The organism is Halomonas saccharevitans (assembly GCF_032333995.1).
Taxonomy (GTDB): Bacteria; Pseudomonadota; Gammaproteobacteria; order Pseudomonadales; family Halomonadaceae; genus Halomonas; species Halomonas saccharevitans.
In genome coordinates this window covers 1-112,104 of record NZ_JAVXUR010000005.1, presented here as the reverse complement: position 1 = coordinate 112,104, position 112,104 = coordinate 1, and the positions used below count along the sequence as shown (strand labels likewise).

General features: G+C 68.3%; 104 protein-coding genes, 3 tRNA genes and 1 other RNA gene (1 of these 108 only partly in view). 38 read left to right on the top strand and 70 right to left on the bottom strand.

The window, feature by feature from the left end; translation table 11 throughout:
• From ftsA to rsmI, 15 genes are all read right to left on the bottom strand, one after another.
• Positions 1–1,009, bottom strand: the 5' portion of a protein-coding gene (gene ftsA / locus RSO68_RS13115; protein WP_089846129.1) for a cell division protein FtsA. 281 nt of this gene lie to the left of the window's left edge; 1,009 of the gene's 1,290 nt are visible here — the first part of the coding sequence; its start codon is at positions 1,007–1,009; the stop codon falls past the left edge of the window.
• A gap of 194 nt (positions 1,010–1,203) precedes the next feature.
• Positions 1,204–1,929 carry a cell division protein FtsQ/DivIB gene (locus tag RSO68_RS13110; protein WP_315586891.1) on the bottom strand — a complete coding sequence of 242 codons (726 nt, stop codon included), beginning with the start codon at positions 1,927–1,929 and terminating at the stop codon, positions 1,204–1,206.
• Positions 1,930–1,932: 3 nt separating this feature from the next.
• Positions 1,933–2,850, bottom strand: a complete 918-nt coding sequence (locus RSO68_RS13105) for a D-alanine--D-alanine ligase (RefSeq protein WP_089846125.1) — start codon at positions 2,848–2,850, stop codon at positions 1,933–1,935.
• Positions 2,847–4,259, bottom strand: coding sequence for a UDP-N-acetylmuramate--L-alanine ligase (murC, locus tag RSO68_RS13100; RefSeq protein WP_315587010.1), 1,413 nt, complete (start codon positions 4,257–4,259; stop codon positions 2,847–2,849). The genes RSO68_RS13105 and murC overlap by 4 nt, the downstream gene beginning before the upstream one ends.
• 61 nt (positions 4,260–4,320) lie before the next feature.
• Positions 4,321–5,406 carry an undecaprenyldiphospho-muramoylpentapeptide beta-N-acetylglucosaminyltransferase gene (gene murG / locus RSO68_RS13095; protein ID WP_315586890.1) on the bottom strand — a complete coding sequence of 362 codons (1,086 nt, stop codon included), beginning with the start codon at positions 5,404–5,406 and terminating at the stop codon, positions 4,321–4,323.
• Positions 5,403–6,626, bottom strand: a complete 1,224-nt coding sequence (gene ftsW, locus RSO68_RS13090) for a putative lipid II flippase FtsW (RefSeq protein WP_315586889.1) — start codon at positions 6,624–6,626, stop codon at positions 5,403–5,405. The genes murG and ftsW overlap by 4 nt, the downstream gene beginning before the upstream one ends.
• Complete coding sequence (murD, locus tag RSO68_RS13085; protein WP_315586888.1) at positions 6,623–7,999, bottom strand: UDP-N-acetylmuramoyl-L-alanine--D-glutamate ligase; 1,377 nt, start codon at positions 7,997–7,999, stop codon at positions 6,623–6,625. Before murD ends, ftsW begins: the two co-directional genes overlap by 4 nt.
• A 41-nt stretch (positions 8,000–8,040) precedes the next feature.
• The gene (mraY, locus tag RSO68_RS13080; protein ID WP_089846115.1) at positions 8,041–9,123 is read right to left on the bottom strand and encodes a phospho-N-acetylmuramoyl-pentapeptide-transferase; all 1,083 of its coding nucleotides are present in this window, start codon (positions 9,121–9,123) and stop codon (positions 8,041–8,043) included.
• Between the two features lie 9 nt (positions 9,124–9,132).
• Positions 9,133–10,500 (bottom strand): UDP-N-acetylmuramoyl-tripeptide--D-alanyl-D-alanine ligase, encoded by a 1,368-nt coding sequence (locus RSO68_RS13075; RefSeq protein WP_315586887.1) that lies wholly within the window; start codon positions 10,498–10,500, stop codon positions 9,133–9,135.
• Positions 10,497–12,005, bottom strand: coding sequence for a UDP-N-acetylmuramoyl-L-alanyl-D-glutamate--2,6-diaminopimelate ligase (locus RSO68_RS13070; RefSeq protein ID WP_315586886.1), 1,509 nt, complete (start codon positions 12,003–12,005; stop codon positions 10,497–10,499). Before RSO68_RS13070 ends, RSO68_RS13075 begins: the two co-directional genes overlap by 4 nt.
• A 22-nt stretch (positions 12,006–12,027) precedes the next feature.
• On the bottom strand, positions 12,028–13,743 hold the full coding sequence (locus tag RSO68_RS13065) for a peptidoglycan D,D-transpeptidase FtsI family protein (protein ID WP_089846108.1): 1,716 nt from the start codon (positions 13,741–13,743) through the stop codon (positions 12,028–12,030).
• On the bottom strand, positions 13,740–14,066 hold the full coding sequence (gene ftsL, locus RSO68_RS13060) for a cell division protein FtsL (RefSeq protein ID WP_315586885.1): 327 nt from the start codon (positions 14,064–14,066) through the stop codon (positions 13,740–13,742). Before ftsL ends, RSO68_RS13065 begins: the two co-directional genes overlap by 4 nt.
• A gap of 8 nt (positions 14,067–14,074) precedes the next feature.
• Entirely contained in the window at positions 14,075–15,031 is a 957-nt protein-coding gene (gene rsmH, locus RSO68_RS13055; protein ID WP_315586884.1) for a 16S rRNA (cytosine(1402)-N(4))-methyltransferase RsmH, read from the bottom strand.
• Positions 15,032–15,084: 53 nt separating this feature from the next.
• An RNA gene (gene rnpB / locus RSO68_RS13050) (RNase P RNA component class A) lies at positions 15,085–15,451 on the bottom strand.
• Between the two features lie 32 nt (positions 15,452–15,483).
• Positions 15,484–16,341, bottom strand: a complete 858-nt coding sequence (gene rsmI / locus RSO68_RS13045) for a 16S rRNA (cytidine(1402)-2'-O)-methyltransferase (RefSeq protein WP_315586883.1) — start codon at positions 16,339–16,341, stop codon at positions 15,484–15,486.
• A gap of 58 nt (positions 16,342–16,399) precedes the next feature.
• Here rsmI and RSO68_RS13040 point away from each other — a divergent pair, with 58 nt between their 5' ends.
• From RSO68_RS13040 to RSO68_RS13025, 4 genes are read left to right on the top strand one after another with little or no spacing between them, the layout of a single operon-like run.
• Positions 16,400–18,151: a penicillin-binding protein activator gene (locus RSO68_RS13040; protein ID WP_315586882.1), complete on the top strand. Its 1,752-nt coding sequence runs from the start codon at positions 16,400–16,402 to the stop codon at positions 18,149–18,151.
• A complete protein-coding gene (locus RSO68_RS13035; RefSeq protein ID WP_315586881.1) occupies positions 18,135–18,503 on the top strand; it encodes a YraN family protein in 369 nt (122 codons plus the stop codon). The genes RSO68_RS13040 and RSO68_RS13035 overlap by 17 nt, the downstream gene beginning before the upstream one ends.
• 37 nt (positions 18,504–18,540) lie before the next feature.
• Complete coding sequence (locus RSO68_RS13030) at positions 18,541–19,134, top strand: phosphoheptose isomerase (RefSeq protein WP_315586880.1); 594 nt, start codon at positions 18,541–18,543, stop codon at positions 19,132–19,134.
• Positions 19,135–19,138: 4 nt separating this feature from the next.
• Entirely contained in the window at positions 19,139–19,717 is a 579-nt protein-coding gene (locus tag RSO68_RS13025) for a BON domain-containing protein (RefSeq protein WP_315586879.1), read from the top strand.
• A gap of 135 nt (positions 19,718–19,852) precedes the next feature.
• Here RSO68_RS13025 and RSO68_RS13020 read toward each other — a convergent pair whose 3' ends face one another.
• From RSO68_RS13020 to zapE, 8 genes are all read right to left on the bottom strand, one after another.
• On the bottom strand, positions 19,853–20,317 hold the full coding sequence (locus RSO68_RS13020) for a ClpXP protease specificity-enhancing factor (RefSeq protein WP_089846094.1): 465 nt from the start codon (positions 20,315–20,317) through the stop codon (positions 19,853–19,855).
• Between the two features lie 52 nt (positions 20,318–20,369).
• A complete protein-coding gene (gene sspA, locus RSO68_RS13015; RefSeq protein WP_089846092.1) occupies positions 20,370–20,996 on the bottom strand; it encodes a stringent starvation protein SspA in 627 nt (208 codons plus the stop codon).
• Between the two features lie 145 nt (positions 20,997–21,141).
• Positions 21,142–21,912, bottom strand: coding sequence for a cytochrome c1 (locus tag RSO68_RS13010; protein WP_315586878.1), 771 nt, complete (start codon positions 21,910–21,912; stop codon positions 21,142–21,144).
• Complete coding sequence (locus RSO68_RS13005) at positions 21,912–23,171, bottom strand: cytochrome b (RefSeq protein ID WP_315586877.1); 1,260 nt, start codon at positions 23,169–23,171, stop codon at positions 21,912–21,914. The genes RSO68_RS13010 and RSO68_RS13005 overlap by 1 nt, the downstream gene beginning before the upstream one ends.
• Entirely contained in the window at positions 23,171–23,764 is a 594-nt protein-coding gene (gene petA / locus RSO68_RS13000) for a ubiquinol-cytochrome c reductase iron-sulfur subunit (protein WP_089846087.1), read from the bottom strand. The genes RSO68_RS13005 and petA overlap by 1 nt, the downstream gene beginning before the upstream one ends.
• A 218-nt stretch (positions 23,765–23,982) precedes the next feature.
• Positions 23,983–24,372, bottom strand: a complete 390-nt coding sequence (gene rpsI / locus RSO68_RS12995; RefSeq protein WP_089846085.1) for a 30S ribosomal protein S9 — start codon at positions 24,370–24,372, stop codon at positions 23,983–23,985.
• Between the two features lie 13 nt (positions 24,373–24,385).
• Positions 24,386–24,814 (bottom strand): 50S ribosomal protein L13, encoded by a 429-nt coding sequence (rplM, locus tag RSO68_RS12990; RefSeq protein ID WP_071941796.1) that lies wholly within the window; start codon positions 24,812–24,814, stop codon positions 24,386–24,388.
• A gap of 166 nt (positions 24,815–24,980) precedes the next feature.
• A complete protein-coding gene (zapE, locus tag RSO68_RS12985) occupies positions 24,981–26,156 on the bottom strand; it encodes a cell division protein ZapE (protein WP_315586876.1) in 1,176 nt (391 codons plus the stop codon).
• 195 nt (positions 26,157–26,351) lie between these two features.
• On the opposite strand from zapE, the gene RSO68_RS12980 reads away from it, so the two are divergent.
• Positions 26,352–26,798 (top strand): YhcB family protein, encoded by a 447-nt coding sequence (locus tag RSO68_RS12980; protein ID WP_315586875.1) that lies wholly within the window; start codon positions 26,352–26,354, stop codon positions 26,796–26,798.
• Positions 26,799–26,878: 80 nt separating this feature from the next.
• Here the strand turns inward: RSO68_RS12980 and RSO68_RS12975 are convergent, their stop codons facing one another.
• Positions 26,879–27,640 (bottom strand): Nif3-like dinuclear metal center hexameric protein, encoded by a 762-nt coding sequence (locus RSO68_RS12975; RefSeq protein WP_315586874.1) that lies wholly within the window; start codon positions 27,638–27,640, stop codon positions 26,879–26,881.
• A gap of 103 nt (positions 27,641–27,743) precedes the next feature.
• Between RSO68_RS12975 and RSO68_RS12970 the strand changes: the two genes are divergently transcribed.
• Positions 27,744–28,967, top strand: a complete 1,224-nt coding sequence (locus RSO68_RS12970; RefSeq protein ID WP_315586873.1) for a S1C family serine protease — start codon at positions 27,744–27,746, stop codon at positions 28,965–28,967.
• A 115-nt stretch (positions 28,968–29,082) separates the two neighbouring features.
• Here the strand turns inward: RSO68_RS12970 and hisD are convergent, their stop codons facing one another.
• From hisD to RSO68_RS12925, 9 genes are all read right to left on the bottom strand, one after another.
• Positions 29,083–30,405 carry a histidinol dehydrogenase gene (hisD, locus tag RSO68_RS12965; RefSeq protein ID WP_315586872.1) on the bottom strand — a complete coding sequence of 441 codons (1,323 nt, stop codon included), beginning with the start codon at positions 30,403–30,405 and terminating at the stop codon, positions 29,083–29,085.
• A 94-nt stretch (positions 30,406–30,499) separates the two neighbouring features.
• Entirely contained in the window at positions 30,500–31,162 is a 663-nt protein-coding gene (gene hisG, locus RSO68_RS12960) for an ATP phosphoribosyltransferase (protein WP_315586871.1), read from the bottom strand.
• 20 nt (positions 31,163–31,182) lie between these two features.
• Positions 31,183–32,445, bottom strand: a complete 1,263-nt coding sequence (gene murA, locus RSO68_RS12955) for a UDP-N-acetylglucosamine 1-carboxyvinyltransferase (protein ID WP_089846069.1) — start codon at positions 32,443–32,445, stop codon at positions 31,183–31,185.
• 12 nt (positions 32,446–32,457) lie between these two features.
• On the bottom strand, positions 32,458–32,712 hold the full coding sequence (locus tag RSO68_RS12950) for a BolA family protein (RefSeq protein WP_390882407.1): 255 nt from the start codon (positions 32,710–32,712) through the stop codon (positions 32,458–32,460).
• A gap of 150 nt (positions 32,713–32,862) precedes the next feature.
• Positions 32,863–33,201, bottom strand: a complete 339-nt coding sequence (locus tag RSO68_RS12945; protein WP_315586869.1) for an STAS domain-containing protein — start codon at positions 33,199–33,201, stop codon at positions 32,863–32,865.
• Positions 33,198–33,839 (bottom strand): MlaC/ttg2D family ABC transporter substrate-binding protein, encoded by a 642-nt coding sequence (locus RSO68_RS12940; protein ID WP_390882406.1) that lies wholly within the window; start codon positions 33,837–33,839, stop codon positions 33,198–33,200. The genes RSO68_RS12945 and RSO68_RS12940 overlap by 4 nt, the downstream gene beginning before the upstream one ends.
• Before the next feature lie 4 nt (positions 33,840–33,843).
• A complete protein-coding gene (gene mlaD, locus RSO68_RS12935) occupies positions 33,844–34,308 on the bottom strand; it encodes an outer membrane lipid asymmetry maintenance protein MlaD (RefSeq protein ID WP_315586868.1) in 465 nt (154 codons plus the stop codon).
• 16 nt (positions 34,309–34,324) lie between these two features.
• The gene (mlaE, locus tag RSO68_RS12930) at positions 34,325–35,107 is read right to left on the bottom strand and encodes a lipid asymmetry maintenance ABC transporter permease subunit MlaE (protein WP_315586867.1); all 783 of its coding nucleotides are present in this window, start codon (positions 35,105–35,107) and stop codon (positions 34,325–34,327) included.
• Positions 35,104–35,916 carry an ABC transporter ATP-binding protein gene (locus tag RSO68_RS12925; protein ID WP_315586866.1) on the bottom strand — a complete coding sequence of 271 codons (813 nt, stop codon included), beginning with the start codon at positions 35,914–35,916 and terminating at the stop codon, positions 35,104–35,106. Before RSO68_RS12925 ends, mlaE begins: the two co-directional genes overlap by 4 nt.
• Before the next feature lie 157 nt (positions 35,917–36,073).
• On the opposite strand from RSO68_RS12925, the gene RSO68_RS12920 reads away from it, so the two are divergent.
• From RSO68_RS12920 to RSO68_RS12870, 11 genes are all read left to right on the top strand, one after another.
• Positions 36,074–37,024, top strand: coding sequence for a calcium/sodium antiporter (locus RSO68_RS12920; RefSeq protein WP_315586865.1), 951 nt, complete (start codon positions 36,074–36,076; stop codon positions 37,022–37,024).
• Positions 37,025–37,064: 40 nt separating this feature from the next.
• Entirely contained in the window at positions 37,065–38,060 is a 996-nt protein-coding gene (locus RSO68_RS12915; protein WP_089846053.1) for a KpsF/GutQ family sugar-phosphate isomerase, read from the top strand.
• 45 nt (positions 38,061–38,105) lie between these two features.
• Positions 38,106–38,678 (top strand): KdsC family phosphatase, encoded by a 573-nt coding sequence (locus RSO68_RS12910; protein WP_315586864.1) that lies wholly within the window; start codon positions 38,106–38,108, stop codon positions 38,676–38,678.
• A 3-nt stretch (positions 38,679–38,681) separates the two neighbouring features.
• Positions 38,682–39,266 (top strand): LPS export ABC transporter periplasmic protein LptC, encoded by a 585-nt coding sequence (lptC, locus tag RSO68_RS12905; protein WP_315586863.1) that lies wholly within the window; start codon positions 38,682–38,684, stop codon positions 39,264–39,266.
• A complete protein-coding gene (lptA, locus tag RSO68_RS12900; protein ID WP_390882411.1) occupies positions 39,266–39,793 on the top strand; it encodes a lipopolysaccharide transport periplasmic protein LptA in 528 nt (175 codons plus the stop codon). Before lptC ends, lptA begins: the two co-directional genes overlap by 1 nt.
• A complete protein-coding gene (gene lptB / locus RSO68_RS12895; RefSeq protein WP_315586861.1) occupies positions 39,793–40,518 on the top strand; it encodes an LPS export ABC transporter ATP-binding protein in 726 nt (241 codons plus the stop codon). The genes lptA and lptB overlap by 1 nt, the downstream gene beginning before the upstream one ends.
• A 140-nt stretch (positions 40,519–40,658) precedes the next feature.
• Positions 40,659–42,077 (top strand): RNA polymerase factor sigma-54, encoded by a 1,419-nt coding sequence (locus tag RSO68_RS12890; RefSeq protein ID WP_315586860.1) that lies wholly within the window; start codon positions 40,659–40,661, stop codon positions 42,075–42,077.
• Between the two features lie 169 nt (positions 42,078–42,246).
• On the top strand, positions 42,247–42,555 hold the full coding sequence (gene hpf / locus RSO68_RS12885; protein WP_089846043.1) for a ribosome hibernation-promoting factor, HPF/YfiA family: 309 nt from the start codon (positions 42,247–42,249) through the stop codon (positions 42,553–42,555).
• Between the two features lie 7 nt (positions 42,556–42,562).
• A complete protein-coding gene (gene ptsN / locus RSO68_RS12880; protein ID WP_089846042.1) occupies positions 42,563–43,048 on the top strand; it encodes a PTS IIA-like nitrogen regulatory protein PtsN in 486 nt (161 codons plus the stop codon).
• Positions 43,049–43,094: 46 nt separating this feature from the next.
• Positions 43,095–44,015: an RNase adapter RapZ gene (gene rapZ / locus RSO68_RS12875; RefSeq protein WP_315586858.1), complete on the top strand. Its 921-nt coding sequence runs from the start codon at positions 43,095–43,097 to the stop codon at positions 44,013–44,015.
• A 3-nt stretch (positions 44,016–44,018) separates the two neighbouring features.
• Complete coding sequence (locus tag RSO68_RS12870; RefSeq protein WP_089846038.1) at positions 44,019–44,288, top strand: HPr family phosphocarrier protein; 270 nt, start codon at positions 44,019–44,021, stop codon at positions 44,286–44,288.
• A 130-nt stretch (positions 44,289–44,418) separates the two neighbouring features.
• Here RSO68_RS12870 and pmbA read toward each other — a convergent pair whose 3' ends face one another.
• Positions 44,419–45,759: a metalloprotease PmbA gene (pmbA, locus tag RSO68_RS12865; protein ID WP_315586856.1), complete on the bottom strand. Its 1,341-nt coding sequence runs from the start codon at positions 45,757–45,759 to the stop codon at positions 44,419–44,421.
• Positions 45,760–45,875: 116 nt separating this feature from the next.
• Between pmbA and yjgA the strand changes: the two genes are divergently transcribed.
• Positions 45,876–46,382 (top strand): ribosome biogenesis factor YjgA, encoded by a 507-nt coding sequence (gene yjgA / locus RSO68_RS12860; RefSeq protein ID WP_089846034.1) that lies wholly within the window; start codon positions 45,876–45,878, stop codon positions 46,380–46,382.
• A 150-nt stretch (positions 46,383–46,532) separates the two neighbouring features.
• Here yjgA and tldD read toward each other — a convergent pair whose 3' ends face one another.
• From tldD to RSO68_RS12825, 7 genes are all read right to left on the bottom strand, one after another.
• The gene (gene tldD, locus RSO68_RS12855; protein WP_315586855.1) at positions 46,533–47,987 is read right to left on the bottom strand and encodes a metalloprotease TldD; all 1,455 of its coding nucleotides are present in this window, start codon (positions 47,985–47,987) and stop codon (positions 46,533–46,535) included.
• On the bottom strand, positions 47,984–51,829 hold the full coding sequence (locus RSO68_RS12850) for a YhdP family phospholipid transporter (protein ID WP_315586854.1): 3,846 nt from the start codon (positions 51,827–51,829) through the stop codon (positions 47,984–47,986). The genes tldD and RSO68_RS12850 overlap by 4 nt, the downstream gene beginning before the upstream one ends.
• 4 nt (positions 51,830–51,833) lie before the next feature.
• Positions 51,834–53,297 carry a ribonuclease G gene (gene rng, locus RSO68_RS12845; RefSeq protein WP_315586853.1) on the bottom strand — a complete coding sequence of 488 codons (1,464 nt, stop codon included), beginning with the start codon at positions 53,295–53,297 and terminating at the stop codon, positions 51,834–51,836.
• Between the two features lie 94 nt (positions 53,298–53,391).
• Positions 53,392–53,976, bottom strand: a complete 585-nt coding sequence (locus RSO68_RS12840) for a Maf family protein (RefSeq protein WP_315586852.1) — start codon at positions 53,974–53,976, stop codon at positions 53,392–53,394.
• 28 nt (positions 53,977–54,004) lie between these two features.
• Complete coding sequence (gene mreD, locus RSO68_RS12835) at positions 54,005–54,493, bottom strand: rod shape-determining protein MreD (protein WP_315586851.1); 489 nt, start codon at positions 54,491–54,493, stop codon at positions 54,005–54,007.
• Positions 54,493–55,365, bottom strand: coding sequence for a rod shape-determining protein MreC (mreC, locus tag RSO68_RS12830; RefSeq protein WP_089846025.1), 873 nt, complete (start codon positions 55,363–55,365; stop codon positions 54,493–54,495). Before mreC ends, mreD begins: the two co-directional genes overlap by 1 nt.
• 74 nt (positions 55,366–55,439) lie before the next feature.
• Positions 55,440–56,477: a rod shape-determining protein gene (locus tag RSO68_RS12825; protein ID WP_089846023.1), complete on the bottom strand. Its 1,038-nt coding sequence runs from the start codon at positions 56,475–56,477 to the stop codon at positions 55,440–55,442.
• A gap of 181 nt (positions 56,478–56,658) precedes the next feature.
• On the opposite strand from RSO68_RS12825, the gene gatC reads away from it, so the two are divergent.
• The 4 genes from gatC to RSO68_RS12805 are packed head-to-tail and all read left to right on the top strand — an operon-like array spanning position 56,659 to position 60,535.
• Positions 56,659–56,946: an Asp-tRNA(Asn)/Glu-tRNA(Gln) amidotransferase subunit GatC gene (gene gatC, locus RSO68_RS12820; RefSeq protein WP_315586850.1), complete on the top strand. Its 288-nt coding sequence runs from the start codon at positions 56,659–56,661 to the stop codon at positions 56,944–56,946.
• Between the two features lie 51 nt (positions 56,947–56,997).
• A complete protein-coding gene (gene gatA, locus RSO68_RS12815) occupies positions 56,998–58,458 on the top strand; it encodes an Asp-tRNA(Asn)/Glu-tRNA(Gln) amidotransferase subunit GatA (RefSeq protein WP_089846019.1) in 1,461 nt (486 codons plus the stop codon).
• Positions 58,458–59,927, top strand: a complete 1,470-nt coding sequence (gene gatB / locus RSO68_RS12810) for an Asp-tRNA(Asn)/Glu-tRNA(Gln) amidotransferase subunit GatB (RefSeq protein WP_089846017.1) — start codon at positions 58,458–58,460, stop codon at positions 59,925–59,927. The genes gatA and gatB overlap by 1 nt, the downstream gene beginning before the upstream one ends.
• A gap of 56 nt (positions 59,928–59,983) precedes the next feature.
• On the top strand, positions 59,984–60,535 hold the full coding sequence (locus tag RSO68_RS12805; protein ID WP_315586849.1) for a cupin domain-containing protein: 552 nt from the start codon (positions 59,984–59,986) through the stop codon (positions 60,533–60,535).
• Between the two features lie 9 nt (positions 60,536–60,544).
• Here RSO68_RS12805 and RSO68_RS12800 read toward each other — a convergent pair whose 3' ends face one another.
• Positions 60,545–60,715, bottom strand: coding sequence for a DUF6435 family protein (locus RSO68_RS12800; RefSeq protein WP_139233880.1), 171 nt, complete (start codon positions 60,713–60,715; stop codon positions 60,545–60,547).
• A gap of 153 nt (positions 60,716–60,868) precedes the next feature.
• On the opposite strand from RSO68_RS12800, the gene RSO68_RS12795 reads away from it, so the two are divergent.
• Together RSO68_RS12795 and RSO68_RS12790 are read left to right on the top strand one after the other, a co-directional pair.
• Positions 60,869–61,069 (top strand): tautomerase family protein, encoded by a 201-nt coding sequence (locus tag RSO68_RS12795; protein ID WP_089846013.1) that lies wholly within the window; start codon positions 60,869–60,871, stop codon positions 61,067–61,069.
• 352 nt (positions 61,070–61,421) lie between these two features.
• Positions 61,422–63,122, top strand: a complete 1,701-nt coding sequence (locus tag RSO68_RS12790; protein ID WP_315586848.1) for a methyl-accepting chemotaxis protein — start codon at positions 61,422–61,424, stop codon at positions 63,120–63,122.
• A 148-nt stretch (positions 63,123–63,270) separates the two neighbouring features.
• On the opposite strand, the gene RSO68_RS12785 is transcribed toward RSO68_RS12790, so the two are convergent.
• Genes RSO68_RS12785 through RSO68_RS12775 form a run of 3 tightly spaced genes read right to left on the bottom strand, consistent with a single transcriptional unit; the run spans position 63,271 to position 66,984 of the window.
• The gene (locus RSO68_RS12785; RefSeq protein ID WP_315586847.1) at positions 63,271–64,791 is read right to left on the bottom strand and encodes an aldehyde dehydrogenase; all 1,521 of its coding nucleotides are present in this window, start codon (positions 64,789–64,791) and stop codon (positions 63,271–63,273) included.
• On the bottom strand, positions 64,788–66,191 hold the full coding sequence (locus RSO68_RS12780) for an aspartate aminotransferase family protein (protein WP_315586846.1): 1,404 nt from the start codon (positions 66,189–66,191) through the stop codon (positions 64,788–64,790). The genes RSO68_RS12785 and RSO68_RS12780 overlap by 4 nt, the downstream gene beginning before the upstream one ends.
• 25 nt (positions 66,192–66,216) lie before the next feature.
• Positions 66,217–66,984, bottom strand: a complete 768-nt coding sequence (locus tag RSO68_RS12775; RefSeq protein WP_315586845.1) for a gamma-glutamyl-gamma-aminobutyrate hydrolase family protein — start codon at positions 66,982–66,984, stop codon at positions 66,217–66,219.
• Positions 66,985–67,237: 253 nt separating this feature from the next.
• Between RSO68_RS12775 and RSO68_RS12770 the strand changes: the two genes are divergently transcribed.
• The gene (locus RSO68_RS12770) at positions 67,238–68,614 is read left to right on the top strand and encodes a glutamine synthetase family protein (RefSeq protein WP_315586844.1); all 1,377 of its coding nucleotides are present in this window, start codon (positions 67,238–67,240) and stop codon (positions 68,612–68,614) included.
• 262 nt (positions 68,615–68,876) lie between these two features.
• Here RSO68_RS12770 and RSO68_RS12765 read toward each other — a convergent pair whose 3' ends face one another.
• Positions 68,877–69,494 carry a glycine zipper 2TM domain-containing protein gene (locus RSO68_RS12765; protein WP_089846001.1) on the bottom strand — a complete coding sequence of 206 codons (618 nt, stop codon included), beginning with the start codon at positions 69,492–69,494 and terminating at the stop codon, positions 68,877–68,879.
• A 319-nt stretch (positions 69,495–69,813) separates the two neighbouring features.
• Entirely contained in the window at positions 69,814–71,010 is a 1,197-nt protein-coding gene (locus RSO68_RS12760) for a glycine cleavage T C-terminal barrel domain-containing protein (protein WP_089845999.1), read from the bottom strand.
• Positions 71,011–71,301: 291 nt separating this feature from the next.
• Here RSO68_RS12760 and RSO68_RS12755 point away from each other — a divergent pair, with 291 nt between their 5' ends.
• Positions 71,302–73,869 (top strand): GcvT family protein, encoded by a 2,568-nt coding sequence (locus RSO68_RS12755; RefSeq protein WP_315586843.1) that lies wholly within the window; start codon positions 71,302–71,304, stop codon positions 73,867–73,869.
• A gap of 54 nt (positions 73,870–73,923) precedes the next feature.
• Here RSO68_RS12755 and RSO68_RS12750 read toward each other — a convergent pair whose 3' ends face one another.
• A complete protein-coding gene (locus tag RSO68_RS12750; RefSeq protein WP_315586842.1) occupies positions 73,924–74,985 on the bottom strand; it encodes a GlxA family transcriptional regulator in 1,062 nt (353 codons plus the stop codon).
• Between the two features lie 281 nt (positions 74,986–75,266).
• Between RSO68_RS12750 and RSO68_RS12745 the strand changes: the two genes are divergently transcribed.
• Entirely contained in the window at positions 75,267–77,000 is a 1,734-nt protein-coding gene (locus RSO68_RS12745; RefSeq protein WP_315586841.1) for a formate--tetrahydrofolate ligase, read from the top strand.
• Between the two features lie 46 nt (positions 77,001–77,046).
• Here RSO68_RS12745 and RSO68_RS12740 read toward each other — a convergent pair whose 3' ends face one another.
• From RSO68_RS12740 to RSO68_RS12710, 7 genes are all read right to left on the bottom strand, one after another.
• Complete coding sequence (locus RSO68_RS12740) at positions 77,047–78,192, bottom strand: iron-containing alcohol dehydrogenase (RefSeq protein WP_315586840.1); 1,146 nt, start codon at positions 78,190–78,192, stop codon at positions 77,047–77,049.
• Positions 78,193–78,225: 33 nt separating this feature from the next.
• The gene (locus RSO68_RS12735; RefSeq protein WP_315586839.1) at positions 78,226–79,608 is read right to left on the bottom strand and encodes an aldehyde dehydrogenase family protein; all 1,383 of its coding nucleotides are present in this window, start codon (positions 79,606–79,608) and stop codon (positions 78,226–78,228) included.
• 35 nt (positions 79,609–79,643) lie between these two features.
• Positions 79,644–81,014, bottom strand: a complete 1,371-nt coding sequence (locus RSO68_RS12730; RefSeq protein WP_315586838.1) for a glutamine synthetase family protein — start codon at positions 81,012–81,014, stop codon at positions 79,644–79,646.
• Between the two features lie 99 nt (positions 81,015–81,113).
• Positions 81,114–82,166 (bottom strand): TRAP transporter substrate-binding protein, encoded by a 1,053-nt coding sequence (locus RSO68_RS12725; RefSeq protein ID WP_089845985.1) that lies wholly within the window; start codon positions 82,164–82,166, stop codon positions 81,114–81,116.
• 150 nt (positions 82,167–82,316) lie between these two features.
• Entirely contained in the window at positions 82,317–83,639 is a 1,323-nt protein-coding gene (locus RSO68_RS12720; RefSeq protein ID WP_315586837.1) for a TRAP transporter large permease, read from the bottom strand.
• The gene (locus tag RSO68_RS12715; protein ID WP_089845981.1) at positions 83,639–84,235 is read right to left on the bottom strand and encodes a TRAP transporter small permease subunit; all 597 of its coding nucleotides are present in this window, start codon (positions 84,233–84,235) and stop codon (positions 83,639–83,641) included. Before RSO68_RS12715 ends, RSO68_RS12720 begins: the two co-directional genes overlap by 1 nt.
• Positions 84,228–85,025, bottom strand: a complete 798-nt coding sequence (locus RSO68_RS12710) for an N-formylglutamate amidohydrolase (protein ID WP_315586836.1) — start codon at positions 85,023–85,025, stop codon at positions 84,228–84,230. The genes RSO68_RS12715 and RSO68_RS12710 overlap by 8 nt, the downstream gene beginning before the upstream one ends.
• A gap of 148 nt (positions 85,026–85,173) precedes the next feature.
• Here RSO68_RS12710 and RSO68_RS12705 point away from each other — a divergent pair, with 148 nt between their 5' ends.
• The gene (locus RSO68_RS12705; RefSeq protein WP_315586835.1) at positions 85,174–86,052 is read left to right on the top strand and encodes a MurR/RpiR family transcriptional regulator; all 879 of its coding nucleotides are present in this window, start codon (positions 85,174–85,176) and stop codon (positions 86,050–86,052) included.
• A 68-nt stretch (positions 86,053–86,120) separates the two neighbouring features.
• On the opposite strand, the gene RSO68_RS12700 is transcribed toward RSO68_RS12705, so the two are convergent.
• The 13 genes from RSO68_RS12700 to hemA form a co-directional block, all read right to left on the bottom strand.
• Positions 86,121–87,413: an NAD(P)/FAD-dependent oxidoreductase gene (locus RSO68_RS12700; protein WP_315586834.1), complete on the bottom strand. Its 1,293-nt coding sequence runs from the start codon at positions 87,411–87,413 to the stop codon at positions 86,121–86,123.
• A gap of 147 nt (positions 87,414–87,560) precedes the next feature.
• Entirely contained in the window at positions 87,561–88,637 is a 1,077-nt protein-coding gene (locus RSO68_RS12695; protein ID WP_315586833.1) for a polyamine ABC transporter substrate-binding protein, read from the bottom strand.
• Positions 88,638–88,743: 106 nt separating this feature from the next.
• A complete protein-coding gene (locus RSO68_RS12690) occupies positions 88,744–90,111 on the bottom strand; it encodes a glutamine synthetase family protein (protein ID WP_089845972.1) in 1,368 nt (455 codons plus the stop codon).
• Positions 90,112–90,167: 56 nt separating this feature from the next.
• The gene (locus RSO68_RS12685; RefSeq protein ID WP_315586832.1) at positions 90,168–91,232 is read right to left on the bottom strand and encodes an ABC transporter substrate-binding protein; all 1,065 of its coding nucleotides are present in this window, start codon (positions 91,230–91,232) and stop codon (positions 90,168–90,170) included.
• A 38-nt stretch (positions 91,233–91,270) separates the two neighbouring features.
• Positions 91,271–92,068 (bottom strand): ABC transporter permease, encoded by a 798-nt coding sequence (locus tag RSO68_RS12680; RefSeq protein WP_315586831.1) that lies wholly within the window; start codon positions 92,066–92,068, stop codon positions 91,271–91,273.
• Positions 92,065–92,988 (bottom strand): ABC transporter permease, encoded by a 924-nt coding sequence (locus RSO68_RS12675; protein WP_089845966.1) that lies wholly within the window; start codon positions 92,986–92,988, stop codon positions 92,065–92,067. The genes RSO68_RS12680 and RSO68_RS12675 overlap by 4 nt, the downstream gene beginning before the upstream one ends.
• Positions 92,989–92,998: 10 nt before the next feature.
• On the bottom strand, positions 92,999–94,120 hold the full coding sequence (locus RSO68_RS12670; protein WP_315586830.1) for an ABC transporter ATP-binding protein: 1,122 nt from the start codon (positions 94,118–94,120) through the stop codon (positions 92,999–93,001).
• 30 nt (positions 94,121–94,150) lie between these two features.
• Complete coding sequence (locus RSO68_RS12665) at positions 94,151–95,443, bottom strand: NAD(P)/FAD-dependent oxidoreductase (protein ID WP_315586829.1); 1,293 nt, start codon at positions 95,441–95,443, stop codon at positions 94,151–94,153.
• A gap of 366 nt (positions 95,444–95,809) precedes the next feature.
• Positions 95,810–96,559, bottom strand: coding sequence for a HesA/MoeB/ThiF family protein (locus RSO68_RS12660; protein WP_315586828.1), 750 nt, complete (start codon positions 96,557–96,559; stop codon positions 95,810–95,812).
• 8 nt (positions 96,560–96,567) lie between these two features.
• Positions 96,568–97,068, bottom strand: coding sequence for an Lrp/AsnC ligand binding domain-containing protein (locus RSO68_RS12655; RefSeq protein WP_089845959.1), 501 nt, complete (start codon positions 97,066–97,068; stop codon positions 96,568–96,570).
• Between the two features lie 150 nt (positions 97,069–97,218).
• The gene (gene prmC / locus RSO68_RS12650; protein WP_315586827.1) at positions 97,219–98,085 is read right to left on the bottom strand and encodes a peptide chain release factor N(5)-glutamine methyltransferase; all 867 of its coding nucleotides are present in this window, start codon (positions 98,083–98,085) and stop codon (positions 97,219–97,221) included.
• Entirely contained in the window at positions 98,082–99,176 is a 1,095-nt protein-coding gene (prfA, locus tag RSO68_RS12645) for a peptide chain release factor 1 (RefSeq protein WP_089845955.1), read from the bottom strand. Before prfA ends, prmC begins: the two co-directional genes overlap by 4 nt.
• 9 nt (positions 99,177–99,185) lie before the next feature.
• Positions 99,186–100,454 carry a glutamyl-tRNA reductase gene (gene hemA, locus RSO68_RS12640; RefSeq protein WP_089845953.1) on the bottom strand — a complete coding sequence of 423 codons (1,269 nt, stop codon included), beginning with the start codon at positions 100,452–100,454 and terminating at the stop codon, positions 99,186–99,188.
• Between the two features lie 202 nt (positions 100,455–100,656).
• On the opposite strand from hemA, the gene RSO68_RS12635 reads away from it, so the two are divergent.
• From RSO68_RS12635 to RSO68_RS12595, 9 genes are all read left to right on the top strand, one after another.
• Entirely contained in the window at positions 100,657–102,462 is a 1,806-nt protein-coding gene (locus tag RSO68_RS12635) for a tetratricopeptide repeat protein (protein ID WP_315586826.1), read from the top strand.
• A 75-nt stretch (positions 102,463–102,537) separates the two neighbouring features.
• Complete coding sequence (gene lolB / locus RSO68_RS12630) at positions 102,538–103,149, top strand: lipoprotein insertase outer membrane protein LolB (protein WP_089845949.1); 612 nt, start codon at positions 102,538–102,540, stop codon at positions 103,147–103,149.
• Between the two features lie 4 nt (positions 103,150–103,153).
• On the top strand, positions 103,154–104,059 hold the full coding sequence (gene ispE, locus RSO68_RS12625) for a 4-(cytidine 5'-diphospho)-2-C-methyl-D-erythritol kinase (RefSeq protein ID WP_315586825.1): 906 nt from the start codon (positions 103,154–103,156) through the stop codon (positions 104,057–104,059).
• Positions 104,060–104,115: 56 nt separating this feature from the next.
• Positions 104,116–104,190: transfer RNA gene (locus RSO68_RS12620), tRNA-Gln, on the top strand.
• A 62-nt stretch (positions 104,191–104,252) separates the two neighbouring features.
• Positions 104,253–105,194 carry a ribose-phosphate pyrophosphokinase gene (locus RSO68_RS12615; RefSeq protein WP_175535006.1) on the top strand — a complete coding sequence of 314 codons (942 nt, stop codon included), beginning with the start codon at positions 104,253–104,255 and terminating at the stop codon, positions 105,192–105,194.
• A gap of 138 nt (positions 105,195–105,332) precedes the next feature.
• Positions 105,333–105,989, top strand: a complete 657-nt coding sequence (locus RSO68_RS12610; protein ID WP_089845940.1) for a 50S ribosomal protein L25/general stress protein Ctc — start codon at positions 105,333–105,335, stop codon at positions 105,987–105,989.
• Positions 105,990–106,103: 114 nt separating this feature from the next.
• A complete protein-coding gene (pth, locus tag RSO68_RS12605) occupies positions 106,104–106,688 on the top strand; it encodes an aminoacyl-tRNA hydrolase (RefSeq protein ID WP_315586824.1) in 585 nt (194 codons plus the stop codon).
• 116 nt (positions 106,689–106,804) lie between these two features.
• The gene (gene ychF, locus RSO68_RS12600; RefSeq protein WP_315586823.1) at positions 106,805–107,896 is read left to right on the top strand and encodes a redox-regulated ATPase YchF; all 1,092 of its coding nucleotides are present in this window, start codon (positions 106,805–106,807) and stop codon (positions 107,894–107,896) included.
• 86 nt (positions 107,897–107,982) lie between these two features.
• Positions 107,983–108,059, top strand: a tRNA-Met gene (locus tag RSO68_RS12595).
• A 114-nt stretch (positions 108,060–108,173) separates the two neighbouring features.
• On the opposite strand, the gene RSO68_RS12590 is transcribed toward RSO68_RS12595, so the two are convergent.
• Positions 108,174–109,472, bottom strand: coding sequence for a M18 family aminopeptidase (locus RSO68_RS12590; RefSeq protein WP_315586822.1), 1,299 nt, complete (start codon positions 109,470–109,472; stop codon positions 108,174–108,176).
• A gap of 143 nt (positions 109,473–109,615) precedes the next feature.
• On the opposite strand from RSO68_RS12590, the gene RSO68_RS12585 reads away from it, so the two are divergent.
• The gene (locus tag RSO68_RS12585) at positions 109,616–111,682 is read left to right on the top strand and encodes a carboxy terminal-processing peptidase (RefSeq protein WP_315586821.1); all 2,067 of its coding nucleotides are present in this window, start codon (positions 109,616–109,618) and stop codon (positions 111,680–111,682) included.
• Between the two features lie 345 nt (positions 111,683–112,027).
• Here the strand turns inward: RSO68_RS12585 and RSO68_RS12580 are convergent.
• Positions 112,028–112,103, bottom strand: a tRNA-Asn gene (locus RSO68_RS12580).
• Between the last annotated feature and the right edge of the window lies 1 nt (position 112,104).

Below are 112,104 nucleotides of genomic sequence, written 5' to 3'. Positions count from 1 at the left end.
CCTCCATGCGGGCGGTTCCGCCGGTCAGGACGACTCCGGCGGCGACGAGATCCTCGTAGCCACTGCGCCGAAGCTCGTCGCGCACCAGGGTGAAAAGTTCCTCGTAGCGCGGCTCCACCACCTCGGCCAGCGACTGGCGGGAGAGGTCCCTGGCCGGTCGGTCGCCGACGCTCGGTACCTTGATCATCTCGTCGCTGGCGGCGAGCTGGGTCAGCGCACAGGCGTACTTGACCTTGATCTCCTCGGCATGCTGCGTGGGCGTGCGAAGCGCCATGGCGATGTCGTTAGTGACCTGATCGCCGGCAATGGGGATCACCGCCGTGTGGCGAATGGCCCCTTCGGTGAATACCGCGATGTCGGTGGTGCCGCCGCCGATGTCGACCATGCAGACGCCGAGCTCTCGCTCATCCTCGGTCAGCACCGCATGGCTGGACGCCAGCTGCTCGAGGATGATCGAATCCACCTCGAGCCCGCAGCGCCGCACGCATTTCTCGATATTCTGAACGGCGTTAAGGGCGGCGGTGACCAGGTGCACCCGCGCCTCGAGGCGAACCCCGGACATGCCAAGCGGTTCGCGGATACCGCCCTGGGTATCGATGGCGAACTCCTGGGGAAGGACGTGCAACACCCGCTGCCCCTCCGAGATGGCGCGCGCCCTTGCGGAGTCAATGACGCGATCGATATCGGTGGAGGCAACCTCGCGCTCCTTGATCGCCACCACGCCATCGGAATTCATCGAGCTGATATGACTGCCGGCGATGCCGACGTAGACCGAGTGGATATCACAGCCGGCCATCAGCTCGGCTTCTTCCACGGCGCGCTGAATAGACTGCACCGTGGACTCGATATTGATCACCACGCCTTTCTTCATGCCGCGCGACGAATGTGAGCCGATACCGGCGATTTCGATCCCGCCATCGTCGGTGGGCTGCCCCACGATCGCCACGACCTTGGATGTTCCGATATCCAGCCCGACTACCATATTGGACGCATTGGATGGACCTGCCATGAGTCGGGAAGTCTCCTAGAACCTGACCCCGAAGGGGAAGATTAATCCTGAAAAGTTGGCCTGGGGCAATTATAGGAACAACATCGCGTGCTCCACCAGCCCGATTGTTAAAACACCGGACACGATACGGCGATTTTGCCGCGAAAGAAACACCCAAAACACCCCCCTAAAGGGGTGGTTATTCCATCGATCGTTTACCCGTCGTTTGCCGACTTACCCTCGAGCGGTTCGGTTTCACCGTGCCATGCCACGGCGACACCGTTGGGGTAACGCAGATCGATATAGCGGATATGTGTCGCCAGAGGGCCCAGCTCGCGTTGCCAGGCGGCGACAAGACGCCCCAGGCGAGAGGCCCGGTCGTTGCGCCCCAGCATCACCCAGACGCCGCTATCGAGCTGAAAGCGCCATGCCCCGCGCGCCTCGAGGCGCAGCTGGCGCACCTCGAGGCCCAGAGGGGCGAACTCCCGAGCCAGTCGGGCCCGGTACTCCAGGACCTCGGCACCGCTGTCGGGCGGGCCGGCCAGATCCGGCAGGTCGCCGGGCGGCGACACCGATCCGGCGGCGAAGGGGGTACCCGCTGGATTGAGCAAGCGCCCGTCGCTCCAGCGCGCCACCGGCACCTGCTCGACGAGCGTGAAGGTCAGGGCATCGGGCCACTCGCGGCTGACGCGCACCTCCTTCAGCCAGCCGATCTCCCGTGCCTCCCGGCGCAGCACCGAGAGATCGATGGAGAGCCAGCTCTGACCCTGGATCAGCGGCGCCAGGCGGCTGCGCAGGTAGTCGGCACTGACGTACGTGAGCTCGCCGCGCACCGAGACCCGCTCGATGGGGCGATCCAGCCAGACCCATAGGGCCCGGCCTCCGGCGCCCAGCAGGAGCGCCAGCAGCAGCACCCCGACGAGGCTTCCACGCGCCGCCATGGGCTAGCGTCGCTCCCCAGCCGTGGCGAGGATACGCAACACCAGGGCATCGAAATCGATGCCGGCATGAGCCGCCGACTGAGGCACCAGGCTGTGGTCGGTCATGCCCGGCACGGTATTGACCTCAATCAGCCAGAAGCGACCTGTTCCATCGCGCATCACATCGATGCGCCCCCAGCCTTCGGCGCCGATGGCCGCGAAGGCGTCGCGACAGAGCATGGCGAGTTCGGCCTCTTCGTCGGCGGAGAGGCCGCACGGCAGGTGGTAGCGCGTGTCGTCGGAGACGTACTTGGCCTCGTAGTCGTAGAAGCCGCCGGGCACCTCGACGCGGATGGCCGGCAGGACCTCGTCGCCGAGCAGCGACACGGTGTATTCCGCCCCCTCGATGAAGCGCTCGGCCATCACCCGAGCATCGAAACGCGCCGCGTCGCGGTAGGCCGCCTCGAGGGCATCGCGGCTGTCGACGATGCTGATGCCCAGGGTCGAACCCTCGTGGACCGGCTTGACGATCAGCGGCAGGCCGAGCCGATCGACCACCGCCTGCCAGTCGGCATCGGGGCCGAGCATCACGCTCTCTGGGGTCGGCAGGCCCAGCGCCTGCCAGACCAGCTTGGTGCGCTGCTTGTCCATGCCCAGCGCCGAGGCCAGCACGCCACTGCCGGTGTAGGGAATATCCAGCAGTTCAAGCGCCCCCTGCAGGGTGCCGTCCTCGCCACCGCGGCCATGCAGGGCGATGAAGACGCGGTCCGGCATCAGCGCCTCGAGGCCCACCAGCCCGCCGTCGGCGGGATCAAAGCCGATGGCATCCACGCCCTGGCGCTTGAGCGCCGCCAGCACGGCGGCCCCGCTCTTCAGCGACACCTCGCGCTCAGCGGACTCGCCGCCGAAGAGCACCGCCACGCGGCCCATGTCGCGGTTCATAGCGTCACCTCGTCGAGATTCAGGGCGGCATCGCTCAGGCGCTGGGCGATGCCGCCCACGTCACCGGCTCCCTGGGTGATCAGGATATCGTCGGGACGCAGCACCCGCGCCAGCAGTCCCGGCAGCTCGCTCTTGTCCTGCACGAAGATCGGATCGACCGCGCCACGCTGGCGAATCGAGCCGGCCAGGGTGCGGCCATCGGCGCCGGCCAGCGGCGTCTCCCCCGCGCTGTAGACATCGAGTAGCAGCAGGGTATCGACCCCGGCCAGCACGCGCACGAAATCCTCATAGAGGTCGCGGGTGCGCGAGTAGCGGTGCGGCTGGTAGACCATCACCAGGCGCCGGTCGGGCCAGCCCGCCCGAACCGCGTCGATCACCATCTCCACCTCGCGGGGGTGGTGGCCGTAGTCGTCGACCAGCATCACCTGGCCCTCGCCCTCGGGGGCGAGATAGTGGCCATGCACCTGGAAGCGACGCCCCACGCCCTCGAAATGCCGCAGCCCGCTGAGGATGGCGTCGTCGGAGACGCCGGCGTCGCTCGCCACGACGATCGCCGCCATGGCGTTGAGCGCGTTGTGGCGGCCCGGCATGGCCAGGCGCACCTCGAGGGGCGCCAGCCCCTCGGGGCGCACCGCGGTGAAACGCACCTCGCCGGCCCGCTGATCGAAGTCCTCGATACGGTAGTCGGCGTCCTCGCTGAAGCCGTAGGTCACGAAGCGTCGGCTGACCCGGTCGAGCAGGCCGCGCACGTGGGGATCGTCGATGCACAGGATCGCCAGGCCGTAGAACGGAAGGTTGTGCAGGAACTCGATGAAGGCGCCCTTGAGCCGCTCGAAGTCGCCGCCATAGGTAGCCATGTGGTCGGCGTCGATGTTGGTGACGATGGACACCATGGGCTGCAGGTGCAGGAAGGAGGCGTCCGATTCGTCGGCCTCAGCCACCAGATAGTCGCCCTCGCCCAGCCGTGCGTTGGTACCGGCGCTGGTCAGCTTCCCGCCGATCACGAAGGTGGGATCGAGCCCACCCTCGCCGAGCAGGGTCGCCGTGAGGCTGGTAGTGGTGGTCTTGCCGTGGGTGCCGGCCACGGCGATGCCGTGGCGAAAGCGCATCAGCTCGGCAAGCATCTCGGCGCGACGCACCACCGGCACGCGGTGCTCATGGGCCCAGCGAATCTCGGGGTTGGTCTCGTCCACCGCGGTTGAGACCACCACCACATCGGCGCCCGCGGCATTGTCGGCGGCGTGGCCCAGGGCCACGCGGATGCCGCACTCTTGCAGCCGGGCCACCACTGGCGAGGCCTTCAGGTCGCTGCCGCTGACCGCATAGCCTTGGTTGGCCAGCACCTCGGCAATGCCGCACATGCCGGCCCCGCCGATGCCGACGAAGTGGATGCGTCGGATCCGGCGCATGCCAAGCCCGCGGCCGGGGTGCGGGGGTGTCGCCTGGCCGGGAACCGGCCCGAGGGTCTCATCACTCAAAACCTGTCTCCATGCAACCGGCCACCAGGCGCTCGACGGCGTCGAGATGGGCACCGGCTCGGGCCCGTGCCGCCATGGTGGCGAGAGTGTCGGGGTCCAGCAGCGTCGCCAGGCACTCGGCCAGCGTCGCTGCGCTCATTTCCTGCTGGGGCATCAGTCGGGCCGCCTGCTGCTCGACCAGGGCCCGGGCGTTGGCCGTCTGGTGATCGTCCACCGCGTGGGGGAAGGGCACGAAGAGCGCCGGCTTGGCCGCGGCGGCGAGCTCCGCCACGGTCAGGGCGCCGGCCCGACAGACCACCAGGTCGGCCCAGTCATAAGCCGCCGCCATATCGTCAATGAAGGCCGACACCTCGGCCTCGACGCCCTGCGCCTCGAAGGCCTCGCGGGTCGCCTGATCCTTGTCGCGCCCGGCCTGGTGACGCACCTCGGGCCGGCGCTCTTCGGGCAGGGTAGCCAGCGCTTCGGGCAGGCACTCGTTGAGGGCCTTGGCGCCCAGCGAGCCGCCCACTACCAGCAGGCGCAGGCGCCGTCCCACCATCTCGGCGGCGCTTCTCGGTACCCGGCCAAGCTCCGCGATCTCGGCGCGTACCGGGTTGCCGATCACCTCGGCCCGGCCGGGAAAGGCCTGGGGAAAGGCGGCGTAGACGCGGCGCGCCAGGCGCGAGAGAGCGCGATTGGTCAGGCCGGCCACAGCGTTCTGCTCATGGATCACCAGCGGGCGGCGCATCAGCCAGGCTGCCAGCCCGCCGGGGCCGCTGGCGAAGCCGCCCAGGCCGACGACCAGCTGGGGGTCGACCTCGCGGATGACTTGCCGCGCCTGCCAGACCGAGCGCGCGAGGTTCAGCGGCGCCAGCAACCAGCCGGCCAGGCCGTTGCCGCGCAGGCCGCTCACCGCGATCCGCGACAGGGGTATGCCGGCCTCGGGGACCAGGCGGTTCTCGATGCCCCGCGGGCTGCCGAGCCAGGCGACCTCGATGCCCTCCTCGGCAAGTCCACGGGCCAGCGAGAGCGCGGGAATGACGTGGCCGCCGGTGCCGCCGGCCATGATCAGGACACGACGTCCTGGCTGTCGACTCATGAGGTACTTCCTTGTGTCTTGCCGCCGCGGGGTGTCTTGCCTGACGAGGTCCGCCGGGCCGTGGGACGCCCACGCCGGCGGACCTCGCGGGTCTCGATGTCGGCGCGCAGCAGCAGGGCGACCATCGCGCTGCTCACCACCAGGCTCGACCCCCCGTAGCTGAGCAGCGGCAGGGTCAGCCCCTTGGTGGGCAGCATACCGGTGCTCACGGCAATATTGATGAAGGCCTGGGCGCCGATCACCAGGGCGAAGCCGTAGCTCACGTAGGCGGCGAAGGCCAGGCCGGCGAGCTCGGCGCGGCGCCCCACCGCCATGGCGCGCCAGATCAGCAGGGCGAATAGCCCCACCACGGCGATGGCGCCGACCAGGCCGAGCTCCTCGGCGAGCACCGCGAAGACGAAGTCGGTATGGGCCTCGGGCAGGTAGAAGAGCTTTTGCACGCTGTTGCCGAGCCCCATGCCCAGCCAGTGGCCCCGCCCGAAGGCGATCAGCGCCTGGGTCAGCTGGTAGCCGCTGGCAAACTGGTCGGCCCAGGGGTCGGCGAAGCTCGTCAGGCGCGCCATCCGGTAGGGCTCGGCCACGGCGGCCAGGGCGCCGAGCAGGCCCACCAGTAACAGCAGCACCAAAAAGCGTCCCCAGGGCGCGCCGGCCATCAGCAGCATGCCCATCACCGCGCCGGTCATCACCACCACGGCACCGTAGTCGGGCTCGAGGATCAGCAGCCCCGCCACCACGGCCATTACCGCCAGAGGGCGCAGGAAGGCGCCCCACTCGCGGCGCACCTGGGGCAGGAAACGCTCCAGATAGCCGGCCACATAGATGATCAGGCAGAACTTGGCGACCTCGGAGGCCTGCAGGTTAACGGGCACGCCGGGCAGCGAGAGCCAGCGACGGCTGCCGTTGACCTCGCGGCCCACCAGCAGCACCAGCGCCAGCAGCGAGAGCCCCACCAGCAGCAGCAGCGGGCCGTTGGCCTTCCACCAGGCCAGCGGCACGCGCAGGGCCAGCGCCCCGACGGCCAGCGCCGCCAGCAGGAAGGTCCCGTGACGCAGGCTGAAGTACCAGGCGTTGCCGGTCAGGCTCGAGGCGACCTCGCTGGAGGCCGAGGTCACCATCACCCAGCCGATCAGCAGCAGCGACAGCGCGGCCAGCACCAGCCAGCCATCGAAGGGCTGGTCGGCGGTACTCAGGCGCTGGCGAACACGCGCGAGCCGGCTCATGGCGTCGCCTCCACCCGCTCGAGCACCGCGCGTCGGAAGGCCTCGCCGCGGGCCTGATAGTCGCGGAACTGGTCGAGGCTCGCGCAGGCCGGCGAGAGCAGCACGCAGTCGCCCGGCTCGGCGATCTCGGCGGCACGGGCCATCGCCGCCTCCAGGTCGTCGACCCGCATCAACGGCAGGCCACCCGCCAGCACGGCCTCGAGGCGCGAGGCATCCTCACCGAAGAGGATCGCCTCGCGACCGTGCCGGGCCAGCGGTGCCGCCAGGGGTCGGAAATCGGCGCCCTTGCCTACCCCGCCGGCCAGCAGGATCAGCCGTCCCTCGAGGGTCGGCCCCAGGCCCGCGATGGCGGCCAGGGTCGCCCCGACGTTGGTGCCCTTGGAGTCGTTGATCCAGCGCACGCCGTCGATCTCGGCGATCAGCTCACCGCGGTGGGGCAGCCCGGGAAAGCGCCGCAGCACCGCGAGCATCGCGGCGAGCGGCAGCCCGAGCCGGGTGCCCATCGCCAGGGCGGCGAGCGCATTGGCCTGGTTATGGCGACCCGGCAGGCGCATCTCGGCGGCGGGCATCAGCGGCGTGTCGCCGTGCATCAGCCAGTCGACCTCTTGAAAGCGCCCGATCCCCCACTCCCCCTGCTCGGGGTCTCCCGTGGTGAAGCGCTCCTCGGCGGGCAGCAGCGTTGCCGGCCAGGTCATGGGGTCCTCGGCGTTGATCACGCCGTGCCGGGCGCCGCGGAAGATGCCCCGCTTGGCGTCGCGGTAGCCGGCCATGTCGCCGTGACGGTCGAGGTGATCCTCGGAGAGGTTGAGGAAGGCCGCCGTCTCGGCGCCGAGCCGCGGCGTGGTCTCGAGCTGAAAGCTGGAGAGCTCCAGCACGAAGAGCTCGGCATCGGGCGCCTCGACCAGCAGGTCCAGGGCCGGGGTGCCGAGGTTGCCGCCCACGGCGACACGGCGTCCGGCCTCGCGGGCCATCTCGCCGACCAGGGTGGTGACCGTGGACTTGGCGTTCGAACCGGTAATGGCGGCGATGGGCGAACGGGCCGCGCGCACGAAGAGTGCGATCTCTCCGACCAGCAGCGGCTCACCGGTGGCCTCTCGAGTTCGCCCGGAAAGCACGGCGAGCCCCGGCGTGACCGGATCGACCCCCGGGCTCAGCACCACCTCCTCGACCCCTGAGAGGTCCAGGTCGGTGAGCGGCCCGCCGTGGAAGGCGACGCCCGGATGGGCAGCGCGAAAGTCCTCCAGCCCGGGCGGCGCGGCACGGGTGTCGGCGACCATGAAGGGCACGCCGAGCCGGCTCAGGTGACGACAGATGGCCCGTCCGGAGAGCCCGAGCCCGACCACCAGCGTCACTCCGTTCGGTACCTTGAGCATGTTGCGCTCCTTGCGGATGGCGGTTCGGCCCCGAGAGGCGATCAGCGGACCTTGAGGGTGGCCAGGCCGATCAGCACCAGCACCACGGTGATGATCCAGAAGCGCACGATGACGCGCGGCTCCGGCCAGCCCTTGAGCTCGTAGTGGTGGTGCAGCGGCGCCATGCGGAAGATGCGGCGCCCGGTCAGCTTGTAGGAGCCCACCTGCAGGATCACCGAGACGGTCTCCATGACGAAGATCCCGCCCATAATGAACAGCACCACCTCCTGGCGCACGATCACCGCCACCACGCCCAGGGCCGCGCCCAGGGCCAGCGCACCCACGTCGCCCATGAAGACCTGGGCCGGGTAGGTGTTGAACCACAGGAAACCGAGGCCCGCCCCGGCGATGGTGGCACAGAACACCGCCAGCTCGCCGGCGCCGGGAATGAAGGGGATCTGGAGGTAGTCGGAGAACACCGTGTTGCCGCTGGCATAGGCGAACACTGCGAGCCCCATGGCCACCAGCACGGTGGGCATGATCGCCAGGCCGTCGAGGCCGTCGGTGAGGTTGACCGCGTTGGAGCTGCCGACGATGACGAGGTAGGTCAGCACCACGTAGAAGACGCCCAGCGGCAGCACGAACTCCTTGAACACCGGCACGATCAGGCTGGTCTCCACCGGCGAGGCCGCCGTGACATAGAGCAGCACGGCCGCCGAGAGGCCGATCAGCGACTGCCAGAAATACTTCCAGCGGGCCGGCAGTCCGCGCGGATTCTTCTCCACCACCTTGCGGAAGTCGTCGACCCAGCCGATGGCGCCGAAGCCCAGCGTCACGGCCAGCACCAGCCATACGTAGTGGTTGGTCAGGTCACCCCACAGCAGGGTGCTTACCGCGATGGCCATCAGGATCATCGCGCCGCCCATGGTCGGGGTGCCGGCCTTGGAGAGGTGCGACTGGGGACCGTCGTCGCGTACCGCCTGGCCGATCTGGCGCTCCACCAGGCGGCGGATCATCACCGGACCGAGCCACAGGCAGAGCACCAGGGCGGTCAGGGTCCCCAGGATCATGCGCAGGGTCAGGTAGTCGAAAACGTTGAAGGCACTCTGGAATTGCGCCAGGAAGTCAGCCAGAAAGAGCAGCATGTATTGCGTTCACCTTGAAGCATCCGCGCGCAGGGCGGCCACGACGTGTTCCATGCCGGCACTGCGCGAGCCCTTGACCAGCACGCTGGCCCCGGGCGGTAGATGGTGGAGGACGTGGCGCGTGAGCGCCTCCCGATCGTCGAAGTGGGTCCCGCCTTCACCGAAGGCCTGGCTGGCCGGTCGTGCCGGCTCGCCCAGGGTACCCAGGAAGTCGATTCCCCGTTCCCGCGCATAGTGTCCGAGCTCGGCGTGCAGCCGGTCGGACTCACCCCCCAGTTCTCCCATGGCGCCGAGCAGGCACCAGTGCGGCCCGGGCAGCGTCACGAGGACATCGAGCGCCGCCTTCACCGCGCCGGGGTTGGCATTGTAAGTATCGTCCAAGAGTCGGGTGGACTTGAGGCCCTCCACGGCGCTCAGTCGGCCCGGCATCGGCACAACCGCCTCGAGGCCGGCCAGCACGTCGGCCTCGGCAAGCCCCATGGCCAGCGCCGCGGCCGCGGCGGCCAGGGCGTTAGCCACGTTGTGGCGCCCCATCAGGGCCAGCCGCAGCCGACCGATCTCGCGGCCGTCCCGGACAAGCGTGAAAGCATAGCGGCCATGGGCGTCGCAGGCCAGCGCCTCGGCGCGCACGCGCGCCAGGGAATCCAGCCCGAAGTCGAGCACCTCCCGGGGCGCGGCGAGGCACGCCCAGGTGGAGAAGAAGGCGTCATCGCGATTGAGCACCGCCACGCCGTCGTCGGGCAGGCCGGTGAGGATCTCCGCCTTGGCCTGGGCGATGCGCCCCGTGCCGCCGAACTCGCCGACGTGGGCGCCGGTGACGTTGGTGATGATCGCCACCCGGGGCGCGGCCAGCGCCGAGGTCCAGGCGATCTCGCCAAGATGGTTGGCGCCGAGCTCCACCACCGCCTGGCGATGGCTCGCCTCGAGGGCCAGCAGCGTCAGCGGTGCGCCGATATCGTTGTTGAGGTTGCCCTGGGTGGCGAGCGTCGCGCCGCGGCGACTCAGCAGGGTCGCCAGCATCTGCTTGACCGTGGTCTTGCCGCTGTTGCCGGTGACGGCGACCAGGTCCCCGCCCCAGGCCCGGCGGCGTACCCGGGCGAGCAGCCCCAGGGCGAGCCGGGTGTCGGCCACCACCAGCTGAGGCAGCGGGTCGTCCACCGGGCGCTCGACCAGCGCCGCCACGGCGCCGGCCTCGCGCGCCTGGGCCACGAAGTCGTGGGCGTCGAAGCGCTCGCCGACGAGCGCCACGAACAGCGCCCCGTGGGCGAGTCGCCGGGTATCGGTGACGATCGCGCCGATGTCGACATCCTCGACGGGCTGGGGCAGCCCGAGGGCCGCCGCGACCTCGGCCAGCGTGCCCAGGCCGATGCCGCTCATCGCGCGCGCTCCTCGACTCGGCGCTCTAGGGCGCGCTCGGCCTCGGCGAGATCCGAGAAGCCGTGGCGCACGCCTGTCACCTCCTGATAGTCCTCGTGGCCCTTGCCCGCGATCAGCACCACGTCGTCGGGAGCGGCCTCGGCCAGCACCCGAGCGATGGCCGCACCGCGACCGTCGACCTCGAGCACTTCCCGCGACGGACCGTCGTGAAGGCCCGCGAGTATCTGGGCGCGAATCGCCTCGGGCGCCTCGCCGCGCGGATTGTCGTCAGTCACCACCAGCACATCGGCATGGCGTGCCGCGGCCTGGGCCATCAGCGGACGCTTGCCGCTGTCGCGATCGCCGCCGCAGCCAAACAGGCACCACAGCCTCCCCTCGCCCGGCAGGTGTGCGCGCAACGCCGCCAGGGCATTGTCCAGGGCGGCCGGGGTATGGGCATAGTCGATGACCACCGTGGGGGCGCCCGCACGCGTCAGCGGCTCCATGCGCCCCGGCACCGGGGCAAGCTCGGCCGCCGCCGCGAAGAGCGCCTCGAGGGAGTGCCCCAGGCCGTGCAGGGTGGCGATGGCCAGCAGCACGTTGTCCAGGTTGAAGCGACCCATCAGCGCAAGCTCGAGCTCACGCTCGCCGTCGGGGGTGGCGATCAACGCGCGCTGGCCGCCGCCGTGGGCGAGCCACTCGACGACGCGCAGGGTCACCGCCTCGTCCTTGCCCACCGCGAGCACGCGCACGCCGCGGTGCACGCCGGCAAGCATCAGGCGCGCCAGGGGATCGTCGCCGTTGACCACGGCGAGCTCGAGCTCATGGCGACGAAACAGCCGCGCCTTGGCGGCGGCATAGGCCGCCATGCTGCCGTGGTAGTCCAGGTGATCGCGGCTCAGGTTGGTGAACACCGCCGCCCGCACGCTTGCGCCATCGAGACGCCCCTGCTCCAGGGCATGGGAAGAGGCCTCCATGGCGACCCGCGTCACGCCCTCGGCGGCCAGCTCGCCCAGCGCCGCCTGCAGCGCCAGGGGGCCGGGCGTGGTCAGGCTGCCCGCCGTCAGGGCGCCGGGGCGGCCGTGGCCCAGGGTGCCGATCAGGCCTGCATCCACGCCGAGGGTTTGGCTCAGCGCGGCAAGGTAGTGCGTCACCGAGCTCTTGCCGTTAGTACCGGTCACCCCGATCAGCGCCATCTCCTTGGGAACGCCGAAGAGCACCCGGCCCAGCTCGCCCTGCGCCTCGCGCAGCCCGGCAAGCCACAGCACCCGGTCGCTGTCCGGCCCGGGCGTGCCGTCATCGTGGGCCAGCACCAGCACCGCCCCGGCGGCCAGCGCCTGGTCGATGAAGTCGCGACCGTCGACCGTCACGCCGGGCACCGCGACGAAGACATCGCCCGCGGCGACTCGGCGACTGTCGAGGACCAGGCGAAGCGTGTCGGGCAGGCGGACGCCTGCCAGGGCGTGGCGGCAGTCTGGCCAGAGGCCGATCAGGCCCGCTTCGAGTCGCTCGGCACTCAGCTGCATCTCGTCTCTCCTGGCGTTGCCATCATTCATCTTGCGCCCGGGCATCCGGGGGCACGTCGAGCAGGCGCAGGGCGTTGCCGGCCACCCGCGAGAAGACCGGGGCCGCCACCGCCCCGCCGTAATAGCTGTCGCCCCGCGGGTGGTCGATCATCACCACGGTGACGATCCGCGGGTCCGAGACCGGGGCGATGCCGACGAACAGGCCGCGATAGGCCTTCTCCTGATACCCCCCGGCGGTGTTCTTGCGCACGGTGCCGGTCTTGCCGGCGACCCGGTAGCCCGGCACCAGGGCCCGCCGGGCACCGGTGCCCGGCGCAACGACCCGATCCATCATCCCGAGTACCCGTCGGGCTACCTCCGGGTCGATGACCGGCTCGCCGGCCGGTGGCTCGGCGAGCTTGAGCAGCGAGGGCGGCAGCCGCCGCCCCTCGTTGGCAATGGCGGTGAAGGCGCTGGCCAGCTGCAGTGCCGAGGTCGACAGGCCGTAGCCGTACGCGAGCGCCGCCCACTGACTGCTCGACCAGCGCACGGGCGCCGGGATGCTGCCGGTGGCCTCTCCGGGAAAGCCGGTACCCGGGCTCTGCCCCAGGCCCAGGGCGCGATAGGTAGCGGGGATCACCGGCTCCTCCAGGCGCAGGGCCAGCTTGGACATGCCGACGTTCGAGGATTTCCTGAGGATGCCGGCCAGGTCCAGCTCACCGTAGTTGCGGATGTCTTTGATGGTAAAGCGGTCGATGACCATCCAGCCCGGCGAGGTGTCGACCACCGTGTCCGGCGAGACCGCGCCGTGCTCGATCATCGACGCCATGGCCAGCGGCTTCACCACCGACCCCGGCTCGTAGGTATCGACGATGGCCCGGTTGCGCAGCCCCTGGGGATCGAGCCCGGCCCGGTCGTTGGGGTTGTAGGAGGGCTGGTTGGCCATGGCCAGCACCTCGCCGCTGCGGGCATCGAGCATCACCACGCTGCCGCCGTCGGCATCGTGCTCGGCGACCGCGGCCTTGAGCTCGCGATAGGCCATGTACTGCAGGCGCTGATCCAGCGCCAGGGTCAGATCGCCGCCGGGCTGCGCCTCCTGCAGCAGCTCCAGGTCACGCACCAGACGACCGCGACGGTCCTTGAGCACCCGGCGCTTGCCGGGCACGCCGGCAAGGTAGGACTGATAGGCGAGTTCGAGGCCCTCCTGACCCAGATCGTCGATGTTGGTCACCCCCAGCAGCTGGGCGCTCACCTCGCCCGCCGGGTAGTAACGCTTGTACTCCTCGCGGGCGTGAACGCCGGGCACGCGCAGGGCCAGCACCCGCTGGGCCGCCTCGGGGGTCATGCGGCGCCGCAGGTACATGAACTCACGTGTCGAGTAGCGCGCGATACGCTCGTTGAGGGTGTCGAGCTCCTGCCCCAGGGCGTTGGCCAGCATCAGGCGCTGGATGTCGTCGTCCGGCAGGTCCTGAGGATTGGCCCAGAGGGTCACCACCGGCGTGGAGATGGCCAGCGGCTCGCCGTGGCGGTCGGTGATCATGCCACGATGGGCGGGGATGGTGTCGGTACGCAGGGTGCGGGCATCGCCCTGCCCCTGCAGGAAGGGGCGGTCGAAGACGTGCAGGTCGACGATGCGCCCGGCCAGCAGGGCCAGCCCCAGCAGCACCAGGGTCATCATCACCCGATAGCGCGCCTTGCCCATGGGGGCCGTGGGCGGGGGGCGACGCGGCGTCACGCCGCTGCGCGCGTCGGCGCTCATGGCTGAATGACCTCGACCTCGTCGATATCGGGCAGGCGCATCTCGAGGCGTTCCTGGGCCAGGCGCTCGATGCGCGCCGGCGAGGACCAGGCGCTCTCCTCGAGCAGCAGCTGTCCCCATTCGGTCTGCAGCTGCTGCTGCTCGCGCTCGAGCTCCTGCAGGCGGGCGTACTGATCGCGGGTCAGGTGGCTGGTGGTGATCACCGCCAGGGACGAGACCAGGCAGACCGCCATCAGCAGCGCGACCAGCACCAGCGCCGGCGACGCGCAGAGGCGCAGGGGCCACCCGAAGGAAGAGGTTACCGCGAAGCGTCCCGGTGCCATGGCGAGCCTCAGTATCGCTTGCGCGCTACACGCATCACCGCGCTACGCGCCCGGGGATTCTCCTGAACCTCCTCGGCGGAGGGGCGACGCGCCTTGCCCAGCGACTCGAGGCGCCGCTTGAGCTGATCGTCGCGGACCGGGATGCCCCGCGGCAGGTCGGTATCACCGCGCACGTGGTCGCGGATGAAGCGCTTGACTCGCCGATCCTCCAGCGAGTGGAAGCTGATCACCACCAGATGCCCACCCGGTGCGAGGGCCTCGAGGGCCGCATCGAGAGCGGCATCAAGCTGGTCGAGCTCGCCATTGACCTGGATGCGCAGCGCCTGGAAGACCCGGGTCGCGGGGTGCTTGCCCTTCTCCCAGGCGGGATGGGCGGCCTTGACCACCTCGGCGAGATCCGCGGTGCGCTCGAAGGGACGCTCGACGCGCCGCGCCAGGATGGCTCGGGTCAGGCGGCGAGCGAAGCGCTCCTCGCCGTAGCTCTTGAAGACGCGCACGATCTCACTTTCACTGGCGCGCGCCAGGAAGTCGGCGGCACTCTCGCCGTGCTCGGGATCCATGCGCATGTCCAGCGGGCCGTCGCGCAGGAAGCTGAAGCCGCGCTCGGGGTCGTCGAGCTGGGGCGAGGAGACGCCGACGTCGAGCAGCACCCCGGAGAGCCGACCGTGGAGGCCACGGTGTTCGGCGATCTCGTCGAGTCGGGCGAACTCGCCGCGCTCGATGGCGAAGCGGGGATCGGTGATGGTGCCGGCCTCGGCGATCGCCTGGGGATCGCGGTCGATGGCCAGCAGCTGCCCCGCGGGGCCGAGCCGCTCGAGGATGGCGCGGGAATGGCCGCCGCGACCGAAGGTGCCATCGAGATAGATCCCGTCGGCATCGTGGATCAGCGCCTCCACGGCGCCATCGAGCAGCACGCTGGCATGGCAAAAGCCGCGGACGGGCTGTTCAGGGGCGGATGGCGGCATGCACTTCTCGATGGTGGGATGCTTGAGAGGCCGTTCGCGACGGCAATGTTCGGAGTGGGAGTCGGCCGATAAGCCGGGTTCTGTCGTGGACAGTCATTCCTCTAGGGGCCGCGTCACCACGGCCCTCCAGCAACCTACCCGAACCCAGCGCGGGCCACGCCATGGGGTTCCTATTTGGTCTTGCTCCGAGTGGGGTTTACCGTGCCACGCACTGTTGCCAGGCGCGCGGTGCGCTCTTACCGCACCCTTTCACCCTTACCGGCCTCCCGAAGGAGACGTAGGCGGTCTACTCTCTGCTGCACTTTCCGTCGGCTCACGCCGCCCAGGCGTTACCTGGCACTCTGCCCTATGGAGCCCGGACTTTCCTCCCCCACCGCCGACCCGGGGATCGGCGATGGCGGCGACTGTCTGGCCAACTCCCGCGGCAAGGATACCAGCGCCCGGGCGCCGCCTCAATGACCGTCCTTGAGCGCCTGCGCCCTGGCATACCACTCCTTCTTCACGCCGCCCAGCACCCGCGAGGCCACAGCGGCGACCTGTTTGACCCCCACCCCCTCGGCGAGCAGGGCCTTGAGCAGGGCCTCGGCCTCCACCGCCGTCTGCTCGGCATTATCGCGGCGAGCGGCGCCGGCGATCATCACCACGAACTCGCCGCGGGCCTGATCCGGGTCCGCCTCCATGCGGGCGAGCAGCTCCCGGGCACTGCCATCGAGGAAGGTCTCAAAGGTCTTGGTCAACTCCCGGGCCAGCACCACTCGGCGCTCGCCCAGCACGCACCCCAGATCGGCCAGGGTGTCGCGGATCCGGTGGGGCGACTCGTAGAACGCCAGGGTCTCCTCCCGGTCGGCGAGCGCCTCCAGCCGCGCACGCCGAGCCCCTCCCTTTGCCGGCAAGAAGCCCTGGAAGAGGAAGCGGTCGGTGGGCAGCCCCGCCGCACAGAGGGCCGCGACCAGAGCACAGGGCCCCGGCAGCGGGACGATACGGCGCCCCCGCGCCCGGAGCTCGCGCACCAGCACGAACCCCGGATCGCTGATCAGCGGCGTGCCGGCATCGGAGATCAGGGCGACGTCCTCGCCAGCCGCGAGCCGGGCGTCCAGGGTGTCGACTCGCGCGGCCTCATTGTGCTCGTGCAGCGAAAGCATCGGGCGCGACAGCCCCAGGTGGCGCAGCAATCGGCCGCTGTGACGGGTATCCTCGGCGGCAATCAGCGCCACCTCGCCGAGCACCCGGGCGGCCCTCGGGCTCAGGTCGTCCAGATTCCCAATCGGCGTGGCGACCACGTACAATGAACCGGCAGGCGTATCGGACATCTCGACTCCTCGATGCTCTGGTGGGATGTTCTGGATCATGGAAACAAGGGAAGGAATCATGAAGATCTCGTTACGCGGCCCGCTGGCCGTTGCGCTGACCGCGCTGCTCCTCGCGGGCTGCAGTTTCCAGCCGGGCATCATCGAGCGACAGCCCGACGTCGATCCCGAGCGCCTGCTCGAGCAGGCCGCACAGCAGACCCCCGAGCAGGCAGCCGCGTCGCGCCTGGAAGCGGCCGATATCCTAGCACGCCGGGGCAATCGCACCCAGGCGCTGGAAGTCGCCAAGCAGATCGACGACAGCCGCCTGAAACGCCAGGCCCGTGTGCGCTGGGCCCTGCTGCTCTCCGAGCTGGGCGAGACCGAAGGCGACCCCTGGGCGGTCATCCAGGCCGGGCAGCTTCTCGATGAGATCGAGCTGCCCCACGAAGCCTCGCTGACCCTGCGCGAACGCCTCGGCCTGGCGCTTGGCGAGGCAGACGAACCCCTCGCCGCCGCCCGGGCGCTGCTCCGGGTCCAGGCCGAGACCGAGCGCGAAAACCTCAACGATCCGATCTGGGCACAGCTCTCCCGGCTGGATCGTCGCGAGCTCGGCGCGCTGCGCGACGACGGCGACGACCTGACTGACGGCTGGATCGCCCTAACCGAGCTAGTGCGCTCCACCGGCAGCGACATACAGCGTCTGTTCGCGCGCCTGGACGACTGGCGCGAGCGCTACCGCGGCCATCCGGCGGCGCGGCGCCTGCCCGCCGAGATCACCGCCTTGAGCGAGCTGCGCGGGCAGCGAGTGGATCATATCGCCGTGCTGCTGCCGGAGTCCGGCCCCCTTTCGAGCATTGCCGAGGCGACCCGCCAGGGCATCCGCACCCACCATCTGGCGGGCGTCGACAGCGGCGCCCAGCTTAGCTTCATCGACAGCAGCAGCGGCAACATGGAAGCCTTGTATCAGGAGGCTTCCGCCCTCGGTGCCCAGGTGGTGATCGGCCCGCTGGACAAGGACGTCGTCAGCCGACTCGAGCAGCGCGAGCGGGTATCGATGCCGACCCTCGCGCTCAACTATGGTCGCAGCGAGCGCAACAGGGCCAAGGGACTCTTCCAGTATGGCCTGTCCGCCGAGGACGAGGCGCGCCAGGCCGCGCAGCGCGCCTACGGCGACGGCCATCGCCTGGCCTCGCTGCTGGTCCCGAATAACGGCTGGGGACGCCGCGTGGGCGATGCCTTCACGGACAGCTGGCAAGACCTGGGCGGCGACATCGCCAACGCCGTCCACTACAGCCCGCAGGCGCCGGCTACCGAAAGCGCCAAACGAGCGGCCACGAACCCCAAACCCGATATGCTGTTCCTGCTGGCACTGCCGGACTACGCCCGCCAGGTGCCACCCAACCTGGACTACGCCTACAGCGGCGACCTGCCGATCTACGCCACCTCGCACCTCTTCGAAGGCCGACGCCAGCCACGCCTGGACGCCGACCTGAACGACGTGATGTTCGCCGACATCCCCTGGCAGATTCCCGATGCAGCGGTGGGCGGCGTGGAGGCCCTGCCCTTCCTCGCCAGCTACCGCGAGCTGCGCGACGAGTCCGATTCGACGATGTTTCGCCTGATGGCCATGGGCGTGGATGCCTATGAGCTGGCCCTGCGCATGCCACAGCTGCAGGCGATCGGCGGCACCGAACTGTTCGGCGCCACGGGGACCCTGAGCGCGCAAGCCGACGGCCGCATCCAGCGCCGCCTGCCCTGGGCCCGCTTCGTTGACGGCGTGCCCCAACCCGTGCTGAGCCCTGGCGTGCTAGGCGATGACCGGACCCCGTGACGCCCGCGCCCGCGGCGGCGCCATCGAGCGACTCGCCGCCCGCTGGCTTGTCGACCGCGGGCTAGCTCTCGAGGCCAGCAACCAACATGCCAAGGGCGGCGAGATCGACCTGGTGATGCGCGACGGCGAAGTGCTGGTATTCGTCGAGGTTCGCCACCGCGCCGACAGCCGTCACGGCCACCCGCTCGAGACCATCACCCCCACCAAGCAGCGCCGCCTGATCAAGGCGGCGCGTTTTTATCTCCAGCGCAACCGGCTATCATGTGCCTGCCGCTTCGACGTGCTGGCCGTGACCGGCACGCCGCCCGACCTCGAGATCGACTGGGTCGCGAACGCCTTCGAAGCCCCCTGACCGGTCAAGCCACTTTGCCAAAGGACCCGGAACCCGCATGGATTTCCAGCAGCGCATACTCGGCCACTTCAACGCCAGCATCGACACCAAGACCTACGCCAGCGAAGTGCTCCCCCCCTTCATCGAGGTCGCCAGCCAGATGATGGTCCAGTGCCTGGTCAACGAGGGCAAGATCCTGGCCTGCGGCAACGGCGGCAGCGCCGGCGACAGCCAGCACTTCTCCTCTGAGCTGCTCAATCGCTTCGAACGCGAGCGCCCCAGCCTGCCGGCCCTGGCCCTGACCACCGACACCTCGACGCTGACCTCCATCGCCAACGACTACAGCTACAACGAGATCTTCTCCAAGCAGATTCGCGCCCTGGGCCAGCCCGGCGATGTCCTGCTGGCGATCTCCACCAGCGGCAACTCCGCCAACGTCATCCAGGCCATCCAGGCTGCTCATGACCGCGACATGACGGTGATCGCCCTGACCGGCCGCGATGGCGGCGACATGGCCTCGCTGCTGGGCCAGGACGATTGCGAGATCCGCGTACCGGCGACCTCTACGGCGCGCATCCAGGAGGTCCACCTGCTGGCCATCCACTGCCTCTGCGATCTTATCGACGAGCAACTCTTCGGCACGAGCGAGTAACCCCATGACCAAGACCTCCCTGCTGACGCCCCTGCTGCTCAGCCTGGCCCTCGGGCTTGCCGGCTGCACCACCGTGACCGGCGTCACCAATTCCGGCACCATCGACGAGAACTACGGTGAGCGCACCTTCGGTACGCAGGTCGAAGATCAGAGCATAGAGACCAAGGTCGCCCACAACCTCGGCCGCACCGATGCCCGACTGAGTGATGCCCGCATCAACGTCGACAGCTTCAACGGCGTGGTGCTGCTGACCGGCCAGGTGCCCAGCGACGAGCTAAAAGCCAAGGCCGAACGCGTCGCCGGCGCGGTACGCAACGTGCGCGAGGTGCACAACGAGCTCGCCATCGCCGCCAATCTGCCGGCCAGCCAGCGCCTCGCCGACACCTGGCTGCGCACCCGTATCAACTCTCATCTGGTCGCCAACCAGGAGATCGACTCGGGACGCCTCCAGGTGATCACCGAGAACGACAGCGTCTACCTGATGGGCATCGTCACCCGCAGCGAGGCCGAGCGCATCGTGCGCTCCGTCGCGGGCCTGGGCGGCATGCAGCGCATCGTCAAGGTCTTCGACTACCTCGACTGAACGCCCCGAATGACTAGGCGTGAAACGCAAGACGGCAGGCCCATGGCCTGCCGTCTTGCGTTGTGTCTCAGTTCTGGCTCTCGCTGGACGCTCTGCCCGCGCCGACGGATCGTCCGCCGCGTACGGACGAACGGCCTACTTGACGACGCGCAGGGAGGGGCGCCCCTTGCGCGGCCGCGACGCTTCGTCGCTGGCCGATTCGTCACCGACCTCGTCACCAGACTCGACCGAGCTTTCCACCTCACTGAGGGGAGGCGCGTCTTCCGCCTCGTCGGCCTCGACCGGCATCACCGGCTCGTGACCGAACACCATGCCGACGCCATTCTCGCGGGCGTAGATGGCGATCAGCGCCTCCATGGGCACCATGATTTGCATGGGCTGTCCACCGAAGCGAGCTGAGAAGCTCACCGCCGCGTTCTCCATGGCGAAGTCACGAATGGCGCTCGGCGCGAGGTTCAGCACGATCTGACCGTTCTGAACGAACTGGCGCGGCACCTCGACGCCCGCCTGCTCGGCGTCGACGACGATATAGGGCGTCAGCTCGTTGTCCAACAGCCACTGGTACAGCGCTCTGGCCATATAGGGACGGCTCGAGTGCATAGTTAGCCCTCCTGGGGTAGACCCCCGGGCATGCCGGGGGATGCAGAGTAGATCAGGCGCGCATCTCGCGCTCGTTCTCACTGAGAGACGCCTTGAAGCCATCGCGGTCGAAGACCCGCTCCATATAGCCGAGCAGCGGCTTGACCTGCTTCTCTGGCAGCTCGATGCCGAGCGCCGGGAGGCGCCAGAGGATCGGCGCCAGACAGCAGTCCACCAGCGTGAACTCGTCGCTCATGAAGAAGGGCATGTCCTCGAAGATCGGTGAGATGCCGACGAGGCTCTCGCGCAGCTCCTTGCGGGCCTTCTCCACGTCCTTCTTGGCACCGTTCTGAATCTGCTCGACCAGCGGGCACCATTCGCGCTCGATACGATGCATCCACAGCCGGCTCTTGGCACGGGCCACGGGATAGACCGGCAACAGCGGCGGATGCGGGAAGCGCTCGTCCAGGTACTCCATCATCACCTTGGACTCGTAGAGCACCAGGTCGCGGTCGAGCAGCGTGGGCACGCTGTTGTAGGGATTGAGGTCGGCAAGCTCCTCGGGACGCTGCTCGTCGCTCACCTCGACGATGTCCACGGCGACACCCTTTTCGGCGAGCACGATGCGCACACGATGGCTGAAATGATCATCTCCTCCGGAATAGAAGATCATCGACGACCGCTTGGCCACTACACCCATGAAACAATCCTCGCATCAGTTCGTGCCGGGATGATAACACGATCACCCCCATCTTGAGGCCGATCGTGCTGCCCGGTATCGGGCAAAAAGCATCGGGGCGCACGGCCTGTGACCGTGCGCCCCGAGGTTCACTGTCGCTGGCGGATCAGTGAATGTCGCGCCAGTACTCACGCTTGAGCAGGTAGCCGATGACACCGAAGATGAAGATGAAGATCAGCACCTTGGGCCCCAGTGACTGAGCCTGCAGCTTGGAAGGCTCGCCGGCATAGGCCATGAAGTTGGTGAGGTCGTAGATCGCCTCTTCGAACTCCTCGGGCTCCATCTGGCCGGGCTTGGTCACCTGCAGCGTCTCGCAGGACTGGTACTTGCCGGTCAGCGGATCGAGCTCGGCCCCAGGGACCGGCTTGTCGCTAGCGGCGCAGACCTTCTCCTGCACCCCCTGCAGCGGCTCCAGGACGTTGGGCATGGCCACCAGCGGGAAGACCGCGTTGTTGACCCCGGTGGGACGTTCCGGATCCTTGTAGAAGCTCAGCAGGTAGGTATAGATCCAATCCGTGCCGCGCAGACGCGCCTCGAGGGTCAGGTCCGGCGGCGGCGCCCCGAACCAGCCCTCGGCATCGCCGCTATCCATGGCGATGTGCATCTGATCATTGAACCTCAGGGCATCCGAGAAGATCAGGTTGTCCTCGACCAGCCCCTGGGGCATGTCCAGATCCTCAGCCGCCCGCGAGAAGCGCTGGTGCTCCATGGAGTGGCAGCCCATGCAGTAGTTCACGAAGAGCTTCATGCCGTTCTGCAGCGAGGCCTTGTCCTCGAGGTCCGGGTTCATCTCCTCCAGGTGGACGCCTCCGCCTCCGGCGGCGAACCCGACCATCGGCACCAGCGCGAAGAGCAGTGCGAACAGTTGCTTTTTCATTAGCCAGTCACCCTTTCCGGAACGGGTTTGGTCTTCTCCAGCCGGGTGTAGATCGGCATCAGCAGGAAGAAGGCGAAGTAGAGCGCGGTGCACAGCTGGGCGACCAGGGTCCGGGTCTCGGTGGTCGGCAGCACGCCGAGCACGCCGAGGATCACGAAGCTGATGGCGAACAGCAGCAGCATCACCTTGGAGATCCACCCCTTGTAACGCATGGAGCGCACCGGGCTCTTGTCCAGCCAGGGAAGCACGAACAGGATGGCGATCGCCCCCCCCATCACGATGACCCCCAGGAACTTGGCGTCGAGACCGAACAGGCTGAAGGTGATCGCCCGCAGCATCGCGTAGAAGGGCGTGAAGTACCACACCGGCGCGATATGGTCCGGCGTCTTCAGCGGGTTGGCCGGCTCGAAGTTCGGTTTCTCGATGAAGTAGCCGCCGCCTTCCGGGAAGTAGAAGATCACCACCGCGAAGACGAACAGGAACACCGCCACGCCGACGATATCCTTCACCGTGTAGTACGGATGGAAGGGAATGCCGTCAAGCGGCTTGCTGGTCTCGTCCTTCTTCTTCTTGATGTCGATACCGTCGGGGTTGTTGGAGCCGACCTCGTGCAGGGCGATGATGTGCAGCACCACCAGCGCCAGAATCACGATGGGCAGCGCCACCACGTGCAGGGCGAAGAAACGGTTCAGGGTGATGCCGGAGATCAGGAAGTCACCGCGCACCCACTGCGCCAGGTCCGGGCCGATGGCCGGAATGGCAGAGAACAGCGAGATGATGACCTGGGCACCCCAGTAGGACATCTGACCCCAGGGCAGCAGGTAGCCCATGAAGGCCTCGGCCATGAGCGCCAGGTAGATGGTCATGCCGAAGATCCACACCAGCTCACGGGGCGCCTTGTAGGAACCATAGAGCAGGCCGCGGAACATGTGCAGATAGACCACGACGAAGAAGGCCGAGGCGCCGGTGGAGTGCATGTAGCGGATCAGCCAGCCCCATTCCACGTCGCGCATGATGTACTCGACCGAGGCGAAGGCGCCCTCGGCGGAGGGGTTGTAGCTCATGGTCAGCCAGACCCCGGTCAGGATCTGGTTGACCAGCACCAGCAGGGCCAGCGAACCGAAGAAGTACCAGAAGTTGAAGTTCTTCGGCGCGTAGTACTTGGCCAGGTGTTCTTCCCACATCTGAGTGGCGGGGAAGCGGTCGTCGACCCAGCGCATGAAGCCGCGCTCCGCCTTGGCCTTGTTAGGATTACCCATCAGGCAGACTCCTCATCTTCGCCGACAGTGATCAATACATCGCTGTCGAAGCGGTAAGGTGGCACTTCGAGGTTGGTCGGCGCCGGCACGTTGGCGAAGACGCGACCTGCCAGGTCGAAGCGTGAGCCGTGGCAGGGACAGAAGAAGCCGCCGGGCCAGTCTCCGACGTCGACGCTGCCAGGCTCCGGCCGGAACACCGGCGAGCAGCCCAGATGGGTGCAGATGCCGATCAGCACGCCGATCTCAGGCTTGATGGAGCGCAGCGTTCCCTCCACGTAGGCCGGCTGCTGCGGCACACTGGAGTCCGGATCCGCCAGCTCCGAGGGATCGATTGCCTCGGTTCGCTCGATCATCTCCGACGAGCGATTGAGGATCCACACCGGCTTGCCACGCCATTCGACCGTCATGCGCTGCCCGGGTTCGAGCTTCGACACGTCTGCCTGCACGGGCGCACCCGCGGCTCTCGCCCTGGCGCTCGGCTGCCAGGAAGCTACAAAGGGGACCGCAACCCCGACGGCACCCACCGCACCCACGACGGTGGTGGCACCTACGAGGAAACGGCGCCGACCCTTGTTTACGCCGTTATCTGCCATTTTCAGATTTCTCCCATCGACTTACCCGCTGTTCCATCACGGGCAGTGAATCCCCCGCGACCACGGATATCAAATGCGCACTATCTTAAAAAATCGCGTCGCCCCGCACAAGGAAAGGTTCCCTGCCCTCGGAGCAAACCGGCGACAAATTCTTGATCCGAAACAAGAAACGCCCAGGTCGCAGGACCTGGGCGTATTCGAGCGGCAATACGTGCGTATCAGCGCTTGGAGAACTGCGGGCGACGGCGCGCCTTGCGCAGGCCGATCTTCTTACGCTCGACCTTACGGGCGTCACGCGTGACGTACCCGGCTTCGCGCAGCTGACCGCGGAAGTCCTCGTTGTACTCCATCAGGGCACGGGTGATGCCGTGACGAATGGCGCCGGCCTGGGCGCTGCCGCCGCCGCCCTTGACGGTGACGTAGACGTCGAACTGGCCGAGGGTCTCGGTCAACTCGAGGGGCTGACGAACCACCATGCGGCCGGTGACGCGACCGAAGTACTGGTCCAGCTCACGGCTGTTGACGGTGATCTTGCCGGTGCCCGGCTTCAGAAAGACGCGCGCGGTAGAGGTCTTGCGGCGCCCGGTACCGTAATACTGCTGTGTCATGGCGAAGACTCCCTCAGATGTTCAGTTCTTGCGGCTGCTGGGCAGCGTGCGGATGCTCGGTGCCGGCGTAGACCTTGAGCTTCGAGTACATGGCACGACCCAGGGGACCCTTCGGCAGCATTCCCTTGACGGCGGACTCGATGACACGCTCCGGTGCGTGGGCGATCATCTTCTCGAAATTCATGGAGCGCAGACCGCCCGGATAACCGGTGTGGCGGTAGTAGGTCTTGGCGTTGACCTTGTTGCCGGTGACCTTCACCTTCTCGGCATTGATCACGACGATGTAGTCGCCGGTATCGACATGCGGGGTGAATTCCGGCTTGTGCTTGCCACGCAGGCGGCGAGCGATCTCGGTGGCCAGACGACCGAGTGTCTTGTCCGCAGCGTCGACGACGAACCAGTCGCGCTGGACGGACTGCGGCTTGGCAGTGAACGTCTTCATGGGTGAATCACCATTAGGATGTATTGGGTTCTGTTGCCGGATGGCCGGCATCGAACCGTCCCTATTCTTCTTGGTTGCCCGTCCCGAGGGACGACGCAACGGTCGAGCGAGCGCGCATTCTACACGACCCGCGCCCCAGAGGGGAAGGGGCGTCAGGGCTTGCGGGTCAAGGCTTGTGGGGCAGCGCCAGGTAATCGTGGGACTGCATCTCCTGCAGGCGTGAGAGCGTGCGCTGGAACTCGAACTCCAGGCGCCCGTCGCGATAGAGCTCCTCGGCCGGCACCTCGGCAGACATCAGCAGCTTGACGCCGCGGTCGTAGAACTCGTCGACCATGTTGATGAAGCGCCGCGTGCGATCATCGGTGGCCCCGCTCATGCGGGTGACATTGGAGACCAGCACGCTGTGGAATTCCCGCGCCAGTTCGATGTAGTCGTTCTGGCTGCGCGGCCCGTCGCATAGCTCGCTGAACTCGAACCACACCACGTCGTCGTGTAGCCGGCGGGTATGCAGCACGCGGTGATTGATCTCGATGGGCGCGCCCTCCTCGCCCTCGTGGCCGGCGATCTCGCGAAAGCTGCGGGCGAGCTCCGTCTCGGCCTCGGCATCGAGCGGGGCGTGGAAGATCTCGGCGCGCTCCAGCACGCGCAGCCGGTAATCGACGCCCGAGTCGACGTTGACCACCTCGCAGTGACGCTCGAGCAGGTCGATGGCCGGCAGGAAGCGCGCCCGCTGCAGACCATCCCTATAGAGCTCCCCGGGGACGATGTTGGAGGTCGCCACCAGCACCACGCCTTGTTCGAAGAGCGATTCGAGCAGGTTGGCCAGGATCATCGCATCGGTGATGTCCTTGACGAAGAACTCGTCGAAGCAGATCACCCGGACCTCGGCGGCGAACTTGGCGGCGATCAGCGCGAGCGGATTCTTCTCGCCCTTGTAGTGCTCGAGCTCGTTGTGCACCCGCTGCATGAAGCGGTGAAAATGAGTGCGCATCTTCTCGGGAAAGGGCAGCGTCTCGAAGAAGGTGTCCATCAGGTAGGTCTTGCCGCGCCCCACGCCGCCCCAGAAGTAGAGCCCGTTGACGGCAGGCAGCGCCGGCTCGGCGGGCGCGTCGCTCCTGCCCCGCCCGAACAGCCCCGCCACCCGTGAGGCAAGCCCACCGCCGCGCTTGGGTGGCGCCACCCGCGAGGGCGGGGTGGCCACCAGGTCGTCGTAGAGGCGCTGCAGGTGCGCCACCGCCTGCTCCTGGGCGGCATCGTGCTGAAAATCACGGCGCTTTAGATCGGCACGGTAGCGAGTCATCGGCGACTCGCGGTGGGCCTTGGGGGGGTGCGGCTCGCTCATGGGATTTCCTGATGGCCTGTCCTCGGGCATGGGGATGAGCATTATACGCATCCCGTCGGTCGTTAGCATGCGCACTCGCCCGCATTGACCCGGCACACGGGCTCGCCCCTATAATGGAATCCCCGGCCAGAAGCGGCCTCACGACGGCCCCGGCGGCCCCCACGCCAGGGCCATTGCTCCAGGGAGACGTACAACGTGGATGAGACCAACATCAGCTGGGTACTGGCCGCCGCTTGCCTGCTGGCCGGCATCGGGATCGGGGCGCTGGGCTACCACCTGCTCAACGCCAGCGCCGGCAACACTCAACGGTTGCGCCAGCGCCTCGCCGAGCGTGAGCGGACACTTGCCGAACTCAAGGATGGCCTGGGCGACAGCCTGGAGCGTATCGGCCAGCTGGCCGAGGGCCTGCGCCGGGAGAGCCAGAGCCTCGAGCAGGAGGCCGCGTCGGCCAGCACCACCCTAGGCGCCCCCTCGCTGCGCCGCCAGGCCATGGACGCCGCCACCCCCGCGCCCGCCAAAGAGGAGGCCACCGAACCGGCCGTGCCTCGCGACTACGCCGACGGCAACCGCGGCACCCTCTCCGAGGACTTCGGCCTGAAGCAGGCCAACGACAGCGAGGCTCCGCAGCCGCCGCGCTACTGAGCCGACGCGCGCTCGTCGCGCACCTCGGCAACGGACGCCCGCCTACGCCCCGGCCCACTGCCGGGGCGTCGTCATTGCGATCAGGCCGGATTATCGATATCGACGAAGCGGTGCTCGACAGCGAACTCTGCGGCCAACCGCTCGCCCAGCGCCTGCACCCCATAGCGCTCGGTGGCATGGTGGCCCGCCGCCAAATAGTGAATACCCATCTCGCGGGCCAGGTGGGTGGTGCGCTCGGAGATCTCCCCGGAAATGAAAGCGTCGGCGCCGGCCTCGACGGCGGTCGCGATCATGTCCTGAGCGCCGCCGGTGCACCAGGCGACCCGCCGGATCTCGCCGCCACCCGGCGCCTCGATCAGCAGCGGCTCGCGCCCCAGGCAATCGCCCACCTTGCGTGCCAGGCCCAGGGCATCGAGTCCGGGCGACGGCTCGCCGAGCCATACCAGCCCTTCGCCGAGCGCGCCGTCGGCGCAGCCGGTGACGGTGAACCCCAGCCGTCGGCCGAGCTCGGCGTTATTGCCAAGCTCGCGGTGGGCGTCCAGCGGCAGGTGGTAGGCCAGCAGGTTGATGTCATGGGCCAGCAGCGTCGCCAGGCGTCGGCGCTTCATGCCGGTGATGGCGACCGGCTCGTTCTTCCAGAAGTAGCCGTGATGGACCAGCAGCAGATCCGCTTGCCAGGCAACGGCTTCGTCGAGCAGCGCCTGACAGGCCGTCACGCCACTCATCACCCGGACCACCCGGTCGCGGCCGGCCACCTGCAGGCCATTCAGGGTGTAGTCCTTGAAACGCTCGGGCTCGAGCAGGCGATCACAGGCGGCGACCAGGTCGTCTCGATTCGTCATTCGGCCTCCAGGCGCGGTCGGGTTGGCAATGTTACAATCCGCACAGTGTAACCAGCGGGCGGATGCCCCGCGACCCAGCATCGTCGACAAGGACCCCCGCCGCATGCGACGCACCCTGCTCCCCTACCTCTGGCCCGTGCTCATCGGCGTACTGGGGGCCATCGTGCTGCTCAACGCCTTCCCACAGCTGATCGGACGCCCCCCGCCTCCTGCGCCTGCCACAGCGCCCTATGAGGCCGCCCCGCGTGCGCCCGAAGAGCCGGCCGAATCCCGCGACGCCCCCGAGGTGCGCCAGGCCGAGCCGCTGACGAGGCAGCAGGGACCGGTGAGCTACGCCCAGGCGGTGGCAAGGGCCGCGCCCGCCGTCGTCAACGTCTACTCGTCCCGGGTGGTCGAGCGGGAGGAGCACCCGCTGATGTCCGACCCCTTCTTCCGACAGTTCTTCGGCGACGAGACGCCCCGTCGACAGCGCATGCTCTCGAGCCTCGGCTCCGGGGTGATCGTCAGCGAGGACGGCTACGTGCTGACCAACCACCACGTGATCCGCGGGGCTGACCAGATCCAGGTCGCGCTGCGCGACGGGCGCGAGACCCTCGCCGAGGTGATCGGCACCGACCCGGAGAGCGATCTCGCCGTGCTGCGCATCGAGCTCGACTCGCTGCCGGTGATCGAGCTGACCGACACCACCCAGATCGCCATCGGCGACGTGTCACTGGCCATCGGCAACCCCTTTGGGGTCGGCCAGACGGTCACCATGGGCATCATCAGCGCCACCGGCCGCAGCCATCTGGGCCTCAACGCCTACGAGGACTTCATCCAGACCGATGCCGCCATCAATCCCGGCAACTCCGGTGGCGCCCTGGTCAATGCCGAGGGCGCGCTGGTCGGCATCAACACCGCGATCTTCTCGCGCTCCGGCGGTTCCCAGGGTATCGGTTTCGCGATCCCCGCCAACCTGGCCCGCAGCATCCTCGAGGAGCTGGTCGTCAAGGGCCGCGTCATCCGCGGCTGGATGGGCATCGAGGCTCAGGAGCTCAATCGTGAGCTCGCCGCCTCCTTCGGGCTCAAGAACCCCATCGGCGTGGTGATCGCCGGCGTGGTGCCGGACGGCCCCGGCGACCGGGCCGGCCTGCAGCCCGGCGACGTGCTGCTGGAGGTGGACGGCGAGCCGGTGCTGGATCCCCGACAGACCATGAGCGACATCGCCGCGGTGGAGCCCGGCACCCGCCTGCCGCTGACGGTGGTGCGCGGCGGTGAGCGCCGCGAGGTGACCATCGAGCTGGGCGAGCGGCCGACGCCGAGGCTGCGCCGCCCCGAGCAGCGCTGAGGGCGACGCGCCCGTTCCGCCTGAGCCAGCGGCCCCAAAACGCCGAGGGCCCCGCCGAATGGCGGGGCCCTCTCTGCATGGTCGCATGGCCGGCGCCTCGGCGCCGCCCGGCCTTTCAAGGCTTGAGGCGATACTCCGCGGAGCGCGCGTGGGCGGTCAGCGATTCGCCCCGGGCCAGGGTCGAGGCGATCTTGCCAAGCTCGCCGGCCCCCTCGGCTGAGCAGTGGATGATCGAGGAGCGCTTCTGGAAGTCGTAGACTCCCAGCGGCGAGGAGAAGCGCGCCGTGCCCGAGGTCGGCAGCACGTGGTTGGGTCCGGCACAGTAGTCGCCCAGCGCCTCGGCGGTGTAGCGCCCCATGAAGATGGCGCCGGCGTGGCGCACATCACCAAGCCAGCCCTCCGGGTTAGCCACCGAGAGCTCGAGGTGCTCCGGGGCGATGCGATTGATCAGCGTTGCCGCCTCGTCGCGATCCCGGCAGCGGATCAGCACCCCGCGACGCGACAGCGACTCGCGCACGATCTCCGCCCGCTCCAGGGTCGGCAGCAGCCGGGAGATGGCGGCCTCCACCGCCGCCAGGTGCGCCTCGTCCCAGCTGACGAGGATCGCCTGGGCATCCTCGTCGTGCTCCGCCTGGGAGAAGAGATCCATGGCCAGCCAGTCGGGATCGGTGCCGCCGTCGGAGACCACCAGGATCTCCGAGGGGCCGGCGATCATGTCGATGCCCACCTGACCGAACACCGCCCGCTTGGCGGTGGCGACGTAGATGTTGCCCGGCCCGACGATCTTGTCGACCCGTGGCACCGTCTCGGTGCCGTAGGCCAGCGCCGCCACCGCCTGGGCCCCGCCGAGGGTGAAGACGTGATCGACGCCGGCCAGGTAGGCCGCCGCCAGCACCAGCTCGTTGAGCACCCCGTCGGGGGTCGGTACCACCATAACGATCTCGCGCACGCCGGCCACGTGGGCGGGAATGGCGTTCATCAGCACCGAGGAGGGATAGGCCGCCTTACCGCCCGGCACGTAGATGCCGGCGCGATCCAGCGGGGTGACCTGCTGGCCGAGCACGGTGCCGTCCGCCTCGGTGTACTGCCAGGAGGCCGGCTTTTGATGCTCGTGGTAGACCCGGATGCGCTCGGCGGCCGCCGCGAGCGCCTCGCGCTGCTGCGCCGGCAGGCCCTCGTAGGCCTCGCGCAGGCGCGGCTCGCAAAGCGTCAGCTCGGCCATGGAGGTCACGGCAAGGCGGTCGAAGCGATTGGAGTACTCGATCAGCGCCGCATCGCCCTGCGCCCTCACCGCGGCGAGGATCTCGTCGACGCGTTGCTGAATCGCGGCATCGGAGACGCCCTCCCAGGCCAGCAGGTGATCCAGGCGGGCATCGAAGTCGTCCTGCTCGGTCGACAGCCGGGCGATCTCGACGCCGGCGGTGGGGGATTCGCTCATGAGAAGGCTTCCTCTCGCATCAAGGTTCGTCGCATCGGGGTGATCGCAAGAAACGGGGCGCCCGCGGCGGTTCGCCGCGGGCCGGGCCGGCGGGCTACGACGCCGACAGCGGCGCGTCGTCGCGACGCGCCGCCACGGCCTCGTTGAGGCGGGCGAGCAGCGGCTTGAGCCGGGCGTGCTTCATGGTCATCGAGGCCTTGTTGACCACCAGCCGGGTACTGACCGGGGCGATCAGCTCGCGGGGCTCCATGCCGTTGGCGCGCAGGGTGTTGCCGGTATCGACGATATCGACGATCTCGTCGGCCAGGTTCATCAATGGCGCCAGCTCCATGGCGCCATAGAGTTTGATCACCTCGGCCTGGATGCCCTGCTCGGCGTAGTAGCGGCGCGCCACGTTGACGAACTTGGTGGCCACCCGGCGCCGCGCCCGAGCCGGCTCGGCGCCGGTGATGCCGGCGGTCATCAGCTTGCAACGGGCGATCTCCAGGTCGAGCGGTTCATAGAGCCCCTCGACGCCATGCTCGAGCAGCACGTCCTTGCCGGCCACCCCGAGATCCGCCGCGCCGAGCTGCACGTAGGTCGGCACGTCGGTGGCCCGGATCACCACCAGCTTGACGTCCGGCAGATTGGTGTCGAACAGCAGCTTGCGGCTCTTGCCCAGGTCCTCGGCCGGGGTGATCCCGGCATCGGCCAGCAGGGGCAGGGTCTCGTCGAGAATACGGCCCTTGGAGAGGGCCAGGATCAGTTGCTTGCTCATGGGTCTCGCCTGTTGTCGGCTCAGCCGGGAATGCGCCGGATGCGCGCGCCCAGCAGCTGCAGTTTTTCCTCGATGCACTCGTAGCCACGGTCGATGTGGTAGATGCGATCGACCAGGGTCTCGCCCTCGGCCATCATCGCCGCGATCACCAGCGAGGCCGAGGCTCGCAGGTCGGTGGCCATCACCGGTGCGCCGGAGAGCGTCTCCACGCCGGTGATCATCGCCGTGTTGCCCTCCAGGGCGATGTCGGCCCCCATGCGGTTGAGCTCCTGCACGTGCATGAAGCGGTTCTCGAAGATAGTCTCGACCACCCGGGAACTGCCCTCGGCGACGGCGTTCATGGCCACGAACTGCGCCTGCATGTCGGTGGGAAAGGCCGGATAGGGCGCCGTGCGCAGATTGACCGCCTTGGGCCGGCGCCCCTGCATGTCGAGCTCGATCCAGTCGTCCCCGTGGCGGATGGTAGCGCCGGCCTCCTCGAGCTTGGCCAGCACCGCATCGAGAATGTCGGCGCGGGTCCGGCGCACCTTGACCCGGCCCCGTGAGAGCGCTGCCGCCACCAGGAAGGTGCCGGTCTCGATGCGATCCGGCATCACGTCGTGATAGGCGCCGTGCAGGCGCTCGACGCCCTCGACGACGATGGTATCGGTGCCGTGGCCGCGAATGTTCGCACCCATCTTGATCAGGCACTCGGCCAGGTCGACTACCTCGGGCTCCTTGGCCGCGTTCTCAAGCACCGTGGTGCCCTCGGCCAGCGTTGCCGCCATCAGCAGGTTCTCGGTACCGGTCACGGTGACCGTATCGAAGAAGATGGTGGCGCCGTGCAGCCGGCCATCGACCCGGGCACGGATGTAGCCGCCCTCGACGCTGACCTCGGCCCCCATGGCCTCTAGGCCACGGAGGTGCAGGTCCACCGGACGCGAGCCGATGGCGCAGCCGCCGGGCAGCGAAACGTCCGCATGGCCGAAGTGGGCCAGCAGCGGCCCGAGCACCAGGATCGAGGCGCGCATCTTCTTGACCAGCTCGTAGGGGGCGTGACAGTCGGTCACCTGGGAGCCGTCGAGCTGGATGCACATCTTGTCACCCATCACCGGCTGCACGCCCATGTGGCCAAGCAGCTCCAGGGTGGTGGTGATGTCCTGCAGGTGCGGCAGGTTGCCGATGGTCACCGACTCGTCGGCCAGCAGGGTCGCGCAGAGGATCGGCAGGGCGGCGTTCTTGGCGCCGCTGGCCCAGACCTCGCCGTCGACGGGGCCGTTGCCGGTAATGATCAGCTTGTCCATGAAAGGTCGCCCTCAGGCCCCCTGCTGGTCGGTGGCCGCCTGCCACTGCTGTGGCGTGTAGGTCTTGATGCTCACCGCATGCAGGGCGCCGGAGGCGATCTCCTCGGTCAGGGCGCCATAGATCATCTGCTGACGCTTGACGGGCGAGAGCCCCTCGAAGACCTCGCCCACGGCGGCCACCTGAAAGTTGCAGCCTTCGCCCTGGATGTGAAACTCGCAGCCGTCGAGTCGGTTCTCGAGCAGCGCCTTGACGTCACTGGGTTGCATGGAACCGGCACTCCTGTGGTTCATCGATTCGTCGCGGAAACGCCCGCCGGGCCCGCCATGGCAGCCGGGGGCATTCCAACATGGCAGAACATGGTAAAGAAAAGCACCGCGCTTGGCGATGGGGAGGGGACAGGGAGGCGCGGGACGCCCTCAGGCGGCCTCGGCGGCACCCAGGGGCAGCAGGGTATCGAGCCCGGCCACCCGGGTCAGGCGCGCAAGCGGCGGGGAGAGACGCACGCACGCGACGTGCACACCCGCCTCACGGGCCCGGCGCGTCCACTCCAGCAGCACGCTCAGCGCGGCACTACTGACGCGGCCGACCCCGCTCAGGTCGAAGGTCACCTCGCTGCCCGCCGGCCGGGCCGCCAGCCAGTCACGGCCGGCCTCCGCCAGCGCCGAGGCCACGCCGAAGCCGACCTCCCCGGTCACCGCCAGGCGCCGATCGTCGGCCTCCAGGCGCGAGCCATGCCGCTCGAACAGCTCGCTCATGCGCTGCCGCCCTGCTCCAGCTCCTCGACGGCAAGATCGGGCGACCAGCCGTCGATCACCGCGTCATAATCGCGGTTGTTGTCGCGCATGGCCTGGTCGAACTGGTTGCGGAAGGTCAGACCGAGGTTGATGCCGTTGACGATCACGTTGACCACCTGCCACTGCCCGTCGTCCAGGCGCAGAGAGTAGCTGACCGGATAGACGCTGCCATCGCTTGCCACCACCTCCATAGCCACACTGGCCTGGTCATCAAAGCGCGAAGCCTGCTGGTTGTCGAGCACCCGAATCTCGCGATAATCGAAGGTCACCAGCCCCTTGGAGTAGGTGTCGATCAGCGTCTTGCGAAAGGTCTCGACGAAGCGCGAGCGCTGCTGGGGCGTGGCGTTGCCGAAGTAGCGGCCCATCACGCTGGCACCGATGTAGCGAAAGTCGGCCACGTCCTCGAGGCTGTCGTCGACGATGGCCTCGAGTTCATCGAGGTGGTCGGCGAAGTAGGACTCGCGCCCCTCGATGCGCGTCATCAGGTCGTCGATGCTGTCACGGATCATCCGCTCGGGCCCCTGGTCGGCCATCAGCGGCAGGGCCACCAACAGTAGGCAGAGCCCGGCAAACAGGGCGCGCAGGTTCATCGTCTTCATGTCGTTACTCCTTGACCATGCTGGTCACGAACTGCTGGATGAGCTCTTCCAGTACCAGGGCCGACTGGGTGTCGCGCAGGGTATCACCGTCACCGAGGGTCTCGGGGGCACCCCCCACCGATAGGCCGACGTACTGCTCGCCCAACAGGCCCGCGGTCAGGATGGCGGCGGTGCTGTCCTCGGGCAGCTGCCCCTCGAGCTCGCCGTCGAGCTCCATCACCACCCGCGCATCGTACCAGTCGGTGTCCAGCTCGATGGACTCGACCCGCCCCACGGTGACCCCGGCCATGGTGACCCGGGCGCGCGGCTTCAGGCCGCCGATGTTGGCGAAGTTGGCCTCGAGCTGGAAGGTCTCGCTGGGCACGCTCAGGCTGAGCCCGCTGACCCGCAGCCCCAGAAACACCAGGCCCAGGATACCGGCCAGCATGAACAGGCCGACCCCGAGCTCCATCGTCTTGCTGCGCTTCATCCGTTTGCTCCGAACATCAGGAAAGCTCTCCGAACATCAGGGCGGTGAGCAGGAAATCCAGGCCCAGAACCGCCAGAGAGGAATAGACCACCGTGCGGGTGGTGGCACGCGAAATGCCTTCCGAGGTGGGAATCAGGTCGTAGCCCTGAAAGACCGCGATCCAGGTCACCACCAGGGCGAACACCAGGCTCTTGATCAGGCCGTTGCCAACGTCCTCGAAGAACGCGACGCTGGCCTGCATGTTGCCCCAGTAGGAACCCTCGAACACTCCAAGCCACTCGACACCGACCAGCTGACCGCCCCAGACCCCTACCGCGCTGAAGCCGATGGTCAGCAATGGCAGAGCCACGAAGCCGGCCCACAGCCGCGGCGCGATCACGCGACGCAGCGGGTCGACGCCAATCATCTCCATGCTGGTCAGCTGCTCGGTGGCCTTCATCAGGCCGATCTCGGCGGTCAGGGCCGAGCCGGCTCGCCCGGCGAAGAGCAGGGCCGCCACCACCGGGCCCAGCTCGCGCAACAGCGACAGCGCCACCATCTGCCCCAGCGCCTGTTCGGCGCCGAAGTCGACGAGGATGGTATAACCCTGCAGGGCCAGCACCATGCCGATGAACAGCCCCGAGACCAGCACGATGGCCAGCGACATCACGCCGACGAAGTGCATCTGGCTCACCCAAAGGCGTAAGCCCTCGCGGCTAGGTACGCCCACCGCGGACTGGCCGAGGAAGATCCCGGCCCGCCCCAGGGACTCCATGACGTCGCAGCCGCGTCGCCCCAGGCGGCGAATTCGATCGATCATTGCGGCCCCCCGCTGCCCAGGATATCGGCGTGAAAGTCCATCGCCGGATAGTGGAACGGCACCGGCCCGTCCGGCTCGCCATGCATGAACTGGCTGACCCGCGGGTCGCGGTCTGCATCGAGGCTCGCCGGCGTGCCGTGGGCCATCACCTGGCCGTCGGAGATCACGTAGACGTAGTCGGCAATGCTTAACGTCTCCTTGATGTCGTGGGAGACCACGACGGCCGTCAGCCCCAGCGCCTCATTCAGGCGCTTGATCAGCTGCACGAGCACGCCCATGGAGATAGGGTCCTGCCCCGCGAAGGGCTCGTCGTAGAGGATCAGCTCCGGGTCCAGGGCGATCGCGCGGGCCAGCGCCACGCGCCGCGCCATGCCGCCGGAGAGCTCCGATGGCATCAGCCCGCGGGCGCCACGCAGCCCTACCGCCTGAAGCTTCATCAGCACCAGATCGCGGATCATCGCCTCGGGCAGATCGGTGTGCACTCGCAGCGGAAAGGCGACGTTCTCGTAGACATCCAGGTCGGAGAACAGTGCCCCGCTCTGAAAGAGCATGCCCATCCGCTTGCGCAGGCCGAACAGGTCCCGGCGTGACAGCGCATGGACATCCTGACCATCGATGCACACACGACCGGCATCGGGGGTGAGCTGGCCGCCGATCATCTTGAGCAGGGTGGTCTTGCCGGTACCACTGGGGCCCATGATGGCGGTGATCCGTCCACGCGGGATGGTCAGCTCGACGCCGCGGAAGATCTCCTTCTCACCACGGGAGAAGTGCAGGCCCTCCACTTCGACGAAGGTGGAGTCCGTCATTGCATCAGCTTCCTTCGCAAAATCAGCGTCCTTCGCAAAATTGTCGAACATCGTATCCTAACCATGCCCTGGCGCGCCAGCGCCCCGAGGGAGCCCTTGCACCGCCGGGGCCCGCCATGTTCAATGTGCGCCCTTCATTCCCCGCTCGGATCTCGCCATGCTGGTTCCCCTGCTGATCGTGTCGCTCGGTTTCATCGGCCTGCTGTGGAGTGCCGACCGCTTCGTCGGAGCCGCCGCCGCTACCGCCTGGCGAGCCGGCATGAGCACCCTGCTGGTGGGCATGACCGTCGTCTCGCTGGGCACCTCGGCCCCGGAGATCGTGGTCTCGGTGATGGCCTCCCTGGACGGCGTGCCGGACCTGGCCGTCGGCAACGCGCTGGGGTCCAACATCGCCAATATCGCCCTGGTGCTCGGCGTGACCGCCCTGGTGGTGCCGATTCCGGTGCGTTTCTCCATCGTGCGTCGCGAACTGCCGTTGCTACTCGGCGCCACGGGTCTGGCAGGCTACGCGCTGGCCAACGGCCACCTCGACCGCCTCGACGGGGCGCTGCTGCTGGTGCTGCTGGTGTTCAGCCTGTGGTGGCTGTTTCGCGCCGACACCCCGGATGAAGAGGTCGCGGGCGAGATTCCCGGTATGCCACTGGGCCAGGCCCTGGCCTGGCTGATCGGCACCCTGGTGATCATGGTGGCCAGCTCTCGGGCGCTGGTGTGGGGCGCCAGCGAACTGGCCCGCGGGCTCGGGATCAGCGAGCTCACCATTGGCCTGACCGTGGTGGCCATCGGCACCAGCCTGCCAGAGCTCGCCGCCTGCGTCGCCAGCGCGCTGAAGCGCCACCACGACCTGGCCATCGGCAACGTCATCGGCTCCAACCTCTTCAACATGCTGACCGTGCTGCCCGTGCCCGCCCTGCTGGCGCCGGGTGCCACCGACCCCGCCGCGGCCGCCCGCGACTATCCGGTAATGCTGCTGCTGACCCTGGCGCTGGGCGCGCTGCTGCTGTGGAATCGGCGCGGCCGGCTGGGACGGCTGCCCGGGGCCCTGCTGCTGCTCTGTTACCTCGCCTATCTGACCTGGCTGGGAAGCGCAGGCCTTTCCCCCGCGGCCTGACCCCTTGAGTGAAACCTCACAACGGGCAACAATCACTGCCATGACCAACGACACACCCTCCGCGGCCGGCACCTCCCTCCTGCGCGACAGTGCCCGCCGCACCCTGGAACTGGAACAGCAGGCCGTGGCGGCCCTGGCCGAACGCCTCGACGACGCCTTCGACCAGGCCTGCCGGCTGATACTCGCCTGCCGCGGCCGCGTGGTGGTCACCGGCATGGGCAAGTCGGGCCATATCGCCGGCAAGATCGCCGCCACGCTAGCGAGTACCGGCACGCCGGCCTTCTTCGTGCATCCCGGCGAGGCCAGCCACGGCGACCTGGGCATGATCACCCGCGGCGACGTGGTGCTGGCGCTCTCCAACTCCGGCGAGACCGCCGAGGTCACCGCCCTGCTGCCTCTACTCAAGCGCATGGGCACGCCGCTGATCAGCATGACCGGTCGCCCCGACTCGACCCTTGGACGCCACGCCGACGCTCATCTGGACGCCGGCGTCGAACGCGAGGCCTGCCCGCTGGACCTGGCGCCGACCTCGTCGACCACCGCCGCCCTCGCGCTGGGCGATGCCCTGGCCGTGGCGCTGCTCGAGTCACGCGGCTTCACCGCCGAGGACTTCGCCCTCTCCCACCCCGGCGGCAGCCTCGGCAAGCGCCTGCTGCTGCGGGTCGCCGACCTGATGCACCAGGGCCACCGGCTGCCCGCGGTGCCGCTGGGCAGCCCGCTGCGTGACGCCCTGCTGGAGATCACCCGCCAGGGCCTGGGCTTCACCTGCGTGGTCGGCGAGGATGGCCGCCTGGCCGGGGTCTACACCGACGGCGACCTGCGCCGCACCCTCGATCAGCACAGCGACCTCTCAGGGCTCACCGTCGATGACGTCATGACCCGCCCCGGCAAGCGCATCGCCCCCGACACCCTGGCCGCCGAAGCGGTGCGCCTGATGGAGGACGGGCGCATCTCGGCGCTGGCCGTGGTCGACGCCGACGGCCGCCCGATCGGCGCCCTGCACATGCACGACCTGCTCGCCAGCGGCGTCATCTGATCCCTTGCGACCATCCGCTACCGCCGACCCTCGACCGGAGACACCATGAGCCTCGTCCCTACCCAGCCACACCGCCCCCTCAACGACGGCCAGCTGGTCGACCGCCTGCGCCATGTCCGCCTGCTGGCCATGGACGTGGACGGCGTGCTCACCGACGGGCGTCTGTACTTCCAGGCCGATGGCGTCGAGATCAAGGCCTTCCATACCCTCGACGGCCACGGCATCAAGCTCGTGCAGCGCGCCGGGATCGTGGTGGCCCTGATCACCGGACGCGACTCGCCGATGGTCAGCCGCCGCGCCGCCGCGCTGGGCATCCAGCACGTCTTCCAGGGCGCCGAGAAGAAGCTCAACGTGCTGCGCGAGCTGTGCGCCCACCTGGAGCTGGAACTCGAGCAGGTCGCCTACTGCGGTGACGACATGCCCGACATGGCCGCCATTCGCCGTGCCGGGGTCGGCATCAGCGTGCCCGGCGCGCCGACCTACATCCGCGACCAGGCCGACTGGGTCACCGAGGCCGAGGGCGGCCACGGCGCGGTGCGCGAGATCTGCGACACCCTGCTGCAGGCCCAGGGGCACTGGGACGCCGTGCTCGATACCTACCTCCACGGCGTGCGCTGAACCATGGGCCTACCGCGCCCCGGCTTTCGCACCGGGCTTCTGCTGCTGCTGCTCGCCCTGGGCGGCGGGCTGGCGCTGCTCGACCTGCAGGACGCACCGGCTCCCGGCCCGGTACCGGGAGACGTCTCCGGCGAGCCCGACTACTATCTCAAGGACGCCCGGCTGACGCGCTTCGATGCCACGGGCGAGCCTCACCAGCGCCTGGACACGCCGCGCCTGACCCATACCCCCCACGACGACGTCACCCGCCTCGAGCAACCCGACGCGCGCCTGATCGACGCCGCGGGCCGGGTCTGGCTGGCCAATGGCGACCACGGCACCCTGGGGGCGGGAGGCAACCCGCTGACCCTGACCGGTGACGCGCGCCTGCTGGCCCCGGCGGAGCGCTGGCAGCTGGACACCGAGATCCTGCACTTCGACGCCGACAGCGGCCATGCCTGGAGCGAGACCCCGGCGATGCTGCGCCAGCCCCCCCAGCGGATGCGCGGCGAACGCTTCGACGCCTGGATCCATGACAACCGCGCGCGACTGACCGACAATGTGCGCGGACACCATCCGCCCGACACCCGCGAGGATCCCGAGTCATGATGCGAACTCTCTTCGCCCCCCTGCTGACCTTCGGCGTCATTGGCCTGCTGCTCGGCAGCGCTCCGGCCCTGGCCCTGGAGGGTGATGCCAGCGCCCCGATCCAGGTCGAGGCCGACCGCCTCGACCTCGACGACCGCGCGGGCACCGCCGTCTACACTGGCGACGTGGAGATCCAGCAGGGCAGCATGCAGCTGACCGGCGCACGGGTGGAGATCCGCCGCAACGACCAGGGCCAGCTCACCCTCGCCACCGCCACCGGCGAGCGCGCCTACATCGAGCAGCAGCCCGCCCCGGATGAGCCCATGGTGCGCGGCTGGGGGCGTACCGTCGTCTATCATGTCGCCGAGCGGCGCATCGAATTGATCGACCGCGCCGAGCTTCACCAGGGCGGCGACACCTTCGACGGCGGCTACCTCGAATACTTCCTCGATCGCCGCGTCGTCCAGGCGCGCTCCGACGCGCAGGGCGTCGAGGAGCGCCAGCGGGTGCGGATGACCCTCGAACCCGAACAGCAGGACGGTCCGTGATGAAGACCCTGAGGGCCGAACACCTGGCCAAGAGCTACAAGCGGCGCCGGGTGGTGCAGGACATCAGCCTCTCCATCGAGCAGGGCCGGATCGTCGGCCTGCTCGGCCCCAACGGGGCCGGCAAGACCACCTCCTTCTACATGATCGTCGGCCTGGTGCGCGCCGATGCCGGCACGGTACATATCGATGAGCGGGACCTGTCGACGGCGGCCATGCACGAACGTGCCCGAGCCGGCATCGGCTACCTGCCCCAGGAAGCCTCGATCTTTCGCAAGCTGTCGGTCGCCGACAACATCATGGCGATCCTCGAGACCCGCCGCGACCTCGACCGACGTGGTCGCGAGCGCCGGCTCGAGGAGCTGCTCGAGGACTTCCACGTGACCCACATCCGCGACAACCTCGGCATGAGCCTCTCCGGGGGGGAGCGGCGGCGGGTCGAGATCGCCCGGGCGCTGGCCACCGAGCCTGCTTTCATCCTGCTCGACGAGCCCTTCGCCGGGGTCGACCCGATCTCGGTAGGCGAGATCAAGGGCATCATCCGCCAGCTCAAGGCCCGCGACATCGGCGTGCTGATCACCGACCACAACGTCCGCGAGACCCTTGATATCTGTGACACAGCGTACATCGTCGGCGACGGCCAGATCATCGCCGAGGGAGATGCCGAGGCGATACTGGCCAATCAGCGCGTCCGCGACGTCTACCTGGGCCAGGATTTCCGCCTCTGACCGCCGCCGCCTGAAAACCATCATGATTCACCAGCGACATCATGCCCGAGAATGGCACGATTGTTGCTAATTCTCCGGTTGCACCCCCCGCGCCCAGCGGCTAGGGTGGAATTTTTAGGCACGTCGAGGGAACTCCTCTCATGGCCATGAAGGCTTCCCTGCAGCTTCGCGTCGGCACTCAACTGACCATGACGCCCCAGCTGCAGCAGGCCATCGCCCTGCTGCAGCTCTCGACCCTGGACCTGCGCCAGGAGATCCAGCAGGCGCTGGAATCCAATCCTCTGCTGGACGTGGAGGAGGAATTCGGCGAACAGGCGGCGAGCGAGACGCCCGACGACGACTGGGCCAGCGAGATTCCCGCCGAACTCACCACCGACAGCGACTGGTCCGATACCTACCAGGATCTGGGCAGCTCGCCCGCCGGCGGCGAAGCCCCCGACTTCGAGCGCCAGTCCGCGGGTCAGAGCCTCCAGGGTCACCTGACCTGGCAGCTGGCGATGATCGACCTCGACGAGCGCCAGCGGCACATCGCCGAGAGCCTGATCGACGCCGTCAACGGCGACGGCTACCTCACCCAGCCCCTGGAGGAGATCCGCGACGGCCTCAAGGCCCAGGGCCTCGCGGGGCTCAGGAGCCGGGAGGTCGAGCAGGTGCTGATGCGCCTCCAGCAGTTCGAGCCTACCGGCGTCTTCGCCCGCGACCTGCGCGAGTGCCTGCAGCTGCAGCTCGCTGTACTGCCCGACGACACCCCGCTGCTGCCCCAGGCGCGCCGCCTGGTGCGCCAGTTCCTCGAGGCGCTGGCCGGCGATGATCGCCGCCTGCTCAAACGCCGCCTCGGCCTCGACGACGAGGCCCTCGACACGGCCATCGGCTTGGTGCGCTCGCTGGATCCGCGCCCCGCCAGTGCCTTCGGCGAGGGCGACAGCGACTACGTGATTCCCGATCTCGTCGCCCGCCATACCCGCGAAGGGTGGCAGGTGGAGCTCAATCCCGAGGCCATGCCACGCCTGCGCATCCAGCCGGACTACGCCGCGCTGATTCGTCGCGCCGACAAGAGCGCGGACAACCAGTTTCTCAAGGATCACCTGCAGGAGGCGCGCTGGCTGATCAAGAGCCTTTCCAGCCGCAACGACACTCTGCTGCGGGTGGGTCGCGAGATCATGGTGCGCCAGCTCGACTTCCTGGAGCGCGGTGAGGAGGCCATGAAGCCGCTGATCCTGGCCGATATCGCCCAGGTCGTGGAGATGCACGAATCGACCATCTCACGGGTCACCACCCAGAAATTCATCCACACCCCGCGCGGTATGTTCGAGCTCAAGTACTTCTTCTCCAGCCAGGTGGGCGGTGGCAGCGGCGAAGGCGATGCCCACTCCAGCACCGCCATTCGCGCCCGGATCCGCAAGCTGATTCAGGACGAGCCCCCGCGCAAGCCGCTCTCGGACAGCCGGCTGGTCGCCCTGCTCGACGAGGCGGGCATTGCCGTGGCGCGACGCACGGTCGCGAAATATCGCGAGGGGATGGGCATCGCCTCCTCCAGCGAGCGCAAGCGCCTTCGTTGAACGCCACGCATGGCGTATCGACGCGCCCGGATGCCGGCGTCCGATGCGGGCGCAAGCGGTTGAATTGACGCCGTTCGAAGAGTGTCTTGCCACCCCCGGCCGAGGGGGTATGCAGGGCGCTAAAAAGGGTTACAATCGACTCACACCCCGTAAGAGCAAGGAGCGTGTCATGCAAGTCAACATCACCGGCCATCATGTGGAACTGACCGACGCACTGCGTGACTATGTGCAGGAAAAGCTGACCCGCGTCGAGCGTCATTACGACAACATCACCAACGTGCAGGTCACCCTCTCCGTGGAGAAGGAGCGCCAGCAGGCCGCCTGCACCCTGCATGCTGCCGGTGCCGACCTCCATGCCGAGGCCATGGAGAATGACATGTACGCCGCCATCGATGCGCTGGCCGACAAGCTCGACCGTCAGCTGGTCAAGCACAAGGAAAAGGCCCAGGCCCGCGCCCAGGGCGCCGGCGCGCGCTGATTCCGTCATGACACTGGACGCCATCCTGCCCCCCGAGCGCGCGCTCTTCGACGTGCCCGGGGGAAGCAAGAAGCGGGTGCTGGAGTTCTTCAGCACCTTCATCGCCCAGAACACGCCCAGCCTCGACAGCCAGGAGGTGTTCAGCCGCCTGATCGGGCGTGAACGGCTGGGCAGCACCGGTATCGGCAACGGGGTCGCCATCCCGCATGCCCGAAACCCGCACTGCAAGGCGCCCATCGCCGGCTTTCTGAAGCTGGCCGAACCGGTCGACTTCGATGCCATCGACGGGGAGCCAGTAGATCTGGTCTTCGTACTGCTGGTTCCCCAGGAGGCCGACGAGGCGCACCTCGCGCTGCTGGGACAGGTAGCTGGCGTGATGAACGACGCCGATACCCGCGGACGCCTGCGGCATAGCTCTAGCCAGCGCGAGCTTCATGAGCATCTCATGGAGGCGATACGGCAACAGGCCTCAGACGGCCGCCAGGACGGCTGACCCCCCTTGGGACACCGCCCGCCCCTTTCACGACCAGGAGACCCGCATGCAGCTCGTGATCATCAGTGGTCGGTCGGGTTCCGGCAAGTCGATCGCGCTGCAGGCGCTGGAAGACCTGGGCTACTACGCCATCGATAACCTGCCGGCCATGCTGCTCGGGCCGCTGGTCGACGAGCTCCAGCAGGGCCGCAGCGTGCGATCATCGATCGCCGTCAGCATCGATGCGCGCAATCTGCCCGACGCCCTCGCGCGCTTTCCCGAACTCCTCGACGACCTGCGCACCCGCGACCTCGAGTGCCAGGTAGTCTACCTGACCACCGATGCGCGCATCCTGCTGGAGCGCTACTCCCAGACCCGACGTCGCCATCCGCTGACCCGCGGCAGCGACATGACCCTGGCCGAGGCCATCGATACCGAGGAGCAGGCGCTCTCGGAGATTCGCGACCTTGCCGACCTGGTGATCGACACCTCGAGGCTCTCGGTACACGAGCTGCGTGGACGCATCACCGATCAGGTGGCGGGTCATCGCGCCGAGCAGATGACCCTGACCGTGGAATCCTTCGGCTTCAAACGCGGCGTGCCGCTGGATGCCGACATCGTGTTCGACGCGCGCTGCCTGCCCAATCCTTACTGGGACCCGGCCCTGCGCGATGCCACGGGACGCGACCCCAGCATCATCGCCTTCCTCGACGGCTACCCGGTCGTGGCCGAGATGCACGACGATATCCTCGCCTGGGTGGAACGCTGGCTGCCACGCTATCGCACCAGTCAGCGCAGCTACCTGACCGTAGCCGTCGGCTGCACCGGCGGCCAGCACCGCTCGGTCTACCTGGCCGAGCGGCTAGCCGCCCACCTGGCCGAGCGACACGCCGGCGTCAGGCTGCGTCATCGCGAGCTGGGCGTGCAGATCAGCCTGCCCGGCGAGCGGGCATCGATGAATATCGACGCACCGCAGGAAGGAGCCTGAGGCGTGCCGAGCCGCAAGCTGACCCTGACCAACCGACGCGGCCTGCATGCCCGCGCCGCCACCAAACTCGTACAGTGTTGCCAGCCCTTCGATGCGCACGTCACCGTGCACCGCGGCGGTCAGCAGGCCGATGCCGCCAACATCATGTCGCTGTTGATCCTTGCCGCGCCCTGCGGCACCGAACTCGAGGTGCACACCCAGGGCGAAGAGGCCGACGCGGCCCTCGACGCCATCTCCGCGCTCTTCGAGGCCCGCTTCGACGAGGACGCCTGAGAGACGCTGACAGCGAGTCGCCGGGCACTCGCAATTGGTCAGGCGAGCGCCTGCCGTGCTGGGGAATCGAGCGGATGTTGGATGTGAGGACCGCCCCAGCAGGGGCAGGCCCTCACGAGCGCTGCGAGGATCAGCCGCCGGCCACCATCATCTCGTCGATCAGCCAGCTGCCGGTGTGGATGCTGCCGCGAGTATCGGTATCGCTACCCACACCGACGAGGCCTTGGAACATCGTCTCGAGGTTGCCGGCGATGGTGAACTCCTCCACCGGGTGCTGAATCTTGCCGTCCTCGACCCAGAAGCCGGCCGCCCCGCGGGAGTAATCGCCGGTCACGCCGTTCACACCCTGCCCCATCAGCTCGGTGACCAGCACGCCGCGGCCCATCCGCTCGAGCAGCGCCTCGCGGCTCTCGAGCGGCGCGCTGATGCGCAGGTTGCGCGCGCCGCCGGCATTGCCGGTGGTCTGAAGACCCAGGCGACGCGCGCTGTAGGCCGAGAGCATGTAGCTTGCCAGGCGACCATCGCGGATAAAGACGTTGTCGCGAGTCTGCACGCCGTCGTTGTCGAACGGCGAGCTCGCCATGGCGCCGACCTCCATGGGGCGCTCGCCGAGGCTGAACCACTCCGGAAAGAGCGGATCGCCCAGGCGATCACAGAGGAACGAGGCCTCGCGGAACAGCGCCCCCCCGGCGATGGCACTCATCAGGTGGCCGACCAGGCCGCTGGCCAGGGTCGGATCGAAGAGCACGGGCATGCGCCCGGTGGCCGGGCGCCGGCCGCCGAGGCGGCTCAGGGTGTGCTGCGCGGCGCTCTCGCCCACCGCCTCGGCGGCAAGCAGGTCGCGGGGGTCGCGGGCGCTGGTGTAGTCATAGTCGCGCTGCATGCCATTCTCGTCTTCGGCGATCAGCAGGCAGGAGAGCGAGTGGCGGCTGCCGCGCTGACTGCCCAGGAAGCCGTGGCTGTTGGCGTAGACGCGCACCCCCTCGCCGCTGGAGAGGCTTGCCCCGTCGGAGCTCTTGATCCCCGTCACGCCGCGCCCGGCCGCTTCGCAGCGCAGGGCGAGCTCGGTGGCCTCGTCGATGGAGAGCGGCCAGGGGTGGTGGACATCGAGGTCGGGCAGCTCTGTCGCCATCAGCGCCGCCTCGGCCAGGCCCGAGGCCGGATCCTCGCCGGTATGGCGGGCGATGGCCAGCGCCTTCTCGACCACGGCGCGCACCGAGGCCTCGCCGGCATCGCTGGAGGAGGCGCTGCCCTTGCGTTGGCCCACATAGACGGTGACGGCGATCCCCTGATCCCGGGACAGCTCGACCGTTTCCACCTCGCCCTCGCGAACGCTGACGCCGACGCCCTGATCGACGCTGGCCCCCACCTCGCAGGCCTCGGCCCCGAGCTGGCGGGCCAGGTCCAGGGCCATCCGGGCGCGACTCTCCAGCAGGGCCTGCTGGGCGGCGGCATCGAAAGCCTGTGTCATGAACGTCTCTCCTTACTCGGCCGGCCTGTCGCCGGCCCTCAAGATGGTGCATTGTCCAGCCCCGTGCCGCAGGCTGATATACTGGCGCGATTCGACCCCGACGAAGTGGAACCGGCATGACCCAGGATGACCTCTCCCCGGCCGACGAGCGGCCCAGCAAGTCCCAGCTCAAGCGCGAGATGCAGTCCCTGCAGCAGCTCGGCGAGCAGATCATCGCCATGAGCGATGCCCAGCGCGCGCGTTTCCCCCTTTCCGACGACCTGCTGGCCGCCGTCGAGGAGACCGGGCGCATCAAGGCTCGCGAGGCCCGCCGTCGCCACATGCAGTACGTCGGCAAAGTGATGCGCGGCGAAGACCTCGACGCCATTCAGGCGGTGTTCGACGAGATCGAGAACGAGACGCTGCGCCGCGATCATGCCTTCCACCGCCTCGAGAAGTGGCGCGACCGGCTCATCGAGGAGGGCGACGACGCCGTCGAGGCCTTCGTGGTCGAATTTCCCGATGCCGAGCGCCAGGCCCTGCGCCAGCTGATCCGCAACGCTCGCCGCGAGCGCGATCAGGGCAAGCCGCCGACCAGCGCTCGCCGGCTGTTCAAGCTGATCCGCGACGGCGCCGGCCTCTGACGCTCCCCTCGCGGCATCTCCTCACGGCGAAGCCAGCGAGCGACGACGAGGCCAGGCAGCGGCGAACGAGCCAGCGGAGTTTAGCGACGCCTAAATGAGCATGGCGAGTTCGCCGCCAACGCCGTCTCGTCGAGCGCAGCGGCTTCCCTGTTACGACTGGGTGCCGCCCACGGTCAGCTCATCGAGCTTCAGCGTCGGCTGGCCGACGCCCACCGGCACGCCCTGCCCCTCCTTGCCGCAGACGCCGATGCCGGTGTCGAGTTCCATGTCGTGGCCGATCATCGAGACGCGCCCCATGGCCTCGGGGCCGTTGCCGATCAGGGTCGCACCCTTGACCGGCGCGGTGATCTTGCCGTCTTCGATCAGGTACGCCTCGCTCGCCGAGAAGACGAACTTGCCTGAGGTGATGTCCACCTGGCCGCCGCCGAAGCTCACCGCGTAGATGCCGCGGCTGACGCTCTTGAGGATGTCCGCGGGGTCGTCGCTGCCCGCGCGCATGTAGGTGTTGGTCATGCGCGGCATCGGCAGGTGGGCGAAGGATTCGCGGCGCGCGTTGCCGGTGGGCGCCATGCCCATCAGCCGCGCGTTCAGCTTGTCCTGCATGTAGCCGGTCAGGATGCCATCCTCGATCAGCGGCGTGCACTGACCCGGCGTCCCCTCGTCGTCGACCGACATCGAGCCGCGGCGATCGGCCAGGGTGGCATCGTCGACCACTGTGACGCCCTTGGAGGCAACCCGCTCGCCCATGCGCCCGGCGAAGGCCGAGCTGCCCTTGCGGTTGAAGTCGCCCTCCAGGCCGTGACCCACCGCCTCGTGGAGCAGGATGCCCGGCCAGCCCGGGCCCAGCACTACCGGCATCTGGCCGGCAGGGGCGTCGACGGCCTCCAGGTTGACCAGCGCCTGGCGCACGGCCTCCTTGGCATAGCGCTCGGCGACGTTGTCGTCACGCAGCCGAGACAAGGGGAAGCGTCCGCCGCCGCCGGCGCTGCCGCGCTCGCGACGCCCGTTCTTGACCGCGATCACGCTGACGTTGAAGCGCACCAGCGGTCGAATATCCGCCGCCAGAGTGCCGTCGCTGGCGCGCACCAGCACCACCTCATGGACACCACTGAGCGAGGCGCTGACCTGGACTACCGAGGGGTCCGCCGCTCGCGCCACCCGGTCGGCCAGCTTGAGCATGGCGATCTTGTCCTCGGCACTGAGCCCGGAGAGCGGATCGATCCCGGCATAGCGGGCCGCGGAGGTCATGGCCACGCCCGGGGCCACACGCTGGCGAGCGCCCGTGCGCACGATGCCGGCGGCGGTGCGCCCGGTCTCGGCCAGGGCGTCGGCGCTGATCTGGTTGGAGTAGGCGAAGCCGGTCTTCTCCCCGGCCAGGGCGCGCACGCCGACGCCGCCGTCGATGTTATAGCTGGCCTCCTTGACCTCGCCATCCTCCAGCACCCACCCCTCGTGCCAGCTGCGCTGGAAATAGAGATCCGCATAGTCGATGCCTTGGCCCATGGCATGACCGAGTCCGGCATCCAGGGCCGCCAGATCGAGGCCGCCCGGCGTCAGCAGCAGGTCAGAAGCATCGGCAAGCATGTCGTGAGTCTGTGATGTCATTCGGCACTTTCCAGAGCGATCCGCGGCGAGGTCCAGGGACCCTGCACGCGATAGTGGATTCGGGTCACGCGGTCGATGGCATCGCCGAACAGCTTATCGGCGATGAACAGGGCACCGCCCACCATCGGGGCGCCGGCCAGCACCGCCGCCAGCGGCAGGTTGTTGCTGACCGGAACAGTGACCGACAGACGCTGATCGAGTTCCCGGCGCGCCAGGTCGACGCTGCCGTTCAGGGTGAAATGGGTCGCCGGCCCCTCGATCTCCACCGGACCACGGGTTTCCAGTACCCCACCATACAGGGTGGCGGCACCGCTGACACGATCGAAGGCGGTCCCCCGGCCGGTGACGTCGGAGAAATCCAGGCGCAGGCGACGCAGTAGGTTGTCGACGTTGAGCAGTCCGACGACGCGCGCCGAGGGCGATTCCAGGTTGATGAAGCGCCCGTCGCGCATCGTGACCTCGAGGCTGCCCTGGGAGCGCGGCAGGGCGAATTGCCAGGGCGCACCGGGCCAGGCCAGCTGGCTATTCACTCGAGTCTCGGCGCTCTTTACGGCGACCGGCTGGTCGAGCGCCGCCAGGGCGCTGCCCAGGTCGCCGCCGTTCAGGTCGAGCCGGGCGCGAGTCAGGCTATCACCGGGCCCGCTCGCCTCCCAGATCAGCTGGCCGCGGGCCTCGATCTCGCCGAGCGCAAGCGAGAGGGGATCGATCACCAGGCGATCGCTCGTGGCGTGCCAACGACCGTCGAAGGAGCCGAGCCGCGCGCCTCGCCAGGCGAGGTCGGCGATGCGCAGGCGACCGTCCGGCAGCGCCGCCAGCCCCGCCGGCAGCGGCGCCGCCTCGACGGGCAGCGCCAGTTCCTTGAGCAGCTGGCCACCGTCGGTCGCCGGAGGCACCAGCGCGTCCAGCGAGAGGCGATCCAGCGCGATGTCCAGCGGCGCCGCCAGGCCGGGCCGATAGCTGAGGCGCCCACCGGCCAGGCTGCCGTCCACGGCGAGCCGCCAGCCGGCGGCGGCGGCGCTGCCCTCCAGGGACAGCGAGCCCAGGCAGCGCTCATCGACCTGCAGGCAGTCGGTCTCGAAGGTGAGCGCGGAGAGCGCGGTCGACGCGCCGCCGGCCGAGGAGGGCTCGGCCGCCGCCATCAGCGGCGTCAGGGCGCGCCCCCAGGGCGCCACGGCCAAGCGCGGCAGGTAGGCCGCCACCGCCCAGCCCGGCCGGCCGGCCCAGTCAGGTGCGGTCAGATGACCGAGCCACACCTGCCCTCGCCCTTGGCCGCCGCCGGCAGGGGCCCGCCAGCGCAGCCCCAGGCGATCGCCCAGGCGCCCCTCGAGCCGCCCTTGGGTCAGGTCGAAGGTCAGCCGCAGGGGCCGGCGGGCCTCGCGGCTCTTGCCTAGCGGCGCCGGCAGGTCGATGGCAAGCCCTTCCAGGCGGCTGTCGAGTCGCAGCGAGGCGCCCGCCTCTCCGATCGACAGGCGACCCTGCCAGGGCAGCCGACCGGCGATCAGGGTCTCGAGGGCCGGCACGCCGCTCCAGGCGGCGAGGGCCGGCGCCTCGGCCGTGCCGGAGAGATCGAGCCCGCCGGCTCGGGTATCGATCTCGGCCACCACCGGGCCGCCGAGCAGGCGAGCGCTCACTCGCCCTTCGAGGCCCCCCTGCTCGCCGCGCTGGCGCCAGGCGAGCGGCCCCTCGATGCGCTCGAAGGCAAGCCGCAGGGGCTCATGGACCAGGCGCGAGAAATCCGCCTCGGTCTCGATATCCAGCGCCAGGGACTCGGGCGCGTCGAGGTTCATGGCCAGGTCCAGGCTACCGGCCGCCCGGCCCTCGGCCCGCCAATCCGCCAGCGCCTGCATGCCCTCGACGGGAAGCGCCAGAAGATAGCGACGCAGGGCCGTCGCCGAGGTCGCAAGCTTAGCCGTGACCGCCAGCCGCTCACCCTCGAGCGTCACCTCCCCCGCCGTGGCCTCGACCCCGAGGCTCTCGGCCGCCTCGACGCGTGCCGTCAGCGTCTCGTCGATCATCGACAGCCGCCCGTTTATCCCCTCGAGGACCGGCCAGCCGGGCGCGATGGGCAGGCGCCCCTCGACGACCTCGAGATCGAGCTGCAGGGTGGGGTCGATCGACTGCCCCTCGGGAGCCACCGGCACATGCAGGCGCAGCGCGCCCTCGGGCACGCGTCCGGCGGCGCCATCGGCCAGCCAGCCGGTCAACGCCGGGGGGAGAATGCCCACCGGCAGCCAGTCGGTGAGCGGCGTGTCGACCGCGTCCACGTCCGCGAAGTCGAGCTGCAGCCCGAAGCCACCGCGCCGCTCGCCGCCGATCGAGAGCCCGAAGCCGCCCTCGATCCGCGCCCCGTTCCACTCCACCTCGAGGTCCCGACCACTGACGAAGCTGCGCGGGCCGTCGTAGGCCCAGTCGATCACGCCGCTGGCGCGGGAGAGCGCCATCGGCGCGCCGAACACCTCTGGGAAGTGCAGCCGAGCATCGCGGCCGGTAAACTCGACGTGGCCCGACAGGTCCTCGGACTCCACCCAGACGTCCAGCGGCCCGCCGCCGGGCGCCTGCTCCCAGGGCGACACGGCCACCTCGGTGGCCGCCGCCCGGGCTCGCCAGTGGCCGTCCTCGCGACCCAGCGCCAGCCCAGTGACACGCCCTTGGGGGTCGAGGCTTTCGATTACTCGCACCAGCGCCTCGGGCAGCGGCAGCCGGTCGCGCCAGGCGGCGAGTGCGCCCAGATCGAACTCGCTGGTGGTGAGCCACCAGCCGTCGTCGCGGCTTCGCATCTGCCAGTAGCGCGGCAACGCCGGCCCGGCGTCATCACGCTGCCCTTCGGGGCGGGACCAGTCGGCGCTCTGCGCCTCGGTCTCGATCCACGCCTGCCATCCCGACTCCTCGCGCAGCCACTGGGCGCTCGCGGCCGCCTGCTTGAGCACGATGGCCTGGGTCGCTTCCTCGGCGCTCGAGCCCCGCTGCCCCAAGGCCAGCAGGGGCGCCGCCAGGTCGACGCGCAGATCGGCCAGGGCGCCCCGATGCCAGCGCCCCCAGAGCCGTGCATCGCCGCTGACGGTCTCCAGGCGCAGAGCGCTGCCGTAGCCCAGCACCTCGGAGAGCGCCACCAGGCTCTGAAGGCGCATGTCGGCCTGCAGCGCCGCGCTGAAGTCGCCGAGCCCCGACGGCCCGGGCTGAAGCTCCATCACCGCCCGGATGGCATGCGCCTCCTGACCCTCGACGAACACCTCCCCTTCGAGGTGGGTGCGACGCTCGTCGCCGGTCATCACAAGGCGCGGCGCCTTCAGCACCGCGCGCTGCTTGCGGCCGTGCAGCACCAGGCTGACGTCTTCCACCCAAGCGCTCTGGCGCAGCAGCATGCCGACCCAGAAGTCGAGGCGATCGAGATCGAAGGTGCGCTCGGGGATCAATTCGGGGGGCAGCTGCGCGGGATTTGGCCACTGCCAGCGCCCGGCCTGATCCTGGTAGAGGTGCACGGTGACGCCCTGCAGCCGCGCCGCGGCCACCCGCGGCAGGCCGGCGGCGAGGCTGGCGCTGCTGTCCAGGCGCAGCCTGGCCCGCTCCACCTGGAGCAGCGGAGCGTGGCCGAGCCCCTCACGGGAACGGATGGTCAGGCCCTCGACCTCGAGGAAGGGATCCAGCTGGGCGAGGCCCGCCGTCACGTCGTCCAGCGCCACCACCGCATTAAAGCGCGTCGAGAGCAGCCGCTCCAGGGGCGCGGTCTGCTCGTCCAGCAGCAACGGCAGCAACCGCAGCACCACGACCAACACCGCCAGCAGCGCCAGCGGCACCGCCATCAGGGTCAACAACCAGCGAAGGATCAGGCGCGTCACGGACATGGGCTCACATCAGCACGATGTCGTACTGCTCCTGGGAGTAGTGAGTCTCGACCTGGAAGCGGATCGTCTTGCCGATGAACTCTTCGAGATCGGCCACGGCGGACGACTCCTCATCGAGCAGCCGATCGACGACCGACTGCGAGGCCAGCACCGCGTAGGTCTCGGCGTTGTAGGCCCGCTCCTCGCGCAGGATCTCGCGAAAGATCTCGTAGCAGACCGATTCCGGCGTCTTCAGGGTGCCTCGACCGGCGCAGGTCGGACAGGCCTCGCAGAGCGTCTGCTCGAGGCTCTCCCGGGTGCGCTTGCGAGTCAGCTGCACCAGTCCCAGCTCGGTGACGCCGGTGCACTTGGTCTTGGCGTGGTCGCGCTCCAGCGACTTCTCGAGCATGCGCAGCACCTGGCGCTGATGCTCGGGCTCGTCCATGTCGATGAAGTCGATGATGATGATGCCGCCGAGATTCCTGAGCCGGAGCTGGCGAGCGATCGCGGTGGCGGCCTCGAGGTTGGTCTTGAAGATCGTCTCCTCGAGATTGCGATGCCCCACGAAGCCGCCGGTGTTGACGTCGATGGTGGTCATCGCCTCGGTGGGATCGATGACCAGATACCCGCCCGACTTGAGCTGCACCTTGCGACCGAGCGCCTTCTGGATCTCGTCCTCGACGCTGAACAGGTCGAAGATTGGCCGCTCGCCGGCGTAGTGCTCGATGCGCTCCACCGCCGTCGGCATGAACTCCTTGGCGAACTCGATCAGCTTGACGTAGTTCTCCCGCGAGTCGATGCGCACCTTCTCGATATCGTCGCGCATCACGTCGCGCAGGGTGCGCATGAACAGCGGCAGGTCATCGTAGACCACGCTGGGCGCCGCCGCCGTCACCTTACGCTCGCCGACCCGGCGCCACAGGCGCAGCAGGAAGTGCATGTCGGCGGAGAGCTCCTCGAGGGTGACCCCTTCCGCAGCGGTGCGCACGATGAAGCCGCCGGCGACCTCCAGCCGCTGCTCGGCGGCCGCCGCCTCGACCAGGCCGCGCAGACGATCACGCTCGGCCTCGTCCTCGATCCGCTGGGAGACCCCGTGGTGAGGCGAGTCGGGCATGTAGACCAGGTAGCGCGACGGCACCGAGAGGTGGGTGGTCAGCCGTGCCCCCTTGGAGCCGATCGGGTCCTTGGTGGCCTGAACCACCAGCGCCTGGCCCTCGTGGAGCAGCTGCGCGATGGAGACCTGCTCGTCGGCCGGCGTGCCCGGCGGCATCACCTCGTGGGCGTGGATGAAGGCGGCGCGATCGAGGCCGATGTCGATGAAGGCCGCCTGCATGCCGGGCAGCACCCGCACCACGCGGCCCTTGTAGATATTGCCGACGATGCCGCGTCGCCGGGCACGCTCGATGAAGGCCTCCTGCAGCACGCCGTTCTCGACGACGGCCACACGGGTTTCCATCGGTGTCAGGTTAATGAGTACTTCACCGCTCATGCGGATATCCTTGTCCAGAAAGATCTGCCGCCATTATGACATAGGGGGCCGGGCCGTCCTGTGCCTCGATCAACGCCCCCTCTCCTCCCCAGGGCTAGGCCTCGTGCCACAGCGGCACGCCCTGGCGTGCCAGCAGATCCGCGGTTTCAAAGAGCGGCAGGCCGACTACCGCCGAGTGGCTGCCCTCGATGTGCTCGACGAACACCGCGGCCAGGCCCTGAATGGCGTAGCCGCCGGCCTTGTCGGCCGGTTCGCCGGTGACCCAGTAGGCGGCAAGCTCGGCCGTTGTAAGCTCACGCATGAAGACCCGGGTCGTCACACAGGCCGTCAACACGCCGGCGGGGCCGCTGACGGCGACCCCGGTGAGCACCTCGTGGCCACGACCGGAGAGCGAACCCAGCATGCTCGCGGCATGATCGCGGCTGGCCGGCTTGCCGAGAATCTCGCCGTCGCGCACCACGGCGGTGTCCGATCCCAGGGTCGGCAGTCGCGTGAGACGGGCTCCGGCCAGGGCCTTCTCGCGCGCCAGGCGCACCACGTAGTCAGCTGCCGACTCCGAAGGCCGCGGCGTCTCGTCGATGTCCACCGGACGCACCTCCACCGTCACGCCGATCGAAGACAGCAGGTCGCGACGGCGCGGAGAGGCCGAGGCCAGGCACAGCACGGGATCGTGGGTCATGGCGGCTCCAGGGAAAATGGCGAAGGGGTCAGTCGCGGGCGTGCCGGCGGCCCAGCGCCTCGAACAGGGTGGTGAGCCAGGGCCACAGCAGCGCCCCGATCAGCGCCGGCAACAGGAAGGAGAGTTGCATCAGGAAGGGCCCGAACAGGGTGCGCAGCCACTGCTCGGCCAGCTGGATCATGCCCAGCAGCACGAAGATCAGCACCGCCTGCTGGACCAGCGAATAGGCCCGGAAGCGCCCATAGACCAGCGCGCAGAGGAAGGCCAGCAGCGACAGCAGCAGCGCATTCTGACCCAGCGGCGCGCCCTCGATGAGATCCACCAGCAGGCCCAGCACGAAGCCATGCAGGACGCCGACCCGCAGCGGATCGCGCATGCACCAGTAGATCAGCATCAGGCCGAGCCAGTCGGGGCGCCATACCTGCCAGCCGTCGGCCAGCGGCATCACCTGCAGGCACAGCGCCAGCAGCAGGGTGAACCAGACCCACAGCAGGTTGGCGGGCGAGGACATGGCCATCAGCGCGTCTCCTCGTTGGCCAGGGCTCCGCTCACGGCTCGGGCCGCCTCGAGGGCCGGAGCAGCCAGCTCACCCTCGGGCGGGGCGAGGGGCGTCGCGGGGGGAAAGAGCAGCAGGAAGTGGCGCGAGCGCTGCAGCTGGGCGACCGGCTCGGCGGTGACCCGGGCGAAGGGCTCGCCCGGGTCATGGACCACCGACGAGACCCGTGCCACCGGATAGCCCGGCGGAAAGCGCCCGCCCAGCCCCGAGGTGGTCAGCAGGTCACCCTCGCTGATATCGGCCGTGTCAGGGGCATGCTTGACGCTGAGGGCGTCGTAGCTGCCCATCCCCTGGACGACGAAGCGCAGCCCGTTGCGGTTGACCTGCACCGGCAGCGCATGACTGGCATCGGCCAGCAGCAGCACCCGACTGGAGTAGGCCGAGGTCGCGGTGACCTGACCCACGAGTCCCGCAGCGTCCAGCACCGGCTGGCCCACGTAGGCGCCGTCGCGACGGCCGCGGTCGATCACCATCTGATGGGTGAAGGGGTCGGGGTCCAGCGAAAGCAGCTCGGCGGTGATGTAGGGGATGTCCCGCTCGCGGGTGGCCGCGAGCAACTCGCGCAGCCGCACGTTCTCGGCCGTCAGGCTGGCCATGCGCTGCACCCGATGCGAGAGCGTCAGGATCTGCTCGCGCAGGCGGCGGTTCTCGTCGACCAGGGCACGCTGCTCGGAGAGCGCCAGCGACCCCCAGTTGAGGACGTCGCTGGGCAGGCTGACCGCCCACTGAATCGGCGCCACCAGGGTCGACAGCTGGGCCCGCACGGGCTCCATGCGAGTAAAGCGCGCATCGGCATACATCAGCGCCGCGGCCAGCATCGCACACAGCAGCATGCGATAACCCGGCAGCGGTCCGTGCGAGAACAGCGGTTTAATGAGCGACCCCCTGCATCAGGCCAGCGCCTCCGTCAGTCGCTGGAGAGCAGCTCGAAGGTGTGCTGGTCGATCATTTCGAGTGCCTTGCCGCCGCCCCGGGCGACGCAGGTCAGCGGGTCCTCGGCGACGATCACCGGCAGGCCGGTCTCCTCGGCGATCAGCTTGTCGAGATCGCGCAACAGCGCGCCGCCGCCGGTCAGCACCAGGCCACGCTCGGCGATGTCGGAGGCGAGCTCGGGGGGCGACTGCTCCAGGGCGCTCTTCACCGCGGCGACGATGGAGCCCAGGGTTTCCTGGAGGGCGTCGAGGATCTCGTGGGAGTTCAGCGTGAAGCTGCGCGGAATGCCCTCGGCCAGGTTGCGGCCGCGCACGTCGATCTCGCGCAGTTCACCACCCGGGTAGGCACAGCCGATCTCTTCCTTGATGCGCTCGGCGGTGGCCTCGCCGATCAGGCTGCCGTAGTGGCGCCGCACATAGGCGATGATCGCCTCGTCGAAGCGGTCGCCGCCGACGCGGATGGATTCGGAGTAGACCACCCCGTTGAGCGAGATGATGGCAATCTCGCTGGTGCCGCCGCCGATGTCGACCACCATGGAGCCCTGGGCTTCCTCCACCGGCAGGCCGGCGCCGATGGCCGCGGCCATGGGCTCCTCGATCAGGAACACCTCGCGGGCCCCGGCGCCCTCGGCAGATTCCTTGATGGCGCGCCGCTCGACCTGGGTCGACATGCAGGGCACGCAGACCAGCACGCGCGGGCTCGGCGTCAGGAAGGTGCTCTGGTGCACCTTGCGGATGAAGTACTGGAGCATCTGTTCGGTGACGGTGAAGTCGGCGATGACGCCGTCCTTCATCGGGCGAATGGCGGTAATGTTGCCGGGGGTCCGACCGAGCATACGCTTGGCATCGGCACCCACCGCTGCCACGCTGCGCATGTTGCCGGACTGGCGAATCGCCACGACCGACGGTTCATCGAGCACGATGCCGCGGCCGCGGACGTAAATCAGCGTATTGGCCGTCCCCAGATCGATCGATAGATCGCTGGAAAACAGCCCCCTCAAGCGTTTGAACATGGAGTCGTTACCTAGTGCAGTCCGGGAACCCTGTGCGGACGCAAACGGTATCACCGAGCCCCCCCAGCAGCAAGCAGAACACCCCCATTACCGGGCTTTGTTGGACCTGCCAGCCGGGCGGCGGATGTGGTACCTTCTGCGGTCATTTCCATGACCCACCCCCTCTCGAGGACATCCGATCATGGCGCTTGAACACGCAGACGTTCTCAAGGCCGCCCATCTGGCACGGCTCGGCCTGAACGATGACGAGGCCGCCCATTACCTTGACGACCTGGGCCGCATCCTGGCGATGGTCGACCAGCTTCAGACCCTGGACACCGAGGGCGTTGCCCCCCTGGCGCACCCCCTGGAAACCACCCAGCGGCTGCGCGCCGACGAGGTCACCGAAGCCGACCAGCGCGAGGCCTTCCAGAGCTGCGCTCCCGCCGTGGATCAGGGGCTCTACCTGGTTCCCCGGGTCGTCGAATGATCCGCGTCAATCCCATCCGTTACCGGCAAGCCATCACGGAGCCCAGGGCCCATGCATGACAAGACTCTGACGGAGCTCGCCGCCGGCCTCGCGGCCGGCGAGTTCTCCAGCCGCGAGCTCACCGCGAACCTGCTCGCGCGCATCGACCGCCTCGATGGCGACCTCAACAGCTTCATCACCGTGACGCCGGAACAGGCGCTGGCCGCCGCCGACGCCGCCGATGCCGCCCGAGCCCGAGGCGAGGCCGGCCCGCTCACCGGCGTCCCGCTGGCGCTCAAGGACATCTTCTGCACCACCGGCGTCAAGACCAGCGCCGGTTCGAAGATGCTCGACAACTTCGTGGCGCCCTATGACGCCACCGTGGTCGAGAAGCTCAAGGCTGCGGGCACCGTGAGCCTGGGCAAGACCAACATGGACGAGTTCGCCATGGGCTCGTCCAACGAGAACAGCTTCTATGGCGCGGTGAAGAACCCCTGGGACGGCGCCGCGGTTCCGGGCGGCTCCTCCGGCGGCAGCGCCGCCGCCGTGGCCGCGGGCCTGGTGCCCGCCGCCATGGGCACCGACACCGGCGGCTCGATCCGCCAGCCGGCCGCCTTCTGCGGCATCACCGGCCTCAAGCCCACCTACGGGCGCGTCTCGCGCTACGGCATCATCGCCTACGCCTCGAGCCTCGACCAGGCCGGCCCCATGGCGCGCACCGCCGCCGACTGCGCCCACCTGCTCGGCGCCATCGCCGGCCACGACCTGCGTGACTCCACCAGCGTGGCGCGCGGCGTGCCGGACTACACCGCCGAGCTCGACGCGCCGCTCGCCGGCCTCAAGATCGGCCTGCCGACCGAGTACTTTGGCGACGGCCTCGACCCCGAGGTCGAGAGCGCCGTGCGCGAGGCGATCCGCGTGTACGAGTCGCTGGGCGCCACCGTGCGCGAGGTAAGCCTGCCGCACACCCACTACGCCATCCCGGCCTACTACGTCATCGCCCCCGCGGAGGCCTCCTCCAACCTGGCGCGCTACGACGGCGTGCGCTTCGGCCACCGCTGCGAGGCCCCCACCGACCTCACCGACCTCTACCTGCGCAGCCGCGCCGAGGGCTTCGGCGAGGAGGTCCAGCGGCGCATCCTGATGGGCACCCACACCCTCTCCGAGGGCTTCTTCGACGCCTACTACAAGAAGGCCCAGCAGGTCCGCCGGCTGATCCGCCAGGACTTCCTCGACGCCTTCGACGAGGTCGACGTGCTGATGGGCCCGGCCTCGCCGACCCCGGCCTTCGACCTGGGGGCGAAGAAGGATCCGGTCTCGATGTACCTGCAAGACATCTACACCATCGCCATCAACCTGGCGGGCATCCCCGGCATCAGCGTGCCGGCCGGCTTCGCCGGCGGCCGCCCCGTGGGTCTTCAAATCCTCGGCACCCACTTCGCCGAGGCGCGGCTGCTCAACGTCGCCCACCAGTTCCAGCAGGCCACCGACTGGCACCTGCGTCGTCCCGGGATCATTGAGGAGACCGCCTGATGCAATGGGAAACCGTGATCGGGCTGGAGGTCCACGTCCAGCTCGCCACCCGTTCCAAGATCTTCTCCGGCGCCTCGACCGCCTTCGGTGCCGAGCCCAACAGCCAGGCCTGTGCCGTCGATCTGGGCATGCCCGGCGTGCTGCCGGTGCTCAACGAGGCCGCCGTGGCCATGGCCGTGCAGTTCGGCCTGGGCATCCACGCCGAGATCCCCGAGGTCTCGGTGTTTGACCGCAAGAATTACTTCTATCCGGACCTGCCCAAGGGCTACCAGACCAGCCAGATGTATCACCCCATCGTCGGGCCCGGCGAGGTGGAGATCACCCTGGACGACGGCAGCACCAAGGCCATTCGGGTGCATCACGCCCACCTCGAGGAGGATGCCGGCAAGTCGCTCCACGAGACCTTCTCCGACGGCATGGGCCAGGCCATGACCGGCATCGATCTGAATCGTGCCGGCACGCCGCTGCTGGAGATCGTCTCCGAGCCGGACATGCGTTCGGCCAAGGAGGCCGCGGCCTACCTCAAGGCGATCCACTCCATCGTCACCTACCTGGGGATCAGCGACGGCAACATGGCCGAGGGTTCGATGCGCTGCGACGTCAACGTCTCGGTGCGTCCCAAGGACCAGGCGGCCTTCGGCACCCGCGCCGAGATCAAGAACGTCAACTCCTTCCGCTTCGTCGAGCGCGCCATCGCCTTCGAGGTGGAGCGCCAGATCGAGCTGCTCGAGGACGGCGGCGAAGTGGTCCAGGAGACGCGCCTCTATGATCCCGAGCGCGACGAGACCCGCAGCATGCGCACCAAGGAGCAGGCCAACGACTACCGCTACTTCCCCTGCCCCGACCTGCTGCCGGTGGTGCTCGACCAGGCCTACGTCGACCATCTGCGCGACAACCTTCCGGAGCTGCCCGCCGACAAGCGCGCCCGCTTCCAGGAAGAGATGGGCCTCTCGGCCTATGACGCCGGCGTGCTCTCGGCGAGCCGCGAGATGGCCGAGTTCTTCGAGCAGGTCAATGATGTCTGCGGCGATGCCAAGCAGGCCGCCAACTGGGTGCAGGGCGAGCTTTCCGGCGCGCTGAACCGCGAGGGCCTGCCGATCCAGAGTAGCCCGGTCTCGGCGCGTCAACTCGGCGAACTGGTCGCTCGGATCATCGATGACACCATCAACGGCAAGGCCGCCAAGCAGGTCTTCCAGGCGCTGTGGAACGGCGAAAGCGACAGCGCCGACGCGGTGATCGAAGCCAAGGGCCTCAAGCAGGTCACCGACACCGGCGCCATCGAGGCGATGATCGACCAGGTGATCGCGGACAGCCCGGCCCAGGTGGCCCAGTACCGTGACGCAGAGCCCGACAAGCGCGGCAAGATGATCGGCTATTTCGTCGGCCAGGTGATGAAGGCCTCGCGGGGCACCGCGAACCCCCAGCAGGTCAACGGCCTGCTCAAGGAAAGGCTCGACGCCCTGTGCTGAGCGCCGGGGCGGGCGCCCTCAACGCCCGCCCCTTCAATGTCAAAGGACAACTCCCCATGGCAGACGATGTCGGCGCGCGCCTACGTGCCTTGCGCACCCTGAGAGGGGTCTCCCAACGCGAGCTAGCCAAGCGCTGCGGCGTCACCCACTCCAGCCTGTCGCTGATCGAGCAGGGCAAGGTCTCGCCCTCGGTAAGCTCACTGAAGAAGATCCTCGACGCCATTCCCATGAGCGTCGGTGACTTCTTCACCATGGATCTGGAGAGCCGCAACCAGGTGTTCTATTCGGCCGACGAGCTGGCCGACGTGGGCACCGGAGACGTCATTTACAAGCTGGTGGGCGCCAACCGCGCCAGCCGCGCGCTGGCCTTCATGATAGAGACCTACCCCCCCGACGCCGACACTGGCCGCGAGATGATCGCCCACCAGGGCGAAGAGGCCGGCGTGGTGCTGGAGGGGCAGATCGAGATCACCATCGGCGCTGAGACACGACTACTCTCGGTCGGCGAAGCCTACTACTTCGACACCAACGTGCCCCATCGCTTCCGCAACCCGGGTGATGCACCCTGCCGCCTGGTCAGCTGCGCCACCCCGGCGCGGACCTTCTGAGCCCCCGGCTCAGGCATTCTTCAACTTCTCGATCTTGTCGCGCAGCGCCTCCGCCTCCTCGGTCAGCGAGGCGTTTGCGCGCATGTCGCCATTGCGGGCGGCCAGCATCGCCTGTTCGAGTTTCTGCTCATACTGTTTCTGGAGTTTCTTTACCGGATCCTTCTTGAGCCAGTTCAACATGCAAATTCCTCCACGGATCATCGTTGCCTGCACAACACTCGGACAAACATTGTACAAGAAAAACTCCATGCGCGCCCGTCGCGTCGTTTTGACAAGCGCTGCGTGCTCGGAAAGAATGATTTTGAAAAATATTTCCACCAAAACGGAGGCCGCATGCCAATCATCAACGTCCAGCTCATCGAAGGGCGCAGCGCAGAACAGAAGGAAGCCCTGATCGAGAAGGTCACCGCCGCCTGTGTCGACGCCATCGACTGCACCCCGGAGAGCGTGCGCATCCTGCTCTCCGACGTTGCCACCCAGGACTTCGGCGTCGCCGGCGAATCTGTCAAGCGCCGTCGCCAGGCCCAATCGTAAACGCACCGCCGCCCCGGTCACCTTGAGCCGGGGCCTCGCCACTCTCCCCTTTCCCCGCCCCACCGCACCCGGCTTTTCTCCTCACGCCAGCAGTGGCGAGCCCTTACAAGGAGCGTCCCCAGCCGCCCGCCGACGCCAGCCCTCCTCTCCTTTTGCCCCCTCCGTCTTCGCCGCCCTTTCTTCGACTCTGATGCAGCGCCTCCTGGCGAAATAACGACACATCACTCCAAGGCCACCATCTCATTAGAAATTATTTGTACAAGAATCATATAAGAATTACCCTACAGTGACGTTAAGGCCGCATCCCCGCCGAGCCCGCTCCCGACGCCCTCCCACAAGGAACCCTCCACTCATGCCACTCTCGAAAGGCGGAACCGCCCGCCTCGGCATTCGCGCCCGCCTCGCTGGCGGCTTCGCCGCCGTCCTTACCCTGATCGTCCTGCTCACTGCCATCGGCATCGATCAGGTCAAGCGCATCGACCGCAACCTGACCACCATCAACGACATCAACGGCGTCAAGATGCGTCACGCCATCGATTGGCGCGGCAGCGTCCATGACCGCGCCATCCTGCTGCGCGACATGACGCTGGTGACCGATCCCGACGAGCTGCAGGATATCCAGGCTCACTTCCAGCGACTGATCGACGACTATCAGGAGGCCAGCCAGGGCATGAACGGGGTGGTGAGCGACCACGGTGCCAATGCGAGGGAGGCACGCCTGCTCGAGATCATCGACGACCAGGCGAACCAGACCAATGCCCTGGCCGGCAGGATCATCGGCGAGCGCAACCGCGACAACGTTGCGGCGGCGCGCCGAATCTTGCTCGACGAAGCCGGTCCGGCGTTCTTCCAGTGGCTCGACGACATCAACGCCTTCATCAACTATCAGGAGGCGGAAACCGCACGCGACACCGCCAGCGCTCGGGACACCGCCTCGGGCTTCCAGCTCCTGATGCTGGCCCTGTGCCTCGCAGCCTTGCTGATCGGGACCCTGATCGCCTTCTTGCTGTCGCGCCAGCTGCTGCGCGAACTGGGCGCCGAACCCCACGAAGTAAAGGCCTTCGCCGAGGCCATCGGCCGCGGGGAGCTGGTCGTCGACGGCAAGCTACGCGACGGTGACCGCCGCAGCATCATGGCCGCCCAGGTCGCCATGGCCCGGCAGCTGCAGGATATCGTCGCCCAGGTACGCACCGCCGCCGAGTCGGTGGCGAGCAACAGCGAGCAGATCGCCTCGGGCAACGGCGAGCTCGCCTCGCGCACCGAGCAGCAAGCCAGCGCCCTGTCCCAGACCGCCTCGGCGATGGAGGAGCTCAACGCGACCGTGAGCCAGAACACCAGCAACGCCGAACAGGCCAGCCGAGAGAGCGAGGAGGCGGCGAGCCTGGCCACCCGAGGCGGCCAGGCCGTCCAGCAGGTGACCGAGACCATGGCGAAGCTTGACGAAAGCGCCGGCGAGATCGCCAGCATCACCTCCACCATCGACGAGATCGCCTTCCAGACCAATATCCTGGCACTGAACGCCTCGGTGGAGGCGGCGCGCGCCGGCGAGCACGGACGTGGCTTCGCCGTGGTAGCGTCCGAGGTACGCAACCTCGCCCAGAAGAGCGCCACCGCAGCCCAGGAGATCAGCGATCGCATTGCTCGCAACGGCGAGCGCGTCAAGCACGGCAACGCCCGCGCCGCCGAGGCCAGCCAGGCCACCGAGGAGATCGTCGCTACCATCGAGCGAGTCAGCAGGATCATGCAGGAGATCAGCGAGGCGAGCGCCGAACAGCGCGCCGGTGTGCAGGAAACCGGAACCGCCGTGACTCAGATGGACCGCGTCACGCAGCAGAACGCCGCCCTGGTGCAGGAGAGCGCTTCCTCGGCCGACAACCTCAGCCAGCACGCTCGACAGCTGATGACCGCCATGTCGGCCTTCCGCCTGCCCGGGCAGCCACCGGCGGACGCTCGAGACGACGCGCCCCGGGCGGGCAGCGCGCAGACTACATCACGCGACGCCTCCCACCCCGCAACGTCACCCCGGCGCGAACCTGACTGGGCCGACTTCTGACCGCCCTCTCGTGAAGGCCTAACGTGAAGGCCTAGTGCGAAGACCTAATGCGAGGGCCAACGACGAACGGTGCCCGCCTGAACAGGCGGGCACCGTCGTCATGGGCTGTGTCGGGCTCAGGCCATGCCGACGGCCCGGTCCGCCGCGTTCAGGTCGCGAGCGTCATCCATACGCTCTTCAGGTCGGAGTACTCCTCCAGCGAGTGGTGGGACTTGTCGCGGCCGTTGCCCGACTGCTTGACCCCGCCGAAGGGCACCGTCTGGTCCATGTCCGCCCAGTTATTGACGAACACCTGGCCCGAGCGCAGCCTCCGGGTGATGCGCATGATGCGATCGATGTCCTGGCTCCACAGCCCGGCCGCGAGGCCATAGTCGCTGTCGTTGGCGAGCCGCACCGCCTCCTCCTCACTATCGAAGCCGAACACCGCGAGCACCGGGCCGAAGATCTCCTCGCGGCCGATGGCCATGGTCTCGGTGACGCCGTCGAACACCGTCGGCGGAATAAAGAGCCCCTTGCCGTCGACCTCGGTCGCTTCACCACCGGTGCGCAGGGTCGCGCCCTCCTCCACGCCGCGACGGATGTAGTCGAGCACCCGCTCGTGCTGGGCGCGATCGACCATGGCGCCCATGAAGCTTGCCGGATCCAGCGGGTCGCCGGGCTGCATGGCCTCGGCGGCGGCCAGCACCTTGTCGACGAAGGCCTCGCGGATCGAATTCTCGACCAGCAGCCGAGAGCCGGCGATGCACACCTCGCCCTGGTTGTGGAAGATCGCCGCGGCGGCGTGCTTGGCCACCCGATCCAGGTCCTTGCAGTCGGCGAAGACCAGGTTCGGGCTCTTGCCGCCGCACTCCAGGAACACCTTCTTGAGGTTCGACTGACCGGCGTACTGCATCAGCTGCTTGCCGACCCCGGTGGAGCCGGTGAAGGCCAGGCAGTCGACCTCCATGGAGAGCGCCAGCGCGCGGCCCACGGTGTGGCCGAAGCCCGGCAGCACCTGGAAGACGCCCCGCGGCAACCCGGCCTCCTGGGCCAGGCTCGCCAGGCGCAACGCCGAGAGCGGCGACTTCTCCGAGGGTTTGAGGATGACGCTGTTGCCGGCGGCCAGCGCCGGGGCGATCTTCCAGGCGGTCATCATCAGCGGGAAGTTCCAGGGCACGATACAGGCCACCACGCCCAGCGGCTCGCGCAGCACCAGCCCCAGGGCGTTGTCGCCGGTGGGCGCGACCTCGCCGTAGAGCTTGTCGATGCACTCGGCCTGGTAGCGCAGGCAGCCGATGGCGCCGGCCAGGTCGCCCAGCGCGCTCGAGACCGGCTTGCCCATGTCCAGGGTGTCGAGCAGCGCCAGCTCGTGCCTGTGCGCCGCCATCAGGTCGGCCAGCTTGAGCAGCACGGCCTTGCGCCTGCCCGGGGCGAGGCGCGACCAGGCGCCGCCGTCGACGGCGGCCCGGGCGGCCGCCACGGCGACCTCGGCATCGGCGGCGTCGCAGCTCGCCACCTCGGCGAGCGCCGCGCCGGTGGCCGGGTTCACGGTGGTCAGGGTCGCGCCGTCGGCGGCATCGACGAAGGCGTCGTCGATAAAGGCGCGGGTCTCGAGACCCTTCTCGACGGTCAGCTCGGCGGCCAGCGCCTGCCAGGCGGCGTGGGTAGTCGGGTGCGATGCGAGGCTCATGCGCGAGTCTCCTCTGAGTGAAGGGCATCGGTCGGCGCCGCGACGCGCTGGTCGGCCAGGCGGCGGGCGGTCTCGTTCAGGGCCTGGCGCGCCAGGCACACCAGTTCGTCGATCTCGTCGCGGGTGATCACCAGCGGCGGGGCGATGATCATGGTATCGCCCACCGAGCGCATCACCAGTCCGGTGGCGAAACAGATGTCCCGGCACAGATTACCGGCAGACAAGGCCTTGTCGAAGCGCTCTTCCGTGGCCGGGTCGATCAGCTCCAGCGCGCCCATCAGGCCCAGCGAGCGCGCCTCGCCGACCAGGGGGTGGTCGCCAAGCTCGGCCCAGCGCTCGGCCAGATAGGGGCCCAGGTCGTCGCGGACCCGCTCGACGATCCCCTCGGCCTCCAGCAACTCCAGGTTCTTGAGCGCCACGGCGGCGCAGGTCGGGTGCCCCGAGTAGGTGAAGCCGTGACAGAACTCGCCGCCCTCCTCGATCAGGGTGTCCGCCACGCGGTCGCCCACCAGCACGCCACCGATCGGCAGGTAGCCCGAGGAGAGCCCCTTGGCGATCGGCATCAGGTCAGGCGCAAGGCCGAAGTGCTGGCTGCCGAACCAGGCGCCGAGGCGCCCGAAGCCGCAGATCACCTCGTCGGCGATCAGCAGGATGTCGTACTTGGCGAGCACTGCCTTGACCGCCGGCCAGTAGCTCGCCGGCGGCATGATGGCGCCGCCGGCCCCCTGCACCGGCTCGGCGATGAAGGCCGCGACCTTATCCTCGCCGAGCTCGAGGATCTTCTCTTCCAATGCCGCGGCGCAGGCGCGCCCGAAGGCCTCCGGCGACTGATCCTGTCCTTCACCGAACCAGTAGGGCTGGCGCACGTGGGTGATGCCGGGCACGCAGGGACCGCCCTGATCGTGCATCGGCGCCATGCCCCCCAGGCTCATGCCCGCCACGGTGGAGCCGTGATAGCCATTCTCGCGACCGATGATCCACTGCTTCTCGGGCTTGCCCTTAAGCGCCCAGTAGCGACGCACCATGCGCAGCACGGTGTCATTGGCCTCGGACCCGGAGCCGGTGAAGAAGACGTGGTTGATGTGGGGCGGCGCCAGCGCACAGAGTTTCTCGGCGAGGCGCGCGACGGGCGGGTGGGTCGTATTGAAGAAGGTGTTGTAGTAGGGCAGCTCGGTCATCTGCACCGCGGCCGCCTCGACCAGCTCGCGGCGGCCGTAGCCGAGGTTCACGCACCACAGGCCGGCCATGCCATCGAGGATGCGATGGCCCTCGCTGTCGTGGACGTAGACGCCCTGGGCATGGGTGATGACGCGACTGCCCTGCTCGCCCAGTGCCTTGAAGTCGGTGAAGGGGTGCAGGTGGTGGGCCCGATCCAGGTCCTGACAGGCTTGAGTCTGCATGGTGCGTCTCCGTTGTCGCGGGCCCTCAGGCCGGCAGGGGCTCGATGCGCGCCTGGCGCTGCATGCAGGCCTGGGCGAAGGCGGTGAACAGGGCGTCGTAGAGCGGGTGCTCACGGGGACGCCACTCGGGATGCCACTGCACCGCCAGGGTGAAGGCCGGCGCGTCGGTGACCGAGATCGCCTCGATCAGGCCGTCCGGCGCCATGGCCTCGACGGTGAGGCCTTCGCCGAGTCGCTCGACGCCCTGCTGGTGCAGGGAGTTCACCCTGGCCTGCCGCTCTGGGTAGAGGGCCGCCAGCCGACCGCCCGGAAGGATCTCCAGGTCGTGGCTGGGGGCATACTGGGTCTCGCGATCGCCGGCCGGTTCCCGGTGATCGAACCTGCCTGGGACATTCTGCACCGCCTGGTGGAGGCTGCCGCCGAAGGCCACGTTGAGCTCCTGGAAGCCTCGGCAGATGCCCAGCAGCGGCACACCAAGGTCCAGGGCCACCGGCAACCAGGCCATGGCTGCGGCATCGCGGCTCGGATCGTCCCGGGTGCTCTGCGGCTCGCGCTCGGCCCCGTAACGCTGCGGCACCACATTGGTGTAGCTGCCGGTCAATACCAGACCATCCAACCGGGTCAGCAGGGGCTTGATGTCGCCCCCCTCGACGGTCTCCCAGACCGGCAGCACCACCGGTTCGAGGCCATACTGCCGCAGGGCGGTGAGATACTTGTCGGTCACCATGTGCGCGGGGTGGCCCTCCACCTCGCGGCGACAGGCGATCACCCCCACCAGGGGTCGAGTCTGCATGGCAGCCTCCTTGAAAGGTTCAGCGTCGGGGTTGTTAGGCTTTTCTCAACATAACGCGGTTGATTAATCTTGCCAACCTATGCAGCGCCAACCTCGGACATGACAAAAATAAACTGATTACTTTCAATTGCTTACTATATTAGTATAAGAGTATAGACAGGAAACGCCGAAACAGGCGTAAATTATTTGACAACATATGCGCTTCACTCAAAGATGACCACAACGCCACCACCCCAAGAAAACAGGTGTCATCATGCCGCCCCTTCCCGTCGACGAAGCCCGTGACTTCCTGGAACGCCACCCCGACATTGCCAGCATCGACCTGCTGATCAGCGACCTCAACGGCGTACCGCGCGGCAAGCGCATCCCGCGCGAGAACCTGGAGAAGGCCTATCGAGACGGGGTTAACCTGCCCGCCTCGGTGTTCGCCCTGGACATCCTCGGCAACACCATCGAGGAGACCGGGCTGGGGCTCTCTAGCGGCGACGGCGATCGGATCTGCCGCCCCATTCCTGGCACGCTGATGCCGAGCCCCTGGCTGCGCAATGGCCGCCAGGCCCAGCTGCTGATGACCATGATCGAGGTCGACGACGCCCCCTTCTTCGCCGATCCTCGCCAGGTGCTATTCCGCGTGCTCGAGCGCTTCCGCGGGGCGGGCCTTAGGCCGGTGGTCGCCGTGGAGATGGAGTTCTACCTGGTCGACCGTCAGCGCGACGGCCTGGGCATGACCCAACCGCCCTGCTCGCCGGCGAGCGGCGAGCGAGCCACCCACAGCCAACTCTACTCGATCAGCGAACTCGACGAGTACGCCGACTTCCTCGAGGAGATCCACTCGGCGGCTCGCACCCAGGGCCTGCCGCTGGATACCGCCCTCAAGGAGTGCGCCCCGGGCCAGTTCGAGATCAACCTGATCCATTGCGACGATGCCCTGACGGCCTGCGACAGCGCCGTGCTGCTCAGGCGACTGATCAAGGGCGTGGCACTGAGGCATGGCTTCGAGGCCACCTTCATGGCCAAGCCCTATGGCGAGGAGGCCGGCAGCGGCACCCATGTCCACATCAGCCTGCTCGACGAGGCGGGACGCAACGTCTTCGCGGCCGAAGATCAGGACCCGCTGGGCACGCCTCGGCTCAAGCAGGCCGTGGCCGGGTTACTGGCGCTGATGCCGGCCTCCATGGCGCTGTTCGCCCCCAATCTCAACTCCTTCCGCCGCTTCCAGCCGGGCCTCTACGTGCCCATGGCCCCGACCTGGGGCTACGACAACCGCTCGGTAGCGGTGCGCATCCCCTCGGGGCCCAACGAGGCGCGGCGCATCGAGCACCGGGTGGCCGGCGCCGACGTCAATCCCTACCTGCTGATGGCGACGCTGCTGGCCGCCATCGACCATGGCCTGCAGCATCGCGCCGCGCCGCCCCCGGCGATCACCGGCAACGCCTACGACCAGGTAGCGCCCAGCCTGACCAATAGCTGGTGCCAGGCGCTGGCCCTGCTAGAGGACAGCGAGGTGCTCGCCGAGGCCCTCGGACGCGACTTCCTCCACGTTTTCCTGGCCAATCGCCGCGCCGAGCGCGACCAGGCCATGCAGGCGGTGAGCAAGCTGGAGTACGACTGGTACCTGCGCCAGGTCTGAATAACGACATCAGCGCCTGCTTCTGCTCGGACTCCTCGGTGCTCTCCTCCCAGGGCAGCGGCTGACAACCGATGCAGCACGCCTTGACTCACTTCGCCTACGCGCTGATCGGGGCCTGGCGCTGGGCGTTCTGCTGGCCTGAGGCGACTGACCTGGGACGCGGCCCGGCCGCATCGCCCACCCTCAACGACCGCGCCCCAGCCAGAGATGGCCGGGGCGCGGTCGTTGGGGATAGTGACGCCGAGATGGGGCGCGATGGCGCTCAGGTCTCCTGGGCGACGTCGTCCCGGGAAGAGACGGCGTCCCACTGGGGACGCCCCTCCTCGAGCAGCACCCGGTCACCCTCAGGGGGGGTGTCCAGGCGAGTGGTCTCGACCCGCTCGCCGCGGCGCCAGGTGACCTCATAGCCCTCGGTCTCCTGACGGGTGTCGACCACGGTGCGGCACTCCTGGCGAGTGGTGGTGCGCGGCTGGGACGCCGCCGCCTGGGCGTGCTGGCGCGCCTCCACCCGCTCCTGAACCTCACGGCCGGCCAGGCCGCCGCCGATGGCCCCGGCCACGGTGGCGATCTTCTTGCCGCTGCCGCCGCCGACCTGGTTGCCCAAGAGCCCACCGACGATGGCGCCGGCGGCGGTGCCCAGCACGCGGTGGGGATCGCGGCTGGCACCCTGTCCCGCCGGGGCCTCCTGGGGCGGCAACTCCACGACCACCTGCTCGCAGACCTCGCGGGGCGTTTCCACGGTGCGCGTCAGGGTCTCGACGTTGGTGATCTGGGCGTATTCGGGCCCGCGCTGCGCCTCCTGGACCTGCCAGGCCCCGAGGGCGATGCCGCCCAGCCCCAGTACGGCCAGGGTGGAGCCCACCACGATCGACTTGCTCATCTTTCACCTCCTGGAAGACGCGGCTGCGCCTCATGACTGTCACGGACGGTTGTCACGGTCACCGGGAGATGCGTGACGAAAAAAGGGTGCGATGGCGATGACGCCTCCTGCGTCACTCGCTGATCGCACCCAGTATACGGTGCCGGCTCCCCGGACTTCAGTACTCCCCCGCTGGTTTCACAATCCCTGCCCCGCTGTCGGCAGACGCCGACAGCGCAGGCTTCGCCGCCTTACCGGCGTAGTGGGTCGCACCCAGCGACCGGGACGATGGCCCAACACCCGATGCCCAGGGCCGCCGACGCCAAAGGTCGTTCACGAATCAGCCCTTGGGAATGTCCTTGCGCGGATCATGGAACGGCTTGGGCACCACTACCGCATCCTGCACGCCGGTGTTGGCCTCGATGCGCAGCGACGTGCCGAGTTCGGCGTGGGAGACCGGCACCATGGCGTAGCCGATGTTGCGCTCCTGGCGCGGCGAGCGGGTGGCCGAGGTCACCTTGCCGATCACTGCCCCACTGCTGTCGTGGACGGGGAAGAAATCGACCATCGAGCCGTCGGTGAAGTAGCCGATGCTCGGACCGTCGATCTCCACGCCCACCAGCTTGCGGGAGACACCCTCGGCCTTGATGCGCTCCAGGGCCGCGCGCCCGACGAAGTCGTCGTCGCCGCGCAGGTCGACCATCCAATCGTAGCCCATGCCCACCTCGAAGGGGTTGGTGTCGTACCAGATGTCGCAGCCGAAGGCGAGGATACCGCCCTCGATGCGACGGATATGACAGGGGCCGATCACCTGCATGCCGTGGGGCCGCCCCGCCTCGAAGACCCGCTGCCAGAGGGCCTCGCCGTGGCGGGTCGCCTCGCGCAGATAGATCTCGTAGCCGATCTCGCCGGAGTAGCCGGTCCGCGAGATGACCACCGACATGCCGTCGAGTTCCGCCTCCATGAGGTGGTAGTAGGGAATCTCCAGCACCCGCTCGCCAAACAGGTCCACCATCACCGCCTTGGCATGGGGCCCCTGGACCTGCACCGGCGCCACGTCCACCTCGCGGATGGTGACGTCCAGCCCGGCGTGGTAGGCCAACCCCTGGCACCACAGCAGCACGTCGCTGTCGGCCAGCGACAGCCAGAAGCGGTTCTCCTCGATGCGCAGCAGCACCGGGTCGTTGATGATGCCGCCGTCATCCGCGGTGACGAAGACGTACTTGCACTGGCCGACCTGGCAGTGGCGCATGTCCCTCGGCACCAGCCGCTGGGTGAAGGTGAAGGCATCGGGACCCGAGATCTCGATCTGGCGTTCCACGCCCACGTCCCAGAGGGTGACGCCCTCCACCAGCGCCCAGTACTCGTCGACGGGGTCGGTGTAGAGGCGCGGATGATAGTGATGGTTGTAGACGCTGTACTTGCGCACCCCGTGGCGCCGCGAGGCGTAGAAGAACGGCGACTTGCGGATCCGCGGGTAGAGCAGGATCTCCGGTGCCGTCTGGGTGTGGTCGATGCGTTCGATGACCTGGGACATGATCGTCTCTCCTGTGCTGATGCGGGGCCCTGCCATGCGACCTCGAGGCGAATGCCGGAAGGCCGTTCATGCCCTCGAAACTAGTCCCCCGGGCTCGCCCCCGCGGCACCAGCGGCGACTGCCACTTTGGTCTCAGCGACAGCCGGGGCATGGCGCCCGGCTCCGCTCACCGCGCGGCGCCCGTCACGGTCGCCGCGGGCAAAGAACCGGTCGGCCAGAGCAAACGGGCCGCGCCGGCCTGGCTTATGGTGAAGCCAAATGCGGCGAGCGCATCGGCATCGGAGAGCGGCCATGACAACACTACCCAAGCACGCAGACGCGGTGATCATCGGCCAGGGCGGCATCGTCGGCGCCTCGGTGGCCCACCACCTGATCGAACTGGGATGGACGAACCTGGTGGGTCTCGAGAAGTCCGCCATTCCCTCGGACATCGGTTCCACCTCCCACGCCTCGGACTTCTGCTACATGACCGCCCACGACAAGATGTCGTGCTACACCACCACCTACAGCCGCGAGTTCTACGAGCGCCGGGGGCACTACCAGCGGGTGGGAGGCATCGAAATCGCCCGAGTGGGCGACGAGGCGCGCATGGCGGAGCTTAAGCGCAAGGTCGCCTCGGGCAAGGCCTTCGGCACCAACGCGCGGCTCATCGGGCCGGACGAAGTTGTCGAGCGCTTCCCGCTGCTCGAGCGCTCGATGATACTGGGGGGCCTCTGGGACCCCGACGCCGGGCTGGTGGTGCCCCGCTCGCAGCAGGTCGCGGGGGAGCTGATCGAGCAGGCGGTGGCCTCGGGCAGTCTCCAGGCCTTCGCCGACACCCCGGCCACCGACATCGACGTCCAGGACGGCCGGGTGCGTGGCGTCATGACCGCCCGGGGCTATATCGCCACTCCGGTGGTGATCGTCACCTCGGGAATCTGGGGCCCGATCCCCGCGGCCATGGGCGGCGCCAGCCTGCCGCTGATGCCGGTGGAGCACCCGCTGATGTTCTTCGGCCCCTTCGACGCCTTCGCCGGCACCGGCAAGGAGATCGGCTATCCGCTGCTGCGCGATCAGGGCAACTCGGCCTACCTGCGCGACACCGGCGATCCCAAGAGCACCGAGGGCGGACAGCTCGAATGGGGCTACTACGAAGCCTCCGCGCCGCGCCTGGTCGCCCCTACCGACATCCTCGAGCGTGAGCAGGCACGGCTCTCGCCCTCCATGCGCGACCTGGAGATCGACCAGGTGATGGAGGCCTTCGAGCGCGCCATCGAGCTGACCCCGATACTCGGCGAGCTGGGCTGGGACGAGAAGCACTCCTTCAACGGCCTGCTCTCGGTCACCACGGATGGCGGCTCGCTGGTCGGCGAGGCGCCGGAGACCCGCGGCCTGTGGCTCTGCGAGGCGGTCTGGGTCAAGGACGGCCCCGGCATGGGCAAGGTGCTGGCCGACTGGCTGACCCACGGCCGCCCGACCCTCGACCCCCACGGCATCGACATCGCCCGCTTCTACCCGGTGCAGAAGACGCCGCATCACGTCGTCGGACGCTGCCGGGAGATCGCCCAGAAGATCTACGATCCGCCGGTGCACCCTCGCGAGCCCTTCGCGACGGGCCGCAACCTGCGCCGCAGCCCCTTCTGGCCTCGCGAGGAGGCCCTCGGCGGCCACTTCATGGAGGTGGTGGGCTGGGAGCGCGCCCACGGCTACGGCGCCAACGAGGCGCTGCTGGAGCGCTATGGTGACCGCGTGCCCGAGCGGCCCGACGAGTGGGACGGCCGCCACTTCTGGCGCGTCTCCAACGCCGAGCATCTCGCCCTGAGCGAGGGCGTGGGCATGATCAACCTCTCCCACTTCGCCATCTTCGACGTCACGGGCATTGAGGCCGAGGCGCTGCTGGAGTATCTCTCGGTGGCGCGGGTGGGGGGCGAGACGCCGCTGGGCAAGGGGATCTACACCCACTTCCTCGATGATGCCGGCGGCGTGCATTCCGACCTCACCGTGGTGCGCCTCGCCGCGGACGGCTTCCGGGTGATCTGCGGCGGCGACACCGGCCACCGGGACCTCATGTGGATGACGCGGATGGCCGAGGCCCGGCAGCTGACGCGCCTGCACGTCGAGGATCGCACCGACGGCCTGGCCACCCTGGGGCTCTGGGGCCCGGAGGCGCGGCGCACCCTGCAGGCACTCGCCGACGATCCCGCGGCACTGGAGGATGACGCCTTCCCCTTCGCCACGGCCCGCGAGATCCGGGTGCGGGGCCTGCCGATCTGGGCCTTTCGCATCTCCTACGTCGGCGAGCTGGGCTGGGAGCTCTACCTGCCGTTCAGCTACGGGCTGACCCTCTGGGACCTGCTGTTCGAGCAGGGTGTGACGCCGGTAGGCATCGAGACCTACGCCAACAGCCGGCGTCTCGAGAAGAGCCTGCGGCTGCAGAACGTCGACCTGCTGACCGAGTACAACCTGGTCGAGGCGGGCCTGGCGCGTCCCAAGGTCAAGCCGGTGGAGTTTCATGGCAAGGCCGCCTACCTGGCCCATCGCGAGCGCCCTCAGCAGCCGGCTTACCTCTGCACCCTGACCATGACGGATCACCATGACGCCCGGGGCGTGGCGCGCTACCCGGTAGGACACTCGCCGATCCTCGACCCGGACAGCGGCGAGGTGCTGGTGGATGCCCTGGGGCGCCGCTCCTACGTGACGAGCATCGCCTACGGCCCTTCAGTTCAGAAGATCATCGCGCTGGGCTATCTGCCGGTAAGCCACGCCCGGGTCGGCCAGACGCTGAGCATGGAGTACTTCGGCGAGCGCTATCCGCTGAGGGTCGAGGCGGTCGGCTATCGTGCCCTCTACGACCCGGACAACCTGCGACCCAAGAGCTGACAACGAGCAACGACGAGCCGGGGGGACGACGTCCCCCCGTAACCTTTACAACCCTTAGACTTCCTCGACCCGCGGCGCGTCGGGGCGACCCTCGCCCGGCGACTCCGCCGTGCCGACCGCGCGATCACTGCGCCGCGAGCGCTCCCGGCTGGGCGAGTGGCCGAAGCGATCGTGGTAGCACTTGGTGAAGTGCGGGGGCGAGATGAAGCCGCAGGCCAGGGCCACGTCGGTGATCGGCATATGGGTCTGGCGCAGCAGCAGGCGGGCGCGCAGCAGGCGCAGGTCCATGTAGTACTTCAGCGGCGGACAGCTCACGTAGCGCTGGAAGAGCCGCTCCACCTGGCGGCGCGAGAGATCGGAATAGCGGGCCAGCTCGTCCAGGGAGAGCGGCTCCTGCAGGTTCGCCTCCATCAGCGTCGCCAGCTCCTCGAGCTTGGGATGGGTGCGGCCGAGGCGCACCCGCAGCGGGGTCCGCTGGCGGTCGCCTACCTCGCGAATCCGCTCATGGATGAACTCCTCGGCAATCGCCTCGGCCAGCGCCAGGCCCTGCTGGCGGCCGATCAGGGTCAGCATCATGTCCAGGGGCGCGATGCCGCCGGAGCAGGTGTAGCGGTCGCGGTCGATGACGAACAGCTGCGGGGTGAAGGTTACGGCGGGAAACATCAGCGCCTCGTGGATGCTCGAGATGTGCTCCCAGTGCAGGGTACAGCTGTAGCCGTCGAGGACCCCGGCCTGGGCGAGCACATAGCCCCCGGTGCACACCCCACCCAGCGGGATGCGACGCCGGGCCAGCCGGCGCAGCCAGGCGAGAGTATCGCGATCGCAGCAGTGCTGGACGTCCATGCCGGCGCACACCAGCACCAGATCCAGCGACAGTCCATCCTCCATGGCGCAGTCCACCGCCATCTCCAGGCCACTGCTGCCCCGCACGGGGCGACCATCAGGGCTGACCAGATGCCAGGTATAGAGCCGGCGGTCGGCGAGGTGGTTGGCCATGCGCAGGGGCTCCAGCGCCGAGGAGAAGGCGAGCAGGGAGAACCTCGGCAGCAGCACGAAGCCGATGTCGTAGTGGTCCTTGTTCGGGGCATGCAGATTCGGGGAATGCAGGGATTCCATCGATTGCCCTCCTCACCATCGTCGCCTACCTGGACTCTAGTCAGAGTTTCTTCCCCGCAACAGCGCCGCGGCTTGCGCATCGACGACGCGCACTTTGCTCGCGGCGCCGCGACTCGCCCAACGAGGCCCTGCGCCCGGCCTTGAGGTGTCGCTGCGGCCAAGCCTGCTGACGCCCACGGGCAAGCTCTCGGCCCGGCGGACACGAATACTGTAACTAAAGACGACTGAGGCGATCGACGTCCCGGTAGATGCCCCAGGTGAATGACCCAGGAGACGCGGCGATGACGAGCCAACCGCACGACCTCGGCCAGGCGCGAGCCTGCCCCCCCAGCAACCTGGCGATCGCCCGAGACGCCCGGCTGTGGCCCATCGAGGAGATCGCCCACCGCCTGGGCGTGCCCGGAGAGACGGTGGAGCCCTACGGGCGGGGCATCGCCAAGCTGGACCTGGCCGCCGTAGACGCGCTGGCTGAGCGTCCCCGGGCGCGCTACGTGGTGGTCTCGGCGATCACTCCCACGCCGCTGGGCGAGGGCAAGACCACTACCGCCATCGGCCTCGTCCAGGGCCTCCAGCAGCTCGGCCACGCCGCCACCGTCACCCTGCGCCAGCCCTCCATGGGCCCGACGCTGGGCATCAAGGGCGGCGCCGCCGGCGGGGGCTACAGCCAGGTGGTGCCCATGGAGCGCATCAACCTGCATCTGACCGGCGACATCCATGCGGTCTCCGCCGCCCACAACCTGCTGGCGGCGATGATCGACAACCACCTCTATCACCGTCTGGGCAGCGACCTGGACCCGCAGACCATCACCTGGCCGCGGGTGATGGACATCAACGACCGCGCGCTGCGCCATGTCGTCACGGGACTCGGCCCACCCGCCGACGGCCTCCCCCGCCAGAGTGGCTTCGAGATCACCGCAGCCTCCGAGGTCATGGCGATCCTCGCCCTGGCGACATCACTACAGGACCTGCGGCGCCGCCTGGGGCGGATCCGCGTCGGCACGACCCACGACGGCGAGCCGGTCACCGCCGAGGAGATCGGCGCGGCGGGCGCCATGACCGCGCTGCTCAAGGAGGCGATCAAGCCCAACCTGCTGCAGACCCTCGAGCACGCGCCGGCACTGATCCATGCCGGCCCGTTCGGCAACATCGCCCATGGCAACTCCTCGATCGTCGCCGATCGCATCGGCCTGCACGGCGGCGACTATCTCGTCACCGAGGCGGGCTTCGGGGCCGACATGGGGGCGGAACGCTTCTTCAACATCAAGTGCCGCGCCTCGGGGATGGTCCCGGATGCCGCGGTGCTGGTGGTCACGGTGCGGGCCCTGAAGTTCCACTCCGGGCGCTATGCCGTGACGCCCGGCCGGCCGCTGCCCACGGAGATGCTGGCGGAGAGCCCCGAGGACGTGCACGCGGGCGGCGCCAACCTCGTCAAGCAGATTGACAACCTGCGCGCCCACGGCGTCACCCCGGTGGTGGCGATCAACGCCTTCCCCTCCGACCATGCCAGCGAGCACGCCGCGATTCGCGACATCGCCGAGGCCGCCGGGGTGCGGGCCGCGGTATCCACCCACGTGCGTGACGGGGGCATCGGCGCGCTGGAGCTTGCCCAGGCCGTGGAGGCCGCCGCCGAACAGGGCAGCGACTTCCACCTGCTCTATCCCGACGAGATGCCCCTGGACGCCAAGATCGAGCGCATCGCCACCCGACTCTATGGCGCCGCCGATGTCACCTTCAGCCCCGAGGCCCGCCGCCAGCTCGACCTCTACCAGCAGCAGGGGCAGGGACACCTGCCCGTGTGCATCGCCAAGACGCATCTCTCGCTGTCGTCGGATCCAACCCTGCGCGGCGCCCCCACCGGCTGGACCCTGCCGGTGCGCGAGGTGCGCCTCTCCGCCGGCGCGGGCTTCGTCTATGCGCTGTGCGGCGATATCCGCACCATGCCGGGCCTCGGACGCGACCCGGCCGCCGCGCACCTCGACATCGACGACCACGGCGAGATCACCGGACTGTTCTGAGCGTGGCGATCGCGGGGGCCGGACGCCAGCGGAGGGCGTCCGGCGATCACATGCAGCGGTGGAACAGCGTCCTGAGATCCTCGACGGTCAGCGCCACCGGATTGCCGCCGCAGCTGGGGTCCTGAATGGCCATCTCGGCCAGCTCGTCGATGCGCTCGGGGGTGGCGCCGAGTTCGGCGAGGGTGCGCGGGATGCCCATGCGGTCGTTGAGATCCTGCACGAAGGCCTGGAACCCCTCGAAGCCGCCCTCGATGCCCAGGTAGGCGGCCGCACTGTCGAAGCGCTCGCGGATCGCCTCGGCGTTGAAGGCAAGCACCGCCGGCATGCAGACCGCATTGGTGGTGCCGTGGTGGGCATTGAACACCGCGCCGATGGGGTGGCTCAGGGCATGGATGGCACCCAGACCCTTCTGGAAGGCGGTGGAGCCCATCATCGCCGCGCTCATCATGTGGGCCCGGGCCTCGAGATCGGTGCCGTCGGCGTAGGCGCGCGGCAGGTACTCCTTGACCAGCCGCATGCCTTCCAGGGCGATGCCCTGGCTCATCGGGTGATAGTGCGGGCTCGAGAAGGCCTCGACGCAGTGGGCGAAGGCATCGAGCCCGGTGCCGGCGGTGATCGCCCGGGGCATGCCCACCGTCAGCTCGGGATCGCAGAGCACCACCCGGGGCAGCACCCGGGGATGGAAGATGATCTTCTTCTCGTGGGTCTCGGAATTGGTGATGACGCTGGCCCGCCCCACCTCGGAGCCGGTCCCGGCGGTGGTGGGCACCGCCACGATGGGGGCGATCGCCTCGGCATCGGCCCGGGTCCACCAATCGCCGATGTCTTCGAAGTCCCATACCGGGCGCGTCTGGCCGGACATGAAGGCCACCATCTTGCCCAGATCCAGCCCCGACCCGCCGCCGAAGGCGATCACCCCGTCATGGCCGCCCGCCCGAAACGCCTCGACGCCCGCCGCCAGGTTGCGCTCGTTGGGATTGGGGTCGACCTCGGCGAAGAGCCCCCGGCCCAGGCCCGCGGCCTCGAGGATATCCAGCGCGGCGGCGGTGATCGGCAGGTCGGCCAGGCCGCGATCGGTCACCAGCAGCGGCCGTGCCATGCCCGCCTCGGCACAGGCCTCGGGCAGCTCCTTGAGCCGCCCCGCGCCGAAGCGGATGGCGGTGGGATAGGTCCAGTTGCCGGTCAGCGTCATCTCGTCACCTTCTTTAGCATGATGTTGTTTTCTCTAAGCTGTTGTTTTCTTTAAATAGTAGGACTTGGGTCGCGTGAGGTTGTGATAGCCGATCACCGAGAGGCTGCCGCCGCGCCCGGTCTCCTTGCAGCCGGTCCAGCACAGGCCCGGGTCGAGGTAGTCGGCGCGATTCATGAAGACGGTGCCGGTCTCGACCCGGTCGCCGACGCGCTGGGCACGCTCGATATCGGCGGTCCAGAGGCTCGCCGTCAGGCCGAACGGGCTGTCATTCATCAGCCGGATCGCCTCCTCGTCGTCGCTCACCCGCATGATGCCGACCACCGGCCCGAAGCTCTCGTCGCGCATCACGCGCATGTCGTGGGTCACCTCGGTCAGGATCTGCGGGGTCAGGTAGGCGCCTCCGTCGTCGGCGGGCTTTCGCGGGATATGCGCCCTCGCCCCGTCGGCCAGGGCCTCGTCGATCTGGGCGCGCACCTCGGCAGCGAAGCGCACGTGGGCCATCGGCCCGATGTCCGTCTCGGCGTCCAGCGGGTCGCCCAGGGTGTAGGCCTCGACCACCGCCACGGCCTTCTCGACGAAGGCATCATAGAGGCTCTCATGCACGTAGATCCGCTCGATCCCGCAGCAGCACTGCCCCGAGTTGAACATCGCCCCGTCAATCAGTGTCGCGACGGCGGCCTCGAGGTCGGCATCCTCCATGACGTAGCCCGGATCCTTGCCGCCGAGCTCCAGGCCCAGCCCGGTGAAGGTGCCGGCCGCCGCCTGCTCCATGGCGCGCCCTCCGCCCACGGACCCGGTGAAGTTGACGAAGTCGAAGGCGCGCTCGGCGATCAGCCGTGAGGTGGTGTCGTGATCCAGGAAGACGTTCTGGAACACCGCCTCGGGCACGCCGGCCGCGTGGAAGGCACGCGCCATCCGCTCGCCGACCAGCAGGGTCTGGGTGGCGTGCTTGAGCAGCACGCTGTTGCCGGCGATCAGCGCCGGCGCCACGCAGTTGATCGCCGTCATGTAGGGGTAGTTCCAGGGCGCCACCACCAGCACCACGCCGTGGGGCACGCGCTTGATATAGCGCTTGACCGTGGTGTCCTCGCCGACCGAGATATCGGCCAGCGCCTCCTCGGCGATAGCCGCCATGTGGCCGCCGCGCTCCTCGACGCCGCCGAACTCTCCACCGTAGCGCACCGGGCGGCCCATCATCCGCGCCAGCTCCGGCACCACCTCGTCGTTCATCGCCCCCAGCGCGGCGATGCCGGCGCGCACCAGGTCGATGCGCTCCTCGAGGGGCCTGGCCGCCCAGTCGCGCTGCGCCGTGCGGGCTCGGGCGGCCGCCTGCCGGGCGGCCTCGATCGAGAGCGCGTCGCGCTCGGCGAACACCGATCCGTCGATCGGCGAGATACATCTCAAGGTGTGACCCATCATTCTCTCCTGTTGGTGCCCGCTCGCCGCCGACATCATGAGCGCTCGAAGCCGCGCGCCACCTCGTAGTCGGTGACCACGCGGGCGAAGTCCTCCATCTCCACCTCGGCGGCCCGGGCGTAGTGATCGACCACCGCGTCGCCCATGGCCTCACGCAGCATGGCCGACCCGTATAGGGCCTCACGGGCATCGCGCAGGGTCTGCGGAATCAGCCCCGACTCCCCCTCGTAGGTGTCGCCCTCGGCGGGCGGCGGCAGCGCCAGGCGCTCCTCGATGCCCTTGATGCCGGCGGCCAGCTGCCCGGCCATGGCGAGGTAGGGATTGAGGTCCGAGCCGCCGATGCGACACTCGATGCGCACCGCCCGGGTGCCCTCGGCGCAGAGGCGAAAGCCCGCGGTGCGATTGTCCACCGACCAGACCGTGCGCGTGGGCGCGAAGGAGCCCTTCTGGAAGCGCTTGTAGCTGTTGATGTAGGGCGCCAGGAAGTAGGTGAAGTCGGGCGCGTACTTCAGGAGCCCGGCCAGGTAGTGCTGCATCAGCGCCGACATGCCCCGCGCCTCGCCGTCGTCGTGGAAGGCGGGCACACCCTGGCGCCACAGCGACTGGTGAATATGGGTGGAGCTGCCGGAATGGTCGTGGTGCCACTTCGGCAGGAAGGTGACCGCCCGCCCCTGCTGCCAGGCGATCTCCTTGGTCGCGTGCTTGGCGATGGTGTGGTAGTCCGCGGTGTCGAGGGCCTTGGCGTAGCGGATGTTGAGCTCCTCCTGCCCTGACCCGGCTTCCCCCTTTGTGCCCTCTACGGGGATGCCCGCCGCGTAAAGGTGATTGCGCAGCGGGCGCAGCACGTGCTCTTCCTTGGTGGTCTGAAAGAGGTGATAGTCCTCGTTGTAGCCGCTGATCGGCTGCAGGTCGCGAAACCCCTCCTTGCGGATCTCGTCGAGGGGCTTCTCGAACAGGAAGAACTCCAGCTCGGTGGCCATGATCGCGTCGAAGCCCATCCCCTCCAGCCGCTCGAGTTGACGCTTGAGGATGGCCCGCGGCGCGTGGGCCACCGGCTCATGGGTATGATGGTCCAGCACGTCACAGAGCAGCATGACCGTGCCCTCGAGCCAGGGCACGGGCCGCAGCGTAGCGAGATCCGGCTTCATGATGTAGTCGCCGTACCCCGCCCGCCAGGAGGTGCTGGCGTAGCCGTCGGGGGTTTCCATCTCGAGGTCGGTGGCCAGCAGATAGTTGCAGCAGTGCGTCTCCTCCCAGCCATGCTCCACGAAGTGGCGCGCGTGGAGCCGCTTGCCCATCAGCCGTCCCTGCATGTCGACGATGCACACGAGCACGGTGTCGACATCGCCACTCTCCACCTGGACCCTCAGGGCCTCGAGGGCGTCCAAAGCCTGCGCGTTGGTCATTTCTGAACTTCCTCACTGATCACCACGACGGGGCCCGTACTCGGCCGGGCCCCCTCCCTGAACGGCATGCCCCGACAGTCGCCGGGGCATGGGAGCGACTCACGCCTGGCCGTAGCGATAGGGTCGTCCGGCCTTGCGCATGTCGGCGTTGTACTGCTTGAAGATCTCGACCACGCGGGCCTTGGTCTCGGATTGCGCGGCGATCTCGTCCCAGAATTCCTGGGCCGCCGCTTCCACCTGATCCCACTCGGCATCGGGAATCGTGGTCAGCTCGAGCTTCTCGCCGTGCACGCGAAGCCTCGCCTCGCCGCCCCAGTACCAGTGCTGGCGATAGTAGTGGGACTGCTCGCAGCACACCTCGAACAGCAGCCTGAGGTCTTCCGGCAGCTCCTCCCAGCGCTCCATGTTGACGAAGAAGTGACCGATCCAGGCACCCGAGATGTTGTTGGTCAGGAAGTAGTTGGTGACGTCCGCCCAGCCCACCGTGTAATCCTCGGTGATGCCCGACCAGGCGATGCCGTCGAGCTCACCTGTCTGCACGGCCACCTCGATGTCCTCCCAAGGCAGGGTCACCGGCACCACGCCGAACTGCGACAGGAAGCGACCGGCGGTGGGGAAGGTGAAGATGCGCTTACCCTCGAGGTCCTTGAGGCTGCGGATCGGCTCCTTGGTCACGAAGTGGCAGGGATCCCAGGCCCCGGCGCTGACGTGCTTGACGCCGACCTTGGCGTACTCCTCCTCCCAGATCTCCTTGAGGCCGTACTGGTTAAAGAGCACCGGCACGTCGAGGCTGTAGCGCGAGCCGAAGGGGAAGTAGCCGCCGAAGACGGTGACCTCGGTGGGCGAGGCCATGGAGTCGTCGTCCGACTGCACCGCATCGATGGTGCCGCGCTGCATCGCCCGGAAGAGCTCGCCGGTGGGCACCAGCTGATCGGCGTAGTAGAGCTCGATCTGCATGCGATCCCCGGCGATGCGGTTGAACAGGTCGATGGCCGGCTTGGCGACGTGTTCGGCCAGGGCCGCGCCGGCATAGGTCTGCATCCGCCACTTGATGGTGGGCTCGGACGACGACTGAGCCATGACCCTCGATGCCAGCGGGGCGATGGCCGCACCGGCCGCGGCGGTGATCAGAAACTTGCGTCTTGTTGTCATTGTGTCGCTCTCCTGGTGGTGATACCGGATGGTGCGTGGATGCGGCCCCTGTCGAGGCTCTTGTTGTTGTGGCTGCTGATATGGCTGTTGTCGTGACTGACGTGGGTGTCGCCGACGGCGGCCGTCGACTGCCCGGCCCCCTTTCCCACATCAGTGCCCATAAATGTAGCCCGGAAGCCAGAGTGCGATCTGCGGAAAGAGCATCACCAGGCTCAAGGCGACGGTCATCACCAGCACGAAGGGCAGAATCGACAAGTAAATATCGCGAAGTCCGATCTGGGGCGGCGCCATGGCGCGCATCAGGAAGAGGTTGTAGCCGAACGGCGGCGTCATGTAGGCGATCTGGGTAGTGATGGTGTAGAGCACGCCGTACCAGATCAGGTCGAAACCCAGCGCGTCGACCAGCGGCACGTAGAGCGGCGCCACGATCACCAGCATGGCGGTGTCGTCGAGGAAGGTGCCCATGACGATGAAGCTGAGCTGCATCAGGATCAGGATCATCCAGGGCGAGAGCCCCAGGCGATCGGTGAACAGGTCCTCAATGGCCTTGACCGCGCCCAGGCCGTCGAAGATGGCGCCGAAGGCCAGCGCCGCCAGGATGATCCACATGAACATGCAGGAGATGGCCAGGGTCTGGCGCACCGAGACCTCGAACACCCGTCGCGTCATGCGCCCCTTGAGGATGGCGGCCAGCAGCGCGGTCATCGCCCCGACGGCGGAACTCTCGACCAGCGATGTCCAGCCCTTGACGAAGGGCACCATCATCACCGCGAAGATCACCAGCGGCAGCAGCCCGGCCCGCAGCAGGCGCAGCTTCTCGGCCCAGGAGATATCGCGCTCCTCGATGGGCAGCGCGGGCCCCAGGGACGGCTGCAGGCGACAGCGCACATAGATGTAGATGATGAAGAGCGTCGCCATCATCAGCCCCGGCAGCACGCCGGCCAGCCACAGTTGCCCCACCGGCTGGCGGGCGATCATCGCGTAGAGCACCAGCACCACCGAGGGCGGCACCAGGATGCCCAGGCTCGACCCCGCCTGGATGACGCCGGTGACCATGATCTTGTCGTAGCCGCGCCGCAGCAGTTCGGGCAGGGCGATGGTGGCGCCGATGGCCATGCCGGCCACCGAGAGCCCGTTCATCGCCGAGATCAGCACCATCAGCCCGATCGTGCCGATGGCGAGACCACCCCGCACCGGCCCCATCCAGACGTGGAACATCCGGTAGAGATCGTCGGCGATACGGCTCTCCGAGAGCACGTAGCCCATGAAAATGAACATCGGCAGGGTCAGCAGTGGGTACCATTTCATCAGCTTCATCGCCGAGGAGAACGGGATATCGACCCCGCCGGTCCCCCACAGCAGCACCCCTGCCAGGGCGCCGACGAAGCCGATCGCGCCGAACACGCGCTGGCCGGTGAACAGCATCAGCATCATCGAGCCGAACATCACAATGGCGATCATCTCGTAGGGCATCAGTCGATCACCCCGCGCAGACGGCCGATATCCCGGAAGAACTCGGCAGAGGCTTGAAGGATCATCAGAAATACCCCGAGGCACAGAATGGTCTTGATCGGCCACAGCCACGGCCGCCAGGCCGTCGGGCTGCGCTCCAGGAAGCCGAGCTCCTCGCCCGCCGCCGAGGGCCCTTGGGTCACGAAGGTGCCGACGAGGTCGAGGAAGAAGCGGAAGGGTTCATCGCCGAAGTAGCCGAGGGAGTAGGCCGTCGACACCAGCCCACCGTAGAGCAGGACGCCGAGGTAGAAGATCAGGAAGAACACCGTGATGGCATCGACCCAGGCCTTGGTTCGTGGGCTCCACTCGCCATAGAAGAGGTCCATGCGCACGTTGGAACCCAGCTGGATCGAGTAGGGACCGCCCAGCACGAAGTAGGCCACCATGACGAACTGCGCGACCTCCAGGGTCCACATCGAGGGGGTCATGAACACCTTGGAGGCCGACGACCACAGCAGCACCCCGATCAGCACGAAGATCAGGTACATCGCCATGCGCCCGATGGCGCGGTTCATGGCATCGATGGCGCCGATGTAGCGAAGGATGACCTTAGGCATCGGGCGCGCCCTCCCCTAGGCTTGACGCGACACCGAGAGTGGCCAGCGCCGGATGGATCAGCCGACACAGCTCCTCGGCGATCGCCTGTTGATCCTCGGGGGTGGCCAGCAGATCGTTGCGCACTTCGATCATCACGTTCGCGATGCCCTGACCGATGCCGTGAAGCTTGAGAGAATGGGTCACTCCGTCCTCGGGACCGTAGGGATCGTTGCGCCGAATGCACCGGTGGGACAGGCGGTGCGCCTCGGCCAGCATCGCGTCGGCCAGGCGTCGATCGGCATCGTGGAGGATGCCGATCTCAACCTCGCGGCGCTCACCGTGAAAGCTCGGCGTGAAGCTGTGCAGGGTGATCAGCACGCTGGGGATGGCGCGCGCCCGCCGGTCGGCCAGCACGCCCGTCACGGCATCGCAGAACGGCCGGTAGACGGCCTCGACCCGAGCGGCGCGCTCGGCCGCATCGAGGCAGCGATTGCCCGGCACGTCGATCACCTCCACGCGCGCCGGCATGGCGGTTTCCGCCTCTGGAGGCCGGTTGCAGTCGTAGACCAGCCGCGAGACCCGGCTCGCCACCAGCGGGGCATCGAGCCACTCACAGAGCGACACGGCCACGCCGCGAGCGCCGGGGTCCCAGGCGGCGTGACTGCGCCGATGCGCGGGCGCGAGGCCGAGCCCCTGATAGCAGGCGGGGATGTGATGCGAGGCATGCTCGCACAGCAGCACCACGGGGCCTTGGCCGTGCCGATGACGGATCTCGACGCTTGGGTTGGACTGGTCGATTACGCTTGACATCTGGGCTCCTCCACGCTCCTGTAAAGATATAGACGCGTGAATGTCAGCGTGTCAATATTTCTTCAGAGCCCGCGTCAACGCTGCTTCGCCACGCGCATCGTCGCCTGGGGGCAGGCGAAACCGCAGGACATACCGGGAAGGAAGCGCCTTGACGAACCTCGATTCCAGCGCCACCGTGCGCGCACTGATCCGCCAGCACTACTCGGCGCTGACGCCCTCGGAGCGAAAATTCGCCGATGCGCTGCTCGACAACTATCCCGCGGCAGGGCTGGCCTCGATCACCATCGTGGCAAGCAACGCGGGGGTCTCCTCCCCCACCGTGGCGCGGATGGTCAAGAAGCTGGGGTTCAAGGGCTATCCGGAGTTTCACAAGGCGCTGCTGGGCGAGCTGGAGGCGAAGGGCGTCGGGCCCACCCAGCGACGCGACAACTGGTCGGCCGAGGCGCCGGAGACCCACCTGCTGAATCGCTTCGCCCAGGCGGTCACCACCAACCTGCAGCTGACCTTCTCGCATATCGAGACGGCAAGGTTCGATGGGGCGACGCGCCAGCTGGCCGATGCCGAGCGGCGCCTCTACATCGTCGGCGGGCGCATCACTCAGGCGCTGGGCGACTATGCCTTCACGCACTTCCAGGCGGTGCGCCCCGGCGTCACCCACCTGACCTCGTCCTCGGGCACCTGGCCGCACTACGTGCTCGACATGCAGCCGGGCGACACCCTGCTGATCTTCGATATACGCCGCTACGAGACCAACCTGCTGCGCCTGGCGGAGATGGTGCACAAGCGCGGGGTGACCATCGTGCTGTTCACCGATCAATGGGGCTCGCCGATCGCGTCACTGGCCGACTTCACGTTCCACTGCTGGGTAGAGATTCCCTCGGGGTGGGATTCCAACGTCTCGACCATGATGCTGCTGGAGACCATGATCGCCGCCGTCCAGGAGCAGCGCTGGCCAGAGGCTCGGGAGCGCTACGAGCGCCTGGACGAGCTGTTCGACATGACCCATTTCTTCCGCAAGTTCAGCTGAGCGCCCTCGCCCGCCCCGCCGACGCCAACCCCTGAGCGACGCCGCTCGGCGCCGACGCTGCCTCTCGATCAGACGCCCAGGCGATCGCGCACCTGGTAGTACCAGGCGCCGACGGCGGAGAGCGGCACCCGCAGCATCCGCCCGCCGGGGAATGGCAGGTGCGGCAGGTCGGCGAAGGCGTCGAAGCGTGCCTCGCGACCGGTCATCGCCTCGGCGATCAGGCGCCCGGCCAGGTGGGTGCAGGTCACGCCGTGGCCGGAATAGCCCTGGGCGTAGTAGACGTTGTCGTTGAGCACGCCGAACTGCGGTAGCCGGTTGAGCGTCATCAGGAAGGTGCCGCTCCATGCGTAGTCGACCCGCACGTCCGAAAGGCCCGGGAAGGTCTTCTCCATCTTGGAACGAATCACCGCCTCGATGTCGGCCGGGTCCTGGCCGCCGTAGTTGACGCCGCCGCCGTAGATCAGGCGGTGGTCGGCGGTCAGCCGATAGTAGTCGAGCAGGTAGTTGCAGTCCTCGACGGCGAGGTCGTTGGGCAGCAGCGACCGGGCCCGCTCCTCACCCAGCGACTCGGTGGCGATGATCTGGGTACCGCAGGGCATCGACTTGCCCTCCAGCGCCGGCATGATGCCCTGATGGTAGGCGTTGCCGGCCATCACCACCCGCTCGGCACGCACGCATCCTCGAGGCGTGGAGAGGCGCACCGGCTGGCCGTGCTCGACGGCCGTCACCGGGGTGTGCTCATGGATCACGCCTCCCAGAGACTCCACCGCGGCGGCCTGGCCCAGCACCAGGTTGAGCGGATGCAGGTGGCCGCCGGAGTGATCGACCAGCGCGCCCACGTAGCGCTCGGAGGTCACCTCGCGCTTGACCGCCTCGCCGTCCAGCAGTTCGAGCTCACGGTGGCCATAGCGCTCCCAGAGCGCCTTGTGCTCGACAAGCCCCTTGAACTGCTTGTCGTTGCAGGCGGCGAAGAGGTTACCGTCGCGCAGGTCACAGTCGATGCCGTAGCGCGCGATGCGCTCGCGAATGATGCGGTTGCCCTCGAAGGCCATGTCGCCCAGCGCCAGAGCGGTCTGCTCGCCATACCTCGCCTCGATCACGTCCATGTCGCGACTGTAGCTGTTGACGATCTGGCCGCCGTTGCGCCCGGAGGCGCCGAAGCCGACTCGGGCCGCCTCCAGCACCACCACCCGATGGCCCTGCTCGGCCAGGTGCAGGGCCGCGGAGATGCCGGTGAAGCCGGCGCCCACCACGCACACGTCGCACGCGATCTCGCCTTCGAGGGCCGGGCGCGCCGGGGCGGGATTGGCCGAGGCGGCGTACCAGGATGCCACGTGCTCAGTGGTGGGAGAGTCGCTCATGAAGGCCTCCAGGATGGATGTTTTATTCAACTATTTTTTTCCATGATACGAGCACGAACGCCGCGAAGGCAATTATTGTGGTATTAAATAATCAACACGCAAGAGCGCCGGGGAAAGCCCCGACGTTATCGAAAAACCATGCAGGACTCAGCGACTGCGCGCCTCGCTCCACAGCTCCTGGAGCAGCTGCAGCTGATCGCCGCTTACCGAGGGGGTGAAGTGCAGCCGTGCACGATCGGCCTCATCGGGCATCACCGGCGGCTGGCGCAGCGCCTCGTCCACCATCGGCAGGGCGGCCTCGTTGGGCGTGGTGTAGAAATTATAATTGGCCAGCTGCGCGGCGACCTCCGGGCGCAACAGGTACTCGATGAAGGCACGAGCGGCCTCGGGGTTGGGGGCGCGCGCCGGGATCGCCAGCACGTCGACCCAGCGCTGGGAGCCCTCCTCGGGGATGAAAAAGCCCAGCGAGCCGTAGGTCGCCGGATCCTCGGCGCGCTTGGCGGCCAGATCGCCGTTGTAGGCGATGCCGGCCCGGATCACGCCGCTGGCGACCTGCTCGATGGCCGCCGTGGCGCCGACGAAGCCGACGAAGTTGTCGCGACCCCGGGTCTCGATGACCAGCCGCGCCGCCTCGACCCAGGGCGCCTGGCCCACGCAGTCAAAGCCGGCGCCCTGGAAGGCACAGGCGGTGCCGAAGGTGAACTGGGCATCGCCCTTGAGCAGCGCGAAGGGGTAGTCGGCGTTGACCTCGGGATCATAGAGCAGGCCCCAGCTGGGGTCAGGGTTCGCCCAGGTGTCGGTGTCATAGACGATGCCGGTCGCGCCCCACAGGTAGGGCACGGTGTAGTCACCGCCGGGATCGAAGCTCGGCGTGCGAAACTCCTCGAGGATATGATCGTGGCCCGCGAGGGTCTCGCCCGGCGCGGTCAGCGGCTGGATAAGGCCGGCATCGATCAGGCGCGGGACGAAATAGTCGGAGGGCACGATCAAGTCGTACTGAGCATCTCCCCCCGCGGTCAGCTTGGCGAAGAGTTCGGCATTGGCGTTGTAGTAGTTCTGCACCACCTCGAGCCCCGTCTCCGCCTCGAAGGCCTCGATGATCTGCGGATCCATATAGCTGGACCAGTTGAATAGCCTGAGCTTGCCGTCGTCGGCCGCCGCGGCGGCGCCAAGCGTCAGCAGCCCCAGGCCGGCCAGCGCCGCGGCGTATCTCGGTTTCAGCATCATCACTCTCCCTGATGGTCTTGGCGCACCAGGCGGCACGCCCTTTCGGCCCGGAGGGCACTCGTTCTCGAGTACCCGATCAAGCATGCTCGGATCGCTCTCTCGCCTAGACGCGCAGCAGCAGGTGCTCGCGCTCCCAGGAGCTGATGACCTGGAAGTAGGCGCGGTGCTCGGCGCGCTTGACCGCCAGGTAGCTGTTGACGAACCGTTCGCCGAGGATGTCGGCCAGCGGCTGGCAGTCGTGGAGCATGTCCAGCGCCGGGCCGATGTCGTCGGGCAGCTTGTTGCCGCCGGACCAGGCGGAGCCGACCATCGGCGGCCGGGGCTCGAGCCGGCCCAGCATGCCCAGGTAGCCGCAGGCCAGCGAGGCCGCCATCACCAGATAGGGATTGGCGTCGGCCCCCGCCAGGCGATTTTCCACCCGGGTCGCCTCGGGGGTGGAGACCGGCACGCGCAGCCCCACGGTGCGGTTGTCCATGCCCCACTCGACGTTGATCGGCGCCGAGCCGCTGGTCTCGGTGCGCATCAGCCGCCGATAGGAGTTGACGTTGGGCGCCAGCAGCGGCATCACCGAGGGCAGGTAGCGCTGCTGACCACCGATGAAGGCGTGGAAGAGGCGGCTGGGCTGGCCGTCCTCGTCGGCGAAGACGTTATGCCCCTCCTTGCTGTCGAGCAGGCTCTGATGGATGTGCATCGAGCTGCCCGGCTCGCCCGCCATGGGCTTGGCCATGAAGGTGGCGTACATGCCGTGGCGCAGCGCCGTCTCGCGCAGGGTGCGCTTGAACATCACCACCTGGTCGGCCAGGGCGAGCGGATCGCCGTGCTGGAAGTTGACCTCCATCTGGCCGGCGCCCTCCTCGTGAATCAGGGTATCCAGGTCCAGGTTCATGGCGTCGCAGTAGTCGTACATCTCCTCGAACAGCGGGTCGAACTCGTTGACCGCGTCGATGGAGAACGACTGACGGCTGCTCTCCTGGCGCCCGGAACGCCCGACCGGCGGCTCCAGCGGATAGTCGGAATCGGTGTTGGTCTTGACCAGGTAGAACTCCACCTCCGGCGCCACCACCGGCCTCCAGCCGCGAGCCGCATAGAGGTCCAGCACGCGCTTGAGCACGTAGCGCGGCGCCAGCTCCACCGGCTCACCGGTCAGGTAGAAGCAGTCGTGGATGATCTGCACGGTCGGATCCTCGGCCCAGGGCACCGGATAGATGGCGCTCGGGTCGGGCACCAGCTCCATGTCACGCTCGGCGGGATTCCAGAAGCGGATGTCCTCGTCATCGGGATAGCCGCCGGTGACCGTCTGGATGAAGATCGAGTCGGGCAGCCGCGGGCGACCGCCCTTGAGGTACTTGCCGGCGGGCATGATCTTGCCCTTGAGGATGCCGGTCAGGTCGGAGACCAGGCATTCGACCTCGGTGATGCCGTGCTTCTCGAACCAGTCGTTGAGGAGCGGCTGCTCCTGTCGGTTACTCATGGGATATTCCTTGCTCGCAATGGCGAGCCCCCGGCCCGATGCCGGGGACTCTTCGCTCAGCGGGACTGGACCTCGGACCACAGCTGCTGGAAGGTCTGCAGAGCATCGCCTTCCAGGCTCGGGGTGAAGCGCAGTCCCTCCATGTCGGCCTCGCTCGGCTGGACGGGGGGCTTGGTCAGCACCTCGTCGAGATACGGCGTGGCGGCGGCATTGGGGCTGGCGTAGTAGTTGTAGTTGGAGAGCTGGGCGCCGACCTCGGCCTCGAGGATGAAGTCGATGAACTTGTGCGCCATGTCCGGGTTGGGCGCCTCGGAGGGAATCAGCATCGAGTCCACCCACATCTCGGCGCCCTCGTCGGGAATCATGAAGTCGAGGGTAGCGAAGGAGTCGGGGTCCTCCTCCTTGAAGAACAGGTAGTCGCCGTTGTAGGAGAGCCCCACGTGGGTCACGCCTCGGGCCAGCTGCTGCAGGGCGGGGGTGCCGTCGGTGAAGCCGCTGAAGGTCTCGCGTCCCTTGGTCTCGATGAGCAGCCGCGCGGCCTCTTTCCAGGCGTTCATGTCGGTGCAGTCGTAGCCGTGGCCGAGATAGGCGCAGGCGCCGCCCATGCTGACCTGACCGTCGCCCATCAGCGCGAACGGGTGCTCGGGATTGGCCTTCGGATCGAACATCAGCGACCAGCTCTTGGGTGCCTCCGGGAAGGTCTCGGTGTTGTAGACGATCCCGGTCGTCCCCCACTGGTAAGGCACGGTGTACTCGGCGCCGGGATCAAAGGCCGGGTCCTGGAACTGCGCCATGATATTGTCGAGATTCTCGAGCTTCGACTTGTCGAGTTTCTGCACCAGGCCGGTCTGAATCAGCCGCGGCACGAAGTAGTTGGAGGGCACGATGATGTCGTACTGGGAGACCCCGCCGGCATTGAGCTTGGCGAACATCTCGGGCAATGAGTTGAAGTAGTTCTGCACCACCTCGACGTCGTAACGCGCCTCGAAGGCCTCGATGATCTCGGGGTCCATGTACTCGGTCCAGTTGAACAGATAGAGCTTGTTCTCCTGGGCCTGGACGCTGCCGGCGAGCAGCAGGCCGCCCAGGGACAGGGCCAGGATCTTCTTGTTGTTGGGCATGTCGACTCTCCTCGTTTCCCGCGGGAAGGTGCGCCGGCTCAGACGTGCCGGCGACGGCTGAACAGCAGGCTCATGATGGCGGCAATGGCCACCGCGCCGATCATCAGCGTGGCGATGGCGTTGATCTCGGGGGATACCCCCTTCTTGATGGCGCCCCAGATGTAGATCGGCAGGGTCGCGCTCTCGGGACCGGCGGTGAAGAAACTGATCACGAAGTCATCCACCGACAGCGTAAAGGAGAGGAAGAAGGCCGAGATCAACGCGGGCTTGATGGTCGGCAGCATGAAGTGGACGACCCGTTTGAACGGCGAGGCGTAGAGATCCTTGGCGGCCTCGAACAGCGTCGGGTCTAGCCCCACGAAGCGCGAATAGATGATCAACGCCACGAACGGAATCTGGAAGGTCACGTGGGCGATGATCATGGTCCCGAGTCCCGGCTGCAGCAGCCCGGTCAGGCGGTGGATCTGCACGAAGAAGGCCATCTCCGAGATGCCGAAGACAATATCCGGCAACACGATGGGCAGGTAGATCAGCACGATCAGCCAGCCGAGCTTGCGGTGGCGATGGCGATACATGCCGTAGCCGATCAGACAGCCGATGACGAGGGCAATCACCGAGGAGGTGATCGCCAGCACAAGGCTGTTGGCGAAGGCCGAAAGGATCGCCTCGTTGCCCATCAGCTGGTAGTACCAGCGCAGCGAGACGCCGGTGAAGCTGGCGGCACTGTTGGCGGCATTGAAGGAGAACAGCACCACCACCGCCAGCGGCAGGTAGAGAAACGCCAGGGTGGCCCACCAGAAGGCGGTCAGGCCGCGCTTGAGCGTGCGCTTTCTCATATCACCACCTCCTCGCCGCCACCCAGGCGCTTGCCGATGCGACGCATGGCGAACAGCCCGATGAAGGTGGCGATCAGCATCAGGATCGCGCCGGCCGCGCCGAGCGGCCAGTTGGCGCCGCCCGAGAACTGTGTGGCCACCAGGTTACCGAGCATCATGCCCTTGCCCCCGCCCAGCAGCTCAGGGATCACGTACATGCCGAAGGCGGGAATCGCCACCAGCACGATGCCGGCCAGCAGCCCCGGCAGGGTCTGGGGGAAGACCGCGTGCCAGAAGGCGCGCACCGGCGAGGCGAAGAGGTCCTGAGCGGCCTCGACCTGGGCGGTATCGAGTTTCTCGAAGGCGGCGTAGAGCGGCAGCACCATGAAGGGCAGGAAGTTGTAGACCAGGCCCAGGGTAACCGCGAAGTTCGAGGGATAGAGCCCCATGTTGGGCGCGATCAGGCCCAGCCCCTCGGCCAGGCCGGAGAGCGGCGTGCCGGGGGCCAGCAGGTTCATCCAGCCGAAGGTGCGGATCACCTGGTTGGTCCAGCTCGGCACCACCACCAGCAGCAGCATGATCGGCCGCCACTTCTCGCGGCAGGTGGTGATGTAGTAAGCGATCGGATAGGCCACCAGCACCACGAGGCCCGTGGAGACGGCCGTCTGCCACAGCGAGCGCAGCAGGGTGTAGAGGTTGCCGGGGCTCCAGCCAAGGAAACCGAAGCCCGCCAGGCGCTCGAACGACGCAAGCGAGAGCGGCATCTCCGGCAGCCCGTAGGGACCGTTGGTCATGAAGGCCACGCCCATCAGGTAGGCGCCGGGCAGCACCAGAAAGATCACGATCCAGATCGCCCCGGGGGCCACCGTGAACAGCAGGTGGCGCGCCTCGCGGACCATGGCGCGGCTGCGGGCGGACGGCATCACACCGTTGTAGGCCATGCTCGTCTCCTCATTCGCTCAGGGTGACCAGGTCGTGCGGCGCCACCGTGACGGTGACCCGATCGCCCACCTCGGGCAGGTGCCGCCCGCGATTGTTGAGGGTCGCCTGCAGGGTGGTGTCGCCGACCTCCAGGCGGTACTCGGCATGGCTGCCGCGGTAGAGCCGTTCGGCGACCACGGCCGGCAGGTGGTTGTTGCCTGCCACCTCGCCGGGCAGCAGGTCCAGGGTCTCGGGGCGGATCAGCAGCAGCTCGCCCTCCCCCGCCTCGGCGATGATGAGCTCCCCCAGCGCCGTGGCAAGCCGGCTGCCCTGCCGGCCAGTGACCGAATAGAGGTTGTCATGGCCCATGAAGCGCGCCACGAAGGCATTGATCGGTCGCTCGTAGACCTCGCGGGGCGGCCCGACCTGCTGGATCACCCCGCCGTTGAGCACGGCGATGCGATCCGACATCACCATCGCCTCCTGCTGGTCGTGGGTGACGAAGACGAAGGTCATGCCGAGGCGCTTCTGGACCCGCAGCAGCTCGACCTGTAGCTGGCTCCTGAGCCCCGCGTCGAGCGCCGAGAGCGGTTCATCGAGCAGCAGAACGTCGGGCTCGCAGACCAGGGCGCGGGCCAGGGCGATGCGCTGGCGCTGGCCGCCGGAGAGCTGGTCCACCCGCCGGTCGACGAGGTCACCGAGCTTGATGAAGTCGGCGATCTCGTCGACCTTGGCGTGGCGCCCCGCGGCGGACATGCCGCGCATCTTCAGGCCGAAGGCCAGGTTCTCGCGCACCGAGAGGTGCGGGAAGAGCGCGTAGGACTGGAAGACCGTATTCACGCTGCGCCGGTGGGGCGGCACCTCGGTGATGTCGCGGCCGCCGATGGCCAGGCGACCGTCGTCGGCATCCTCGAGGCCGGCGAGGATGCGCAGTAGCGTGGTCTTGCCACAGCCCGAGGGGCCAAGCAGGGTAAAGAACTCACCGGCCTCGATGGTCAGATCGACGCCATCCAGCGCCACGGTATCGCGCCCAAAGCGCTTGTGCAGGCCCTGCATCTCGATGGCCGATGCCTGACGCGACGTCGCGCCCTGCTCCGCCCCGTCCGCGCGGGGACGGGCCGCGGCGGCGTCCGCCGTGATGGTCTCATTCATGGGGTGCCCTCTCGGTTCTCGATGGCCCGGTTACAGCCGGTCCCGCAGTTGATAGTAATGCGTGGCCAGCACCAGCAGCGGCTTGCGAAGCAGGCGGCCGCCGGGAAAGCGGCGATGGGGCATGGCCGCAAAGGCGTCGAAGCGCTCGCCCTGCCCGGCGATGGCCTCGGTCAGCAGCTGGCCGGCGAGCCCCGCCAGCGCCATGCCGTGGCCGGAGTAGCCCTGGGCGTAGTAGACGTTGCGGCCCAGCCGGCCGAAGTCCGGCGCACGATCCAGGGTGATCGCCACGTCACCGCCCCAGCGATACTCGATGGGCACGCCTTCGAGCACCGGGAAGATGCGCGCGATCTTGTCGTCCATGCGGGTCGTGAGGTTGCGTGGCTCCCGGCCGTCGTAGCTGACCTCGCCGCCGAAGATCAGGCGGCGATCGGCGGAGAGGCGGTAGTAATCGAGCACGAAGTTGGCGTCCGACAGGGCGTCGTTTTTCGGCAGTACCTGGGCCACCTGGGCCTCGCTGAGCGGCGCGGTGGCGATCATGTAGTTGGCGGCGCGCATGATGCGTCCGGAGAGCTCAGGCACCAGGCCCGCCTGGTAGGCGTTGGTGCCGAGCACCACGAAGTCAGCGGCCACCCGCCCCCGGGCGGTGACCACGGTGGCGGGGTCGCCGTGGCGGATCTCGACGGCAGCGCTGTGCTCATGGATGGCCACGCCGGCGCGGCGCGCCGCCCGGGCCAGGCCCAGAGTGTAGTTGAGCGGGTGAAGGTGACCGCCCTCAGCGTCGAAGAGGGCCGCCGGATAAGCATCGCTCACCACGTGCTCGCGCAGGGCATCGCCCTCGAGCAGGGTGAGGGCCGAATAGTCGTAGTCGCGGGCCATGCGCTCGCGAAACGCCTCGAGCTCGCGGACGTGACGCGGCTTTACCGCGGCATGCAGGTAACCCCAGGAGAGTTCGCAGGGGATATCGTGACGCTCGATCAGCGCGGCCGTCAGGCGCACCGCCTCGCGACTCATCTCCCAGATCTCCCGGGCACGCTCGCGGCCCAGCGCCTTTTCCACGGTGGCGATGTCGGTGCCCAGGCCCGGCAGGATCTGCCCGCCGCTGCGCCCCGAAGCCCCATGGGCGATCTCCCCGGCCTCGAGCAGCACCACCGAATAGCCGCGCTCGGCCAGGTGCAGGGCCGCCGAACAGCCGGTGATGCCGCCGCCGATCACGCAGACATCCGCGCGTTGCTCTCCTTCGAGCGGGGGACAGTCGCCGAGCTCGACGGCGATGGACGCGCGATACCAGGACGCCGGATGCTCCGGCCGAGGCGGGATCGTCATACGAGAACCTGTCTGTTGTGCGCAGTGCGCTGATTGTTGTTGGTCGAAGCGATCGATGAAGGGCTCGCTCCGGCAGGCTCAGTGTGGCACCAGCACCACAATAGCTGTCAAGTATTTGACACCTGAAGAAATGATGCATTCAACGAACCGCCAACAAGTCAGTTCCAATAAAACCACTAAGACATTGTTTTTAAGCATTAAAATCTACAGATACGAGCAGGCGCGGACGAAGCCGCCGCACGAAACGGCCACCAGATATCGTCAAGTAATCACCATCACTCGGAGCCATCAACGACCGAAGAGGCGCCCGCTCCCTGCGCTCGTGAGGCGAGCGCAGCAGGCGGCACGGCAGAGCGTGGAGGCGGGTCAGGTCGCGTGGCAGACCGGGCAGGCGGGATCGCGCGGCACCCCGAAGTGGCGCCACTGGCCGGTGAGGCCATCGAAGGTGGAGAGGCCGCGATGGGGCGTGCCGGCGCCGCTGACGAGCTTGATCGCCTCCAGCGCCTGGAAGCTGCCGATCAGTCCCACCAGCGGGGCGATCACGCCGTTCTCGGCGCAGCGCAGCTCCTCGTCGCCCTCCTCCCCCGGCGGGTAGAGGCAGGCGTAGCAGGGGGCATCCGGGTCGCGGGGGTCGAAGACGGCGAGCTGGCCGGAGAAGCGGATCGCCGCGCCCGACACCAGCGGCACGCCGGCCGCCCGGCAGGCGGCGTTGATGGCATAGCGGCTGGAGAATCGGTCGGTGCAGTCGAGCACCACGTCCGCCTCGGCGGCCGCCCGCGCCAGGGCCTCGCCATCGAGATGGTCGTCGATCGCCTGGATCACGCAGCCGGGATTGAGGGCGAGCGCCGCCTCGCGGGCCGACTCGGCCTTGTTGCGTCCGATGTCCGCGGTGGCGTGGGCGATCTGGCGCTGCAGGTTGGAGAGCTCCACCGCATCGGCGTCGGCCAGGGTCAGCCGACCCAGCCCCGCGGCCGCCAGGTAGAGGGCCACCGGCGAGCCCAGCCCGCCGGCGCCGATCACCAGGGCGTGGCCGGCCAACAGGCGCTGCTGGCCGTCGATGTCGACCTGTTCGAGCATGATCTGCCGGCTATAGCGCAGCAGGGACTGATCATCCATGGCGGGGCTCACTTTTCCTCGAACTCCTCGATGTCGGGCACGTGGAGGCTGAAGCTCTCCTTGACCTCCTCCATCACCACGTAGCTCTTGGACTCCTTCACCCCGGGCAGCGTCAGCACCACGTCGCCAAGCAGCTGGCGATAGGCCGACATCTCCGGAATGCGGCACTTGAGGATGTAGTCGAACTGCCCCGAGACCAGGTGGCACTCCTGGATCTGCGGCAGCTTGGCCACGGCGCGGCGAAATTCGTCGAACACCGCCGGCGACTGGGTCTCCAGGCTGATCTCGACGAATACCAGCAGGTTCGCCTTGAGCGCCCGGGGATCGAGCAGTGCCTTGTAGCCGCGGATGATGCCGGCACGCTCGAGGCGCTTGACGCGCTCCAGGCAGGGCGTGGTCGAAAGCCCGACCTGAGAGGCCAGGTCGACGTAAGAGATGCGGGCATTGTCCTGCAGGCAGCGCAGGATCTTGAGGTCGATGCGGTCGAGCGAGCGGGTCTTGGCTTTCATTGTCGTTGGCAGGCCGATCTGGGTGGGGCTTTCACGCCGTCGCGACAGTACGATCACCTGTAAAACACCCCTCCTCGGGGGCCTCGGTGGGCTTCACGCATGCAAAGGCGACGAGACGTGGCGTTTTATTCTGCTGAAAGATGTACCACATCACGGCCGTTCGGCTCCAGTCTCGTCGTCAACTCGCCGCCCCAGGCTGACCCGCGCATGACCGCCCAGATCGACGCGGCTCGCCACCTCGACGTAGCCCGCGGCCTCGAGCACCGCGCGCACCGCCTCGGCCTGCTCAAAGCCGTGCTCGAGCATCAGCCAGCCCCCGGGGAGCAGGTGCCGGCCGGCCTCGCGCACCAGGTGGCGCAGGTCAAAGAGGCCCCCCTCGGCCGCCACCAGGGCGCTGTGCGGCTCGAAGCGCACGTCGCCCTGGGCCAGGTGCGGGTCATCCGCGGCGATGTAGGGCGGGTTGGAGACGATCAGATCGAAGCACTCGTCATCGGTCAGCGCGGCAAACCAGTCGCTCTCGCGAAAGGCGGCGTTGGCGATGCCGAGTCGCGTGGCGTTGTGCACGGCCAGGCCCACGGCCTCGGGGCGGATATCCACCCCGAGCACCGACCAGCCGGGCCGCTCGCTGGCAAAGGCCAGGGCGATGGCCCCGGTGCCGGTGCCCAGATCCAAAAGGCGACCCTCGGGGGCCGCGGCACGGGCCAGGGCCGCCTCCACCAGGCACTCGGTGTCCGGCCGGGGGATCAGCGTATGCGGCGAGGTGGCAAGCGCGAGGCCCCAGAACTCCCGCTCGCCGGTCAGATAGGCAATCGGGCGGCCCTGGGCGCGGGCCGCCACCAGCGCCTCGAAGCGAGCCCGCTCGATGGTCGGCGCCTGGCGATCGCCCCAGGTATAGAGCCAGGTGCGATCCACCCCCAGCGCGTGGCAGAGCAGCACCTCGGCATCGAGGCGCGGGCTCGGCGACCCGGCGGCCGCGAGCCGAGAAGCGGCGCGGGCCAGCAGGTGATCGAGGATCATCCGGCGTCCTGCTGCAGGGCCGCCAGCTGCTCGGCCTGATACTCGTGGATCAGCGGCTCGACCACGTCGTCGAGCCGCTCGCCGCTGACCACCTCGCCCAGCTTGTAGAGCGTCAGGTTGATGCGGTGATCGGTGATCCGCCCCTGGGGGAAGTTGTAGGTGCGGATGCGCTCGCTGCGATCCCCGGAGCCGACCAGGGAGCGCCGGGCATCGGCCTGCTGCTGGCGCTGGCTGGCCACGGCCGACTGCTTGAGCCGGGCGGCGAGCAGCGACATCGCCTTGGCGCGATTCTTGTGCTGACTGCGCTCCTCCTGACACTCGACCACCACGCCGCTGGGCAGGTGGGTGATGCGGATGGCGGAGTCGGTGGTGTTGACGTGCTGGCCGCCGGCACCGCTGGAGCGGAAGGTATCGACCCGCAGGTCGCTCGGGTCGATGTCGATGTCGCCGACCTCGTCGGCCTCGGGCATCACCGCCACGGTGCAGGCCGAGGTGTGGATCCGGCCTTGGGACTCGGTGGCCGGCACACGCTGCACCCGGTGGGCGCCGGACTCGAACTTGAGGCGCGCATAGACCCCCTCGCCCTTGACCCGTGAGATGATCTCCTTGTAGCCGCCCATGTCGCCGTGGCTGGCGCTGACCACCTCGACCTTCCAGCCGTGCTGCTCGGCGTAGCGGGAGTACATGCGGAACAGATCACCGGCAAACAGCGCCGCCTCGTCGCCGCCGGTGCCGGCGCGGATCTCGAGGAAGACGTTGCGGCGATCATCGGGGTCCTTGGGCACCAGCAGCTGCTTGAGCCGCACCTCGAGGGCCTCGAGCCGCTCGCGGCCCTCGTCGCGCTCGAGCTCGGCCAGCTCGCGCATCTCGGCGTCGGCATCGCCCAGCAGCTGCTCGGCGGAGGCGATGTCGGCCTCCACGGCGAGGTACTCGCCCCAGGCCTCGACCAGGGGCTCGAGCTCGGCATATTCCCGCGAGTAGTCGCGAAAGCGGGTCTGGTCGCTGATCACCTCGGGCTCGGCCAGCAGGGCGGCAAGCTCCTCGAAGCGCTCGATGAAGGCATCGAGGCGCTGGCGCAGGGTGGCTTTCATCGGCGCATCCTATCGGGAGTGGTCAGTGGATTCATCCAGCAGCAGGGTCGTGGCGGCATGAAGCAGGTCGTGCTGCTCATGTGAAGCCGCGTCGCGCATCGCCACGGTAGGGCGATGCAGCAGGCGGTTGGTGAGCTGGTGGGCCAGCCGGCGGATCACCGCTTCGGGGTCCTCGCCGCGGGCCAGGCGCGCCAGCGCCTGCTCTTCGGAGAGCTCGCGCAGCGACTCGCCGCGGGCGCGCACGTCGCGAATCAGCTCACCGCCGCTGCGGATGCGTCGCTCGTGCTGCCAGTTGCCCACGCCGTGCTCGATCAGCGACTCGGCCTGGTCGGCGGCCACCTGGCGATGGCGGCGATTCTCCTCGATGACCTCCTGCAGATCATCGACGGTATAGAGGAAGACGTCGGCGAGCTCCCCCACCTCGGGCTCGATGTCCCGGGGCACGGCGATATCGACCATGAAGACGGGACGGTGGCGCCGTTTCTTGAGCGCCCGCTCGACCATGCCCTTGCCCAGGATCGGCAGCGGCGCGGCGGTAGAGGAGATCACGATATCGGCCTCGACCAGGGCGTCGGGGATCGCATCGAGGGTGATCGCCTGGCCGCCCAGCGGACCGGAGACCACCTCGGCCCGCTCGCGGGTGCGGTTGGCCACGGTGAGCTGGCGCACGCCGGCCTCGTGGAGGTGGCGCGCCACCAGCTCGATGGTCTCGCCGGCGCCGATCAGCAACGCCCGGGAGCGGGTGAAGTCGCCGAAGATGCGGCTGGCGAGGTTCACGGCCGCGTAGGCCACCGACACCGGATTGCGGCCGATGCCGGTCTCGGTGCGCACCTGCTTGGCCACGGCGAAGGTGTTCTGGAACAGGCACTCGAGCTCACCGCCCAGGCTGCGCGCGTGGCGGGCCGACTGGTAAGCGTCCTTGAGCTGGCCCAGGATCTGCGGCTCGCCGAGCACCATGGAATCGAGCCCCACGGCCACGCGCATCAGATGGCGCGCCGCTTCATTCTCGCGATAGTGGTAGGCGCAGCGGGTAAGATCCTCCACTTTCAGACCGTGGAAGCGCCCCAGCCAGTCGAGGATCTCGCCTTCGCCGCCGGAGCCGGTGGCGCAGTAGAGCTCGGTGCGATTGCAGGTGGACAGCACCGCCGCCTCACGCACCTCCGGCAAGGCACGCAGCTCGGCCAGCGCCGACTCCAGCTGAGTGGGCGAGAAGGCGACCTGCTCGCGCACCTCGATGCTGGCGGTCCGGTGGTTGATTCCCAGGGCAAGAAGCGTCATGCGTTCGGCATCTTCGCGAGTCGTGGTTCCGGCAAGGGCGACATGGTGATATCCGACGGCGCGGACCGCCCATCCTCGAAGCGCCGCATTCTAGCACAGGCCAGCCGCCGGAAGCGCCCCGGCATGCCGTGACGGGGATCACGCTTTGCCCGGACGGGTCGAGCCGTTATGCTGGCGGCTCGGCCTCCAGCACGAGACGCGCATGCCCCGCGGAACGCTCCCCCGACTCTCTCGCCATACGCCCCTGGTTCCCCTGACGCTGGCCTTCCTGCTCGCCGGCTGCCAGGGACTGCCGGGAGCCTCGTCGGCCGCCGAGCCCGGGCGGGATCCGCTCGCCGGGGCGCCCCCGATCACACGCGGCCTGGACGCCCAGGGCCTCGCCGGCCTGCTGCAGGCCGAGATGGCCGGCCAGCGCAGCGACTACACCCGCGCCGCCCAGGGCTTTATCGAGGCCGCCGAGCGCTACGACTCGGTCGCACTGGCCGAGCGCGCCACCCTGGCCGCACGCTTCAGCGAGGATCCCGCGCTGCTCGAGGAGGCGGCACAGCGCTGGCAGGGCCTGGCCCCGGGCAGCGACGCCCCCTCGCGGCTGCTGGCAAGCCTCGCTCTCCAGCGCGGCGACTGGGCCGCCGCCCTGGGCCATCGCCTCGATGTGATCGAACAGGGCGTGAACGAACAGGGCGCCGGCGAGCAGGAGGCGAGCAACGCGCTGCTCGGGCTCGTGGAGACCGCCCTCGACGCCGGGGCCGATCCGACTCCGCTGCTCGACCGCCTGCGGGCCCACCTGGCGCGCCCCGCGGCCACGAACCGCATCGATGCCGAGCTCGCCACCGCCTTGCTGGAGGCCGCCGCGGGTCAGCCGGCGGCAGCCGAGCGTCGCCTGATGCAAGTCGCCCGACAGGCCTCCGAGCGGCCGGAACTGTGGCGACTGCGCGCACGCCTCGCGCTCCAGGCAGAGGCCCCCTCCGCGGCGCGCGAGCACGCCCGCCGGGGCCTTGAGGTATCGCCCGGCGATCCCCGCCTGATGCTGCTGCTCGCCCGGGCCGAGCTTGCGATGGGCAGCGTCGAGGCCGCCGAGGACGCCATCGAGACGCTGCTCGCCGAACACGGCGACGATGCCTCGCTGCGCCTGGGCCTGGCTCGCCTGTTTCTCGAGCGCGAGCACCTGGCGCCGGCGCGCCGCCTGCTGCTGCCGCTGGTCGGCGACGACGAGGCCCCGCCGATGGCCTTCCTGCTGCTCGGCGCCATCGCCGAGGAGCGCGGCGAAATCGGCAACGCCCTCCTCTATTACCGCCAGGTGCCGGAGGGCGAACAGTTCCTGCCGGCGCGGGTGAGCGCGGCCTCGATGCTGATGGCGGCCGACCGGCGACTCGATGCGCGCGCCTTCCTGCGCCTTGAGCGGCTGCGTCACGAGGCCTACGAGAGCGAGCTGGCCTCCGTGGAGGTCGAGCTGCTGGACGAGGCGGGCCTCGCCGAGCAGGCCGAGGCCCTGCTCGACAGCGAGCTCGCGCGGCGCCCGGACGACGAGCGGCTGCGCTACCAGCGCGCCATGCGCGCCTTCGCCGACGGCGATCTCGCCGCCATGGAAGCCGACCTGCGCCACCTCATCGAGCACGACCCGGAGAACGCCACCGCCCTCAACGCGCTGGGCTATACCCTCGCCGATGCCGATATCGAGGGTCGCCTGGACGAGGCGCGAGCGCTGATCGAACGCGCCCATGAGCTCGCGCCGGACAACCCCGCCATCCTCGATAGCCTCGGCTGGGTCTACTATCGCCAGGGCGAGCCCGCCCGTGCCCTGCCCTGGCTCAGGCGCGCCTGGGCGGCGATGCCCGACCAGGAGATCGCCGCCCACCTGATCGAGGTGCTATGGGCGCTGGGCGAGAAGGCCCAGGCCCGCGCTTTGCTCGAGGAGGCTCGAGAGCGCTTCGAGGCGCGCCCGCTGATCGACGAGCTGCTGCGGCGTCAGCCCGAACTGGACGCTGCCGGCGCGACGACCTCCCCCTGACAAACGGAAGCTTCCAACACGGATCTTTCCATAACGGAAAATTCCCTGAAGGAACTCTCAATAACGGAACGCCCCATGACGCACCTCACGCGACTGCTGATTCCCCTGCTGGTCCTCGTCCTGATGGCCGGCTGTGCGAGCCGCCCCACGCCGCCCGAGGGTGAGCGCGCCGCCGGACAGTGGTCGGCGCAGCAAGCGCGCCTCACCGAGCTCGACACCTGGCTGCTGGCCGGCAAGGTCGGCCTGCGTACCCCGAAAGACTCCACCAGTGCCAATCTGGATTGGAGCCAGCATCCCCACTACTACCGCCTGCTGATCAGCGGCCCTTTCGGCAGCGGCCGCAGCACCCTCGAGGGGCGCGAGGGGCGCTTCTCGCTGACCACCGCCGAGGGGCGCTTCGAGGCCGAGACGCCGGAGGCGCTGATGACCCAGCAGCTGGGCTGGTCGCTGCCGGTCAGCGCGCTCTCCGACTGGGTGCGCGGCCTGCCCTCCCCGCAGGGCACCTATCGGCTCGAGCGCGACGAGCTGGGCTTCCCCCAGCGCCTCGAGCAGGACGGCTGGGAGATCGGCTACCGCGACTGGACCCGCGTCGACGGCCTCTGGCTGCCGCGGCGGATGGTGATGACCTATGGCACGCTGCGGGCGACCCTGGTGGTCACCGAGTGGCGCCCCACCCTCGATGAGTGACGTCATGCCCCGCACCACCCCCCGTTCTGCGATCCGTTCTGCACACTATTCTTCACCCCGAGCCGAGCCGCTGGTGCTGCCCGCGCCAGCCAAGCTGAATCGCCTGCTGCACATCACCGGGCGCCGACCAGACGGCTACCACGAGCTGCAGACGCTGTTCCAGTTCCTCGACGCCGGCGACACCCTAACCCTGCGTCGCCGCACGGACGGTGAACTGAACCTCTCACCGAGCCTCGACGGCGTCGCGCCCGCGGACAACCTGATCCTGCGCGCCGCGCGCCTGCTGCAGGGCGAGAGCGGCCGTCGCCTGGGCGCCGACATCCACCTCGACAAGCGCCTGCCCATGGGCGGGGGGCTCGGTGGCGGCAGCTCGGATGCCGCCACCGCCCTGCTCGGCCTCGATGCCCTCTGGGGGCTCGGCATGGAGCTGACCGAGCTCGCCCGCCTCGGCCTTCGCCTCGGCGCCGACGTGCCGGTCTTCGTGCACGGCCACGCCGCCTGGGCCGAAGGCATCGGTGAACGCCTGACGCCGGTGACCCTCGACACCCCCTGGTTCGTGGTCATCCACCCCGGCGTCACGGTCTCCACGCCGGCCGTGTTCGGGGCGCCCGAATTGACACGCCATACCCCCCCGATTACCATGGCGCGCGCACTGCAGGGGGGAGCGGCTAGCTGGCGCAACGACTGCCAGGACACCGTCCGGAGGCACTATCCCGAAGTGGCGCGCGCACTCGACTGGCTGGCCCAGCGGGCACCGACCATGCTGACCGGCACCGGCGCCTGCGTCTTTGCCCGTCTCGAGAGCGAGTCACGGGCAGATCGTCTCCTGGCCGAAGTTCCCGAAGGCTGGCACGCCTTCACGGCGCGCGGGCTGAACCGCTCACCTCTTCATGCTGCGCTGGGTCGATGACCCTCGCCGCCCCCGGGCGTCGAGACATGTCCGACATGCCGGCGCGGAGCTGATCCTGGGGCATAGCCAAGCGGTAAGGCAGCGGTTTTTGGTATCGCCATGCGCAGGTTCGAATCCTGCTGCCCCAGCCATTCCGACCGGATCCCCGTCGACCCCAACCCCTGAAGACCCAACACAGCAAAGGTGGCTGCGCGTGTCAAAATTGATGGTTTTCGCCGGGAATGCCAATCCCGATCTCGCCCGTAAAGTCGCCGAGAGCCTGGATACCCGCCTGGGCAACGCCACGGTAGGGCAGTTCAGCGACGGTGAAGTCGCGGTCGAGATCAACGAGAACGTGCGCGGCAAGGATGTCTTCGTCCTGCAGCCCACCTGTGCACCGACCAACGACAACCTGATGGAACTGATCCTGATGGTGGACGCGCTGCGCCGCGCCTCCGCCACTCGGATCACCGCCGTGGTCCCCTACTTCGGCTATGCCCGTCAGGACCGCCGCGTGCGCTCCGCCCGCGTGCCGATCTCCGCCAAGATCGTCGCCGACATGATGGTCAAGGCCGGCGTCGACCGGGTCATGACCATGGACCTGCACGCCGACCAGATCCAGGGCTTCTTCGACGTGCCGGTGGACAACGTCTACGGCTCGCCGATCCTGCTCGACGACATCGAGCGCCAGAACTACGACGACCTCGTCGTCGTCTCGCCCGACGTCGGCGGCGTGGTCCGCGCGCGCGCCATCGCCAAGCAGCTCAATGCCGACCTGGCGATCATCGACAAGCGCCGCCCCTCGGCCAACCAGGCCCAGGTGATGCACATCATCGGCGAGATCGAGAACCGCACCTGCGTGGTGGTGGACGACATGATCGATACCGCCGGCACCCTGTGCAAGGCCGGCGAGGCCCTCAAGGAGCGCGGCGCCCGTCGCGTGGTGGCCTATGCCACCCACCCGATCCTGTCCGGCCCGGCCGTCGACAACATCTCCGGCTCGGTGCTCGATGAAGTGGTGGTGACCGACACCATCCCGCTCGGCGAGGCCGCGCGTCGCAGCGGCAACATCCGCCAGCTCAGCGTGGCCGGGCTGATCGCCGAGGCGATCCGCCGGGTCAGCAACGAAGAATCCGTCAGCGCCATGTTCCACTGAGGCCGATCCGCCGAGCAGCGCTCGGCGGACGGCACAGCGGGACGAGGCGTCGGAGCAGCGCCCCACGGGGCTCCCGGAAACGCCGCGGTCTGGTCGCGGGCCACGGCGTCTTCCTTACCTTCAGAAAGAGGCAATTCCATGTCCGATTACACACTCAATGCCAGCGTTCGCAACGACCTGGGGAAAGGTGCGAGCCGCCGCCTGCGTCGTGCCAACGCCCAGGTGCCGGCCATCATCTATGGTGGTGAGCAGGCGCCGCAGCCGATCTCCGTCGACAAGACCAGCTTCTACAAGGCGCTGGAAGACGAGGCGTTCTTCTCCTCCATCATCAACCTGCAGGTGGACGGCAAGGCCCAGCAGGTCGTGGTGCGTGACCTGCAGCGTCACCCGTTCAAGCCGCTGGTGACTCACGCCGACTTCCTGCGCGTCGACGCCACCCACGAGCTGACCCTGAACGTGCCGCTGCACGTGACCGGTGAAGACGCCTGCGTGGCCATCAAGGACCACGACGGCGAGCTGCACCAGCTGGCCTCCGAGGTCGAGATCAGCTGCCTGCCGAAGGACCTGCCGGAGTACCTGGAAGTCGACATCAGTGCCGTCGAGATGGGCACTACCCTGCACCTGTCCGACCTCAGCGTGCCGGCCGGCGTGACCCTGGTCGCCCTGACCCATGGTGAGGACCACGACAACGCCATCCTGAGCGTCACCAAGGCCAAGGTCCGTGGTAGCGAAGCAGAAGAAGGCGAAGAAGAAGCCGGTGGCGAAGAAGCCGCGGGCGAGGGCGACGCCGAGTAATCGGTTTTGCCCGACGGGCATGTCGGAGCCTCGACATGCCCGCTTCGTCGTCAGGAATCAAGCGCCTCGGCGCTTGATTTTTTTTGCCATCACGCCGCACGCGAGGAGACCGGCATGAGCCAGTTGAAAGCGATCATTGGTCTGGGCAACCCCGGCGCCGACTATGAGGCCACCCGCCACAACGCCGGCGCCTGGCTGGTGCACGCCATGGCGAGGGCGGCGGGCAGTGAACTGCGTCCCGAGCGCAAGTTCCTGGGCCGCCATGCTCGGGTCCGGCTGGACGGTCGGGAGCTGCACCTGCTCGAGCCCACCACCTTCATGAACCGCAGCGGCGGCGCCGTGGCGGCGCTCTGCCAGTTCTTCAAGATCGCCCCCGACGAGCTGCTGGTGGCCCACGACGAACTCGACATGCCACCGGGCACGGCGCGCTACAAGACCGGCGGCGGACACGGCGGTCACAACGGCCTGCGCGACATCATCCGCGCCCTGGGCAACGACAAGTCGTTTCACCGCCTGCGCATCGGCATCGGCCACCCCGGCGAGGCCCGCCAGGTGACCAACTACGTGCTGGGTCGCCCCGGCAAGGCGGAGCGTGGCGCCATCGACGCCGCCATCGACGAGTGCCTGGCTACCCTCCCCCAGGCCGTCGACGGCGACTGGGCGAAGGCCATGAATCGGCTGCACAGCTTCAAGGGCTGAGCGCTGCGAGCGTCGCCGGCATCACTGATCAAGCCGAGCCGCTGTCGGCACGACGCTCTTTTCGCGTAGAATGCCGGCCATTCTCCATTCCCGAACTCGCTTTCCAGGAAGATCCCATGGGTTTCAACTGCGGTATCGTCGGCCTGCCCAACGTCGGCAAGTCCACCCTCTTCAATGCCCTGACCAAGTCGGGCATCGACGCCGAAAACTTCCCCTTCTGCACCATCGAGCCCAACGTCGGTATCGTGCCGATGCCGGACCCGCGCCTCGACAAGCTGGCCGAGATCGTGGGTCCCCAGAAGGTGCTGCCCACCACCATGGAGTTCGTCGACATCGCAGGCCTGGTGGCAGGCGCCTCCAAGGGCGAGGGGCTCGGCAACAAGTTCCTGGCCAACATCCGCGAGACCGACGCCATCGCCCACGTGGTGCGCTGCTTCGATAACGACAACGTCATCCACGTGGCCAACCAGGTCGATCCCGAGGCGGACATCGAGATCATCAACATGGAACTGGCGCTGGCCGATCTGGACACCGTCGAGCGCGCCATCCAGCGCCTGGTCCGCGTGGCCAAGGGCGGCGACAAGGAAGCCATCGCCACCAAGGCGATCCTCGAGCGCATCCAGCCCCATCTGGCCGAGGGCCAGCCGCTGAGAAGCTTCGGCCTCGATGACGACGACAAGCAGCAGCTCAAGGGCTTCGGCTTCCTGACGCTCAAGCCCACCATGTACATCGCCAACGTCAACGACGACGGCTTCGAGGACAACCCCTACCTCGACACGGTGCGCAGGATCGCCGCCGCCGAGGATGCCGTGGTGGTGCCGGTCTGCAACCAGATCGAGGCCGAGATCGCCGAGCTCGAGGATGAAGAGCGCGCCATGTTCCTCGACGAGTTGGGCATGGAAGAGCCCGGGCTCGACCGGGTGATTCGCGCCGGCTACGCACTGCTGGGCCTGCAGACCTACTTCACCGCCGGCGTGAAGGAGGTTCGCGCCTGGACGGTGAAGGTCGGCGCCACCGCCCCCGAGGCGGCCGGCGTGATCCACACTGACTTCCAGAAGGGCTTCATCCGCGCCGAGGTCATCGCCTACGACGACTTCGTCAGCCTGGGCGGCGAGCAGGGTGCCAAGGATGCCGGCAAGTGGCGCTTGGAGGGCAAGGAGTACATCGTCAAGGATGGCGACGTCATCCACTTCCGCTTCAACGTCTGAGCCGCCGGGGCACCCCGAAAGCGCTCATGACGCCGCTGGGGCTTGACGCGGGCGAGTCAGGTACGTAGAATTCGCCCCCGTTGTTCGGCTACGTAGCTCAGCTGGTTAGAGCACATCACTCATAATGATGGGGTCCCCTGTTCGAATCAGGGCGTAGCCACCAAACATCGAAAAGCCCGCCTGGCTCACCAGGCGGGCTTTTTTCGGTCGCGCTATCTGGGCGCCAGGATCGCCGGCGAGACCGCACGGACGGCGGCCCTGCCGGCGATCAAGACGCTCAGGGAAGCTCGGCGCGATTGGCGAAGGCGGTCAGCGCTCGCACCAGGTAGTCCACGTCCCGGGCTCCCGCGGTCTCGCGGATCGAGTGCATGGCCCACTGGGGCGCCCCCACGTCCAGGGTCGGCACCCCAAGCCCGGTGGCGGTGATCGGACCGATGGTGCTGCCGCACCCCATGTCGGCCCGGGTCACGAAGGTCTGCACCGGCACCTCGGCCTCACGACACAGGTCCCGGAACAGCGCCGCGGTCGCGCTGTTGGTGGCGTAGCGCTGATTGGCATTGACCTTGATCACCGGCCCGCCGTTGAGCGCCGGGCCGTGGGCGGCATCGTGCTTGTCCTGAAAGTTGGGATGCAAGGCGTGGGCGTTGTCGCAGGAGATCAGCCGCGAGGCCTGGATCAGGCGGATGAAGCCCTCCTCCCCCGCCTCACCGAGCTGGGCGTTCACCCGGCGCAGCACGTCGCCGAGGAAGGGCCCCTGGGCGCCGCAGGCGCTGGCGCTGCCGACCTCCTCATGATCGTTGGCCACCAGCACCGCGCCCTGGCGGCCGTCACTGCCAAGCAGCGCCTCCAGACCGGCGAAACAGGAGAGCAGGTTGTCGAGTCTGGCACTGGCGACCAGCTCGCCCTCGATGCCAACCCGTGCCGGCGCCTGCATGTCGCGAAACGCCAGCTCGAAATCGAGCAGCTCGACCTCGGTCAGGCCGTGCTGCTCCTCGAGCCACTGGGCGAGCAGCCGCTCGAGGTCGGGCCGGCCGCCGTCCTGGAGGAAAACCGGGGCCATCTCGGTCTGTGCATTGATGGCTCGGCCGTTGTTGGCCTCGCGGTCCAGATGGATGGCCAGGCTCGGAATGGTCGCCACCGCCCGCTCGACATCAATAAGCACGCCCTCGATGCGGCCATCGGCATGGCGCACGTGGACCCGACCGGCGAGCCCCAGGTCGCGATCGAACCAGGGCGCCAGCAGCGCCCCGCCATAGACCTCGACGCCCAGCTGCAGCCAGCCCGCCGCACACTGGGCGGCGTTGGGCTTGAGGCGCAGGCCGGGGCTATCGGTATGGGCGCCGATCAGGCGCAGGGCCTCGAGCCCCTCGCGGGGCAGCTGCAGGGCGATGATCGAGGAGTCGTTGCGGGTCACGTAGACTCGCTCGCCGGGCGAGAGCTGCCAGGAGGCAGTCTCTTCCAGGCGCCTGAAACCGGCGGCCTCGAGTCGCGCGGCCATGTTGGCCGTAGCATGCCAGGGCGTGGGGGATCGATGCAGAAAGTCGAGCAGACGCTCGAGGCGGGCATCCTCGGACATGGAATTCCTCTATCGCGGGACGTTTCGGGGGTCTTGACGACACGGCCAAGCTGATACAATGGCACGTCTGTCCATGCAACTCGACGGCCGGGTCGGGGTCTGGATGTAGAGTGAGTGTACACGAATCGGGGAGTGCTTCATCGATGAGCCTGTTAGTCACCCTTGGGCGAGCGGCGGTTCTAGGCCTGCTGCTGGCCACGCCGCCGGCCCTGGCCAGTCTCGAGCCGAACGATGATCAGCGCCAGGCGGCTACTGAAGTGGCCGAGTCTCTGCGCTACGGCCACTACGCCGACGTCAGCCTCGACGATGCCTGGTCGCGGCGGTCCTTCGAGCGCCTGCTGGAGATCCTCGATGGTCAGCGCGCCTACCTGCTGGACCGCGACATAGCCGCCTTCAGCGACCTGCGAACCGGCATGGATGAGGCACTGCTTGACGCCGAACTGGCCCGCCCCTTCGCCCTCTACCAGCGCTATCACGAACGCGCCGAGCAGCGCCTCGAATGGCTGCTGGCACGGATCGACGAGGGCATCGACTTCAGCTTCGATAGCCAACAGCGCCTGGAGCTGGAGCGCAAGGACAGCCCTTGGGCCGGCAGTAAGGCCGAGCTTGATGAGCTGTGGATGAAGCGTCTCAACAACGCCGCCCTTAGCCTGACCATCAGCGACCAGGACCCCGAGCAGGTGACAGATACCCTGCGTCAGCGCTACGAGGGGCAGCTCTCGCGGCTGCGCCAGACCAACGCGGCCGATATCTTCGGGCTCTTCATGGCCGCGGTGACCGGCAGCGTCGACCCGCATAGCGAATACCTCTCGCCGCGCCAGGGCGAATCCTTCGACATCCAGATGCGGCTATCGCTGGAGGGTATCGGCGCCCTGCTGCAGGCCGACGGCGAGTTCGTCAAGGTCTCGAGCCTGGTGGCCGGCGGCCCGGCCGAGCGCGACGGCGCCCTGCAGCCCGCCGACCGCATCATCGGCGTGGGCCAGGAGGACGGCGAGATCGTCAACGTGGTGGGCATGCGGCTCGACGACGTGGTCGATCTGATCCGCGGCCCCAAGGGCTCGGTAGTGCACCTGGACGTGGTGCCCGCCCAGGCCATCGACATGACACGCTCCACGGTGATCGACATCACCCGCGACACCGTGGACCTCGAGGATCAGGCCGCCCAGGGCGAGGTGATCGAGGTCGAGCGCGATGACGGCACGCATCGTCTCGGCGTGATTGAGATCCCGACCTTCTACGTGGATTTCGATGCCTGGCAGGCCGGCGAGGAGGACTTCCGCAGCACCACCCGCGACGTCGCCCGCGAGGTCGAGCGCCTCCAGGCCGAGGGTGTCGAGGGCATCGTGCTCGACCTTCGCAACAACGGCGGCGGCGCCCTGCAGGAGGCCAACTCACTGATCGGGCTCTTCATCGACCGCGGCCCCACCGTCCAGGTCCGCGACGCCCGCGGGCGCATCAGCCTCTACGGCGACACCGAGAGCGGCGCCCTCTACGACGGCCCCCTGGCCGTGCTGGTCAATCGCCTCTCCGCCTCGGCCTCGGAGATCTTCGCCGGTGCCATTCAGGACTATGGTCGCGGCCTGGTGGTCGGCAACGACACCTTCGGCAAGGGCACGGTGCAGACCCTCAACGAGCTCAGCCACGGCGAGATCAAGCTGACCCGCGCCAAATTCTACCGCATCTCCGGCGAGAGCACCCAGCACCGCGGCGTTGAGCCGGATATCAACTTCCCGAGCCTGATCGACCCCGAACTGATCGGCGAGAGCAGCCTCGACAATGCCCTGCCGTGGGACACCGTGCGCGAGGTGCAGTACCGGACCTACGGCGAACCCCACCGGCACCTGGAGACGCTGCGCGCCCGCCACCTGGAGCGCGCCGAGAAGCAGCCGAACTTCCACTACCTCGAGCAACGCTCCGAGCTCGCGCGCCAGCTTCGCGCGCAGCACACCAGCGTCAGCCTCAACCGCGAACAGCGCAAGCGTGAGGTCGAGGCACAGGAAGCGGAGCAGCTGGCACTGGAGAACGAGCGACGCGGGGCCCTGGGCCTGGAGCCGCTCGAGGACTGGACCGATGCCCGCGACGAGGACGAGACCGCGGATGCCGACGCCGAGGACGAGCCGATCGACCGTGCCCAGGTCCTCGAAACCGCCCAGATCCTGCTGGACTACCGCCAGCTGGAGGACGGATGGCACTACGCGGAGCTTAACTGAGAGCTCAACTGAGGCGCTGAATCACACCACCCCGTGACGATGACGCCGGACCCCTGTGGTCCGGCGTCTTGCTATCCGCACGGCTCGAATGGCGGCCCGGCGCTCACGTCGCGGCGACACTGCGGCGTGGCGAGAGCCCTTGCAGATGCGAGACTCCATACCTCTGAGACGGCAAAGAGAAGACGGTAAAGACGCGGCCTGGGGTGCAGCAACGCGAGGCAATACGGCACGCATGGATGCGACCGGCTGGCGAAAATAGCGCTGAGGAGAAACGACCGACGGAGAAGGAGAAAGGACGAGCTAGGAAAGCGAGAAACAGCACCGGACAGAATTACCGGACAGGACTGGCTCCCCGAACAGGACTCGAACCTGTGACCCAATGATTAACAGTCATTTGCTCTACCAACTGAGCTATCGGGGAA

Bases quoted from the DNA above. Each gene is read 5' to 3' on its own strand.
- RSO68_RS12695 (WP_315586833.1), bottom strand. From the start codon at position 88,637: ATGCTGAAACCGAGATACGCCGCGGCGCTGGCCGGCCTGGGGCTGCTG.
- lptB (WP_315586861.1), top strand. From the start codon at position 39,793: ATGAAGACCCTGAGGGCCGAACACCTGGCCAAGAGCTACAAGCGGCGC.
- RSO68_RS12720 (WP_315586837.1), bottom strand. From the start codon at position 83,639: ATGCCCTACGAGATGATCGCCATTGTGATGTTCGGCTCGATGATGCTG.
- RSO68_RS12710 (WP_315586836.1), bottom strand. From the start codon at position 85,025: ATGTCAAGCGTAATCGACCAGTCCAACCCAAGCGTCGAGATCCGTCAT.
- RSO68_RS12940 (WP_390882406.1), bottom strand. From the start codon at position 33,839: ATGAAGACGATGAACCTGCGCGCCCTGTTTGCCGGGCTCTGCCTACTG.
- rplM (WP_071941796.1), bottom strand. From the start codon at position 24,814: ATGAAGACGTTCACTGCCAAGCCGCAGTCCGTCCAGCGCGACTGGTTC.
- murD (WP_315586888.1), bottom strand. From the start codon at position 7,999: ATGCTCAAGGTACCGAACGGAGTGACGCTGGTGGTCGGGCTCGGGCTC.
- ftsL (WP_315586885.1), bottom strand. From the start codon at position 14,066: ATGGCACCGGGACGCTTCGCGGTAACCTCTTCCTTCGGGTGGCCCCTG.
- RSO68_RS12915 (WP_089846053.1), top strand. From the start codon at position 37,065: ATGACCAACGACACACCCTCCGCGGCCGGCACCTCCCTCCTGCGCGAC.
- ychF (WP_315586823.1), top strand. From the start codon at position 106,805: ATGGGTTTCAACTGCGGTATCGTCGGCCTGCCCAACGTCGGCAAGTCC.
- hpf (WP_089846043.1), top strand. From the start codon at position 42,247: ATGCAAGTCAACATCACCGGCCATCATGTGGAACTGACCGACGCACTG.
- mlaD (WP_315586868.1), bottom strand. From the start codon at position 34,308: ATGAAGCGCAGCAAGACGATGGAGCTCGGGGTCGGCCTGTTCATGCTG.
- rsmI (WP_315586883.1), bottom strand. From the start codon at position 16,341: ATGTCCGATACGCCTGCCGGTTCATTGTACGTGGTCGCCACGCCGATT.
- RSO68_RS12910 (WP_315586864.1), top strand. From the start codon at position 38,106: ATGAGCCTCGTCCCTACCCAGCCACACCGCCCCCTCAACGACGGCCAG.
- RSO68_RS12775 (WP_315586845.1), bottom strand. From the start codon at position 66,984: ATGCAGACTCGACCCCTGGTGGGGGTGATCGCCTGTCGCCGCGAGGTG.
- RSO68_RS12655 (WP_089845959.1), bottom strand. From the start codon at position 97,068: ATGAAAGCCAAGACCCGCTCGCTCGACCGCATCGACCTCAAGATCCTG.
- RSO68_RS12670 (WP_315586830.1), bottom strand. From the start codon at position 94,120: ATGAATGAGACCATCACGGCGGACGCCGCCGCGGCCCGTCCCCGCGCG.
- murC (WP_315587010.1), bottom strand. From the start codon at position 4,259: ATGCGCCGGATCCGACGCATCCACTTCGTCGGCATCGGCGGGGCCGGC.
- RSO68_RS12975 (WP_315586874.1), bottom strand. From the start codon at position 27,640: ATGACGAATCGAGACGACCTGGTCGCCGCCTGTGATCGCCTGCTCGAG.
- RSO68_RS12675 (WP_089845966.1), bottom strand. From the start codon at position 92,988: ATGGCCTACAACGGTGTGATGCCGTCCGCCCGCAGCCGCGCCATGGTC.
- rapZ (WP_315586858.1), top strand. From the start codon at position 43,095: ATGCAGCTCGTGATCATCAGTGGTCGGTCGGGTTCCGGCAAGTCGATC.
- RSO68_RS12825 (WP_089846023.1), bottom strand. From the start codon at position 56,477: ATGTTCAAACGCTTGAGGGGGCTGTTTTCCAGCGATCTATCGATCGAT.
- RSO68_RS13070 (WP_315586886.1), bottom strand. From the start codon at position 12,005: ATGCAGCTGAGTGCCGAGCGACTCGAAGCGGGCCTGATCGGCCTCTGG.
- pth (WP_315586824.1), top strand. From the start codon at position 106,104: ATGAGCCAGTTGAAAGCGATCATTGGTCTGGGCAACCCCGGCGCCGAC.
- hemA (WP_089845953.1), bottom strand. From the start codon at position 100,454: ATGACGCTTCTTGCCCTGGGAATCAACCACCGGACCGCCAGCATCGAG.
- petA (WP_089846087.1), bottom strand. From the start codon at position 23,764: ATGGCAGATAACGGCGTAAACAAGGGTCGGCGCCGTTTCCTCGTAGGT.
- RSO68_RS12685 (WP_315586832.1), bottom strand. From the start codon at position 91,232: ATGCCCAACAACAAGAAGATCCTGGCCCTGTCCCTGGGCGGCCTGCTG.
- RSO68_RS13075 (WP_315586887.1), bottom strand. From the start codon at position 10,500: ATGAGCGGCATCGGCCTGGGCACGCTGGCCGAGGTCGCGGCGGCCCTC.
- RSO68_RS12765 (WP_089846001.1), bottom strand. From the start codon at position 69,494: ATGAGCAAGTCGATCGTGGTGGGCTCCACCCTGGCCGTACTGGGGCTG.
- RSO68_RS13010 (WP_315586878.1), bottom strand. From the start codon at position 21,912: ATGAAAAAGCAACTGTTCGCACTGCTCTTCGCGCTGGTGCCGATGGTC.
- ptsN (WP_089846042.1), top strand. From the start codon at position 42,563: ATGACACTGGACGCCATCCTGCCCCCCGAGCGCGCGCTCTTCGACGTG.
- RSO68_RS12890 (WP_315586860.1), top strand. From the start codon at position 40,659: ATGGCCATGAAGGCTTCCCTGCAGCTTCGCGTCGGCACTCAACTGACC.
- RSO68_RS13040 (WP_315586882.1), top strand. From the start codon at position 16,400: ATGAAGATCTCGTTACGCGGCCCGCTGGCCGTTGCGCTGACCGCGCTG.
- RSO68_RS13065 (WP_089846108.1), bottom strand. From the start codon at position 13,743: ATGAGCGCCGACGCGCGCAGCGGCGTGACGCCGCGTCGCCCCCCGCCC.
- mreD (WP_315586851.1), bottom strand. From the start codon at position 54,493: ATGGCCATGTCCTCGCCCGCCAACCTGCTGTGGGTCTGGTTCACCCTG.
- RSO68_RS12950 (WP_390882407.1), bottom strand. From the start codon at position 32,712: ATGCAACCCAGTGACGTCAAGGCGCTGCTCGAGAACCGACTCGACGGC.
- RSO68_RS12730 (WP_315586838.1), bottom strand. From the start codon at position 81,014: ATGACCAACGCGCAGGCTTTGGACGCCCTCGAGGCCCTGAGGGTCCAG.
- RSO68_RS12850 (WP_315586854.1), bottom strand. From the start codon at position 51,829: ATGTCCGTGACGCGCCTGATCCTTCGCTGGTTGTTGACCCTGATGGCG.
- RSO68_RS12700 (WP_315586834.1), bottom strand. From the start codon at position 87,413: ATGAGCGACTCTCCCACCACTGAGCACGTGGCATCCTGGTACGCCGCC.
- RSO68_RS12945 (WP_315586869.1), bottom strand. From the start codon at position 33,201: ATGAGCGAGCTGTTCGAGCGGCATGGCTCGCGCCTGGAGGCCGACGAT.
- sspA (WP_089846092.1), bottom strand. From the start codon at position 20,996: ATGGGTGTAGTGGCCAAGCGGTCGTCGATGATCTTCTATTCCGGAGGA.
- tldD (WP_315586855.1), bottom strand. From the start codon at position 47,987: ATGACATCACAGACTCACGACATGCTTGCCGATGCTTCTGACCTGCTG.
- prmC (WP_315586827.1), bottom strand. From the start codon at position 98,085: ATGATCCTCGATCACCTGCTGGCCCGCGCCGCTTCTCGGCTCGCGGCC.
- lolB (WP_089845949.1), top strand. From the start codon at position 102,538: ATGACGCACCTCACGCGACTGCTGATTCCCCTGCTGGTCCTCGTCCTG.
- lptC (WP_315586863.1), top strand. From the start codon at position 38,682: ATGGGCCTACCGCGCCCCGGCTTTCGCACCGGGCTTCTGCTGCTGCTG.
- RSO68_RS12585 (WP_315586821.1), top strand. From the start codon at position 109,616: ATGAGCCTGTTAGTCACCCTTGGGCGAGCGGCGGTTCTAGGCCTGCTG.
- RSO68_RS12970 (WP_315586873.1), top strand. From the start codon at position 27,744: ATGCGACGCACCCTGCTCCCCTACCTCTGGCCCGTGCTCATCGGCGTA.
- RSO68_RS12690 (WP_089845972.1), bottom strand. From the start codon at position 90,111: ATGAGTAACCGACAGGAGCAGCCGCTCCTCAACGACTGGTTCGAGAAG.
- ftsW (WP_315586889.1), bottom strand. From the start codon at position 6,626: ATGAGCCGGCTCGCGCGTGTTCGCCAGCGCCTGAGTACCGCCGACCAG.
- murG (WP_315586890.1), bottom strand. From the start codon at position 5,406: ATGAGTCGACAGCCAGGACGTCGTGTCCTGATCATGGCCGGCGGCACC.
- yjgA (WP_089846034.1), top strand. From the start codon at position 45,876: ATGACCCAGGATGACCTCTCCCCGGCCGACGAGCGGCCCAGCAAGTCC.
- RSO68_RS12735 (WP_315586839.1), bottom strand. From the start codon at position 79,608: ATGGGTCACACCTTGAGATGTATCTCGCCGATCGACGGATCGGTGTTC.
- RSO68_RS12795 (WP_089846013.1), top strand. From the start codon at position 60,869: ATGCCAATCATCAACGTCCAGCTCATCGAAGGGCGCAGCGCAGAACAG.
- ispE (WP_315586825.1), top strand. From the start codon at position 103,154: ATGCCCCGCACCACCCCCCGTTCTGCGATCCGTTCTGCACACTATTCT.
- RSO68_RS12590 (WP_315586822.1), bottom strand. From the start codon at position 109,472: ATGTCCGAGGATGCCCGCCTCGAGCGTCTGCTCGACTTTCTGCATCGA.
- RSO68_RS12840 (WP_315586852.1), bottom strand. From the start codon at position 53,976: ATGACCCACGATCCCGTGCTGTGCCTGGCCTCGGCCTCTCCGCGCCGT.
- RSO68_RS12750 (WP_315586842.1), bottom strand. From the start codon at position 74,985: ATGGAATCCCTGCATTCCCCGAATCTGCATGCCCCGAACAAGGACCAC.
- RSO68_RS13035 (WP_315586881.1), top strand. From the start codon at position 18,135: ATGACCGGACCCCGTGACGCCCGCGCCCGCGGCGGCGCCATCGAGCGA.
- RSO68_RS12800 (WP_139233880.1), bottom strand. From the start codon at position 60,715: ATGTTGAACTGGCTCAAGAAGGATCCGGTAAAGAAACTCCAGAAACAG.
- prfA (WP_089845955.1), bottom strand. From the start codon at position 99,176: ATGAAAGCCACCCTGCGCCAGCGCCTCGATGCCTTCATCGAGCGCTTC.
- hisD (WP_315586872.1), bottom strand. From the start codon at position 30,405: ATGAGCGAATCCCCCACCGCCGGCGTCGAGATCGCCCGGCTGTCGACC.
- RSO68_RS12785 (WP_315586847.1), bottom strand. From the start codon at position 64,791: ATGAGCCTCGCATCGCACCCGACTACCCACGCCGCCTGGCAGGCGCTG.
- RSO68_RS13030 (WP_315586880.1), top strand. From the start codon at position 18,541: ATGGATTTCCAGCAGCGCATACTCGGCCACTTCAACGCCAGCATCGAC.
- RSO68_RS12805 (WP_315586849.1), top strand. From the start codon at position 59,984: ATGGCAGACGATGTCGGCGCGCGCCTACGTGCCTTGCGCACCCTGAGA.
- gatB (WP_089846017.1), top strand. From the start codon at position 58,458: ATGCAATGGGAAACCGTGATCGGGCTGGAGGTCCACGTCCAGCTCGCC.
- RSO68_RS12665 (WP_315586829.1), bottom strand. From the start codon at position 95,443: ATGACGATCCCGCCTCGGCCGGAGCATCCGGCGTCCTGGTATCGCGCG.
- gatC (WP_315586850.1), top strand. From the start codon at position 56,659: ATGGCGCTTGAACACGCAGACGTTCTCAAGGCCGCCCATCTGGCACGG.
- RSO68_RS12745 (WP_315586841.1), top strand. From the start codon at position 75,267: ATGACGAGCCAACCGCACGACCTCGGCCAGGCGCGAGCCTGCCCCCCC.
- RSO68_RS12780 (WP_315586846.1), bottom strand. From the start codon at position 66,191: ATGCAGACTCAAGCCTGTCAGGACCTGGATCGGGCCCACCACCTGCAC.
- RSO68_RS12925 (WP_315586866.1), bottom strand. From the start codon at position 35,916: ATGACGGACTCCACCTTCGTCGAAGTGGAGGGCCTGCACTTCTCCCGT.
- rpsI (WP_089846085.1), bottom strand. From the start codon at position 24,372: ATGACACAGCAGTATTACGGTACCGGGCGCCGCAAGACCTCTACCGCG.
- lptA (WP_390882411.1), top strand. From the start codon at position 39,266: ATGCGAACTCTCTTCGCCCCCCTGCTGACCTTCGGCGTCATTGGCCTG.
- RSO68_RS12920 (WP_315586865.1), top strand. From the start codon at position 36,074: ATGCTGGTTCCCCTGCTGATCGTGTCGCTCGGTTTCATCGGCCTGCTG.
- RSO68_RS12770 (WP_315586844.1), top strand. From the start codon at position 67,238: ATGCCGCCCCTTCCCGTCGACGAAGCCCGTGACTTCCTGGAACGCCAC.
- RSO68_RS13005 (WP_315586877.1), bottom strand. From the start codon at position 23,171: ATGGGTAATCCTAACAAGGCCAAGGCGGAGCGCGGCTTCATGCGCTGG.
- RSO68_RS12740 (WP_315586840.1), bottom strand. From the start codon at position 78,192: ATGACGCTGACCGGCAACTGGACCTATCCCACCGCCATCCGCTTCGGC.
- gatA (WP_089846019.1), top strand. From the start codon at position 56,998: ATGCATGACAAGACTCTGACGGAGCTCGCCGCCGGCCTCGCGGCCGGC.
- RSO68_RS12790 (WP_315586848.1), top strand. From the start codon at position 61,422: ATGCCACTCTCGAAAGGCGGAACCGCCCGCCTCGGCATTCGCGCCCGC.
- hisG (WP_315586871.1), bottom strand. From the start codon at position 31,162: ATGAGCAAGCAACTGATCCTGGCCCTCTCCAAGGGCCGTATTCTCGAC.
- RSO68_RS13025 (WP_315586879.1), top strand. From the start codon at position 19,139: ATGACCAAGACCTCCCTGCTGACGCCCCTGCTGCTCAGCCTGGCCCTC.
- mlaE (WP_315586867.1), bottom strand. From the start codon at position 35,107: ATGATCGATCGAATTCGCCGCCTGGGGCGACGCGGCTGCGACGTCATG.
- mreC (WP_089846025.1), bottom strand. From the start codon at position 55,365: ATGCTGCTGTGTGCGATGCTGGCCGCGGCGCTGATGTATGCCGATGCG.
- RSO68_RS12610 (WP_089845940.1), top strand. From the start codon at position 105,333: ATGTCCGATTACACACTCAATGCCAGCGTTCGCAACGACCTGGGGAAA.
- RSO68_RS12715 (WP_089845981.1), bottom strand. From the start codon at position 84,235: ATGCCTAAGGTCATCCTTCGCTACATCGGCGCCATCGATGCCATGAAC.
- RSO68_RS13105 (WP_089846125.1), bottom strand. From the start codon at position 2,850: ATGAACCGCGACATGGGCCGCGTGGCGGTGCTCTTCGGCGGCGAGTCC.
- pmbA (WP_315586856.1), bottom strand. From the start codon at position 45,759: ATGACACAGGCTTTCGATGCCGCCGCCCAGCAGGCCCTGCTGGAGAGT.
- mraY (WP_089846115.1), bottom strand. From the start codon at position 9,123: ATGCTGCTCTTTCTGGCTGACTTCCTGGCGCAATTCCAGAGTGCCTTC.
- rng (WP_315586853.1), bottom strand. From the start codon at position 53,297: ATGAGCGGTGAAGTACTCATTAACCTGACACCGATGGAAACCCGTGTG.
- RSO68_RS13020 (WP_089846094.1), bottom strand. From the start codon at position 20,317: ATGCACTCGAGCCGTCCCTATATGGCCAGAGCGCTGTACCAGTGGCTG.
- murA (WP_089846069.1), bottom strand. From the start codon at position 32,445: ATGGACAAGCTGATCATTACCGGCAACGGCCCCGTCGACGGCGAGGTC.
- RSO68_RS12635 (WP_315586826.1), top strand. From the start codon at position 100,657: ATGCCCCGCGGAACGCTCCCCCGACTCTCTCGCCATACGCCCCTGGTT.
- RSO68_RS12760 (WP_089845999.1), bottom strand. From the start codon at position 71,010: ATGTCCCAGGTCATCGAACGCATCGACCACACCCAGACGGCACCGGAG.
- RSO68_RS13110 (WP_315586891.1), bottom strand. From the start codon at position 1,929: ATGGCGGCGCGTGGAAGCCTCGTCGGGGTGCTGCTGCTGGCGCTCCTG.
- zapE (WP_315586876.1), bottom strand. From the start codon at position 26,156: ATGAGCGAGCCGCACCCCCCCAAGGCCCACCGCGAGTCGCCGATGACT.
- RSO68_RS12680 (WP_315586831.1), bottom strand. From the start codon at position 92,068: ATGAGAAAGCGCACGCTCAAGCGCGGCCTGACCGCCTTCTGGTGGGCC.
- RSO68_RS12660 (WP_315586828.1), bottom strand. From the start codon at position 96,559: ATGGATGATCAGTCCCTGCTGCGCTATAGCCGGCAGATCATGCTCGAA.
- RSO68_RS12755 (WP_315586843.1), top strand. From the start codon at position 71,302: ATGACAACACTACCCAAGCACGCAGACGCGGTGATCATCGGCCAGGGC.
- rsmH (WP_315586884.1), bottom strand. From the start codon at position 15,031: ATGCCGCCATCCGCCCCTGAACAGCCCGTCCGCGGCTTTTGCCATGCC.
- RSO68_RS12725 (WP_089845985.1), bottom strand. From the start codon at position 82,166: ATGACAACAAGACGCAAGTTTCTGATCACCGCCGCGGCCGGTGCGGCC.